Below are 115343 nucleotides of genomic sequence, written 5' to 3' on the forward strand. Positions count from 1 at the left end.
TATCTTGGAGTACGTTTTTTGAATGTGTATTTCACAAAAGCAAAGGAAAAACATATTATATAATGGCAAATGAAGTTTATGTAAATGTGGAATAAAAGAGAGCTGTTTTCTTATTAGAAGGCAGCTTTCTTTTATTAGAAAAAGAAGTAAAATGGAAAATTAAGTTACTTGTCCAAACAATTTTTTTGAAAATACATAAAATGCTAGTAGTTAGCCAATATTTTAATATTGCTAATTTTTTAGACAAAAAGGGGTGATTTTATGTGTGAGTGTGAAGTTTGTAGAAGAAAGAAAAACCGGGATCCATTAAACCGGGAGTTTGAGCCGAAAGAACGAGTTTCTGAGCCAATAAATCAGGATTCTGAACCAAAAAAGAGGAATTCTGAGCCAATAAATCAGGATTCTGAACCAAAAAAGAGGAATTCTGAGCTAATAAATCAGGATTCTGAACCAAAAAAGAGGAATTCTGAGCTAATAAATCAAGATTCTGAACCAAAAAAGAGGAATTCTGAGCCAATAAATCAAGATTCTGAACCGATAAATCAGGATTCCGAATCATTACATTTTTATTCATTTAGTGAAAATTCGATTTTTTTAGAGAGAGCTATACAAACAGATGAAATCGATCAAGTTTCTGAGGAATATATTGAAATAGTTGATTCAGCAGATGTACAAGTTACTACTACTGATACAAAAGCTGCGCTATCTATCCAAGCGGCATTACAAGCAGCTATTGTGGTTGTAGTAAGTATTTCGATAGCAGATAGTGAAAAGGCAGATAAAATAACACAAGAATTATTTCAAAAATCATCTATTAAACAAATTAATAGACAAAAAACTTTCATCAAAAATTCCAGAAATGTAACCGTAACAACTACTGATACAGATATTGCAGTGAATATCCAAATTCTCCTTCAAATTTTATTAGCTTTATTAGTTAAACTAAACATTTTATAAAGTTTCTAACCTATTTATATTTAGCTACAAGAGTTCACTCTAAGTGAATATTTTTTTGTTGTAATATGTGGTACAAGCTTGAACTTCTTATTATGACTGAATTAATATTCAACATTAATGGGAAAGTAAGTGTAGATAACTACGGAGTAGCAAAGGTAAAATATAATATTTAACAGTAAATGAAGCCTACGTATATGTGAAGTAAAGGAAAGTTGCCTTCGTATTAGAAGGCAACTTTTTAATTTTGTTGATAAAAAATAAAAGAGTAAGTTACTGGTCCAAGCAATTCTTATTAAAACACATATAATGCTGGTAGTTATTTAAAATTATTATTGTAAATTTGATTGGAGTGAATATTGTAAATGGATGATTTAAACAAATTTTCTTCCTTTAAATTTGATAAGGATCAAAAGAATATAATTATAGACCTTTTACTCTCAGATATTCTTAATAGGCATGGGATAAATGAAGAAAAGATAAAAAATTTAGCGCCAGAAAAAAAGCAGCAAATTAAAAATATTGTTTCTGAAATACAATCGCAGGTCAATAATTATTTGGATTGAAAGGGGGTGATCTCATGGGCAAAGAAGGCCGTTCAGATGAAAATAAAAAGTGGAGTGCATTAGACTCTTCAAATCCTCATCCGTCTTTTAAAGATGCTAATGTTTCAGAAGGAGCTACACAAGAAAGTAAAACTTACCAAATCTCAGAAGAATCTATTAGAATTGTTGATTCAGCAGATGTACAGGTTACTACTACAGATACAAAAGCTGCATTATCTATCCAAGCAGCATTACAAGCGGCAATTGTAGTTATTTTAAGTATTTCTATAGCAGACAGTGAGAAAGCTGATCGCGTAGCACAAGATTTGTTTCAAAAATCATCTATTAAACAAATTAATAAACAAGAAACTGTTATTAGAAATTCTAGAAATGTTTCAGTTACGACTACTGATACAGATATAGCGGTAAATGTTCAAATTCTTCTTCAAATTTTATTAGCTTTATTAGTCAAATTAAACATTTTATAAATTGTTTATCATGTTCTTTAAATGTAGTGATTTTTTATTGATGAATATCCAATGTTTTAATTGTGGTACAAGCTTATGAAGTAAAAATAAGAGCCGTCCTATTGGGTGGCTTTTTTTAGGTTGTCTCAGAATCCATCATATTAATAAGAGCATCACCATCGATTAATTCAATGTTCTTATTAGCTGCATATTGCCTTGCGTTCTTATTGAAATGACTTAGTGTAACTGAAATACCCTCCAACTGCGTCAGTATCCACAATGGCGCTATGAAGCTTCTGAATATAAGGTCTGCCGATGGAGTTCTTTGTATAGCGTTTCCCCCAACGAATTTCATTTTTTCCCTTTATGAATGATGATGTCTTTTCCACCATCATTAGAATCAGAAGTTACTTGGACTTTATAACCAAGAGAACGAAAGACATCGGCTACAAAATATTCTAATTCCCTCGGATACATTACTTCTAAATTACTACGAGTTGCACTTCTTTTGATTCGCTCGGTTCTAATTCCTTCAGGTGTTATGTGTGGACTTTTTGTTATTGCACCAATTAGAAAAACAATTACAAGCAATGTTATTGCCCAAATCATGCAATTCACCTCAGTATGAGTATGTCCGAATAATGATTATTCTACTTCATCATCTTCAATACAAATTTCTTCTAATTTCATTTCCAGTGCACGAGCAATACGATAAGTGACAGGTAATGATGGGAATCCACCTTTTAATAAATTTGTCATTGCAGAACTACTTATATTAGCTTTCTTTGCAATATATCCATATTTGATGCCTTTTTTATCAAGGATTTGTTTTAATTGGCTTCGCATAATTTCCACATCCATTTTAAATTTTTGCTTGTCCATATAAATATTTTGAGAAATGAATTTAATAAAATGAAATGTACAGTAACATCTAAAAAAAGAAAAAGAATCTATTATCTCATTTACAAGTCATTTATCAAAATATGAAATTAGATAAGCTGTATCCTCTTCCAGTTGCTTTTAATAATAAATTATTGGAGCGATTAGAAAAAGAATCTCTACATACTATTGAGGATGGTGGAACATGTCTACATTTCATGTTAGATATGAATTATGAGAAAATAAAACAATATGGATCGAGTACAAGTAGATCATTTGTTCCATTATTGCAGTCTTCCATTTGTCTTGCTGATTGTGTTTGTTTAACAGGATTTGTATTAGGTTTACTAGGAGCAATTTTATTTGGATGATTAATGTTATCTATATGTTCAATTACATAATGGTTGATATTTGTAAGGAGGGCACCGACTTAAGGTGTTCTTTTTTAGTTTTATTGTAAAGTTATTGTAAATGATAAATACAATACATTATATATATTGTATAATTCTAATGTATAAAATTAATGATTTGAGAGGTGCTGTATATGATAACTACTTTTAATTTTTAAAAGAGTCGTTTTGGTAATGTTTTATTTGGATAAATAGTTTTTACTTTTCTTTTAAATACTTGGTTTAAATTGATTAGATTTAGTAATTATTTTTCTAGTTTTTGTTGATCAAGAAAAATGAAGAAAGGAAGTAATCATTTTATGGAAAAATTAAAGTTGTTAACATTTGAAAATATAGTAGAACCTCTTTTAAACGAAAGTGTATCATTTATATATTTTCCTATTGAATGGCTCGATATTGTAGAGATACATTATAAGACATTTTTATTAACGAGTAAGTTGAAACGATTGAATGAAAGATTATATGATATGTTTTCTGATATATTATTTATTCAGCATAATCCATATGTATTAAATGAAAATACACCATGGATTGTATGTAAAGAACCTATTAGAAAAGAACAACTTGATTATATTTTTCAAAGTTGGTATGAGATTATTCATGATTGGAAACCTAATAAATTAATAGAACCGCCAAAATATGAATGGCATTACGATTTAATTTCTAATTTAACAGTATTACAAGATAATGAAATATATTCTAAGTGGATACCCGCTTTAATTTCACATATTTTTTGTGAACGTCCTTTACAATTAGAAAACATACGCGAAGAAAAAATATATTTTTCTCCTCTTAGATCACAAAATATTTGTGAGGCTATGTCAGAGCCTATTAAAGACGAAAAAACACAAGATTATTTTGCCTATGTATATCGATTCGAATGTATAACGCGTGGAGGCGAGAATATTCCATTATTAAATGTTTCAATAGGAATTCGGAGATTTTATCAAGAATATAAGATGATAGGTTAAACAAACCTTGATATAACAACGTTTGTTTAACCTATTTTTATGAATTGCAAACATTTTGCAAACATAAGTTATCCAAAGATGCTTTTACCAAATTTTTTAACGGCTTCTTCTTGCATGTTCGGTAAAACATGAGAATAAACACTCAATGTCATTGAAATGTCTGTATGGCCTAATCTTTCACTGATAATTTTAGGATTAACTCCTTGCTTCAATAGTATAGTTGCGTGTGTATGTCTTAGATCATGGAATTTAATTTCTTTTACGCCTGCTTTGTGTATCGCCCTAATAAAATTTTTTCTGAAATTTGCTTTTTTTATAATCATTCCAAACTCACTGCAATTAATTAAATCAAAATCTTGATAAGCAGAACCAAGTCTTAATTTCTCTTGATTAATTAAAACCTTATGCTTTTTTAAGGATTCTATAGTTTCTTTGGGTACAGGAATGGTGCGTTTTGACGAATTTGTTTTTGCTGTTTTTTTGATTTTATTGTCATGGCCAGATGTTTGGTTTATTGTAACGGTATGTTTTTCAAAATCAACGTCCTGCCATCGTAAGCCTAGAACTTCACCCATTCGCATACCTGTAGTTATTGCAAGAAGATACCCAATGTGATATCGTGATTCTTGTGAATGCAAAAGAAACTTTTTTACTTCTTCCTCTGTCCAAGTTTGGATAGAGGTTCTTTCTTTTTTAGGTATCTCAGCAAAATCAGCTGGGTTTCGAGAAATAATATTTTGTTTTACAGCGAGATTTAAAGCGCTTTTTAAAATTCTATGCATAAGCAGAACAGAATTGTTTGCAATACCTCTATCTATCGCGGTTTTATAGCATTTTTGAATGTGCATAACATTTAATTTATGGAGTGCGACCATTCCAATACTAGGTATAACATGTTGGTTGATAAATGCCCTATATCCGACAAAGGTACTTCTTTCTATACTCATACTTTTAATTTCTAACCAGTGATTTAGGTAGTCTTCTAAGGTAACTTTAGACGGCTCTATAAAAGTCCCTTCATTCAACTCTGTAATCTTCTTCGCAACATCGGCCTGTGCTTCTTTTTTTGTCTTATATCCAGAAAACCATTTCTGTCTTCTTTTTCCTGTCTCTGGATCAGGTCCGATATCAATAACAATACAATACTTATTTCCTCTTTTTCGAATATGTCCTTTCACTTAAAACACTCCTTCATTTGTTTTGAATCATGTTGTATAAGTCTAGTTGTAATTTTGCTGCTATGAAAATTACATGTTTGGACATATCAGCGATGGATATATTTTACCATATAAAAATAAATTCAGTTATAGGTTAGAGTTTTCATTTGTTGTTAAAAAATATTGAAATACCTAACCCGGTTATCAAATGCAATATTGCATATTTTATTGGGGGTCAAAAAAACAAGACGTATATTGATATTTTCAACTTTCTCAAGTATTTTCAGAATATGAGAGAATAGATGTTTGGGTTATTTGTGATAGAATATTCTTAATAATATAATTTGACGGAACGAAAAAGACCCATAGCGTGTGTAATTGTGCTGGGAACACTTTTACACCGTTTGCCCTAATTGTAGTAGGGAAAACATTTGCCATGAGCCTTTCAGTTACGACTATGCGTAACATATACGGCTAGTATAACACAGCCTTTAGATTTAATTCATCATTAAGGTGCGTTTTCATGATAGGGAAGTGTGTCTTGTTCCAATAAGGGGGACAAAACATGTGGAAAGCTCTAAATCAAATTGAAAAAGAGTTATGTGCAGTTGGAATAAGGAAAAATAAACTAGCAAATTATTGGGGAGTTAAGCCAAGTACTGTTACAAAAATTTTTAAAGGTAATACAGACATGAGTTTTGGCTTCCTTTCCAAAACAGTCATCCTACTAAACAAAGGCATACAGGTTCAAGAAAATCTATTAATGGATTATATATATGTAACGAAACCAAAATCAGAAAACTTACGTGAGGCAATGGAAGATTTAGCTTTAAGAGGAAAGTTTAATATATTAATTAAAATTATAAATAGTGAATCACAATCAAAGGTAGCAGAAAATAGAGAATTTGCTAATGTGTATCGAATTATATATAAACGATATATAGGTGAAATTGATGCTGCACAGTACCATAAGGCATTAAGCTTGGAAAGTAAATCAATAAGAACAATAGAGATGGAAGTGTTAATTGAAATTTTATTATGTCAAGCGCAATATCAATCGGGTAACTTTACTTCTTTAATTGAGCGATTAAAATCTCTTGAAATAAAAATAAATAAAATAAGTAATAGGTACATTCGAGAATGTTATAAATTACGATATAAAGAAGCAATTGCCGTTACTTCGTTGCAGGGTGGTGAAGTTATTGAAGCAAGACATGTTAGTATGGAATTATTAGATGATCTTGAATGGGATAACTTTTTTTCTTTTCCAAAAGTAAATGCATATTTAAAGTTAGGTGAATCGTATATTTTTTCAGTCAATGAATATGAGAAATCAAGATATTATTTGGAAAAGACTCTAGAAGTGATAGGAGATAGTAAGATTAATGGAATTGAGAAAAAAAGAAAAATGGTACAACATACATTATCATTTCTAAAGATTCATCATGATAAAGAAATTAGTAGCTTAGATGTTGTTCATTTAGGTGAACTAGCATATTTAAAGATTAAACAAGGTAACAAAATGGAGGCGAGAAAACTATTGAATCAATTAAAAGAGAAGAATGGAAGTTTAACAGACATACAGACTGCATATTTAGCATTAACATATGAAGGTACTAAAAAAGAAGAGTTAATGAAACGTTCTCTTTTGATGTGTCAAAAGTCAGGGAATATATTTTATTCGAATTTACCAAAAATACACTTGGGTTTAATTTGAATAATTGGTATAATTGTCTTCGGAAAGAGGTGAAATAATGAAAAATATAATTAAAATTATTCCTGCACTATTAATAGCTGCTACATTATTCATTAACACTGATTCTATAAAAGAAAAACCTAGTACAAATGATTCAAAACCTACAGTTCAACAAATGATGGTTGACCCTGGTGGCGGTTGGTAAAATACATAATAAAAATTTATATATATTACAAATGACATCGTCTTAATTGACGATGTCATTTGTAGTTTTGGGAGAAATTTCTTTTTTCGCTGAAAAAAGAAAAAAGAAATTTTTGTAAAAAAAATACAAAAACACAAAGAGGGGGATAAAAGAAGATGAAGAGCCAAGAAGGGGAAGTTAATCTAATTAAACAAGCTTTATTACTTTTGCAAAAAGAGGATGATCCGAAAGAGGCATTATTTTCTATCTGTTTGAGTGAAATAAAAAAAGAAAAAGTTATGTAAAAAAGACTATCTAACTTTTTGATAGTCTTTTTACACTACATATTTCCTTTAGATTTCTCGTAGTTCACAAACATCTCTAATTGTTCTAATGCTTTTTTTCGTTGTTCTTCGGGTAAGTCATTAATGATTTGAAGAATTTCGTGTGCTTCTTTTGTTAGCTGTAAATCTTGGCCTGCTGTTAAATCTGGTGAATCAGATAAACCTAACAAATAATCTGTTGTTACTTTTAAATAATTTGCTATCTTCTGAAGTGTACGTGTACCGGGTGTTTTTTTCCCTTCGACATAATTATAAACAGAAACATGACTAACACCAATTACATCAGCTAACTGTTGTTGGGTGATGCTCTTCTTTTCAATTAATGATTTTAACCTCTCATGATTAAACATAATAAAAAACACCCCAAGTTTATTTTATATGAAATTATTTTTTTAAATCACTATTATGGTGTCACACTGTCATTATATATTAACTATCAGTTAAGTGGAAAGGTAATTTTTTTTTAAAAAAGTTTTTGGAAACACTTGAACTTAACCTAAGGTTAAGTTAATATGTAAATAACAACAAAAACGGAAGAGAGGAGTTGTTTATGAAAACTCTAAAACAGCTACGTGTAGAAAAGGGATATACGTGTAGGGAAGTAGCTGAAGCCGTTGGTATTACTGAAGTTTATTATTGGTATATTGAAAACGGGAAGCGTCGACCTTATTATGATTTAATTGTAAAAATTGCTGAGTTTTTTAAAGTGAAGCTAGATGCAATTAAAATTTTTTGTCCATAACTTAACCTTAAGTTAAGTTATGGTTGGTTAAGTAAATTAAAAAGGAGCAAAACAAAATGGGATTAGATCAAATCATTAAAGAGTCAATCCGCGAAGTTGTTCGAGAAGAAATTCAAGCAGCTTTAGCTTCATTCCAACAACAATCACAACCAAACAAGGTAATGCGAGTGAAGGAAGCAGCAGCTTTCTTAAACATAGCGGTTTGTAGGATGTATGAATTAGCAAGTCATCCTAAGTTTCCAGTGATAAGAGAAGGGCGTAAACTACTTTTTCTACAAAAAGATTTGGAAGCATGGTTAGAAGCACAAAAGGAGGTAATCTAGTGGAAGATACAACATCATTAGTAGTATTCGCAATGTTTATCGCGTGCAGTGCATCGCTACTTTACATTACTTACGAACCGATAAAACGATGGGCTTGGAGTGACGTAAAACAAAATAAAAAGACCCATTGCAGTGGGTCCTTTAAGAAAAACAAGTTGTTATAAGTATACCACGGAAAGTTGGGGAATAGTACATGGATTTAATTGAATATCAAGTGCTATTACCTAAGAAGTTCTGGGACTTAGCAGAGAGCAAGGATGAATTAAAAAAGATGATTAAACGGTATTTCAAAGTTGGTTATCCGCATTATGAAATTCAACGAATTATCCAAAGTGGACAAGCATATGTGGCGGTTTGTACAAGGAGGTAAATATTTATGTCAAACATAGTAAATGAAATTGGTGGGTTAAATTTCAAAGGTAATGTGGTAGATCATGAATGGTTTAATTACATCACTTTTAGTAATGGTAAACCTCATATTGTAGCGATTATAGTTTTGAGTGAAATTGTTTATTGGTATCGCCCTACAGTTATTCGAGATGAAATAGATGGGAAAGTTACTTACAAGAAAAAATTCAAAGCAGACAAGTTACAAAAAAATTATCAACAGTTAGCCGATACGTTTGGATTTACAAAATTACAAGTGAAAAGAGCATGTGATTTATTAACGGATATGCTACTAATAAAAATCGAGTTTAGGACCATCAACGCTGATGGGAAAATTTTGAATAACGTAATGTTTGTGGAGCCTGTACCAAGAGAAATAAAGAAAATTTCTAGTATGTATCAACAAATAGAGGAAGGCCCTGGTTACTTAGAAGTAAATAGGGTGGTTACTTCTAAGTCAAGACCCTCCTCACTTACAAATAAGGAGTCTCCCAATTTCAAAGTAAAGACAAATACAGAGATTACTACAAAGATTACTACAGAGAATGTAAGTAGTAGTATCTTCTCTTTCTATGAAAAAAATTTTGGTATTTTAAATTCATTCATAGCTGAAAGTATTTCGCAATGGGTAAACGATACAAGCGAAGAACTTGTACAAGCAGCTATGGAACGTGCTTTGAAACAGCAGAAGAAATGGAATTATGCTGAGGGCATTTTAAAACAGTGGGTTAACAATAACGTGAAGACCTTAAAAGATGTAGATGCTTTAGAAACGGAATACCAACGAAATAAAGGAGTGAAAAAACGTGTCGGAATCAATCGGAAGAGTGATGACTCGGATAGTGAATACATCGGCTTGTAGTGAAGAAACAGAAGGGTATACATGCGAACACTGTAACAAATATATCGCGGCAATTATTGTAGAAGTTCCGCAGTTACGTATTAAAAACAAAATACTTCCTACATGTGAGTGTGTTGTAGAACGTGAAGAAGCAAAAATACGTGAAGCTCAAAACTTTGCTAAGAAGAGAGAAATAGAAAAGTTGTTCAGTATCAGTAATTTAGGAGAAAGGTTCTCCAAAAGTACATTTGAATCGTTTCTAGATAGAAATGGATCAGAGACAGCTTATAAAGTTGCAGTGAACTACGTGAAGACTTTTAAAGAGTGGAACGGGGAATCGTTAATGTTTTGGGGAGAATCTGGTAATGGTAAAACACACTTAGCAGCCGCAATTGTAAATGAGCTTTCTAAAAAAGGATACATCGTAGTATTTCAAAGTGTTCCAGAATTATTGCAACGTATTCGCAGTACGTTTAACAGCGAAAACAAAGAAAATGAAACACAAATTATGAGAGCCCTTTTAGAATGCGACTTACTTATATTAGATGATATTGGAGCAGAAAAAACTACGGAATGGGTAGAAGAAAAATTATTCAATATCATTGATGGTCGGTATAGAAAAGAACTTCCTACTTTATATACGAGTAATTTGGAACCAAAAGAGCTGAAAAACCAAGTCGGAAAACGTTCATATGACCGAATGGTTGAAACAAGTCTAACTGTAAAAAATGAAGCGGCTAGTTATAGAAGAGAGATAGCAAAGCAACGTTTACAAAGGTTTATCGAAGCATAAAAGGAGGAAATAAAAATGTGCGTATTATGTCATGATACAGGGATTATTCGTAAAGAAGCTTATCCGGGTGTAATTGAAACGAACGGTTGTAATTGTGAAGTGGCAAAGCGACAGCAAGCGGAAAACGATAAGCGTTGGCAAGCATGGCTAATAAAATTTGAATCAATGAAACAAGAATTAGAAAGAAAAAAACAACAAAAAGCTAGTTAGCAAGAAAAAGGGGGATTTCATTCGTATGAAGCCTACGAAAGTTGAAATCGATGTTACGGATAATAAAATTTATGTAGTAAAAAACGGTGAGGTTACTCCGCTGAATCCTCCAGTAACAGGATTTGGTGAACAAGTAATTACTTGGCAAGGCGGGAAAGTTGATCGTGTATCAACTACAATCACTGAAAAAATTAAATAACTGGGGATGCGATTATGAAGCAATTAACTATTGATGATGTTGTAGGTAGTTTCGACTACAATGCGATAAGTACCAGTGAAAAATTTTTGAATCCAAGCTATGAAGTACATTTCTATGATAAAGAGGAACGGCAAAAGATGGATTGTTTTGATGCTAAAAATGAAAAAGAAGCTTGGGACGCAACAATAGAAGAGTATGGCAAAGGTATTCAGAAGATTAGGATAACTTATTCGAATCGTACCAGAGCTGAATTTCTAGCACTAGATTAGGAGGTAAAGTGATGGCTTTCAATCGTTGGTTAACTGATGAGGAATATCAGCAAGCTGAATCAAACGGTATTAGTAGGAGAGTTCTTTACATGAGGATGTACAGATACGGTTGGGAATTGCAAGAAGCATTAACTACACAACCAAGAACATATTGGCATATGGGCGAAGGGAAAGAAAATAAGTGGTTGAAAATAGCAACGGAAAACGGAATCAATTCAAGTACTTTTTACAGCAGAGTAAATAATGGTTGGGATCCTAAAGACGCGGCAAATATTCCGACGCGTAAACAACTGGACAGAAAGGAACTTGTTAAGATTGCTAAATCCATTGGTATAAGTGTAAGTACTTTCAGATCTAGATTGAGTTATGGATGGGACCCGATGAAGGCAGCTACAACACCAGCTAAGACAAAAAATAAAAATATTAGTTAATAGGGGTAGATGAAAATGAAAGTAATGGAAAACGGTGTATTAGAAGCAACAAAATTAATTAGTGAAGCGAGAAAAGAAGATCAAGTTATAAAAGAAGCTACGGTTTTACAGATTGCAAGCATCTTGTCAATTGGTGAATTAAACGATTATCAGGAAGCAACTTTACGCACTTGGAATAACAAAACTGATTTTGGAGGACGTGTTTCAAATGCAGCTTTAGGGCTTACAGGAGAAGCTGGAGAAGTTGCTGATATTGTTAAAAAAGCAATTTATCACGGACATGGTTTCCAACCATCGCATTGTCCAGGAGAAGAGGACGGAAACACTTATAAATTAGCCTTGGAGCTTGGGGACATTATGTATTATGTATCAATTATGGCGCACGAACTAGGATATACGTTACAAGATATTGCTGAAATGAATATCGCAAAATTAGCTAAAAGATATCCAGACGGATTTAGCCGGGAAGCAAGTCAAGCACGTGTCGATGTGAAGTAAATAAAAAGTCCTAGCTTAAAATGCTAGGACTTAAGGAAGTAAAGTTGTTGCAATTGTCGATTCCATATTAATGACTGTTAGGAACTTTAATAGTATAACCAATTGCTGATTATAAGTATATATAAATTTAAAAATTAACAAAATAGTTTTTTAGTAGATTGTTATACAATTTGAATTTTGTAGAAAAGGGGAATTGAGAATGAAAGAAGATAAATGTGTATCATGCGGTGAAATTGCTGATGATGGTCTTGCTATGGGGAGATTGTGTTACTTCTGTATTGAAAAAGCAGTTGTTTATATAAATAGTCAACAAATTGAACAAGAGCGCTTGGAAATTGAAGCAGAGCAAGAAATAATTGCTAAAGCTGAAGAAGAGAACTGGAGAGAAGCGAACAATATGTACTAAAGTTCGTAATATTGATTAGGATCTCAGCTGATAAATAAAGTGAATGTTCGTGTTTTATAGTAATTTGTCAGCTGGATCTCAAAGTGAATGTTCGTTTTTAACAAAAGCGTTATTTGGTAGAAAATCTCCCCTTAAGAGCACCTTCAAATAGTGCTCTTAAGGGGAAGTAAGTGTATGTCCACAAAAGTGTTTACTAGCTGTAGCAATAAACTTTTTATATTCTTTCATATGAGTTCAAAAAGTTTAAATGCAGTTTGGCATTATTGCTATACCGAAGGGCTGAGTACCAACTGGTATAGGTACCCCAATAATTGTGTTAGTAATAGCATCGAAAACATATACGTCATTGCTAAATAGATTAGTAAAATAGCCGCGGGTACCGTTTGGTGTTATGGCTATGCCTGTTGGACCGAGATTAGCAAAAAGTACTCCGATGGTTGTGTTTGTATGAGTATTGATGATAGATATATTATTACTAAGGAAATTAGCAACATAAGCACTATTACCATCTGGTGTTATAGCTATATCTCTAGGCTCATCACCAACAGGTATAGGTGCTCCAATAACGGTGTTAGTGATAGTATCGATAACATATACATTAAAGCTAGATGTATTAGTAACATAGGCGCGAGTACCGTCTGGCGTTATAGCTATATCATTAGGACCAGTACCAACAGGTATAGGTGCTCCAATAACGGTATTAGTGATAGTATCGATAACATATACGTCGTTGCTAGAGAAATTAGCAACGTAGGCGCGAGTACCATCTGGCGTTATAGCTATACTCCTAGGGCTATTCCCAACAGGTATAGGTACTCCAATAACGGTGTTAGTGATAGTATTGATAACATATACGTCATTGCTAGATGCATTAGTAACATAGGCGCGAGTACCATTTGGTGTTATAGCTACATCAATGGGATTAGAACCAACAGGTATGGGTGCTCCAATGACTGTGTTAGTAATAGTACTAATAACAGATACATCATTACTTGATTCATTAGTAACATAGGCGTGAGTACCGTCTGGCGATATCGCAATATTGAGAGGGAGAGTACCAACAGGTATAGGTGGTGCAATGACTGTATTGGTTAAAGTACTAAAGATTGATACAGAGCCACTACCGCTGTTTACGACATAGCCAAGAGGAACCGAAGTAATTAAAACAATATCACAAATAGAAATGACACTTGTTCCTTCATTAGAAATAAAAACAATGCTTCCTCCACCGACACTAGAGATTTGACCTTGAATCGAATCACTACATCCCGAAAGACGAAGAGCAACGAAACGTCCTATACAATGTTGGAGTGTGGTTTCTATATCTTGGAAACAGGTTGTTTCAGGTGCTGGCAATCCAGTAGGCCCCACGGAAAGAAGGGCTACATCGTCAATAAATACATCTGCACTTCCTAATTCGGAAAACTTAGCGATAACTATTGATGCTGTATTAGCTGTAGCCGGCACTGGAGAAGTAGTCCCATAAACTTCTAACCAATCTTTTTCGTTGTTATCGGGGATACGATTAGAAAGTATAAAAGTAACTAAGCCATCACCCAAAAAAGTATTGTCATTATAATATTGAACATTGATAGCTATCAATGGACTAGGAAATGGTCCGACTTTAGAAAGGGATACAAAAAGTTCGAACGTTTCATTTGGGGATACTGGAACCGCTTGAGCAATAATAGCGGTAGCTAAACCTCCAGATAATTTAGCGCTGTAAACACCAGAATGACTGTTAGAGCTATTAATAGAAACAAAAGAGGGGTTGTTTACAATAAATGGCGAAAGAGTTCCCGTCTCGAATCCTCCATTTACAATGCGGTTTTTAATCAAAAAATCACCATCTTTTAAAGTTAAATTTTTTTAATGAAAGTAAAATCGTTTTATTTATAGTGGAGATGGAAATCTAGCAGCTTCAAAGTGTGAAGAGTCAGGGAATCCCTCAATAATACCAGCTGAGGAAATAGAAATATAACGTACGATAACGGCATCTCCTGCATTTAAATGTAGGACTCCAGAGACGCTTAAAGTAGGAGTTGATGGGAGGCCAACTGAATAAACGCCTTTACTGCTTAATGTAAGAATATTATTTACATAAATTTTTAATATAGCTATATGACTAAGATCGAGTCCAAAAAGCTGTGCCTCGACCATTGCAAAAACAAAATACACCCCATCCTGTTTAGGGATAAATGTAGATGTAAGTGGATTATACTCATCGTTTAAATCAAATATTTGATCTTCGTAACTAACTGGTATATCACTATTTTCTGTAACGTTTTGAGAAAATATTTTTTCAGCTCTAAATGCAGATTGCGGTGGTTCGACGGATAGAAGGGATATATCATCAATAAATACATCAGCACTTCCTAATTCGGGGAACTTAGCGATAACTATTGATGCTGTATTAGCTGTAGCTGGCACTGGAGAAGTAGTCCCATAAACTTCTAACCAATCTTTTTCGTTGTTATCGGGGATACGATTAGAAAGTATAAAAGTAACTAAGCCGTCACCCAAAAAAGTATTGCCATTATAATATTGGACATTGATAGCTATTAAAGGGCTAGGAAATGGTCCAATTTTAGAAAGGGATACAAAAAGTTCGAACGTTTCATTTGGGGATACTGGAACTGCTTGAGCAATAATAGCGTTAGTTAAACCCCCAGATAATTTAGCGCTGTAAACACCAGAATGACTATTAGAGTTATTAATAGAAACAAAAGAGGGGTTATTTACAATAAATGGAGAAAGAGTTCCCGTCTCGAATCCTCCATTTACAATGCGATTTTTAATCAAAAAATCACCACCTTTTTAAGTTAAGTTCTTCTTTAAGATGTCTCTATATATTATTGGACAAAAGGAAAGAGTGCTTGTACAAAATAATAAAATCCACTCTAGTAAATAAAAACACTATTTTATAAAAAAAGAGAAGCACTTGAACAGGGTGCTCCTCTTAATGCCAATACACAATACCTATCCAATTATAATGCATATGCATTAGATATTTAACAATTACTTTTATGGTAAAAACTTTATTTAGAAGAAAAGGAGAATGAATAATGAAAGAAAAAGGATATCTACCAGACGATGCTTATTGTGAAGAGGATATTGCAGCTGTTAAAGAATTAGTAGAGGTTTATGGAATACCAGAAGGTGCAGCAATCGATTGCTTGGTAAGTCGTACAGCTAAGGAGATGGAAACAGTATTAACTTTCCTTAGAAGATATGGACGTATAATCAAAGTTTTTTAATAAAAATTTCATTTTAGCGTAATGCAAAAAGAGTACACATTCGATATGTACTCTTGAAAAAAGGAATGTGATGAAACATAACACTATAACATATGCTTGCCTTATTTAAAAGTGCAAGGAATGTAACAAAATGGTTATTTTAAAGTTTGAATAACAAATAAAAAGAGCACTGCGAAAAGTGCCCTTGGAGAGATAGCTCAATGTCCTATGAGTTGTCATTCAATATTAATATATGAGCACCTAATTAAAAGTTTACAATATTACCCCAAAAAAGAATATAGTCCAGCTAGAAAACTAGAGGACACCAATTCATTAAAGCAGCAATTAAATCTGTTTTAGGAATAGGTGTCCTTTTTATTTTGAAAAGGGAGATGGAGAAATATGAAGGCACTAAAGGACCAATTACGCGAGTGGAAAAAACAGTCGAATCAAACGAAAAAGAAAACTAAGAAAAAGCGAAAAGAGAAGTTAAGCACTCGTGACATTGAAGGTTTAATGGGGATTCATGGACCACGTTATGAACGAAGACGTGGAGCATTAGGACAAAAGTAATCTAAAAATGAAAAGGAGTGGTCTTACATGACTAAACAATTATCTTTCTTGCCAAAAATTGATAGAGTAGCAACGCAGAAAAAATTAGAAGGTGTTCTTGAAAGCATACGTTTATATAGACAGTTTGGAATGATGCGTGAAGAAATGAAAGTCACTCCTTCTTATGAAATTAGATATCACGGACCTACAAATGATGTAGGAAAACCATTAGAAGATGTAGCGATGGCTAATATACAGCAAAGTAAACGAGAAGAGTGGATTAAGCAAACGTCATTTCGTATTGACCAGTTTCTTAGTCGTTTGGGTAATGGGCGTGCAGGAATGGATCAAAGAAATATCATCATTAAGCGTTATTTAGAAGATGAAGATGTATGTGACTATATGGTATATAACGAAATTGGCATGAGTGAGCGTACTTATCGACGCGTTAAGGCTAGAGTGTTTTATAAACTCGCTTTTGCTCTTAGATTAGAAGTGTATGAGACTGAAGAAACGGGAGGTATTAATAAATGAATTTCGTTCAACCAATACGTGATCCAGAGCAAATACAGCAGTTAAAAGAATATTTTAAGGAAAAGAGCTTACGTAATTACATTCTCTTTATTATGGGAATCAATACAGGCCTGAGAATCTCGGACATTTTGAAATTGAAGGTAGTAGATGTCAAAAGTAGTCATATATCTATGAGAGAAAAGAAAACAGGGAAACAGAAACGAATACAAATTACTGCAGCACTGAAAAGAGAACTTAAATGGTTTATTGAAGAAAGAGAAGATAATGAGTACCTATTACAAAGTAGACAAGGTAGGAATCGTCCGATTGGTCGTAGCATGGCATATAAGATATTAAGTGGAGCAGCGGCAGAATTCGGCTTAGATGAAATCGGAACGCATACACTAAGAAAGACGTACGGGTACCATATGTACATGCAAACGAAAAATATAGCATTACTCATGGAGATATTCAATCACTCGTCAGAGAAGGTCACGTTACGTTATATTGGTGTAAACCAAGATGCAATGGATAAAGCAATGACTAGGTTTAAAATCTAATCATTGCTTATTTCTTTTTTTATCTAGGGGTATCGCAACATTTTGGAAAAAAATACGCTAAGAGTATGAAAGATTTTATACAGTTCCAGTAACAAACAAGAACCCTAAAACTGCGCTAGGATAGGGATGTATAAAAATATGAATAGGGGTAAAGAAAAAAAGGTGAACTCCTTTTGAAAATAGGGATTCGCTTTTTTCTTGCTACCGCTAATAATGCGTGATGTTAACTGATCATGTATAGGATATACATACAAGCTAAGTTATTCGATTTGAATATAAATAATTATATTTAGTTTCAAAAAAAGGAAGTGAACTATTTTGAACTCATATTTTTCAAAACAAAAGAAATGCTGTCGTAGACTTTATCCTGCTTTTCCACCTGCTGTCCCTCCGATTCCAGAACCCAAAAAACCACCAACAGTCATGACGTGGAATCTTTATTTAGGTGCGGATTTTACACCATTTACAATCGCCACTACGCCAGCAGAATTACGCCAGGCGGTAACGGAAGTGTTTCGTCAATTTCTTGCGACCAATTTCCCTGTCCGTGTGAAAGCAATTGCCAGACAAATCGTTTTGAATAAACCTGATATCATTGGATTGCAAGAAGCAGAACTGTGGCAATTATTTGTTCCTGGTGTACAAACAGTCACATACGATTTTGTAGAATTGCTATTAAGTGAGTTAAGAAAAATTGGATTACATTATGAAGTAGCAGCTCAAAATGAAAATAATTCAGTGCAACTTCCAAGTAGCAATGGAAATATAGTAGGTTTTTTAGACAGAGACGTTATATTAATCAGAAAGGAATCCGGATTGGAGATTATTCAGCGGCAAGAAGCTAATTTTGCAGCAAAATTGACAATATTAGTTGGAGGACAACTATTCACGATTCCTCGGGGATGGTCATCTATCGACGTTAGCTCAAACGGACGTATCTTCCGGGTAATCAATACCCATTTAGAACCACTTTCTCCCCCAGTCCAAGTCGCCCAAGGAAATGAATTACTAGCTGGACCAGCCAATACAAATCTACCTCTGATTCTTCTAGGAGATCTGAATTCAAACGCTGACGGAACCGGCACACCAACATACGGGAATTTAATCAATGCTGGATTTCAAGATGTTTGGACTCAAGTTGGTAAAGGACAGGGATTTACATGTTGCCAAGAGCCAGATTTGTTGAATGCTGTATCCTCTCTAATCAGAAGAATAGATTTTATTTTGTTTAAAAACGGCTGGAACCCAATTGTAGCGGATGTGGTAGGAGAAGAACAACATGACAGAACATCAACCGCTCTTTGGCCGTCCGATCACGCCGGAGTTGTGGCTAGCTTGATTCTTCCCTCCTAAAGAAAAGATTATATTAAAAGACTCTGATAAATAAAGGATACAGTCAGAGAAATATGAATAACGATAAGGTGCTACCCCCATAAAACAGATGATTTATCTGATCGTGTTTTATATGGTCCCCTAACTATAGGCGGTGATATTGTGATGGGATCTATCATAATTTATTTAATTAACTACCGATAATGAGACGATATGTAAACTTTAACTGAATATGATATACATCATTCATGTTTATTGGCCAAGCATGGATAAACGTACAAGAAAAAAAGGCTCATTTTACATTTAATATATTAAATTTTAAAAAAAGGAGATTGATTATTTTTGTCTTCAAAAAATAGATGCTACGTTCCTTGGCTTCCTTGTGCATTTCCTCTGATTCCAGAACCATCTGTACTACGATCAGCGTTTAGAGCTTTTAATGCAACAACCCCACAAAATGTAGGGTCTGCTGATTTGACCCAAATTGTATATCCAAATAAAGTATTTGATTTAAACAATGAATATGATCCGATTACATCGACCTTTACTCCAAAACAGAATGGAATATATTTAATTATTGCAAGTTTGAGTTTTAACCCAAATGTTCCTTCAAATTATAGTTTAAGAATGTTTATTGATATAAACAGAGAAAGAGCTGCGGCAGCTGATAACGATTTTTTTGGTGAAGAAGTAACCGTTACAAGCAATCTGTTAAGCGTTTCTACCATTACACAATTATCTAAAAATGATAGTGTTCAAATTCTTGCACAAGCTACCGCAGATGGTATTACTGTACCTGGCCAAAGTTTTATACACTTTGAATCAGCTAGATTATTATCTTAACTTCCTCTAACGATAATTATGTAAATAAGCTGTCCACATGGGCGGCTTATGTTATTTTTTTACATAGCGTAGGCTATTTTGAAAAATGCTGGTGGTATCCCCTATACAGTTACTCATAAATTTCGTACTGTGTAACTCAAAAGAGAAAGGGAAATGAAATCAATGATATCAAGGGATTCAGCGGAGGGGTCAGTTACACAAAATATAAGATATGGATAACTGAACAATCGTTATGTTAAAATATAACAAAGTAATGTTAGGAGGGGAATTTATGACAGAACGCGATGATATTCTTAAAGAAATAGATGAAGAGATATTGAGAGAAGAGGCAGAAGAGGCAGAAGAGAAGGTAGAGTTAACTGAAGAGGAAAAGGCTGAAATAAGAAGAAAGAAGGCGGAGGCACTTTGGAGAGATGTACAAGCTGGTAATGATAAACATCTTATTACAAAGGTTGCTTCAGTAATGAATAGATATCCAGAAACAAGAAACTCAGATGTTGCCCTAATGATTAAATATTGGAAGATATACGAAGGACAGCGAGGGAATTTTGTAAGTTTAGAGAAGTTATTCGAAATGGAAAGACTTACATCTATCGCTCGGACAAGAGCGAAAATTCAAAATGAATATAATTTATTTCGCGCGGATAAAAAATTTCAAAGGTATAGACAAGACAGAGAAGAACAACAAAAAGAGTTTCAAATTATAGAGAAACCATCCGTACAAAAAATACACATTTATGCAGATGAAAGTGGCAAAAATGATGATTTTCTAATGGTTGGGAGCTTATGGGTTCTTGCAAAAGAGGGGGAATTAAATAGTCAAATTATAAATTGGATACAAGAAAGAAAAAAGACAGATAATACATGTCCAGATGAGTTTCATTTTAATAAGATAAGAAATAATGGAACGAATTTAAGAGTATACAAGGATTTTTTTGATTTTGTTATTGCTCGAGGAGCTATGATTTCTTTCAAAGGAATATCTGTTAATAAAACTAAGCTTACCCAACATACAGATGATTTAGTAACAGAACTTTACTATCAACTAGTTCGAGTAGGAATAGATCATGAAAGTAAAACAGGTAGAGTTGAATTGCCCAAACAAATCGAATATATAAAGGATCATGAAGAAGGTGAGAGCGCTTTAAGGGGACAACAAATTCATCAATCGTTAAGCGATAATTTCAAATTGTACTATGAAGAAGATTTGAAACTTGCTAACTTCTTTTCTATGGATTCAAAACTAAGTAGGTTTATTCAAATAGCAGATTTATTTACTGGTGCTTTAAATAGAAAGTATAATCATCGAAAAAAGAATCCAAATCAACCTCTTAATGCAAAGGATGAACTAGCTGAATATATATTAAGTATCATTAACTTGAAAGAAATAAATTATCCAGTGGAATTATATAACGAAGAAGTTTTAGGAGCATCAGATACAGACATGGCTACAATATATATATTTGACTAGACCTTTTATAAATAAGTGTCGAGGAAATGAGTGGCATAGTCGTGACCGCTTTTTGGCAGTAAGTTTGCCGGTTGTTTTGGAATCAATGTGATATATTTGTATTGTGAGAAGTGGCGGAAAACACAACTCATAAAATTCCTTTGTACAATATTTTTTCTAAACGACTTCATAATGACGGCACATAAAATCCGAAACCAGCAGATGGTACTGATTGGATGTTACCGTTAATAAGGAGAGCCTTTGCTCTTCTTTGAGTTAACAACCTTCTAGGTAGATGGAATGAGAGGAACTTGATAAGTCCGGCAAAAGTTTCCGTCTTAGTTGTTAGCTGAGAGAAGAATAAAACTTCACACACCGTAATTGAAGTACAAAACAATAATTAATGAAAAAAGTATCTATTGGGATGCTTTTTTATTTTAATAAAGGGATATTGTTTGATTTTATAGAAGTATAGGAAGTGGAAAGTAGATTAATAAAATAGAGGAAGAATAAAAAGTATGAGGTGCGTATGTGATGGAGATTAGAAAATATTTAGAAACTTTAGGTGTAGATGGAAAGAGCTTTGTCTTACTAACAATTACTCCAAAAGGGAAATATCCAACTCAATTCCAAGATGAAAATTACTGGATGTTTTTAAACAACATACTTCTTGATAAGGGAAGTTATTTAGGGATTTACGAACCAGAAAACAAAGAAATGATGGGATATGTGGCATTTACACTTTTTACTCAACCATTAATTTCTGACAAGTATGAGTTACCTTATCAGACAACGAAATGTAGACCAAGGGCAACTATAAAAGAAATTGAGGCATTTTTAGTATTGAAAGAATTTTATAAATATGTTCCAAGCGGAAAGATGAACGAGAAAGAAGCTATCGCTAAAGGAATAGAGATGGCAAAAGAATTTTTAGATAGGTTTGATAAAGAAAGCTTAGATTGTGTTATTACTGTGGCGGAAAGGCATCAAACAGGAGTGGATATTTTAAATGATTTAACATTTAATCAATCTAACGATAAATATTACTTTGACTATGTATATAGTTATTAATAAGTTCTTTTGTATTTGTATTAGTTCTAGATATATAGAAAATGCTAGTAAGATATAGAGAATTTATAAAAAGGCATTCCTTATGGAGTGCTTTTTATTTTATGGAATTATATAAGTCGTGTGAGAGTTTGAAAAATAGCATATTATCTTTTCCAATGTACATATTAAGTAAAGTGATTAATATGATACATAAAAGGTGGGATAATATGAGTGGAAATAAAAAAATGAAAAATTGAATAAGGTAAAGAAGTATTACTTTAATGAAGATAATCAGCCGGTAGCTGGTATAGAGCTAACTTTGCCACCTGATATAGGGAGTATGTTAGAGCAAAAATCAGATGATGATGTAAGTAGAGAAAGTAATAATGAATAAGTTTAATCTAAGCATCCATTTGGGTGCTTTTTATTTTTGGAGGAGGATGAAGGATGAATAAAAGCAAATTAACTAGTCCAGAACAAGCAATTATAATCAGCACATTCATTTCGATGCTGGGACCAGACCTTGTAAATGAACGTATCAATAAAAAGAAATTAGAAAGTGTTATTCCAATCTTTAATGAGATGGAAGATAACACAACACCAAAGCAAAGAAGAGAAGCAATGGTTAGTTTGTTAGATAAAACTATGGATAAGTTCTTAGTGATGAATGATGAAAGAATATAAAACTAAACAACAGAAGCGTAAGTTCTATGACAGTGGTGAGTGGAAGAGTATACGCGAACAGGTAAAGAAGCGTGATAAATATGAATGTCAGGAATGTAAACGTAATGGTAGTGTTCGTGTAGACACCAATGAATACAGTGAGAGTGCAAAGCGTAAGAAGATTCAACTCGTTGTCCATCATATAAAAGAACTAGAATATCATCCAGAACTCGCATTAGAAATGGACAATCTCGAAACAGTCTGTGTGGATTGCCATAATAAAGAACATGGAAGATTCTTTGAAAAGAAACCGAATAAATGGGAAAACGATGAAAAGTGGTAAAAATGATTTGGTAATAACCCCCCCTTAAAAATATTCATTAAAAAATGCTCTAAGGGGCACCGGAGGAGGGGGTTAACTGTCAGGTTTTTTTCGATTTTACGCACGTAAGGGGGGGTGGGGAGATGGCTGTTAGTATTGTGAGGTTAAAAGAACAGCTCATGAATAGTATTGATATCACAGATTTAGTCGAAGTTGAAAAAGTAGAAAGATACATTGATCTGGTCAAAGCATTTAGAAAAATAAATAAAACCATTAATAAAGAAGGCGAATCTGTAACAGTAAAAAATGGTTCTCAAGTTTTTGTTAAAGCCCACCCTCTTATAAGTGAGAGGAACAAAATTAACAGTTCTTTAATTGCTTTAGGAAGAGATATAAAATTCGTTCCTAAAGTGGGTGCTTCTAATACGGGATACAGTCCAAGTGATTTAATATGATCAGGCAAAAGTATGTAGATGAATATATTGAGCTTTATAGGAGTGGGAAAATAAAGTTCAATAAAGAAAGAGAACTGTTAATTGACTATCTAGAAAAATATGTTTTGAACAGAGACGATTTGTATTTTGATGATGAAATGATTGAGAAGTGTATCCGCTTTGGAGAGAAATGGTACTTCCCGTTGCAAGCATTTCAGAAATTCTTAATAGCATTCGTTTTTTTGTTTTATAAGAAAAACGGACGTGTATTTTATCGTAAATTCTTGTGGATGCTAGGACGTGGTGGCGGTAAAAACGGATTAATATCAGTCATCATTCATTTTTTAATTAGTGAAATGCATGGTATCACGGAGTATAACATTTCCGTTGTTGCAAATAGTGAAGAGCAGGCGAAAACCAGTCCAGATGAAGTTCATAAATGCGTCAAACGAAATGAAATATTGCAACGAGCATTTAAAACCACATTAACCCAAACTGTCTCTAAAGCAACAGGAAGTATATTGAAGTTTAGAACGTCTAATGGAGATACAAAAGATGGTTTGCGTGATGGCGCGGTTGTATTTGATGAAATACATCAATATGAAAGCAATAAAGATGTTCGAGTCCACATTAGTGGTTTAGGGAAAAAGAAAAACCCACGTGAATTTTACATTGGTACAGACGGGTATGTACGAGACGGATTTCTAGATAAACAAAAAGAAAAAGCAATGAAAGTTTTAAATGGTGAAGCCCGTCCAAATGCTATTTTTCCGTTCATTTGTAAATTAAATGACGAAAAAGAAGTCGATGATATCGATAATTGGGAAATGGCGAATCCAATGTTATCTCATCCTTTAAGTGAGTATGCTGAAGGCCTACTTGAAACAATAAAAGAAGAGTATGAGGATTTAGAGGACGATCCAAGTAACCGAGAAGAGTTCATGACAAAGCGAATGAACTTACCTGTTACAAATTTAGAACGGTCCGTTGCAAAATGGTCAGAAATTCTTGCTACAAATCGTCCTTTTCCTAATTTATATGCCCAAGAATGCATAGGAGCGTTAGACTTTGCGAGTATTCGGGACTTTGCGGCATGTGGTCTTTTATTTAGACAAAATGGTGAATATATCTTTAAAACTCATTCCTTCGTACGAAAAGAATTTGTTGATATCTATTACGGATATTCTAAAAAAGCAGGCGAGTTCAAGAAACAAAAATTCGCTCCAATTAAAGAGTGGGAAGAGCAAGGATTACTAACAGTTGTTGATGAGCCGACTATTAATCCTCAACACATTGTTGATTGGTTTGTAGAAATGCGAGAACAATATGGAATTAAAAAGATTATAGCTGATAACTTCAGGATGGAAGCTATAAGGCCGCTATTAGTAGCAGAAGGATTTGAAATAGAGGTTATACGAAACCCGAAAGCAATTCATAGTTTATTAGCTCCACGTATTGAAATGGCATTTGCAAATAAACAAATTATTTTTGAGGATAATCCGTTAATGCGTTGGTATACGCAAAATGTGTTGGTTGTTATCAAAAGTGATGGAAATAAAATATACGAAAAGAAAGAGCCTGTTCGTAGAAAAACAGATGGGTTCCAATGTTTTGTTCATGCTCTTTATCGGGCGGATGAAATACAAGAAGCGACTGATTTTGTTATAGGCAACATTAAATTCTAATAAAGGGGGTAATAATCATTGGATGGTTAGGTTCAGTGTTTGGAAGAAATAAAGAACTAAAATTTATGCTGGATCTGGATGCATTAACCGATACAGCAAACAGACTTCATATGAAACGTTTAGCGATTGATACATGTGTATCATTTTTAGGAAGGACGATTAGTCAATCTGAATTTAGAGTAAGAAATGGTAAAGCATTTAAGAAGGATGAGCTTTATTATCGATTAAATGTAAGACCAAACAAGAATATGACCGCAAGTACCTTTTGGGAAAGGTTTGTTCGCAAACTTATTTATGATAATGAGTGTTTAGTCATACAAGCAGATGATGGTGATTTACTTATTGCAGATGGATTTCAACATAATGAGTATGCTGTGTTTGAAGATACTTTTACTGATGTAAGGGTAAAAGATTATACGTTTAAGAGAAGTTTTAAGCAAAGCGAAGTTATTCATTTGAAGTATCGAAATGATAAATTATCTCCACTTATTGATGGATTATTTGCAGATTACGGTGATTTATTTGGTAGGATATTAAACTCACAGAAACGTAAAAATCAAGTTCGTGGCACGGTTGATATGGATATGATTGGTGCTAAAACTGAGGAACAAATAGCAAAGTTACAAGAGTTTATAGACAATATGTATAAGTCAATCGGTTCGAAAGATATAGCTATTGTTCCACAGCAAAAAGGTATTAATTATAACGAGATATACAATGGTGTTGCAAATGGTCCAAGTGTGGAAGAAATCAATAAAGTAACAAATGGTTTCTTGAATCAAGTAGCTATGGCAATTGGTATTCCTATAGCTCTGATATATGGAGAAATGGCTGATGTAGAAAAGCAAACGAAAAATTATATGCTTTTCACAGTACGACCATTATTAAAAAAGCTATCTGATGAAGCGAACGTTAAATTCTTTGAAATGAGTGAATATCTTTTAGGACGAAAAATTGAGGTTAAGGCTGTTTCCTATCAAAGTATATTTGATCTTGCGACAAGTATTGATAAACTCATTTCTTCAAGTGCATTTACAGGAAATGAAATTCGTTCAGAAGTAGATTATGAAGAGTCGGATGATCCAAATCTAAATATCCATCATATTACAAAGAACTATACAAAATTAAATGAATCTGAAGGGGGTGAGAAATGATGGAGCATGTGAATATGAATAAGCTTTTGAACTTAAAACGAGATATTCGTTTTGAAGCTAAAGGTGAAAATGAATACAAATTAACTGTTTATGGGTCAATTGGTGGATGGTTTAGTGAAAACAATGCTGAAGCAGTAAGAAGAAAAATTCAAGATGTTAAAGCAGAAAAAATTCACGTTCATATTAATTCTGGTGGAGGTTCCGCTTTTGATGGTGTAGCAATTTGTAATCAGTTAAAGCAGCATAGTGCAGAAATTATAGTTCATATTGATGGTTGGGCAGTTAGTGCCGCGTCTGTAATTGCAATGGCAGGTGATAAAATCATTATGCCTAGTAATACTATGATGATGATTCATCAAGCGAGTACCTTTGAATATGGAAATGCAGATTTATTTGAAAAAACAGCACGAGATCTACGGAAGATTGATTCAGCTTTAGCAGCATCTTATAAGAAACGTTTTGTTGGAACAGATGAAGAATTAAAACAACTTTTAAAAGATGAAACTTGGCTAACGGCAGAGGAAGCAGTTGCTCTTGGTTTAGCTGATGAAATTGCTGATGAAATCGAGATTGATGATACGCAAGAAGATGAAGAAGAGGAAGTTGTAGAAAATTTTAAAGAAGGGTTAGTAGCTAAGTATACCAAACAACCAAATAATCAAAATCCAGAAGAGCCTATTCAAGAGCCTGTTAATACAAAACAGAATCTGAGTACGCTCTTTTTAAATTTAGGAGGAAAATAAAATATGGTGATTAAATTTAATAACTTTGAAGAGAAGAAATTAGCATTTGCGAAAGCAACGCAGGAAGGTACAGCAGAAGAACAAACAGTAGCATTAAACTCCATGATTGAAGCGCTTGCTACAGATGTACGAGCTGATATTTTAAATCAAGTAAATGAATCAATGGTAGATCGTTCTATTATGCAGTCTCGTGGCGCTAATGTATTAACAAGTGAAGAAATGAAGTTCTTTAATGCAGTTGTGGAAGAAGGTGGTTTTAAATCTACTGAAACTTTACCTAAGACAACACAAGAGAGAATTTTTGATGATTTAGTTCAAGGTCATCCGTTGCTAGATCATATCGGTTTAGAGAATTTAGGAGCCGTGACAGAATTTATTTATGGAGATCCAGAGGGTGCAGCTGTATGGGGACCGCTATTTGGTGATATTAAAGGACAATTAAATGCTACATTCCGAAAAGAATCAATTACTCAACTGAAATTAACAGCATTTATTCCATTAGCAAATGATATGTTGAAGCTTGGTCCAGTATGGGTGGAACGATATGTTCGTACTATGATTACAGAAGCAATGTCGGTAGGTTTAGAGCGTGGTTTTGTAGCTGGTACGGGTAAAAATGAACCTATTGGATTATTAAAAGACCCTAGTGGAAGTGTCACGAATGGAGTATATCCAGATAAAAAAGTTGCTGGAACGTTAACTTTCGAGCCTGGTCGTAAAACAATTAATGAATTAAAAGGCGTGGTCAAATTATTGGCTAAAAAATTAAATCCTGATGGTAAAACAGATGCAGATAGACCTAAAAATGTAGCTGGTAAAGTAGTTATGGTAACAAATCCATTCGATACTTTTGACATTCAAGCAAATGCTACAATTCAAAATGCGGCAGGTGTATATGTAACGAGCTTACCTTTTAATCCAATCCCAACAGAATCTGTATTTGTACCTCAAGGACAAGTGGTGTTCTTTGTTAAAGGAGAGTATATTGCAGCGATGGGCGGAACGGAGCCAATCAAAAAGTTTGAAGAAACACTAGCTTTAGAAGATGCAACGCTTTATATCGCCAAACAATACGCTACAGGTAAACCAAAGGATAAATACACTTCACAAGTTTACACATTGAAACTTGAAGAAGTAACCCCACCAACACAAGGGTGATGTGAATGGATAAGGTAATTTCGAATGAAATATTACAGCAATTTAAAGACAGGATGCACTTAGGTGATGATGAAGATGATAACCTGAGACGCATCCTTTTTGCATCCAATGAAGCCTTAATAAAAGTGTGTGGATCGTATGACATAAATAAAGATGAGACGTTCAAAGAATTAGTTTTTGAACGTTCTCGTTATGTTTATAACGATGCGCTTGAGTATTTTACTAAGAATTTTTTAACCGAAATTAATAGTTTAGGTATTGATAAAGCATTAGAAGAAATTAAGTTGGACGGTGATTAATATGCGTCCTTTTCAGTACAAGAAACCACTGAATACAGGTGATTGTAGAAATCGAATTATCATTGAACAACCTGAAGTAATAAGAGATGAATTGAATCAAGAAGTTGAAACAGGCAATTGGCAAGAAGTTAAAAAGGTATGGGCAATGATAAAAACGGTAAAAGGTTCGGAGTACATTGAAGCTTCAGCTTCGCAGTCTACACGAATTTATCGGTTTGTAATGCCTTATACAACAGGTATTACAGAATTAATGCGAATTACTATGAAGGGTCGTATCTTTGACATTATCGAACCGCCAATGAATGATGATGAAATGTATCAAACATTGACTATTATCGCAAAGGAGCACGTTTAGTATGAACGATTTTGCGAGTGAAATTGCTAGAGAATTACAAAGGTATGCGAATGTTGTGGAAGAAGAATTGTTAACCACGCAAGAAGAAGTAGCTGATGTTGCTGTAAGTAAATTAAGGCAAAGTGGTCCTAAAAAAACAGGGGCTTATCGTAAAGGGTGGCGTAAGAAAAAAGAAGGTAATGGCGTTGTCGTCCACAATATAAAAGGGCAACTAACGCATCTTTTGGAAAACGGCCATGCAAAGGCTGGTGGTGGACGTGTTCCGGCTCAAGTTCATATTCGTCCTGTTGAAGAGTATGTAATTAATGAAGTACCAAGACGGATTGAAAGGGCGCTTGAATAATGACATTAGGTGAATTAATAAAAACCCTTGAAGCTACAGGTTATCCTGTGGCTTATTCGCATTTCACAGCAACCCCAGGTAAGCCAGTGCCAGCGCCACCTTATATTTGTATCCTTGTGGATGGGTCAGCAAATTTAATGGCTGATAACAAGGTATATCACAAGATAGACGATGCAAATATTGAGCTTTATACAACTAAAAAAGATTTAGTTGCAGAAGCCAAACTTGAAAAAGTCCTAGACAATCATGATATTCCTTATGAATCGTATGGGACTTTTATTGAATCTGAGAAATTATTTCAAAAAATATATGAAACGAGGTTGATGTAAATGACTAAAGAAAATAAAGTCGCATTTGGTTTGAAAAATGTTTATTACGCACTTTATGACGTTACGGATGGGGTTGTTACATTTAAAACACCAATACCGATTCCAGGTGCTGTTGAATTAACATTTGATCCACGCGGAGATTTAATTGAATTCTATGCGGATGACATGCTTTACTATGCAGCGAGTAATAACCAGGGGTATGATGGAACGTTATCTATTGCGACTGTTCCTGAACAATTTGCTATCGATGCATTAGGTGAACAGTTAGATGAAACAGACGGTGTATTAAATGAGTTAGCTGATGCCAAAGGGAAACCATTCGCTTTATTATTTGAGTTTGATGGTGATGTGAATGCAACTAGACACGTTATGTACAATAATTCAGCAAGCCGACCAACTATCGCATCTAAAACAAAAACAAATTCAGCTGAACCAAATACAAATGAACTTAAGTTTGTCTCTAGCCCTATTGAAATCAATGGAAAACGTATGGTTAAAACAAAAACAACTTCTAAAACAACTCAAGAAATTTATAACAACTGGTACAAAGAAGTGTATGTAAAAAAAGCAGCAGTACCAAAAGGAGCGTAATAGTAAATGGAAAAGACAATTACAATAGACGGGAAACAAGTCAGATTAAAAAGTACAGCGGCAACGGTTAAAAAGTATAAAGCGCAATTTAGACGTGATTTATTTGCGGATATGCTCAAATTAGGTGTTATTGCTCCTTCCAATCCTCAAGCTGGCGCTACTATTGATTTAGCGAATGCAGATTTAAGTAAAGTAGATTTTGAGGTTGTTTATGATCTAGTTTGGTTATACGCGAAAGCAGCAAACTCAGAAATTGCTGATCCAATTACGTGGTTAGATGGTTTTGACGAGTTCCCTGTTTCTGAGATTCTTCCGGAAATTATGGACATGATTCAAAGTACGATGGGTGCAAAAAAAAAATAAAGAAAAGTAATGGAGAGCAAGGAGCTTTCAGTGATGAAGAATTAACCACTGATACGTTTCTTGCGCTTTGTTATAAAGCGAAACTAACAAGTTGGGATTTAGAAGATATGACAATCGGTGATTGTTTTGATTACATTGCTGAATTTGCTGAAATGGAGAATCCAGACAAAGAAAAAGTTAGAAAAGCAAATCAAAAAGACTTCGATTCATTCTAAGAAAGGGGTGAGAAAATGGCAGGAAGAATTAAAGGAATTACGATTGAAATTGGTGGAGAAACCACGGGACTTCAGAATGCTTTAAAAGATGTCAATAAACGAAGTAATGATTTAACAAAAGAGTTGAAAGATGTTGAGCGGTTGCTAAAGTTTGACCCAGGTAATGTGGAAGCGTTAGCGCAAAAACAACAGTTACTTACACAACAAATTGAAAATACAACACAAAAGCTAGACAAGTTAAAAGCAGCTGAACAACAAGTACAAGCTCAATTTCAAAACGGTAAAATTTCTGAAGAACAATATCGTGCTTTCAGGCGTGAAATTGAATTTACAGAAGGATCGCTTAATGGTCTGAAAAATAAACTCGGAAACATGAAAGCAGAACAAGACAATGTTGCCAGTTCCACCCGGCAATTAGAAACATTGTTTAGTGCTACAGGAAAAAGCGTTGATGATTTTGCAGGTGCATTAGGAAATCGTCTTGTGAATGCAATTCGGAATGGGACGGCTACAAGTAAGCAGTTAGAGCAAGCAATTGGAATTATCGGTCGTGAAGCGTTAGGAGCAGGAACAGATATTGATAAATTACAACGTGCGCTTCGTTCTGTGGATGCCGGAAACTCAATACGACAAGTACAAAATGAATTAAGAGATTTACAACAAGAAGCTGGCAGAACTGAGAAAAAGTTCGAAGGTCTGAAAATAGGGTTAGAAAATGTTATCGGTGGTTTAGCGGCTGGCGGCGGAATTGCAACCGCAATTGAAAAAGCAATGGATATGTCAAGTTTACAAACAAAAATCGATATCACTTTTGAGGTTCCGGAGTCTTCGAAAAAATCAGTAGAAGAAGCTATTAGAGGTGTTACTACTTATGGTGTCGATGCTGAAGAAGCGCTAGAAGGAGTTCGTAGACAATGGGCATTGAATAAAGATGCATCTGACGAAACAAACGCCGCTGTAGTTAAAGGGGCAGCGACCATTGCGGCATCCTATGCTGGAATTGATTTTAATGAGCTGATACAGGAAACCAATGAGATTGGCGCAACGCTAGGTATTACTAACGAAGAAGCATTGGGGCTAGTTAATACATTATTAAAAACAGGATTTCCACCGGAGCAATTAGATATTATTGCTGAGTATGGGGATCAAATGGTTCAAGCTGGTTTTTCAGCTAAAGAAGTACAAGGCATTATGGCAGCAGGAGTCGATACGAAAAGTTGGAATATCGATAACCTTTTGGATGAAAAATTGTCCCTGTGAGTGGTGACATTCATAGCAAACTCCTTTAATTCAGTGAAACTCTCAAATGAGACAATACTGAGCGAAGCCTTTAACAAAGGAACGTGCAACGACTAGCTGAAAAGCGTAGGGTGTAAGCCAATGACATCCGAAATGGGGAGCATCTTATATAAAAGATGATGATATAGTCTGGTCTGTATAGTGATATATAGAAGTTCATAAGAGAACTGGCAGGATGTTGCGAGTCCTGTTGAACATATCGGGTGTTAAAGAAGGACGTATCAAAATGGCTGAGTTTGGGGCCGGTGTAGATAAGTCTATGCAAGAGGTTTTAGATAAAACAAAGATTTCGGCGGATCAGTTTGAAAAATGGGGTCAAGCTATCGCTCAAGGTGGCGAAGGTGGACAAAAAGCGATGCTTGAAGCAACCAAAGCTTTAGCGGGTGTTGAAAATGCAACAGACAGAAATGCACTTGGCACGAAGATGTTCGGTACTCTTTGGGAAGACCAAGGAAAGAAAATTATCGACACTATTTTGAAAGCAGAAGGCAAACAAGTTGATCTGAAAAAAGGAGTAGAGGATTTACATGGTGCTACTTCAAAAATAGATGCATCCCCAGCAGTTAAGTTTCAAAAAGCAATGCAAGATTTACAAGTAGCTCTCAAACCAGTTTTAAGTGTTATAGCTGATGTTGTTGCTAAAATTGCTGATTGGATTTCTAATAACCCAAAACTAGCAGCCACACTGGCAGCCGTTGCAATAGCCATTGGAGTAATTGCAGGAGCATTTATGGCTTTAGCGCCAATAGTTGTCGTCATATCGAGTATTGGGGCTGCAATGATGGGATGGGTCGCACTAATTGCCGTAGTTGTAGCCGCTGTAGTTGCCTTGGGCGTTCTAATTTATCAAAATTGGGATTCTATAAGGCAATGGACCATTGATTCCTGGAATGCAATTGGAGAGTTCTTAGTAGGAATATGGGATGGGATTGTACAATGGGCAAGTGATACCTGGAATAGTATTAGTGAAACTACATCGGAAGTCTGGAATTCAATTAAGGAGTTCTTAATAGGCTTATGGAATGGAATAGTTGAGTTTGTTGTAACCTGGGGAACCGCTATTTTAGAAGCATACATTGGTATTTGGACTTCTATTTTTAATTTCTGTATGGAAATTTGGAATGGAATTGTGGAATATCTTACTTCTGTCTTACAAGGAATAGCAACCTTCTTCACTGAGGTATGGACTTCAATTTCAACCTTCTTCCAAGAGACATGGAATGGATTAGTTGCCTTTCTAACACCAATTTTACAAGGGATTGCTGATTTCTTCACTATGATTTGGAATGGTATTTCCACAGTGATTCAAACCGTATGGAATTTCATTACTCAATACTTACAAGCGATTTGGACAGCTATTCTATACTTTGCTACGCCAATATTTGAAAGTATCAAGAATTTCATTTCTGAATGCTGGAATAAGATTAAATCTACTACAAGCCTTGTATGGGAAACGATTAAGAATTTCTTAGTTTCCTGTTGGAATGGACTTGTAGCATTTGTTATGCCGATTTTCGAAAAAATTAAGTCCTGGATCATAGCTGTGTGGGATGCAATCAGTTCGGCAACAATGGCTGTATGGAATGCGGTTAAGAATTTCTTGCAATCATGTTGGAATGGTCTAGTTGCTTTTGTAATGCCAATATTTAATTCAATAAAAGACTGGATTGTAAACACCTGGAACACGATTAGCTCCACTACAAGTGCGGTATGGAATACAATTAAAAGTTATCTTTCTAGTCTATGGAATTCAATTGTTTCTACAGCAAGTTCGGTATTCAATAACATCAAGCAAGCTATCTCTACTGTTTGGAATATGATCAGTAGTACAAGTAGTAGTATCTGGAATGGGATTAAGTCCACGCTATCAAGCATATGGAATGGCATTAAATCCACAGCATCGTCAGTGTGGAACGGATTAAAGGATGCTATTATGACTCCTGTCCGCTGGGTAACAAATGCTGTGAGCGGAGCGTTCGAGGGGATGAAATCAGCGGTATTAGGTGTATGGGATGGTATTAAAAGTGGCATTCGTACAGCTATCAATGGAATCATTCGTATCATTAATAAATTCATAGATGGATTTAATACACCAGCGGAATTATTAAATAATATACCAGGTGTTAGTGCTCCAACTATTCCACATGTACCAATGCTTGCTAAAGGTGGAAAACCTGTAGGTGATGGTTCATTTATTACAGGTGAAGCTGGACCGGAATTGTTTACGAAAAAAGGTAATTCCATCACAGTTACACCTTTATCATCAAAAGAAAAATCACTTGGTATTACTGGAACCATGAATCAATTAATGGGTGATATGAGCCGTATGATGGCTAGTTCTATGAATCAATTATCAGGCTTGAAAACTGTTATGAGTGGTGTTTATGGAAATATGTCTAATAGTAGACAAGCTATGACAAATACGGTTGCAAACCAAGTGTTTAATTATTCTCCTGGACAAACAGGTGGAAATGGAATGATTCCAACACAAGGTGGAGATTTGGTTATTGAAGTGCCAGTTATTTTAGAGGGACGAGATGTGGCGCGTGGTACTTATCGATATACAAAAGAGTATCAAGAAAGAGAAGAACAAAGAAACTCAGCCTTTTAGGTTTGGGTTTCTTTTATTTTATACAGAAATGAGGTGTCAAAATGAGCTCTTTTACATTTAACAATGCACGTAAAGAATTTGTCCAAATTGCAAAAGGTTGGAAAAGACCTACTTGGGCACCATTGAAACGTAATTTTCTAAGTGTTCCAGGATATCCAGGGGCAAGGTTATTAAATACACAAACGGAAATGCGTGTTTTATCTATTCCTGTTGGGATTATTGTTCCTGATGATGGAGACTTAGAACTATTAAAAGAAGAAATTGCAGATTGGCTAATAACAGATCAACCAGTAGAGCTTATTTTTGATGTAGAACCAAATAGAACGTATTTAGCAGTTGTGGATGATAGCTTTGATCCAGACGAATTTGTGACACTTGGAATAGGAACACTTACATTTATTTGTCCTATGCCTTATAAGTTAGGGCCCACACAGAAGAAAGTATTAGCAATAGATGAGGGCGGGAATTTAAAAGCTGAATTTCGTAATAGAGGATCTGTAGAATCTAATCCAATTATTGATATAACTGTGGGAGCGCAGAGCCCTTTCCTTGATGTCTGGAATGATAATGACTATTTTCGGATTGGTTATCCTGTTGGGTATAAATCCAAAATTGTAAAAGAAGATGAGAGACTTATCAATGATGATTGTTCTAGCCTTAAGGGGTGGGAACCTTTTGGAGGACAGATAGGAAAGTTTCTTGCAAGAGGCTCTATGGAAGTCGTAGGTGGAAAAGCTTTTAGAGCTTCGGATTACGGACAAAGTGAACTGAACAAATGGCATGGGCCTTTTGTGATGAAAGAAATCCCGACTATAGGTAAGAAAATTGGAGATTTCAAAATGGATATCCAGTTCGCCTTACAGTCTACGAAATATGACCAAATGGGTAAAACGATTGCGATGGTCTTGGATGCTAATTACAACGTTATCTGTCAAGTGGATATGAGCGATGAATATATGAGTCACGAAATCACTTTGGCTCATTCTTCCGTTGGGACTGGAGATAATGAACAACTTTTATCAAATGAAACTGGATATTATGTTGATACTTTCAATAAATTCAGTGGACATTTTGCTTTAGCACGTAGAGGAAACCACTGGAGAGTTTATTGTGCGAAACATATTGTGGGAACAGAACAAGATGGAGCTTCATTTGTAATGGAATGGTATGACGTAGGTAATCGAAATCCGAATACTACCAAGGAACCAAAGTATATTGCTGTGGGTTGTGTAGCTTTCGGGGATTACTATCCAGTTAATGTATGTCAAATTAAGGACGTTAAATTCTGGCGTATTAATACTTTAGAAATAGATGAGACTCCTTATATTTTTGATGTAGGAGACAAAATCCAAATAGATACAGAACGTTCACTTGTAACAATTAACGGTACGAATGCGATAGCACTGAAAGACATATTTAGTACATTTCCTATTGTAAAACGGGGACAAAATGAAATTATAGTGCGTCCAGCCAATGTAGGAATAGCGGAATTAACGTATAGGGAGCGATTTAGATGAGGACACCAAGTGGCACTTTACATGTTGTTGATTTTAAAAAGAGTCAAATCGTTTCAGCTATACAACCAAAAGATTATTGGGATGATAAGAGACATTGGGAAATTAAAAATAATATAGATACATTTGAGTTTAGAGTATTTGAGCATTCAGACCATGCAGCGACACTTATACAACAAAATTTAGTGTTGAAAGAGGTACGTGGGGGTAGAATAGTACCTTATGTTATTACTGAAGTGGAAAAAGATTCTGATGATAAATCATTAGTGGTTTATGCATCAGGGGAATGGATTCAACTTGCGAAAGAAGAAATTATTGAACCACAAAAAATTGAAAGTAAAACATTGAAACAATGCATGGAAATAGCTCTAAAAGGTACGAAGTGGGAAATAGGTAAAACAGAACATGACGGATCACATTCAATGACTATTGATGAATTCACTAATCCATTGGATTTACTAAAAAAGATTGCGGCTTCATTCGAATTAGAAATCCAATACCGTGCTGAAGTTGTCGGCTCTCAAATCGTTGTTCGTTATGTGGATATGGTTAAGAAGAGGGGACGAGATACAAGAAAAGAAGTAACTGTCGGTAAGGATTTGTTGGGGATTAAACGTATTGAAAACTCTCAAAACATTTGTACCGCTTTATTAGGTTACGTAAAAAAAGATAATGGAGAATTCATTACGATTTCAGAAATAAATAATGGCGTTCCGTATCTTGTGGATGATGAAGCATATCAACGATGGAATGAAAAAGGGAAACATAAATTTGCTTTTTATACTCCGCAAACAGAAAACGAGGATATGTCTCCACAGAGACTTATGACTCTCATGAAAACGGAAATGAATAAACTAGTAAACACTTCTGTTTCTTATGAAGTTCATGCTCAAAGTATCGGTCGATTATTTGGATTAGCTCACGAATTAATTAACGAAGGAGATACAATCCGAATTATAGATGAAGGGTTTACCCCTAAGTTATATCTTGAAGCTCGTGCTATTGCTGGTGATGAATCATTTAAAGATCCTAAACAAGATAAATATATGTTTGGTGATTATCGTGAAATTGTTGATCAAAACGATGAATTACGTAGGTTGTATCAAAAGATACTAAGCTCGTTATATGACAAGGTTCCACAAGAGTTATTTGACCAATTAAAGGATAAAGTCACTGAACAAAATCAAAACATCATTGACGCTAAAGATAAAGCTGATCAGGCTCAAAAAGAAAGTCAGGAAGCGAAAGATTTAGCAGAAGCGACTGTTGAATATGTGGAACAAAATCTTGTAGATATCATAGAGAGTGTTAATCCACCTACAGCTAATCTTAAACCGAATAAAACGTTATGGCGTGATATTAGTGGCGGTAAGCCTGGTATTTTGAAAATATGGACAGGTACGACTTGGGAACCGGTTGTTCCGGATACAGGACCATTACAGCAAAGTATTAAAGATGTTCAAAAAGATATTGAAACTACTAAAACGGAATTGAACCAAAAGGTTCAAGACACACAAAATCAGGCGACAGGACAATTCAACGAAGTAAAGGAAAGCTTACAAAGTGTTAGTCGCACAATTTCTGATGTACAAAATGAACAAGGTAATATTAATAAAAAAGTAACTCAAATAGAACAAACTTCAGATGGATTTAAAACTTCTATTGAAACTTTAACGAAAAAAGATACTGAAATTAGTAATAAATTAAATACAGTTGAATCAACTGTGGAAGGTACGAAGCAGACGATTACTGATATTCAGTCCGCAACAGATGGTCTTACAAAAACGACTAATGAAATTAAACAAACTGCTAATTCTAACACGCAATCAATTAGTCAAGTAACAAATCGTTTAGATAACTTAAAGGTAGGCGGAAGTAACTTATTTTTAAATTCTACGTTTGAAGATGGGATGGCTAACTGGACAGTAGTGACAGGCGTATCAGTTGATACAACTGTAAAATATAAAGGTTTCAATACATTAAAATCTGATCAACGAGACGAGACGACTAATCGTTACCGTGGAGCAGAGCAAAAGAATCTACCCTTTACAATCGGAGAACCTTATACAGCTTCATTCTATGTAATGACAGATGATATCAATACATTTGATGACATTCTTCGAATTGAGATTATTTGCGAAAGAGATGACAACACCCGTACAGCAACATTTAGTACTGATATTGATATTAAAGGATTAGGGAATAACCACTGGGGGAGATACAGCGCTACAGGTATCATTCCTAAAGAAACGACTAAAGTACGTGTTGGGTGCCGTGTATGGAAAAATGGGCGTGTATGGATTGCTTTGCCACAGTTCGAAGAAGGGAACATTATGACGGACTGGCATCGTGCTGATAAAGACCAAGTTTCTACTGTAGAATTCACTAAGAAAACAACCGAGATAGAAAAAAGTGTGGAGGGTGTAACAACTACAGTCTCAACCGTTCAAAAAGATCAAGGTACAATGCAATCCACCTTAAATCAAGTTAAACAAACAACAGATTCTAATTCTCAAACCATTACAACGTTATCTAAAACACAGGATAAACAAGGAGAAATTATTCAGCAAAACACAAGCGATATCACACAGTTGAATAATCAAATTAAATCTAAGGTTTCTGACACACAAATGGAGGAATATGTAGGTGGATTAGGAAGCACAAACTTACTATTTAATGCTGCATTTGAAGATCGAGTAATAAATGCTTCTACAGGAGTAATCACATCTAGAACTCCTAGCGTCGCTAAATGGGGTATATGGGCGAACGGAACAAATTTTAAAGCTACACCAGAGTCAGCTCGTAACCACGATGGCTATAACTCGGTAAAATTAGAAACTACGGGGCTAACGGCTACCACACCTGCTAGTTTTTATCAGTCTGCACCCAGTCAAGCTAATTCAGGAGACCATGTATTCTCGGCTTGGTTCTACACAGATAATAAAGCTTTATTAGACGATGGGGCTTATATGGAAGTGTCTTATTACAACGGTGGAACTTGGGTAGCTTCTAAAGCTGTACAACTATTACCCTTACTTGTTAATAACTCATGGGTATTTGTTTCTGCAACTCTGCCTGCCCCTGCTACAGGTCATACTGCTGTTCGAGGAAACGTAGCGATTAAACGTAACGGTAGACTATGGATGTCTCAACCACAACTCCAAAAAGGGGAAAATCCTAGCACTTTTATGGAGAACCCAAAAGACTACGCCAACTATGACCAACTTGTAGGTGAGATTGCTAAGAAAGTAGCTACATCTGATTTTAATAACAAAGTAACTCAAATGGAGACCACGATCAATCAGCAATCTAACCGGATTGACCTAAAAGCAGAAGCTAAAGAGGTTTACACGAAAACAGAAGCAAACGGTCAATTTGGAAGTAAGGCAATTGTAGAATCTCACTCAAGCTCAATATCATTAATGGCTGATGCGATTAACCAAAGAGTTGAAAAAGGTAACATAGCTTCTACAATTAACCAAACAGCCCAATCTGTATTGATTCAGGCAAACAAGATTTACCTTGATGGTTATATTGAAGCGAAGCACTTAAAAGCTCAAACCTTACAAGGGGTAACTATTCAAACTGCACCTCAGGGTTCAGGAGCAAACCAAATCCGTTTAAACGCTCAGAACATGACATTATACGGAAGTAATCAAGCTCGTGGGTACTTTGGATTTATTAACCGTTCAGATAGCAATATTCAATCCGCTTTAATCTTAGGAAATGACTATGCAAGTTCAGGAACTCTTAACGGTTCATTAGTGCTTGACCAAACTACAATTTCAGGAAACCAATGGACTAACTCAGTTGCCTCCATTGGTGTTGCTACTGGTAGAAGTGGAAATGACATTTTAAAGTCGAGTTATATTAACTTCTATCGTTATGATGGAGCAATGCAAATCAACTCTGTAGGCGATATGAGTTTAACTAATACAAACGGTAATATTTCTCTTACTGCTAGTTCCACGGGTGGTACTACAGGATTTATAACCTTGAGTGCTAATAAAGATATCTACTTTACCGCTAAGCGTGGCTACTTCAATTTTTATACAAGTGATAACAAGTCATTCCCTGCATTGATAATTAAAGACTTAGCTCCAAATAATCAAGGGGATGTAGATTTTCTGTTTGCTAATCAGCTTATGTTTAGAGTGGCTAGACATCCTGACTATGTTGGGGACGGACTACAGATTAAAAATGGAACAGGAACTTCTTGGGCAAACATGATGCTAGGTGTTTTAAAAACAATGGGGAACATTGGTTGTGATGCAAATGTGTATGCAAAGAATTTTATTAATACGTCTACACGAAAAGTTAAAACGAACATCGAAGACTTACCTTTCTCAGCACTGAAAAAAGTTAATAGTGTAAGAATTAAACAATATAATTTAATCTCTGATGTAGAAAAATACAATGCAGGTGAAATTGATGTTTTACCTATAAACTACGGTATGATTGCGGAAGATACTGATGGAGTGTTTACAACAAGAGAGAAAGATGCGGTCTCAATTTATGGTTCTGTTTCTATTACAATGCAAGCTGTACAAGAATTAGACTGGAAAACAGATAATCTGCAATGTGATATGGGGATGTTAAAGCAAGAGCTTGAAGCAGAAAAACTTGAGAAAGCTTACATTGAGAATCAACTTAGTGAATTAAAGGTTTTAGTAAATAGCCAAGAAGATAGAATTGCAAAGTTAGAAGAATTACTACTACAACAACTAATAAATAAGAAACCAGAGCAGCCATAAGCTGGTCTTTTTTTATTGTCTGAAAAGGGGTGGTTAAAGTGGAAGGATTACAAGAAGTAAGAAGTGATGTTCAAGAAATCAAGCAAGATATCAAGGACATTCGTTTAGAAATTAAAAGCTTAGAAATGCGAACAACCGGTAACGAGAAAGACATTATCAATATCAACAAGCAGCTAGATAAAATTAGTGCCAATACTACTTGGATCTTACGACTTATTGTCGGTGGGATTGTAGGCGGCATTCTCACTCTCTTAATGAAAGGAGGTGGTATGTAATGGTGAGTTTAGCCGTAATGATTGGAATTGTAGTTGGTCTTTCGCAGATTGCAAAAACAATTGGATTACAAACAAAATACGTTCCGTTATTAAATTTAACGCTTGGCATTGTGCTAGGCGTTTTATTTTTGGACGGAGATATCAAAACAAATGTATTTCAAGGAATCATCATTGGTCTATCAGCAAGTGGATTATTTGACCACACAAAAATCATGAAAAAGGATGCTGATGTGAAATGAAAAAAACATTAAAACATATTTCTTCTGTACTCTTTGCTGTTATTTTAGCTTTATCAGTTGCAACAAGTTCGTTTGCCGATAGAACGCTTATTATACCTGATCTACCTAAACAACCATATCGTAATGGTGTAGGTGCTTATGAGGGGGTTGTGGCGCATTCCACAGCAACTCCGGAAGCTCCAGCTATTAATATCCAAAAGTATGAAACTCGCACATGGCGAAATGCATTCGTACACTATGCAGTTGATTGGAATGAGACAATTCAAATTGCCGATACAAAGTACATTGCTTATGGTGGCGGTCCTGCTGCTAATAAACGATTTGTACATGTTGAATTATGTGAGACTGCAGATTATACAAAATTCAAACGCAGCTATGATAAATACGTTAAGTTACTAGCTAAAATTCTTCGTGACGGTGGATTATCTGTAGAAAAAGGATTATGGACTCACTATGATGTTACAAAGTATCTTGGCGGTACAGATCATGAAGATCCACTTGATTACTTACGTAGTCATGGAGTTTCAGAAGCGCAATTTAGAGCAGATGTACAACGAGCATACAATAATTCTAATGTTGATGTTTCTGTTCCTGAAAAGCCATCTAAACCAGCAGAAGTTCCAACATCTGTAACAGACGGAATTGCTTATATTGAAGGTTATAACGTTAATTTACGTAAAGGACCAGGTACAAGCTATTCTAAGGTTCGTCAGCTAAATAAACCAGAAACTTATGTTGTATGGGCTGAAAAGGATGGCTGGTTAAATCTTGGTGGTGAACAATGGGTTAAGAACGATTCATCTTATGTAAAGTTTAGTAAGAAAAGCACTGTGGATTCTTCAATTGTAGGTAAGCGCGTTGTTTCTAAAGTTAATAATCTACGATTCTATGATGCTCCATCTTGGCAGGATAAGGATGTTGCGGGTTCTGTAGATGCAGGATTAGGTTTCACAATTGATACAAAAATAAACGTCAATGGATCCCCGCAATTTAAAGTACACAATAGCATAGGAAAAACATATTATGTAACTGCAAATGAAGCCTATGTGTATGTAGTAAAGTAATCAAAAAGCTGACTATAATTAGTCAGCTTTTTATATACTATTATCTAGTATTTATCAGTCCCAAAGACATGTTCTTTGCTTTTTAGTTGGTACTGAAAATCTTACCGATGTTTCTTTTTACAATGACAACAAATAAAGAAACATTTACAACGACACTTATTTCGCTTGAACTTCCAATCGTCATCGCAATTGTGTTTATCTTTGGATTTCCACCAATCGTCATCACAATGGTGCTTATCTTTAGATTTCCACCAATCGTCATCACAATGGTTCTTATCTTTAGATTTCCACCAATCGTCATCACAATGGTGCTTATCTTTAGATTTCCACCAATCATCACAACATTGCTTTTTCTTAGAGCTCCAGCAATCATTATTCCAGGACATTTTTTATACCTCCCTTCGACTAGGGTTCATATTATTCTATGATTTAGTAAAAAGAATGCTTGTTTATTAACCTACTATTCTATTTTTATTTGATAGAGAGCTTTCTACTAGATATAGAATTCATAAAAACTATGCTAATTTTCAAGGGAGAGTGGATAGAACTACTGATTATGAAATTAATCAACACACACTTATCAAAGAAAACATTCTAATTTAAAACAATTTCTTATTTCGGAATATACTGTCTTGAATGTATATCTCTAAAAGTATTAGTTTTCTGAATTTTCAATAAAAATGAGTAGATTATACTAACTTAATGATAATGATTAAAAAGGCTACTATAGAACCCAAACATTAATAGAAGAAAGACATATACAAGTATTATGAGTTTGAAAATTTCATAAACTCTAAAATCTTATAAAAAGAGGAGCATGAAACATGAGCGAACAATGTCCAATTAATGTACCATGTCAGGTAGAAGGACAAACCCAAACACCATTAAGCGATGAGACTGCAACACCAATTCTTACTCCAGGAGCACCCATTGTAAAGATTCCGGTTGTATTAGCTGAAAGAACGCTTCAAATTGTTGTAGAGTCCGATATTGCATTAGATCCTCCAGCAGTCGAAATTAAACGCATCTTAAAAAACGTATTTTTAACACAATGTAAGTTAGTGCCTGTAGCATTCGTACCAGTACCAGGTACACCTTACCGACGAGTTACAAGAGCAAAATTATTTGTACAAGGCTACATTCGTAAAAATATTGAATATGCAAATGACGAGTGTAATGGAGTTCTATATGATCGTATTGCAAATGTTCCATTTTCTGGTTTTGCAGATCTGACAGAAGGTGATTTTTTATCATTAGCTTTAGTAGCTTCTTCTTCGGACACTACTTCTCATTTTATAAATCCTAAAAACGGTGATTTACCACGTCAAGACAAATATTTCTTTGAAAATTCAGTTTTTTATAACGAACAACCATATTGTGAATTAGTAAGCGCTCAATTTTTTGAATTAGACTTTTCACCTTGTCCTACAGACTTAAACGAACCATTTAGTACGCTTCGTGAAAAAATTGTACTAGATCTTACTTTAAAAGTTTTACAAGTACAACAAGTACAAGTAGCACTATAAAAATAAAAAAAGAAATTGTCTTTGTTAAAAAGACAATTTCTTTTTTATTTTTATACAACATATATAATGATGAAATGGTCACATACAAAAAACAAATTTTTGAATTTCATCGGACGGGGGGATGGTGATGAAAAATCCATGGATTGGTAAGGGAATATGGGATGAAATTTACAAGTATAAAAACCTGAATATACAAGATAATTTACACGAAAAAAGAGGGGAAAAAGTAGAAGTACCACCTGAATTAAAGGGAGAAGATGTAGCATCAAAATTAGAGAAAGAAGGTAAAGCGTCTGAATCACAAATTGGGCCTTTAATACGCTCACTGGTGATCAAAACTCCATTTTCTATTTTTTCAGAAGTAACTAGTTTTAAAATATTTCCAAAAATAAATGTAAAAAATCAAGAAGCATTTGTATTTAGGAATGAAAAAGGTGTAGAAGGGCGTGAATTAGATTGTAAGTTATTAACTACAGTGCAACAATATCATTCGGATATTTATTGTAAATTAGTTTCTTTAAATCTTCATGAGAAGAGAGTTCATTTTGAATTATATAACAAAAAAAATAAAGGGAATAAAGAAGAGAATAAGGTAGAGGCATCTTCATGGATTCCTATTCACAGTATAATATTAGAGAGTGAAAATGGGGAAGACGTAAATAATTTTATTACAGCGAAACTACCAATAGAAATAGGAAGATATAAAGGTGAAATTAGTTTACGAGAAAAGGTTGTTTTTAAAGAAAAAGTCATAGGAATAAAAGAGGTTGAACAGGAGATTATTTTGACAAAAACCGAATTTTTTATACCAAAAGTAAAAAAGAATGGGCAAAATGCACTTACAGTTGAAAAAGGAAGCTTATTGGTAGAAGGGTATATATATCAATGTATTGAATACATATCAGAACAAAGTACATTTCGTGATAATGAGCATCAGTTAATACAAAATATTGTATTGGAGTTAATCATTCAAGTAATACAAGAGCAAGAAGTACAAGTGCGAATTAAATAAAAATAATTATATTCCCTCGATTAGCTGATTATTTTTATTCGTAGTGTATCGATGGGTATTCTTTTGTAAATCATTCAGTGCTGCAAACTATTTGTTAAATGGTTTATCCTTGATAAATTCAATTTTACTTTGTTACTAAATTGTATGAATCTCCTCTGGTTTATGTTTTAAAAAAGTGCTAACAAGTTTGCAAACAATCTTGCTAACACTTATACAGAATAGACATAAATTATCGCTGATATGTCGTTTTTAAAAATAGTCTTAATCAGTTAAATCACACTTATACGAAATGCTCATAAAAACCGTCTTAATATCAAGAATATAACCATCCAGATATTCCTTTGCTTTTGAGGCGAAAACGAGGCATGATTTTAATTTCTACTCCAGAATTTTCATTGAATAATAAAAAATTTCGGTTTGTAAAACTAAAAGTGCAACAAGCTACAAACGGTATAAAGTGGATAAAGATATTTAGAAATTTAAAAGATGATTTTCATATAGGGGGAGAAGTTGAATTAGAGCATATTCTTCAATATCCGAAAGATTATATGCTGGGAGAAAACCTTAGGGTGTTGCTTCCATACAATGAAAGAATATATAAAGTTCAAGGTACTAAAATAAAATCTGGTATAAAAGTAGAGGAAAGAGAGTATTTATTTAAAGGGTTTCAGCAAAAATTCACTTATTTCACATTACTACCAGAATGTAAAAAACTAGCAACAAATAATGAAAATAAAGTATTCCCTTTAATTGCACCAAAAGGATTAGAGACTATAACGTTAGAAATATGGTCTGAAAAAATATCTATGGAAGTAGAACAATCGTTATTTGGAAGTGAAATTGTGTTAGCTCAAATCGGTGAGTCATCATACGTATTAAATGCAGATTCTCCAGTATTATTAAAGATAGTAAGATATAATATTGAAAAAGTATTGCAAAACCCATATAAAATGCAATATTGCCAGAAATACAAAGCGAATTTAGTAGAGGATGTTATGAAAGCGGTTTATGCTACTGCAGGTGAGCGCAATAATGCGACATTAGCGTTAATCGCAATAGAAAATTGTGATGGGCGTGAAAAAATTGATCCTAAGCAAATTGTTAGAGAAGGGTTTGCACGAGCAAACCGTATTTCAGCATTTATTAATTTATTTATAGGCCAAAGTGTATCTCGTACAACAATTATAAATTGCGTTCTTAGTTTACTAGAACAAAAAGGATTTTTGAAACGTAGTTGGAATAAGATAAATTTACCTTGTACATATGTTAATTTATCAATTGAACGAATCTCGAAATTTGATTTCTTACCTATAATTTCACAAATAAAAGGAAAAGAAATTTCATATAAATTATATGGGAATACAGATTGGCAAACGATTGATCGTTTAGTATTACATGTAAATAAACATAACACCTTTTTACCACAACCTTCAAAAAGAAATGATATGGGAATTCAATTTAAACAATTTGTTTTTGAAACATTAACAGGAATTTTACAACATGCAAAAGAAAAAAATGAACAAGTATATTTCATTATAGATGCGAATGTAAGAAAACATTGGATAAAAGAGTTACAAAATCATAAAATCGATATAGATACTTTCCCTGACTTTTTTCTAGATGTGTTAAAAGTCCCAAACTTAAATATTATTAGGATAAATACATCTTTTGATGTACCAAAATACGGCGCAATAGAATGTGAAGATATACTGGATGGTACAAGTTTATATGTAGATGAAAAAGGAATGTATTATAGCACTGGTGAATATTCGCTTAATGGTAGTGAAACATTGCAGCGATACATACTTGAAATTTTACCGCTAGGTGTAAAAGCAGTAGAAAGGAATGATATTGCCAAAATGATACATTACATGTGCTGTAATACAAGTATGCTTTTGGAAAAGGATGTACACATGCCGTATTCCATGCATATGGCGAAAGTAATAAAGAGCTATATGACGGATATAGATGCAAGAGAGTTTAAAGAGTTTGATGATGAATTGGATGTAGATATTATAAAAATAGAAAAGAAAGATTCAATTATTCTACTGTAAATAATAACAGACAAATCCTGCTCCTTATATCGATCAGGATTTGTCATTTTTTCATGTAAATAAGGATATCATTTGTCATGTATCTTCTCTTTTACGTATTTACTTTATTTGCATACAGGATTAAGATGTTTTTTAGAAATAAAAACATCTTATTTGGAAAAGTAATATGAATTGATTCAAAAGAAATTTGAAAGGAATGAGGAATTGTGAAGAAGTTAGATGTGCTATTAATGCTATTGAGCGGCCTCTTTCCAGTTGCAGGAATCATGAAGCAAATCCCACTAGAACAATCTTTATATATTGGAGGCCTTTTATTTTTTACTAGTTTCGGTAGCTATTTTGCGAAAAAAATATATTCACGTATATGTAGCTGGATAGCGTATGCTCCATTTATAACACTACTGTTAGTCATTGGGCATCAAGATATTTCAATAAGTTCAATTATAGCGAACGCGAAAATTGCCGCTTGTGTCGCTTTAATTCCTTGTCTATTCCGTTTTCGTACATATGGACTTACATTCGGTTTAGTCTCATTATGGGCCGCTTTACTATGGGATATTAAAGAAGTACAGTCGTTAGTCATACTTGAACGTATGTCGAGTTTAATGATAAGCAATTTCAAATACCTTATGCTGTTAGTTGGCGGACTTATATTAGGTGGGTTAATCGCCATGTTATTACACCGTAAAGAGGAAGATAATAAAGAAAATATAAATCTATTTCAACAAAAAAAGAAACGCAAAAAGCTATCATTTAAGATTCCACTTCCAAAATTACCGAAATTAAAGATGAAATTATTTAAGTTTGGTGGAAAAGTATCAAAACGAAAAACGCCAGAAAAAATACGTGAGCATAATTACGAAGAACCAGCTCCAGCTGCAACATATGAAATGAGAGAACAAATAGATCAATATCAAGAAGGTACTGCTCAAGGACAAACGAGGATGGAACGTCGTAGAAATAGGTATAATGCGTGATAAAGTGAAAAGTCCCTTAATGATTAATCAATTTTACGAAAAATCATTAAGGGGTTTTTATGTTATTAAATATAGATTGCTAAGGTGGAATTTATAGCATACTTTAAAGTTGAAGACTTAAATAAAATAATAGGAGGACAAAATGCTTATTATTACATATATTTCTGTCTGTATATTATTTTTAGTTAGCTTTTTACATGTTTACTGGGCTTTCGGTGGTAAGTGGGCGACAAATAGTGTCATTCCAACAAAAGCTGGAGAAAAGGCGTTTACACCAAGTGTAGGAATGACATTGTTTATTGCTTTATTATTAAGTACGGCCGCAATAATTTTATTACAACAAACAAATCTTGTTCATTTCGAAGTTCCTAATATTATTGTTCAATTGGGATCTTGGGTTTGTATGATTGTGTTTTTCATTAGAGTAATAGGTGAGTTTCATTATTTTGGCATCTTTAAGCGAAAAAAAGATACGCGTTTTGCTAAAATGGATACTGTTTTATATATACCGCTTTGTGCATTTTTGTCTCTATCATTCTTACTAGCAATTATTACGTGAACATTAAAATTCCACTTGTTTTCTTCACAATGAATATAAACGTAAATTGGCAAGTGTAAAAGTGAGGAATCTAGGAGTGAATAAAAAGGATGTGAGCGCCTTCATATCGAATTATAGATTATTATGAAAGGCGGGTGCACAATGAAGTATGTAAAAGTCAGTATGAATGGCGGAAGTGAACACAAATTTTCGATGACTTTAGAACGGTTTGAAGAAATTATTACAACAGAGAATGGACTATTAGAAAATAAATTAGTTAGTATTGAAAATGTAATGATTAATCCTACTAATATATCTTCTGTAGTTGAAAAAATTGGTGTACCGGCAAAGTTTATGGAAGCTTAAAAATCGGTACATAAAAAACATCCCCGGGGATGTTTTTTTATTTATAAATATGATAAATGTATAATGAATATATAAGGAGACTTTATAGCGATACTTCGCACATGCACAAAAAAATAAGTACAAGCATATATTATCTAGTAGGACAAGACCTTCGTGTCCTACTTAATACTCAGAAAAAACCTCTATCACATGAGAGCATCCGATTGCAGGGTGCTCTTTTTTTATCCGGCTCTTTAACTTTCAATTTTAAACATATCTTTGATGCTCATAAATGTTAAAAATAAAATAATAGCAAAAATTAAGTTAGATAAATAGAAATCTTGATGAAGTAGTAATTCAAAGATGACATCGAAAGCATATAAAAAGGCGATAGTAGGTAATGTACAAATAAATATAAATCTCCAATTTTTTAGATACTGTTTATAATTAGTAAATACTTTCTTCATAAACATAGCTCCTGTACTTTTTATTTTCTATATAATTATACATTTAAATAAAAGGATTTTCAAAAGGTTATTTAGCAATTAAGAATTGTAGGGAAGGCTTTTGTTGAAACTTTATATAGCTGTAGCAATCTTTCTAATACATGGTTTGACTAAAAAAACTTTTAAAGAGTAACACTTAAATGATACACTATAATCTACGTTATTTTTGAAATGAATAGAGGGATTTATATGATAGATAAAATCAAGAATGTTGTAGAAGATATGCACGAAGATGAAGCAAAACATTTACTTCAAAGTATTCTAATTCAGTTAAATTTATTAGAAGAAAACTATAGTGAAGATACAATTAAAAATTTAATGGATATTCCTAAGCAATTAACGAGTAATACATCTTATAAAAGAAATGTAATAGAAAGCTCACACGTACATATTACTTTTGATGATTCATCAGCTGGAAGTTTAAAGCATATGCTAGGTCAAGAAGAGCGATTGGAAGAGATGGTTGTTGCTTTTTCTGAATTCTTTTCAATTGGGCCGATAAACAAGTTACATATGAATGAAGGGCAACTAGCAAGAAAGAAATGGTTAGTAAACAACTTAACTGCTTATGAAAATTATTTTGAAGAAGAGTATTTACCAAGGTTTTTAAAAACTATAGAAGAACTACATACTATCCCTATTGAAACGCCTATTACAATTTGGAAAGCCGATAACGCACATGAACATGTGGGCCTATGTTTTGTAATGGCGCAATTAAAAGATAAGAAAAACATTCGCGTTATGAATACATCTGAAGCAAGTAAAGAAATATTAAAACGAGAGTATGCTATTCGTGGAACAGGAGAGTTATCACCTGAAAGTTTAGCTCTAATTCAAAACAGTTTTTTAGAACTGACATATTTAACTGAAGAGGACCGAATGCAGTATGAACATGAGTGGGAGAGTCTATCGAAAAGTACGGAATTTTTAAGAGTTTGGAGAGACAATGAAGTGCGTTCTGTACAAGAAGATTATTTTGATCAATTTATTATTGAATGTGCGAAAAGTATAGGTGCTGATCGAGAATTCCTAAAAGCCCCTAGGGTAATTGGTGAAGCACTTGGTCATGTAGAGCAGTTAGTTGGCGATACGTTTTTAGAATATCGCTTAAAGGAATTAATTAAACAAGAAGTATTTGAATTTGAAGGTTCGTTAGATGAAATGCGTTTCTATAGTGTGAAATTAAGAAAATAATTCATCTATTCCGATTATGAAGAAGCTCGTATTTTTAAAATCCGAGCTTTATTTTTTGTTGAATTTAGGCTATACATAAGCTTCCTATAGAGCACATATCACATATAAATGTTAAAGGTACTGAATGAAAAGTAGGTGATTTGTTAATATGTATAACCAACAAAATTATCCATATGATCAAGGGATGTATTATAATCCACAAAACTACGGGTATGAACCTGTAAATGAAGTGAGAGATTTGGAACAAGAAGATTATAGACCAGATGATGCGGAGGATGCTCCATCGTCACCACCACCGTCACAAGCGCCGTCGTTACCGTCTACATTTGCGTCTCCAGCACAACCAGGTAATATGAAATCATGGATGTGTAACTGTCTAGGAAGATGGGGCTTTTTACGTTTACATCGTCCTGGTCCTTTCGGAAGAGATTTATGGTTCTTCCCGACTGAGGTGAGAAGGAACGGAGTATCAGGTTACACTTGGCAAGGTGGTCGTCGTCGTAAAGTAAGTTACCGTTATCAGCAAATTAGTAATTTCATGTGTTTCGCATAAAGAAAAGTGAGAGAGTAGAAAGATTTTACTCCCTCACTTTTTTATTTTTCAATATATGAAGTAAGATTTTGATTAAAAATTTACAATTTTCACGTTTTTATTAGAGTATAATGCATATATTGGTTGGTTTTCAAAAACATATGGGAGTGAGGGAATACGATGTCAATGAAAAACAAAGTTGGACTAAGAATAGATGATGGCATTAATTTAGCTTCAGCTCAGTTTAAAGAAGATGCATATGAAATTTATAAAGAATCTCGAAAAATGCAACCTATCTTATTTGTGAATAAAACTGAATTAGGTGCAGAGTGGCTTATTACAAGATATGAAGATGCTTTGCCACTATTAAAAGATAATCGCTTAAAAAAAGATCCGGCCAATGTATTTTCTCAAGATACATTGAATGTGTTTCTTACTGTTGACAATAGTGATTATTTAACGACGCACATGTTAAATTCAGATCCACCTGATCATAATCGTTTACGATCACTCGTACAAAAAGCTTTTACGCCGAAGATGATCACACAATTGGAAGGAAGAATACAGGATATTGCAGATGATTTGTTAAGTGATGCTCAGCGAAAAGGTTCATTAAATCTTGTGGATGATTATTCGTTCCCTTTACCGATTATTGTAATAAGTGAAATGCTCGGCATTCCGAAAGAAGATCAGGCGAAATTTAGAATTTGGTCTCATGCTGTCATTGCTTATCCAGAAACGCCAGAAGAAATAAAAGAAACCGAAAAGCAACTATCAGAGTTTATTACATACCTCCAATATTTAGTTGATGTCAAAAGACAAGAACCAAAAGAGGACTTGGTGAGTGCTTTAATACTTGCAGAGAGTGAAGGGCATAAACTTAGCGCTCGGGAACTATATTCAATGATAATGTTATTAATTGTAGCGGGACACGAAACAACTGTAAATTTAATTACAAATACGGTATTAGCACTTCTTGAAAACCCGGACCAATTACAGTTATTAAAAGAAAATCCAAAATTAATTGATGCAGCTATTGAGGAAGGGTTACGATATTATTCTCCAGTTGAGGTTACAACTTCAAGATGGGCAGATGAACCTTTTCAAATCCATGACCAAACAATCGAAAAAGGGGATATGGTTGTCATTGCATTAGCTTCAGCGAACCGTGATGAAACAGTATTTGAGAACCCAGAAGTATTTGATATTACTCGGGAGAATAATCGTCATATTGCATTTGGCCATGGGAGCCATTTCTGCTTAGGCGCTCCACTTGCTAGGCTGGAAGCAAAAATTGCTATCACTACCTTGTTTAATCGAATGCCTGATTTGCAAATAAAAGGAAATCGCGAAGAAATTAAATGGCAAGGTAATTATTTAATGCGTTCTTTAGAGGAATTACCATTAACATTCTAGAATATTTATTGTAAGACATGCATACATCGAAAATGCTTTACATAGAGTATGTATGTGTTATTTAAATTCGAAACGGAAGGGTGAAAACATCCCAATGATCAACTAATTCTATTTGTAAGAGATCTTCGTTAAAAAACGAAATATTCTTCTGAATAGGATTAGTCTGTACATTTATAGAAAAGGGATGTATTTCGCTCTGCGAATATATAGTCTTTTTATATGATTTGTGCTGCCTCCTGTTCAGAACATGAAATAGGGGGCTTTTTTATGTCGACAAATGTAGAAACGAAACAAAATACTGGGGTATCACAAGTATTGAAAAATCGGTTTGTGCAAGGAATTCTAGCATCAGCATTATTTTTACAAGTAGGGATATGGGTTCGAAACTTTGCGGTATTATTATATGTAATGGAAATGACAAAAGGTGATGCTTTTGCTATTTCGATGATCTCAGTTGCGGAGTTTGCTCCAATTTTCATCTTTTCTTTTATTGGCGGAACGTTTGCTGATAGGTGGAAGCCGAAGAAGACAATGATATGGTGTGAAACGTTAAGTTCTATTTCAGTATTCGCTGTATTAATTACACTTATGTTTGGTACGTGGAAAATTGTGTTTTTTGTCACGCTTATTTCTGCAATCCTTTCACAGTTTTCTCAGCCATCTGGCATGAAATTGTTTAAACAGCATTTATCGGCGGAACAGATCCAATTAGCCATGTCTATATATCAAACAATATTTGCGATTTTTATGGTATTAGGGCCGATTCTTGGAACATTTATTTTTCATAGTTTTGGAATTTATATCTCAATTATCATAACAGGTATCGCTTTTTTACTGGCAGCTGCTGTGTTGTTATTTCTTCCGAAAGATCTTGAGAATGATAATGAGAAGAAAGAAATCACGCTATTACAGGAGATGCTTGACGGTATTAAATATGTGAAAAAGAAAAAAGCATTAACTTTGCTAGGGCTTTGTTTTATGGCAGCAGGACTAGGTATAGGATTGATTCAGCCATTAGGTATATTTATCGTAACTGAGCAGTTAGGGTTATCAAAAGAGAGTTTACAATGGTTACTAACAGTAAATGGCGCGGGTATGATTGTTGGCGGAGCTTTAGCGATGGTATTTGCGAAAAACGTAGCTCCACAAAAGATGTTAATTATCGGTATGCTTGGTCAGGCAATCGGTATTGGTATTATAGGTTATTCCACAAATTTATGGGTAACACTGACAGCACAACTTTTTAGTGGATTAGCTCTTCCTTGTATCCAAATAGGTATTAATACGCTCATTATTCAAAATAGTGATACTGATTTTATTGGTCGTGTAAATGGCATTTTAAGTCCACTATTCACCGGTTCAATGGTAGTAACGATGAGTATTGCTGGCTCATTAAAGGAGATGTTTTCATTAAGTATGATGTATGAAGGAACCGCTTTACTTTTTATAATTGGATTATTATTTATTTTACCTATATACAATTTAAAGCCAGTAATAGCGGTAGAGAGTGAAATAAATGGTAAAGGAAGTGCTGTACAACATGAATCCTAATCCAAATGTTAAATATCCTATTGAAGGAAATCAAAATGTCCATTTTATAAAAAATACAATAACGAAAGCTAATATACTCGTTGGAGACTATTCATATTATGATGCGAAAGATGGAGAAACTTTTGAAGATCGAGTATTACATCATTATGAATTTCTTGGAGATCATCTTATTATTGGAAATTTTTGTTGTATTGCAAGTGGAGTTACCTTTATTATGAACGGAGCGAATCATCGGATGGATGGATTTTCGGCATATCCATTTAATATATTTGGGAATGGGTGGGAGAAGTATACACCTAATTTGTCTGATTTACCTTACAAAGGGGATACAGTTATAGGAAATGACGTATGGATTGGTATGGATACAACGATTATGCCTGGAATAAAAATAGGGGATGGTGCAATCATTGCAGCTAAATCTGTTGTGACTAGAGACGTCGCACCATATACAATTGTTGGCGGAAACCCTGCAAATAAAATAAAGGAACGATTTACAAATACAATAATAGAAGAATTATTGCAAATTCAATGGTGGCATCTTGACATTAAAATAATAACTGAAAATATAGATGCAATTGTACAAGGAGACATTGAACTATTAAGAAAGTTAAAAAGGGAATAAAAAATGCATGGCAAAGAGTATCATACCTCCGAATTTTGTTAATGATAATAGAACAAGGAGGTGTGATACTATGGCACAAGACGTTTTATGTGAAGTAAACAACTGTAAATTTTGGGCTAACGGCAATAAATGTAGTGCAGATGCAATTTATGTAGTAAGTCATAAAGGGAAACAAGCATCTACTACAGAAGAAACAGATTGCAAAACTTTCGATCCAGAAGTATAAATTTTGAAGGGTAGCCAAATCGTGGTTGCCCTTTTATTAATTATAGTATTGATAATAAATCTCATTTTCATTCATTGTTTTTAACTTTTCTTTTTATTTTTTCATATTTTCTTCATAAGTGATGTAATCCAGAGCAATTCATGTTCAATACGTGATGTACTAAATTCAATGACTTCTGTAATAAAAAATGAGCTAATATGTAAAGATTGAATAGCAGTAAGCTGTTTATGTAGTGCGGCTTGGCGTATTGTTAAAATTTCTTTTCTAGCTTCGTAATCAAGTTTTTCAAATAGTGCGATACGCACAAGGAATTCAGCGTTATTTGTCGCAATCTTTTCGGGAAACTCTCTTAACATTTCATAAAAAATTTCTTCTCCTGTTTCAGTTATGTCGTACATATTTCGATTCGGCTTTCCGACTTGTTTATGTATTTGTTTAATTATAGCCCCCATATTTTCGAAGCGCCGAAGAGCGGGATACAGTGTATTATGGGGTTCAGCCGAGATACGTGTAAAAACGGGTTATAATATGTAATATATTTCCATTATTGGTTTTTTAGTTAAAAATATCTACCTCATGATTAACAAAAAGCTGATTACCTATGCGCTATAAATGAACTGCCCCCAATTGTTAAACAAAACCTAGCAATTGGGGGCAGTTCATAGTTATCATTTGACTCTTCTAGTGAATTTCTCAAGTAAAGCACCCTTTGGTTGAATAAGATTTATTTATTCATTCCCATCAATCGCTTAATTGTTCTTATTTTTCCACGATGATTAATTTCGTCTTCCATAACGTGAAACCACAAGTAGTAATTATTATAAGGCACACCATTATCCCACTTGTTTTCCTCGAATAACCAGCTATCTTGTTTTGATTTCAGATATGTTAGTGTATTTTCTCTAACTTGTGATAATTCATTCAAATAATAATCTAAAGATTGCTTTTTTATTCCTTCCCTTGCTTTGTCTCCAAGTGCTAAAGAAATTCGCCACTTTAGATATTCACTTTCAGTTAAATCTCTTTTTTCAAACGAGATAACTTGATGAACAAACTCCATCGCTGCAATATGTGATAAGAGAGAACCAATAGTGTTTGAACTACCGTTTGGAAGAAATCTAAATCACTTTGGTTTAAATTGGAGATTTCGCTCAATGTAACATCTCTTGTATGTTCAAGCATTGTTACAAGCTCTCCAATCTTATTTGAATAGTTTTCTCTTGAAATTATTCTATAATCTATCATATATATCCCTCCAATTCATGCTAAGCATAAGTTTTCCAATAAAATAAAAAAACAAAGTCTGAAAATTCATGTAAAATAATGATATAATTTAATTGAATATAAAGAAAAAGGAAACCTGTTTTTATCAGTGTTACCTTATCCAAGACTAAATTTTACCCATACATCATTTTTTTGATGTAGCTCTTGAAGATAAAAACTATTTAATTTTCAAGGAACAGTTATTAACTTAAAACTTATTATACGAGGAGGGTGTATCATGAAAAAAATATGCTTTGTATTAATTGTCGACGCTGGTATAAATTATGGTTCAATATTTTCTCTACCATTTTTAAGGAATCAGGATGATTTGAAGGGGTATTTTTCTAAGTATTATGATGTTTCAATTAATTATATTAGGGATAAAAACTCAGTTGACTATTTGGTAGTTCCCAAACCGTGTCCACCTTTTGATAATGAAAATAATCTTCCAATAATTGAAGTACCAGCAATCTTATTTATGGAAAAGGATTTTGAAAAAATAAAGACTTATATAGACAATTATTTTTCTAATAACTCATAAAGAAAATAAAAGTACAGTAAAAAGAAGTCCGATAAAAAACGAGTGGCGTAGAATATTTCTATTAATCATTCGTTTTTTATTATATTTACATATCAGTCTATCGCAAATGAACTTGTACAACATATCGGGAAATATAGTGAGGTTAATATCGTTGAAGAGTTTGCTGCACCTTTACCTGTTACCGTCATATCCGATTTATTAGGAGTGCCAACAACGGACCGTAAAAAAATTAAAGCATGGTCTAATATTTTATTTATGCCGTATAGTAAAGAAAAGTTTAATGATCTGGATGTGGAAAAGGGTATAGCACTAAATGAATTTAAAGCATATCTTCTACCGATTGTTCAAGGAAAGAGATACCATTTAACCGATGATATTATTTCGGATTTAATACGAGCTGAATATGAAGGCGAAAGATTAACAGATGAAGAATTTGTAACTTTTTCTTTAGGTTTATTAGCGGCAGGTAATGAAACAACTACTAATTTAATTATTAATAGCTTTTATTGCTTTTTAGTGGATTCACCTGGAACATATAAAGAATTAAGAGAAGAACCTAAATTAATTTCAAAGGCAATTGAGGAAGTATTGCGCTATCGCTTTCCTGTTACGTTAGCTAGGAGGATTACAGAGGATACAAATATATTTGGACCTTTTATGAAAAAGAATCAAATGATTGTTGCGTAGGTAAGTACAGCAAATTTAGATGAGAAAAAGTTTTCGCAAGCCTCTAAATTTAATATACACCGAATAGGAAATGAAAAGCATTTAACATTTGGTAAAGGTGCTCACTTTTGCTTAGGGGCACCACTTGCACGTTTAGAAGCTGAGATTGCATTAAGAACTTTCATAAATGCCTTTGAAAAAATAGAGTTATCTCCATCGTTCAATTTAGAAAAATGTCTATTGGAAAATGAACAAACGTTAAATTACTTACCTATTCTTTTGAAAACTAGGTAAATCGCTCAGCAAGGTACAAATTTACTGTACCTTGTTTTTTATTTCTCAATTGTAAATTTTTGGTTGGTTATTTAGTATGGAGGTGTGTGAAAAAGAATGGAGGAGGACGCTTATGTTAACGTGTAATGGAAGTAAAACGTTTCAAACGTTCATTAAAGGTGTAACGGATTTAATGGATAGTAATTTATTAGAAAATCAAATTGTTTGTGCGATTGAAAAATTACTAGAAGAACTTTTAGAAAAGAAAACATGGCTTCCGTTAGAAAAACAGAAGGCGAATTCGGCTCAATACGCACGACACTTGTTATATGAAGATCCCTTTAATCGTTTTGAAGTATTAGCTCTTGTATGGAAAGATGGACAATCTACACCTTTACATGATCATGATGGTACATGGGGAGTAGAAGGTGTTTTTAGAGGAAGGATAATGGTGCAAAACTTTATACAAACTAAACAGCTTGAAAATGCACTTGTTTATTTAACACATACAGGAAATCTTTATTTGGGAGAAGGAGAAACAGATAAAGTCATTCCACCAGCTGATTGTCATATTCTTGAAATAGCCGAAAATGAAAGCGTTGTCACTATTCATGTTTACGGAAAACGTTTAGAAAAGTTTAAAATATATGTCCCAACTGAAGAAAAGAATGTGTACATGTGTGAGACGAAATATATTAGTTATAGTTCATAGATTAAAATCAAAAGCTTTTCTTTAAAAAGAAAAGCTTTTGATTTTATTTTTAATTATTTCTTGACCTGAAACGCTTTTCATAAATTATAAATAAGGAGTACTTCACGAAATCAGTATGAAAACGATACCTTTCGTTTAATATAAATTCGTGTATATATAGAAAGTGGTGAAGAAATAATGAAATTAATTGCAATTGATTTAGATGGAACTCTTCTTTCGGGAAATAAAATGATTAGTAAAGAGAATGCAGAAGCGATTCGAAAATGTCAGGAAGCAGGCCACGTTGTAGCAATTTGTACAGGACGTTCTATCGTCGACATTGAACGATTATTGTTAGAAGTTAATTTAGAGTGTCCAATTATTGCAGAAAACGGTGCGCTTATATATAAAGATAAAAAAATGATGAAACGATATCCAATTCAAAATATGCAAGCACTTGAGATTGTGAACTATCTTGAAGAGAATGGTTTATATTATCAGCTTTATACTGATAAAGGTGTGTACGTACCGGATTATGGAGTGGAGAGTGTACGTAATGAAATCGAGTACGTGAAAAATTCAAATGAAAATATCGACTTGAAAGAATTAGAAACGATTGCTGCATTATATCTTGAACATACAGCATTTCTTAGTGCAGAAAGTTGTAAACCAATTGTAGAAACAGATATACATGTGCATAAGCTTTTGCCATTTTCTTATGACATAGAAAAACTAAAAAAGTTAAAAGAAACGTTTCTGCATAATACGGATTTAGCAATTACATCTTCATATTGGCATAATTTAGAGATTAATCACCGAGATGCTCAAAAAGGAAATGGATTATATACTTTAGCAGAACATCTAAATATTCCAGTTGAAAATACTGTAGCGATAGGTGATGGGCTAAACGATGTATCTATGATGGAAAAAGCAAACATATCAATTGCAATGGGGAACGCAGTCGAGGAAATAAAAGCAATGTGTAAATATGAAACTTTATCAAATGAAGAACACGGCGTTGCACATGCTTTATATAAATATGTAATGTAATATAAAAAGAAAAAAAGAATCTAAATAGATTCTTTTTTTCTTTTTATTAGGGGTAAGGTATTCTATGAGCTTCATAGAAGCCTTATTACTTTTTATTATATAGAATATATTGGAATAAATGTTTATATTTTTCATAATAATTGTGAATATTTTATGAACTTTATATTTTGTGTATTTTTACACTTCTCCAAATGATGTGTATAACGGTACTTTAATAATGAAATGTATACATGAGGGCACGTGTTAGGTTGCTTATCAAATTAGATGATGAACAAAACACATACTGATTAAAGATTCGTTTTATACGTATATATTTTTCTTTTTTAATTGAAAAATAAAATTTGTTCGAATAATTATTCTGCAGCTATATACCTAAAGGCACATTCTTCGTATAATGGAGAAGTATAAAATTTGAATTTGTATTAATTTTACATATTGAGGTGAAAAAAGAATGAATGCGCGGCTAATGGAACTTATTGATGTGAGTACAATAGAAACCATGGCAGAACAATTTTATCAATTAACCAACATATCACATCAACTTCTTGATGCTGAAAAAGAATGTATATTTTCTTTCGGAATAAATGAGACGAAAATATGTAAACTTCCCAAAATTGAAATCCCCATTTTTTTATACAATCAACATTTAGGATCATTTGTAGTATGGTCAAACAAAAGTGAAATTTTCAATTGTCAAAAATATTTCGAAATGCTTTCAAATCTAATTATAGATGGGGCAACAAAAGTATTTCAAAGTAAAAATACAACATTGCTCTCTCGAAAAGAAGAGGAATTACATACAATTTTACAAAATATGCCCGTTATGGTTGATGCGCTTGATTATAATGGAGATTTTGTTCTGTGGAATCGTGAGTGTGAAATTGTAACGGGTTATACCGCTGAAGAAATAATAGGGAATCCACATGCACTTCAATTATTGTACCCAGATCATAATTATCGTCACCAAATACAAACGAAATTTTTAACTTGCGGAAAAAATTTCAGAGATTGGGAAATGCACTTAACATGTAAAAACGGTGAAACCAAAACAATCATGTGGTCTAATATTTCAGAACAGTTTCCTGTAACAGGATATAGCTACTGGGCTGTTGGTGTAGATATTACACATTTAAAAGCGATAGAAGAGCAGTTAAAACAACAAACGTCTGAATTGGAATTAATTTTTAAGGCTTTACCGGATTTATGTTTCTTAACAGAAGATGATGGCACAATTATAGACTATAAAGCAGGCTCCCCTACAAAATTTTACGTACCGGCAGAAGCTTTTATGGGAAAAAAGTTTTTCGAAGTATTACCATCGCCAGTGGCGCAGCAGTTTCATGAAGCAATTCATCAAGTGAAGGAAAAAGCAACGAATGTAATTGTTGAATATCCACTTATAATTAATGGTAGTATTGGTTTCTTTGAAGCTAGGTGTTTACCTTTATTACATGATAAAATTATGATCATTGTACGTGATATTACAGAGCGAAAAAAAACAGAAGAATTGCTAAATAAATCAGATACACTTGCAGCAATCGGTCAATTAGCAGCTGGTGTTGCTCATGAAGTGAGGAACCCATTAACAGTTATTAAAGGATTTATACAGTTATTCCAAATTAATAAAGAAGATCAAGAAAAATATTTTGATTTAATGCTTTCTGAAATTGAAAGAATAGAAGCGATTCTTCAAGAGTTTTTATCAATTGCTAAAACAGATGAAATAAATACAGAACAAAAAAATATTTATCAAATTTATAAAAATGTCGTTTCGTTAATGAATACAAAAGCAATTATGACGAATATTCAAGTGGAATTATATGCAGACACAAAAGATATAAGTATTGAGTGCTCAGAAAATCAATTGAAACAAGTGTTTATTAATATTTTGCAAAATTCAATCGAGGCTATGCCGGATGGCGGGAAAATTACAATTCATATTAAAGAGATAAACGATGAAGGTGTCATTATTCATATAATTGATGAAGGAATAGGGATACCTGAAGAAAGAATTAAGAGATTAGGTGAGCCTTTTTATAGTACGAAAGAAAAAGGTACTGGTATCGGATTAATGTTAAGTTATAAAATCATTGAAAGTCATCAAGGGAATATAAGTATTATGAGTGAAGTTGGAGTCGGGACAACAGTAACGATTTACTTGCCGAAAGCTCAGAGTGAAAAATCTCTATCAAATTATGATGATAGATTTGAATCAATGCGGCCCATTATTAATTCCTAAATACCCAATAACCAAAAGCTTAGTTTTTGGTTATTGGGTATTTTTACATTTAATTTAGTAAACTTTACCTTTTCTTTAGATTTGTTTTAATTTCTATTAAGTTTTAAATATTATATTAATATTTGTGCAAGGTAATGTATGGAAGTTGTACGTTACTTTTAATATAGAAAACAAATATTATTTGAAATTTTGTAAGGAGGAGATTTAGACGAAGTGAAAAAACTAGAGAAAACAACAGGTAGAGCAATACCGACGCGGTTAAATATTTTATTCTTTTGTGTATTTTTATTATTTTCTGCCATGATCATACAATTAGGTAAAGTACAAATTATCGATGGAGAAACGTATAAAAATGAAGTAGAGAAGAAAGAAAATGCGACCGTAAGTCTTTCTGTCCCACGCGGAAAAATATTTGATAGAGAAGGCAATCCAGTAGTTGATAATAAATCTTTACGTACAATTACATATACAAAGATGAAAGGTGTAAAATCTGAAGAAATATTAAAAACTGCAAGACAACTTGCAGACATAATTGAAATGCCGCAAGAAGATATAGATAAGCTAACTGAGACGGATAAAAAAGATTTTTGGATGCAATTAAATCCGAAACTTACCGAAAAGTTAGTATCTAAAAAAGAAATAAATCAGTTCAGAGATAAAGATATTACCGGAAAAAATTTAGATAAAAAAATAGAAGAGTTAAAAAGGAAGCGTGTAACAGATAAAAATCTTCAGGAATTAACAGATAAAGATATAAAAGTGTTAGCTATTAAAAGTAAGATGACTTCTGGTTATCAAATGGCTCCTCAAATTATTAAAAAAGATGTTAGTGAAAAGGAATTTACTATAATTAGTGAAGGTTTAGCGAATCTCCCAGGTGTAGACGTATCGGTTGATTGGGAGAGAGTATATGTCAATGATGGATTATTCCGATCTGTTCTTGGAAATGTTTCTAATTCCGATGAAGGATTACCGAGTGAACGATTAGATTACTACTTGGTACGTGATTATAGCCGAAATGATAGGGTTGGAAAAAGTTATATCGAGCAGCAATATGAAGATGTACTTCATGGTACAAAAAAAGAAGTAAGAAGCGTTGCAGATAAACAAGGTAATACAATTAGAACGGAAACTGTTTCCGAGGGGAAAAGCGGTAAGAATTTGACTTTAACAATAGATATGGAATTACAGAAGAAAGTAGAAGAAAGTATTGAAAAAATATTAAAGGCATATAAAGGGTCAGAATCCATGTTGGACCGTGCTTTTGTTGTGATGATGAATCCGAAAAACGGACAAGTATTATCCATGGCTGGGAAAAGACTTGTAGAAAAAGACGGAAAAACAGAAGTTGAAGACTATGCATTAGGCACAATGACTAGTTCTTATGAGCTTGGATCAACAGTGAAAGGTGCGACAGTTTTAACCGGATTTGAAACGAAAGCTATAACACCAGGTACTTATTTTTATGATGCACCAATGAAATTTAAAGGAACTAAGGAAAAAAAGTCTTGGAAAGAGTTTGGAAATATTGATGATTTAAGAGCGTTACAAGTCTCTTCAAACGTTTATATGTTTCATACAGCATTAAAAATTGCAGGTGTGGATTATGTGAAAAATAGTTCATTAAACATTAAACAGGAGTACTTTGATAAAATGAGGTATTATTTCAGACAATTTGGATTAGGTGTTCCAACGGGTATCGATTTACCGAATGAAACAGCTGGACAAATTGGTAAAAAAGATAATCAACCTGGTTTCTTATTAGACTACTCAATTGGCCAGTATGATACGTATACACCACTTCAGCTTGTACAATATATTTCAACAATTGCAAACGGTGGATATCGAATGAAGCCACAAATCGTTCAAGAGGTAAGAGAGCAAACGTCGCAAAAAGATGAGATTGGTAAAGTGGTGCATGCAGTAGAACCAATCGTTTTAAATAAAATAGATATGAAAGAGGAATATATAAATCAAGTAAAAGAAGGATTTAGAAGGGTATTCCAGGAAGGGGATGGAACAGGAGTAAGGGCGTTCCAAAAAGCATCTTATAAACCAGCAGGTAAAACAGGGACAGCACAGACAGTTTACGGTGGAGAAAGTGATATTGGAAGAAATGAAAAGGGTGAGAGAAGAGAATGTTATAATTTAACTTTAGCAGGATATGCGCCATATGATAATCCTGAAGTAGCATTCTCTGTAGTTGTGCCGTGGGTTATTAATGATAAATCCGGTATTAACTCTGATATTGGAAAAGAAGTTTTAGATGCTTATTTTGATTTGAAAAATAAGAGATTGACTGGAGAAACTATAAAAGTAGATAGCTCTCAAGAAGGTTAAAACATATGAAATAGTATAGAAACTAGATTCGTTTAATTTAGGAATAGATTCAAAATGGGTGATAGAAAGGTAAAATCATTCTATCAATTATTCACGTTTTATAAAATAAATCATATATTGATAGCATAGGACAAGCTGAAAAGCTTATTCTAACCTCACAGAACACTCCTTATCACGGTTAGGCATCTACTTATGTAGATGCCTTTTTTAATTTAATCACTAAGCATTATTTATCAACCTAAAGTAGCAAACATATTAGGACTATTAGGTGAAGATTGACGGTAATAATTACAGTATGCTTAATAAGTGAATTGAAATGTAAGGAGTGAGAAATAAGTGCTAAATATTTTAGTGGTTAATTTTCCAGCAGAGGGACATGTAAATCCTACATTAAGTTTAGTCAAAGCTTATACTGAACGGGGTGATCACGTACATTATATTACGACAGAACAATTTAAAGGCAGAATTGAAGATTTGGGAGCTACTGTATATACACATCCAGATTTATTAAAGAAGATTTCTATTGATTCTGAAACTCCAGATGGGCTGAATTCTTTCTTTCGTGTACATGTTCAAACTTCTTTATATATATTAGAAATTACGAAACAATTATGTGAAAACATACATTTTGATTTCGTAATTTATGATATATTTGGCGCTGGAGAGTTAGTAAAGGAATATTTACAAATTCCAGGCATAGTTTCTTCTCCTATATTTTTAATTCCTCCAAAATTTTTGGAGACATTACCTTTTCATCCAAATGCAGAAATACCATTCCAACCCGATGAAATTTCCGAACAGTTACTATATCAAATGGAACATGAATTTGGAGTAAAGCCTAAAAATAATCTTCAATTTATGCATAACAAGGGAGATATTACTCTTGTGTACACAAGTCGTTATTTTCAACCTAATAGCGATTTGTTTGGAAGAAATAACATTTTTATTGGGCCGAGTATTTCAAAGCGTAAAACAAATGTAGAGTTTCCACTTGAATTGCTTAAAGGTAAGAAGGTTATATATATTTCAATGGGGACACTGCTTGAAGGACTTGAACCATTCTTTAATACGTGCATTGATGCTTTCTCAGGTTTTGATGGAATAGTTGTAATGGCAATTGGTGATAGAAATGATCGTTCTAAAATTCAGAAAGCGCCAGACAATTTTATAATCGCTTCATACGTACCCCAATCAGAAATATTAAGTGAAACAGATGTTTTTATTACACATGGTGGCATGAATAGTGTACACGATGCAATTCATTATAATGTCCCATTTGTCATAATACCTCATGATAAAGATCAGCCTATGATAGCACAACGATTAACTGAGCTGGAAGCAGCCCATCGGTTATTGAAAGAGAATGTAAATGTGCGAACGTTAAAAGAAGCAGTATCCGATGTTCTTTCAAATGAAAAGTATAAGCATGGAATACGAAAACTGAATGATAGTTTTTTAGAATGTGGTGGTTCAAAAGAAGCAATTGCAGTGATAAAATCTCTTTTAAATAAATAGTGTAGACCATATAAAAGCATAGAGGTTCTACCTTTATGCTTTTATAATATTATCCTGCAAACTGCACAGCAGTATTCGCATGTAAAAAAGCGGTATCAAAAACAGGTACAGTAAGATCGTTTTGGGAAATGAGCAATGGTATTTCAGTGCAGCCTAGCAGTATACCTTCTGCGCCATTTTGAATTAAAGATTTTGTAATTTGTAATAGCTTTTCTTTTGATGATTCTGAAGTAATTCCTTTACTTAATTCATTTAAAATAACATGATGGATAAAATTTCTTTCCTCTTCATTTGGAATGATTGTCTCAATGTTATAGTTCGCTAGACGTGATTTGTAGAAGTCTTGTTCCATCGTTTGCTTAGTACCTAATAGTCCGATACGCTTTATATTTTGTTCTACCATTTCTTTAGCACTTACATCACCAATGTGAAGAAGTGGAATGGATATTGCATTTTCTACTTCTTCAGCAAATAAATGGACTGTATTGGAGCACATTAATAAACATTCAGCCCCGGATTTTTCAACCTTTTTTGCAACTGTAACTAATTCATTTTTCACTTCTTCATATTGATGATTTTGTAATAAAGTAGTTACCTCACCAAAGTCCATACTATATAAAACAAGCTTTGCATTTTGATCATATTGAGAGAGTGTAAGTGTATTGATATGTTTATAATATAATGATGTAGATTCCCAACTTAGTCCACCAATTAAACCAATTACTTTCATCGTACATTCCTCCCGTAACTATGTTGAATTTATTATTTCATAATTCCGATAAGAATACAATGATTTAAATGCACTGTTAAATAAAAAATTAAAATAATTAGAAAAGTATTGAAATTTATTTATCTTAATGCCATAATACGAATTACAAATTAATACTTATCCAGAGAGGTGGAGGGAACGGCCCTATGAAACCTCAGCAACCCCTATGTAATTTTGTAGGAAGGTGCTAATTCCGCAGAGGACACGATGTGTTTTTTGGAAGATAAGAGGATTCTTGAACGTGAAAGAAAGTGACCTCTTATGTAAGAGGTCATTTTTTGTTGTATAGAAAGGGAGTGTCGATGCATAATTCATTTTCAAAATAAATATAGAGTAATAAAAGTTGACTAATATGAGAGGGGAATTGTAATGAACAAATTATCAACAAAGTTAGTAGTAGCAATCGGAATTGGAGCAGCATTATACGGCATATTAGGACTTTGGGGCTTTTCTATTGCACCAAATACATTTATTAAACCTGCATTAGCTATTTTAACCGTTTTTGGAGCGTTATTCGGTCCAGTGGCAGGACTGTTAATAGGACTTATCGGTCATACCGTAACAGATACAATCGCTGGATGGGGTATTTGGTGGGGATGGGTTATTAGTTCAGGCATTATCGGTTTTGCAATGGGGCTCATTCAAAAAAGAATTGGCTTTAGTGTGAAAAACGGGACGTATAATAAAGGCGATATTTCTTATTTAGCTATTACTGGGTTACTTGGTATCGTCATTGCTATTATATTTGCTGGGGCATTCGATATCATTGTCATGGGAGAACCGTTTGACAAAATTGTAATACAAGTATTAGGAGCAACAATTGCAGATGTCATTGTATTTTTAGTTCTTGGATTACCAATTACGATAGGTCTAGCTAAATCTAATAAAAAACATACACATTTAAAAATTGAAAAGTAGGGATGTTAACATGCAATCAATTATTTCTTTTGAACAATTTAGTTTTCAATATAAGCATGCGGCGCAGCCTACTGTAAAAGACATTACGTTTCATATATATCCTGGTGAAAAAGTATTAATTGCTGGACGAAGTGGTTCAGGAAAATCAACGTTAGCTCATTGTATCAATGGGCTAATCCCATTTTCTTATGAAGGAATGAGTGCTGGTAATATATTAATTGCGGGAAAAGATCCGAGGAAAGGGAGTATCTTTGAACAAAGTAAACAGGTAGGAACAATTTTACAAGATCAAGACGCTCAATTTATTGGTCTTACAGTAGAAGAAGATGTAGCTTTTTCTTTAGAAAATGAATGTGTAAATCAAAACGATATGAAACAGATTGTTTCGGAATCATTAAAAAAGGTAAAGATGCATTCTTTTCATAAACAAAGTCCGCATGAATTATCTGGAGGGCAAAAACAAACTGTTTCTTTAGCAGGTCTGTTAACGACAAATGCTGATATATTATTATTCGATGAACCGTTAGCAAATTTAGATCCAGCTAGTAGCTTACATACGATAGATCTTATTAAAGATATACATAAACAATATAACAAAACAATTGTTATTATTGAACATCGAATAGAAGAAATATTAAATCTAGATTTAGATAAAATTATTTTAATGGATGAAGGGGAAATTGTTGAGATAGGAACACCAGAAGAGATTTTGGCCTCAAATATATTACCATCTATTGGTTTAAGGGAACCTATGTATATGGAAGTATTAAAGAGATTACAGTTTGATAGTAATAATGAGGTAATATACCCACTTGAAAATCTTCAAAGAGAAAGTGTTCGTAGCGCAATAAATGAGTGGATGGAGAAGCAAGTCTTTTATAAAAACACTCCTAAAAACAAAGAAATATTGAGAGTAGAAAATTTGTCGTTCTCCTATTCTAATAAACAAAAAGTATTAGATAATGTAAATTTCTCCATAAAAGAAGGGGAAATTGTTGCACTTTTGGGTCATAATGGTGCCGGAAAATCAACATTAGCTCATAGTCTTATAGGTATTAACAAAACAAATAATGATAGGATTTTATTTAATGGAATAAATATTAATACTTGGTCTATTCGTAAACGTGGAGAGATTATATCATATGTCATGCAAAATCCAAATCATATGATTACACAACCTACTGTTATAGAAGAAGTTTCATTTTTATTAAAATTAAAAAAGTTTTCGAAGGAAGAAATTAAGCATAGAGCGGAGGAAACGTTAAAAATTTGTGGCTTGTATCCATTTCGAAATTGGCCAATCCAGGCATTAAGTTACGGACAAAAGAAGAGAGTAACGATTGCATCTGCACTAACGACAAATCCGAAACTTATCATATTAGATGAGCCGACGGCGGGACAAGATTATTATCATTATAAACAGTTTATGACGTTTATAAGAAAAATAGCTGCAAAGGGAATATCTTTTATTTTTATTACACACGATATGAATCTTGCATTAGAATATGCAGACAGAGTGATAGTTCTACATGAAGGGGAAATTATTGCGAATAATACCGCGTCTACTGTATTAGGACATACAAAAACGTTACAAAGAGCTAACTTAAGGGAGAGTTCTTTATTCAAACTCGTTAAATTAAGTGGTATTGCAAAACCTGAAAGATTTATAGAACTTTATTTTGATGTTATGAGGAGGGAGGAAGGTGTATAATACATATTTTCATCGTATGGATGGAGCAGTGAAATTGTTGTTATTTATTTTTTGCATGACGCTTACTTTTTTATTTTTTGATTTTCGCGTATTGCTCTTTGTATTTATAATTGGATGTATCGGACTTCTAATTGCTAAAATTCCATTTCGTAAAATCATTATTGTTTTTACTGTTATATTTACATTTAGTTTGTTAAATTCTGTCATGATCTTATTTATTACACCAACACATGGATCTGAATTAATCGAATCATATACTTCATTTTTACATATTGGATATGCAACAATAACTTATGAAACATTATTTTACGCAGCTACACTTTCATTAAAATATTTTACGTTATTACCATTTACACTTATTTTTATTTATACGACTGAACCAAGCGAATTTGTGAGTAGTTTAAGTAAATTTCGAATTCATTATAAGATTATATATGCGATAAATATTGCATTACGTTACATACCTGATATTCAGTCCGAATATCAAATTATAAAACATGCGCAAGAGGTAAGAGGAGTAGCGTTTGAAAAAGGAGAAGCAAGTTTATGGATTCGTATGAAAAACCGTGTCTTAATTTTCTGGCCTTTAATTATTCATTCTCTAGATAGAATCGATACAGTTTCAAATGCAATGGATTTAAGAGGATTTGGAAAGAAGGATACGCGTACGTGGTTTTATACAAATAAAGCGAAAAGCGGGGATTTCATTGCTTTATTTGTAGGTGTTTTTATTTTTATAGTTGCAGTGTATGCAAAATTACATGTATTTCAAAACTTCTGGTATCCATTTTAAAGCACTCTCAATGAGTGCTTTTACTTATTTTTATATAGACATGCTCAAAAAAGGGATATTCTCATAATGTATAATACGAACCAGTTAAAATGATCAACTACCTATTAGTTTTCAAACCAAAAGGAGGAGAAAATATGAGTTACGGTGGTTCTTGTGGTTTTGGTGGAGGTTTCGCTTTATTAGTTGTGTTATTCATTTTATTAATTATTGTTGGATGCAGCTGTTGGGGCGGAGGGTACTAATTTCTAATTAGTCTCCACAAATGTAAACTTACAAAACATAGAAGATACTTATGTATCGAAACAAATAAAAAAGGAGCAACTATGCTCCTTTTTTATTTGTTCTTAGATGAGTTCATATTACATTTCGGTAATGTAATTGTCAAAGTTGTACCTTTATTAATAACGCTTCGGATTTTTAAATTACCTTGCATCGTTTCAATAATTTTAACAGCAACCATTGTACCTAATCCTGTACCTTTTGTTTTTGTACTAAAATACGGTTCACCAAATCGATTTATTTGCTCTTGTGACATACCAATTCCGCTATCTTCAATTCGTATAATAACTTTATTATTACTAATAGATGAGGAGATATTTAAAGTACCGCCATTAGGCATTGCTTCAATACCATTTTTTATTAAGTTTAAAAAGCATTGTTGAAAGTGCTGTTTATTACCAACAATTGTTGCCGTTGAGAAATCTTTTGTAATATGTATTGTGTTCATGTTACATAAAGGTAAGATCATATTAATAACTCGATTTAACTCTTGTTCTACTGAAATATGATCTAACTTTTCTGAAGCAGGTTTGGCAAACGTTAAATAATCATCAATAATTCCTTGGGCACGATGTAACTCTTCAAGAATATGTTCAATATACTCGTCTCTTGATTGTGGAGTTAAATTTGGTGTTTTTAAAAGTTGAGTAAATCCTTTTACGACAGTTAAAGGATTTCTTACCTCATGCGATATACTAGCAGCGAGTTGGCTAACAATCTCCATTTTTTCCATTTTGATTAACTTCGATCGCATACATACTGCATCTTTTAAAACTTCATTAAAATAAATTACAAATAACATTAAAGTAGTTGGTAATATTATGAAATAAATAATGTATAAATTATTTACTTCAAAATCTGACAAGGTTAATACAATTACAGTTGTAAATATTGCTAGAAAAAATGTTAAAAACATTCCATAAGCTACTTTAACTTTTCTATTATACTTATTAAATTTTGCGGATGCGAACGCTGTAATGATAAACATTGTGCCATAAACTAATATTGTTAACATACTAAATCCATAAAACGAAAACCTTGTAATTAATAAGATGGCAAGCAATATTATACCAACAGGGAAGCCACCATAAAGCGTACCTATAATAACCGGTATTTGTCTTAAATCATGAATACAATTTTCATCCATATAGATCGGATAGCGCATACATAAAATAAGAGGGATACTCGTACAAAGTATAATAAGTAGTTTTTTATATTTTTTTAAATGGCGCCCGCTATCATATATAAAATAAAAAATAAATATACTACTTAAAATGTAAAGAAGATTATTTAATACGTTTTGATTAATATAAACAAAGTTCATAATATTTGCCTCGTTATTTTGAATTTCCATTTCAAATATATTATACATGATTATAGTAGAAACTTTTTGCTTTTAATAATATAAGTTTATATCTTTTCAGCATTAGCCACGTTTAGCCACTCTTCATAAAATGCTTCAACCGATACATATCGTTCAATTCGGTTTTCATTTACAGCACGATACGCTATTTCATATAAATCTTTACTTGCTTCCCATTTCGTAAAGGAGCGATCTTTTCCACCGCCCAAGAGAGCAAAAGCCATTGCCCCCATATTAAATACATTTGTTCTTGCATCAATCATTGCATGTAGCTCGAATTCTTCAGGAGACATAAAACGAGAGGAACCCCATAATCGTCCCATTTTATTCACATATGGTTTTTTAGAATATAAATCAATATCACAAATCTTCGTCTCATTTGTATGAAAATTATATAAAATACTACCGTCATAAAAATCTAATGCTACATAGTTTTTCTTTTCAACAAATGTATGGAAAGAAAAAATGGAATGTAATGATTGAATTCGTTCCATAACTGATAAATGCCTAAATTTATAAAATGGAGAGCTTGAGTTAGTATATTTTTCAGGAGGCGGGAAACTCCAATGTGAATGAAGACATTCACCATCAAACCAATCGAAAATTAGTACATATCCAGAGTGAATTGGATAGTGTTCAATTAGTTCTATAAGCGAGTCATGTTTTAATTCCTCGTATAGGGAAGCTGAATTTTTTAATCTTTCAATAGCGTCTTTTATTTTCCCTTTATATGCAATTGTTTGTGCCCCTGCATATTTAATGAATTTCTTACGCCCATCTTTTTCTACACCGAAAGATAGATTACCTGAATCTTGCTGGTCAAAAACCGCAAATACGTTTCCTAATTTCAATAGCCAATCAAAATTATGATGTTCTTTTAAATGGAATGTAACTTGATTTAACTGAATTTTAACTGGAATATCTTTCATAGTATACCTCGCATTTATTATAATTAAGTTGTATACCTCAGTATTCGACATATTTTGTGAAAATCCTATGTTAATCACATGAAATTTTATAAATATAATAATAAATAATTTTAAGAGGGTGGATAAAGTGGAACAACAAATCGTCATTAAACCATATAAAAAAGGCTGGCATGAAGAGTATGTAATAGAAAAAGAGAAATTTATTTCTTTATTCGGTGGAGACTGTGTTGCTATTGAACATATAGGAAGTACATCCGTAGAAGGATTAGGCGCGAAACCGCTAATAGATATGATGGTTGGTGTAACGGATTTGCAAATTACAGAAAAGTGGATTGAAGCGCTAATAAAAATTGGGTATGAGTATGTTCCGAAAGAAACCCCTAATTGGCGTTTTTTTAGAAAGGGAAAATGGAGAGCTGGTACTCACCATTTACATGTTTATATTTATAATAGTGAGGAGTGGAAGAATAACATTTTGTTTCGTGATTTTCTTATAAAACATAAATGGGCACAGAAAGAATATAGAGAATTAAAAGAGAGACTTGCAGCTACATATCCTTTTGATCGTGCTTCATATACAAGTGCCAAAGCACCGTTTATTCAAAAAATATTAGAATTGGCTAAAACTTAAAAACACCCTGCCTTTCCTACGTTATTTATAGGGAAGGATTTTTTCTTTTGTCACAACGATATACATTATTTCTAATTATTGGAGGCAGATTCTTTTATTTATTTTAATATATCTAGTACATTGAAAATATTAAGGAGGAATGAAGAAATGAAAGCTATTGTACATCAATATAAAAAAGGGGTAGAAGGATTATCATATAGATTGTCATCTGAAATAAATCCTAATGCTGGTGAAGTAAAAGTTCAGTTAAAAGCTGCCGGATTAAATCATAGGGATTTATTTATTATAAACAATAGAAAAGAAATGGATCTGCCTTTAGTAATAGGCTCAGATGGTTCAGGTATTGTTACAGAAATCGGAGAAGGCGTTTCAAATCATTTATTAAATAATGAGGTTATTATAAATCCTAGCATTGGATGGGATAATATTGCCGAAGTACCAGAGTTACCAGAGGTGTTAGGTGGACCGAAAGATGGAACGTTTGCTGAATATGTCATTGTGCCAGCTGAAAATGTAGTGGTAAAACCGTCATATCTTACTTGGGAAGAGTCTGGCGTATTATCTTTATCGGCATTAACTGCATATAGAGCGCTTTTTACAAAGGGTAGATTGAAATGTGGAGAACATGTTTTAATTCCAGGAATAGGTGGCGGTGTAGCGACATTTGCCATGTTATTTGCGAAAGCAATTGGCGCAAAAGTCAGTGTTACTTCAAGAGTTGAGAATAAAAGAAAGTTTGCCGAAACATATGGCGCAGACTTTTCTTTTAATAGTTCTGGAAATTGGGAAGAGAATTTATGCGGAGAGAAAGTAGATTTAATAATTGATAGTATAGGATCAGCAACATTCTTAAAATACTTTGATGTATTAAAACCAAATGGTAGAATTGTTAATTTTGGTGCAAGCTCAGGAGATAAAATTGAATTACCTTTACGAGCATTATTTTATAATCAAATCGATATTATGGGGACATCTATGGGTAGCAGTGAGGAATTTAATGAAATGATTAAGTTTATAGAGAAATATAAGATTAAACCAATTATGGATAAAGTTTATTCGTTAGAAGAGGCTATTCAAGCATTAAAACGTATGGAACAGGGAGAACAGTTCGGTAATATCGCTTTACGTATGGAATAAAAATATGATTTAATAACCTATCTTTTTATATAGATATGTTATGTAATATATACACTTATAGTTCGTGAATCATTGGATTTAAAAGATTTTTTAACATTATACAACTTTAATTCATGTAAATAGTTACATAATTGTCAAATGAAAAATAGTAAAATGAATAAAGTGAAAATCTAAATATGTGTAAATGTTGTATACTGTGTAAATCAAGTAAACTTGTATCTTTATTTCAAGTAATATAAGGAGAGAGTAACGTGAATTACACAGTATTTCAGTGGATAAACAATTTAGCGGGTACATCTGCGCTCTTAGATAAGGTAATGATTGCTATTACAAATAGCGCTGCATATGTGGCTATTCTATTCATGTTTATCTTATGGTTTCATAACGGAAAAAAAGAGAATGCGATAAGGAAACAATATACAGTGTTGTATACGACACTTTCAGTAATAATTGCATTACTAGTAAATGTTTTTATTCATGCAGTATATTATCATCCACGTCCTTTTGTATCATATAATGTGAATCAATTAGTACCTCATGCAGAAAACTCATCATTTGTTAGTGATCATTCTGTACTTGTATTATCGATTGCATTCATTTTTGTTCTTAGAGGAGAAAAGTTAAGATATATTGCACTTTTATGGGCGGGTTTAGTTTGTATATCACGTTTGTATGTAGGTGTTCATTTTCCTTTAGATGTAATAGGTGCGGCTGTAATAACAATTGTAACAAGCAGTTTATTGTTGCAGAAAAAACGTATATTTGAACCAATCGCAAAACTTGTTTTCAAAATGTATGCCCTCGTAGCGAAACGAATTCCCTTTTTAGAAAAATATAACCATGTAGCTTAAATTTCATAACTAGTCTCTTATAGATTAGGTGAAAAAATCCCCCTTTGGAAATCCAGAGGAGGATTTTTTATTGTATATAAGTGAATGGATTATTTGCAATAAGAACTTGAATGTTAGGGAGTAAAAATAAAAGTATGAACATTCTGAAATTTCACGTACTGTATTTAAAGTATATAAATAAACTAGCAATAACAATAATTAGTTTCACATTGTTTTAAAGGAATTAATAAGAAAAGTTCGAAACATATAGTATTGTAAGCAAAAAATTACATAATTTATAGCACACCATTGTAGCAATTAATTGTGAAAGAAAGGAGATAAATATGCATAAACTTGAAACGAATAAAGGTGCGCGGTATTTTATGGTTGCTTTTATTGTTTTGTTTCTTATTATGCTTTTGCGATTTTTCTATATTCAGGCAGTAGGTGTTGTACATAATGTAGATGTAAAGGATCTAGCAAATGAACAACATAATAAAAATGGTGTTTTGGAATCGAATCGCGGCACAATATATGATCAAGCTGGAAAAGTGCTAGTCCAAGATTCCACAACGTATCGTGTTGTTGTGAATTTGAAAGGTACAGATAAAGTGAACAATAAAGAGGAAACCGCAGAGCGATTAGCTGATGCGCTTGAAATTGATAAAGAGGACGTATTAAAAAATTTTCATGAGGGACGCACGCAAGTTGAAATTGGAAAAGTTGGCCGGAATTTATCTAGAGAAGTAAAGGAACAAATAAAGCAATTGAAAATCCCAGGTGTATCTTTTATGCCAGAAAAAGCAAGAGTGTATCCAAATGAAGATTTTGCATCCTATATACTTGGTTTTGCGAGACCAGACGATAAAGGAAATACAGAAGGGAAATTTGGACTTGAAAAGAGCCTGGATAAATATTTGCGCTCGACAAACGGGAATATAGAATATGTGGGAGCACCAAGAGGAATCCCGCTTACAAATGATATAGGAAAAATAGAACCAGCTAAAAATGGGAATAACGTATACCTTACGCTCGATAAACAAATTAATAGTTTTTTAGAAGAAGCGATGAATAAGGCGCAAGAACACTATGATCCTTCTATGTTAGTAGGAATCATAGCGGATCCAAAGACAGGGAAAGTTTTAGCAATGTCTAGTAAACCTAGTTTTAATCCTAATAAAGGTGATATCGAATATTTTTTAAATGATCCAATAGCAAATGCATATGAACCAGGTTCAACAATGAAAATATTTACGTTAGCTGCCGCAATTAATGAAGGTGTATATAACGGGAAAGAATATTTCCAATCCGGAAAATATTCAGTTGGTTCATCAGATATTAAAGATCATAACGGTGGATTTGGATGGGGATCTATTACGTTTGATGAAGGTTTTGAAAGATCATCAAATGTTGCTTTTTCTATTTTAGAAGATCAGTTATTGAAACCAAATAAGTTTAAGCAATATATGAATAAATTTGGATTCAATCAAAAGACCGGGATAGATTTACCTGGTGAAAGTAAAAATACTTTATTATTAAATACACAAATTCAACAAGTCACAACTTCTTTCGGACAAGGCTCTACAGTAACGCCTATTCAATTAATCCAAGCTGCTACCGCTATAGCAAATGACGGGAAAATGATGCAACCATATATCGTTGACAAAGTTGTAAATCCAATAAATAAACAAGTTATTATGGAAAATCAACCGAAAGAAATTGGGAATCCGATAAAAAAAGAGACAGCGGACAAGGTAAGAGACTTAATGGAGCGTGTTATTACGTCTTCAAAAGGTACTGGTACAATGTATAAAGTGGATGGTTATCCAATAGGAGGTAAAACAGGAACAGCACAAATTCCGAATCCTGAAAATGGACGATATATGGAAGGAAAAGAAAACTATATTTTTTCATTTTTAGGTATGGCTCCAATTGATGACCCTGAGTTAATTGTATACTTAGCTATTAAGCAGCCAAAGTTAAAGGGAGATGAGTATGGAGCTCAGCCGCTTGCAGAAATATTTAAACCAGTTATGAAAAATAGTCTTGAATATTTAAAGGTGAAGCCATATACAGAAAAACAAATGGCAGATGCAACGAAAAGATCCCAATTAAAAATACAAAATTATGTAAATCAATCAATGGATATAGTAGAGAATAGTGTAAAAAAAGAGAAACTCCAACCGATAATTTTAGGAGAAGGAAAAATAAAAAAACAATATCCGCAGTCTGGTGAAATAATGAGTGAAGGAGATCGTATATTTTTATTAGGTGTCAACGCAAAAATGCCTAATTTACAAGGTTGGTCCATGCGTGATGTTATGTATTTCTCTAAATTATTAAAATTAGAATTAAAGACTACAGGTACGGGCTATGTAACGAGTCAAAGCATTGAAAAGGGACAAAATATACAAGAAGGCGATGCATTAGAAATAAACTTAGAACCACCTTTACAACCGTTAGTAGAGGCGAATACAAATTAATTCGGATAAAGTGTAGGGTCTATATACTATAGGCTCTTTATTTTATAGATTTAAGTAATTTCACGCACCGTAATTTTTAGAAAAAATAATAAATAAAAGAATTAACAAAAACACGTTATTAAATATCTGATTATTTTTTATTTACAGTTAAATATTTCTGTGATAATATGGAAAAAATCAAATGCAGTGAAGAGAAGAGTAAATAAAATGAATTTTTCACAGAGAGCTCCATTTAGCTGAAAAGGAGTAAAAATTCTTTATTGAACCAAGCCTCTGAGCAGCACATCGGAACCTTTTATTAGGGGGTGGTGTGACGGGAGCTCCCGTTATAGAGCTATGGTATAAGCATGATTTACAATGCAGTACCTGATAAGGTTAATATGGCGACATATTAACAAACTAGGGTGGCACCGCGATGATAAATCTCGTCCCTAAGACAAAAAGTCTTGGGGGTGGGATTTTTTTATTGTTTAAATACAATTTAGAAAGCGGGGGCCTAAAATGAAAAACTTACTTAAAGATTGGAAATATCCTTTATTACTACTGTCTGGAGTTGGAATTGCGAATTTAGGAGCGTGGATTTACTTAATAGCACTGAATGTACTTGTCTATCATATGGGAGGATCAGCCTTAGCTGTTGCTACTTTATATGTAATTAAACCATTAGCCGCTTTATTTACAAACGCATGGTCAGGAAGTATGATTGATCGTTTAAATAAACGGAAGTTAATGATTCACCTAGATATATATCGTGCGGTATTTATCGCTATTTTACCTTTACTTCCATCACTTTGGATTGTTTATGTGTTCGTATTCTTTATTAGTATGGCTAGTGCAATTTATGAGCCAACTGCTATGACGTATATGACGAAATTAATACCAGTAGAGCAAAGACAACGTTTCAACGCATTACGTAGTTTAATAGGATCTGGTGCATCTTTAATTGGTCCAGCGATAGCGGGAGTATTGTTAATAGCAAGTACAGCGGAGTTTGCAATATATATGAATGCTATAGCATTTCTCTTATCAGGAGTAATAACATTACTGTTACCTAATCTTGATAAAAAATCCGATATTACTACGTCAAATGATAAGTTATCTTTAGCTGCATTAATAAAAGATTGGAAAATCGTTTTAAATTTCAGTAAAAAATCTTTGTATATCGTTTTTGTGTACTTCTTATTTCAAGGAATGATGGTATTAGCTACCGCAACTGATTCACTTGAATTGTCATTTGCGAAAGAAGTTTTATTGTTAACAGATAGTGAATATGGCTTTTTAGTTAGTATTGCTGGAGCCGGTTTTATTTTAGGAGCCATAACAAATACAATATTATCAAAAAGATTAACACCTTCATTTTTAATTGGAATAGGATCATTATTTATCGCAATCGGTTATTTAATTTATGCTTTTTCAAATGACTTTTTAATAGCTACTATCGGATTCTTTATTTTATCTTTCTCTATGGCATATGCAAATACAGGATTTAGCACCTTTTATCAAAATAATGTCCCTGTCCATATGATGGGACGGATTGGGAGTATATATGGGCTTGTGATTGCTAGCATCACCATTTTAATTACGATATTGTTCGGAGTTGCTACTCAATTTATTTCTATACAACTTGTCGTTATCGTAGGATCATTCGTAATGCTACTTATTACTATCATATTGTGTGTGTTTACTTTATTGCCATCACAATCTAAAGTGCATTCCTCGGAGTCAATTAATTCAAAATAGTTCTCTTGGTTTTGATTTACGGTATTCAATAGGAGGGTTCACCCTCCTATATATGGAAATATAAGAAGGGTGAACAATTATTGATAAAAGAGGATGATTTTTGTAATGAAAACAAAAGATCAAATAGAGAGCATTGTAAAAGAAATACATCGACGTATAGATTTCTCTGGGGTAATTTTAGTGAAAGAAGAAAAAGGCATAGCCTATGAAGAGGCCTTTGGTTACGCAAATCGAAATGAATGTATAAACAATACGCTACAAACAAAGTTCGGAATTGCCTCCGGTTGTAAAATATTCACTGCTATCGGTATATGTCAACTTGTTGAAAATGGAGTAATTACTTTTCAAACAAAGTTAAAAGAGTGTTTAAGTATAAACTTTCCAAACTTTAATGAAGATATTACAATACATCACCTTTTGACGCATAGTTCGGGTATTCCAGATTATTTTGATGAAAGTATTATGGATAACTTCGAAGATCTATGGAAACAAACACCTATGTATCTTTTAAAAAGTTTAAAAGACTTCTTACCATTATTCCAAAACAGAAATATGATGTTTGCACCTGGAAGTAAGTTTTACTACAATAATGCAGGTTTTATTATACTGGGATTAATAATCGAAGAGCAGACAGGACTTACATTTACGGAGTATATAGAAAAAAACATATTTAAACCAATTGGTATGAATGATTCTGGCTATTTTTCTTTAGATACATTACCAAGGCAAACAGCTCTTGGATATATAAAAGATGAAATTAACCAAAATTGGAGGACAAACATCTACTCTTTACCAATAATAGGAGGCTCTGATGGTGGTGCTTTTATTACTGCGCCAGACATGCTGAAGTTCTGGGAAGCGTTGTTTAACTATGAAATCGTAAGCCGAGAATATACAAAGATACTTTTAACCCCACATATTCAAGTGAATAATAATCAGTCTTACGGCTATGGAATATGGATTGAAACAAGAGAAAACAAGAGATTCAAATATCATGTAATGGGATATGATCCAGGAGTCAGTTTTCGCTCGGCTGTGTATCCATACTTAGGAATTACATTAGTTATCCCGTCAAATAAAGGGACAGGACCCGAAAAAATAATGAAAGAATTAGAAAACTCTTTTTCATAAGGTTAAAAGAATTTATGAATGCACTAATAAATGCAAAAAAGACGTACTATTTATTTGTGCGTCTTTTTTGTATAAATAACGCTTAAAACTGATGGGAATCACATTCTATATTTTATGATTTTTAGTAGCTAGTTTATTTAAAGTATGGAATAAAAAGAAGCGAATATAATTTTCAAATTTAAACAAGTAAACAGGAGGACTCTAAATGGAAATTCTATTTGTTATTCTACTTGTTGTTTTTATAATCATACTAATGCAAGGTAAAGAATATAAAGTGAATATTAATCGTATTTGGCTCATTCCGGCTTTGCTGTGCTTTGTGACAATCCAGTCTATTATTCATATGGGACAATTAACTATATCGAAAGTATTATTATTCATTGTAATGCTAGGGATTGGATTGGGTCTTGGAGTAATTAGGGGAAAAGTTTTAACATTTCGATTAGATAGTGAAACAGGTCATGTATTAAGAAAAGGAAATTGGTTAAGTACAATTATTCTACTTGCTATTCTAGGTACGAAGGTTTTGATTAAACAAAGTATGTTTTCTGGCAGTACTCACTATACATTAATGGTTGTAACAAATACCTTTTTATGTATCACATTAGGTACTGTAATTAGTAGAAGATATTATATTTGGAAAAAATATAATGAATTAATACAAAAAACATGAAAGTATTCATCCATTGTTTAACAGCGCCGTGAACGGTAATACTAAATAACATTGAACATTTACAACAAGGGATGATAATATGATATTCATTTACACAGATTTCGGTGGAACTCATTCAACTGCACTCGCTGCAGCTTATCATTTAAATAAATTACCAACTGATCGTAAGTTAACGAAAGAAGAAATTTTGAATGTAGAGTACTTTAATAAATTAAAAACAGAAGATATGGGGAAAATTATTTTTCATGGAATAGATGAAAATAGTAATCCAGTTTATACAATTGGATGCGGTGCATCAAAAGTCGTGGTACCTGCGATGAAGCATTTAGGAGAGATTCTGCAAAAACATTATCAAAATCAGGAAAAGATTGTTTTTTCTAATACATCACCAACAGTTCCTTTACCAATGACTTTCGGTGGACTGTTTTCAAGAAGGTTCCACCTTGACTTTATAGGTGTACCATTACTCATATGGGGAGCAAAACTTAGCTGTGATAACGTACAAAGACTTGTTAGTTATACGAAGGAAGCAGGTCGATTGACGAATGATTATGTTGTAATTTTAGATAATGAAACTTTTAAATAATGTATGATAAGAAGAAAATTGGACAAATACTATCGTTTTCTTCTTTTTTCGTGTAAATGACAAAAAATATTCACATTTAATATGCATCAACTATAGCCAAAACAATAAAGTCCTGTTACTATTACAGGGATATTCTCTTTTCGTAACATAAATATATAGAAAAGTCAGAAAAGAGGAATTGAATTAAGGGAGGAACAACATGAAGCGTGTTGCTTGGATTACTGATAGTACAACTGCGAGTTTTAAAACAGAAGGAGATAACTTTGTTATCCCAATTGAAGTTATTATTGATGGTGTGTCGTACAAAGATTGTGAAGAAGGTGTGCGTGAACGCGTTTATAATGCTTTGAACGAAGGTAAAACTGTCACTACATCACAACCTAACATAGGGGAAATGGTAGATTTATTTTCAAAATGCAAAGAAGAATATGAAGAGGGATTTGCAGTTGCTATTAGCGGAAAAGTAAGTGGAACCTATCAAAACATGAAGTTAGCGGCAGAAATGGCAGGTTTCCCATTAACGGTATTAGATAGCGAAACAACAAGTTATCCAATGGATGAACTAATTAGAAAAGCGAAATCGTTATACAATGATGGTATGACTTTACAAGATATACACAAAACATTAGTAGATGAAAAAAGAAGACCTTTCCACGTATTCCCGAAAAGTTTAAAAGGCCTTTACGCAAGTGGACGTGTAAAAGGCGTTCAATTTTTACTTGGAAGTTTATTAAGTGTTAACTTAATATTAGAAGTAAAAGGTGGAGAGCTTTTACTTGAAAAGAAAGTTCGTAAAATCCAAAAATGTCGAGAATATATTAAAAATGAACTTGAAAAAGAATTACCAAAAGTACTTCATATGTTCCATGCTAACGATAAAGATGGAGCTGAAGAATGGATTGCAGATATTAGACAAGCATTCCCTGAAATGGATTTCAAATTATACCCATTACCAATTTCATTTGCAGTTCATGCAGGTGAAGGTACAATAGCAATTAGTTATTAAGCAGAAAACCCGTGAATGATTCGCGGGTTTTTTTTATTTAATTAAATAATTAAAGTAAAATTGGAGGCATATTACGTCGCCATCAATCAAAAAAGCTCATTTTATCGTTTTGGGGAGTAACCAATCCCTCTACTTGATTTGAAATTAAAAATATAAACCTTTGCCTACTGGTTGAACAGTTTCTAGAACAGCATCGACCATTTTTTCATTGATTAAGGTTCTTATAATCCAAGCTGAAAGATCTTGAGCAGCAAAACAGCCTGCAGCAGTCGAGATATTTCCTTCGTTCACGAAACTTTGTTCAATAACGTCCACATCAAATTCTTTAAGCTGTTCTACTGCGGATGGATATGTAGTTGCTTTTTTACCTGTTAGCAATTTCTTAGCTCCTAGTAGTAATGAACCAGAACACATAGATCCTATTAATTGTCTTTGGGGATCTACATGAATGCTATTAATATATTCTTCGTTTTTATATAAATCTTGTACACCTTTACCGCTTGCAAATATTACTGCGTCAGCAGTAGGAATATGAGATATGCTTCCTGTCATAGGAATACGTAAGCCAGACATAGATATATGAGTTTTTTCCGTTCCTAATAGTTGAACGTTCCAATCAGAAATACCGCCAACTAAACGTACACGATTTAATAAATCCCATGGTAAAAAAACATCTATATCAGTAAAGTTATCGAAACAGACTATTGCAATTTTCATTTTCTAATCCCTCATTCCGTATGTATGTCCCCTTATTTAGAATATAAACGTCTCCTTTTTATTTTCTATATTAAGTTATAAATTCCTGTATATTCTATGCGATGGCAATTTAATTAAATAAAAGGATTATACACCTATAAAATAAGTGACATTCAAATATCCTATACATATCGTAAATAATGTTGTTTAGAAAGTTTAAAGGGTTTTTAAATATAAAAATAGAAATCTATATAAAAAAATATATAAATGGTAGTGATGCTATGAAAATAGGTAAATTTGGAGAATTAAATAACATAAGTATTGATACAATTAGACATTATATGGACCTGGGTCTCATTATTCCTGAAAAAAAGGGAGGGCATTATTTTTTTGATGAGTATTGTCAAACAGATTTAAAACTTATATTACATTACAAAGAGCTAGGGTTTAGCTTGAATGAAATTAAAGAACTATTTTTTTATAAAAATTTAGCGAAATCTATGAATTACGAAAAAGATACTTTTTACCAGTCTTTATTTAAACTGAAATATGACAAGTTGGAACAGGAAATAGAACTTTTGGAGAAGAAACGGGATAGATTAAAGGAAGTGTTACATGATTTATTATTAACAAGTGAAATCTCTAATTCAATTATAGGGATAGATTTAAGCGTACTTCATTTGCTTACATGTTCTAGATGTAGCAAAAAGCTAATTCTTCAAGATGGAATTATTAATAACAATCAAATTACTGAGGGGAAGTTAATTTGTAATTGTGGTGAAGAATATATTATTATCTCAGGAATTATAACTGCTGGTAAATCATTTAAAGCAAATGAGCGAACGTCACTTGAAGATACTATTTCGGATTATATTCATGAAACTGATAATGCATATTTGGAAAATATGCTTAAAGAAGGGGAATGGGCGAAAAAGAAACTAATACATTTAGATTTAAATAACAAATTAATACTGGATTTAGGATCGGGACTTGGGTTCTTTTTGAGAAACATTTATGAAGAACTGCCAGAAGATTGCCTATACATTGCAGTGGATCGAGATTTTAATAAACTTTTATTTTTAAAGGATGTATTAGCAAGTAGAAATCCGAAAAGAAATATTCTCTTTATCTGTGCTGATTTTTTGAACATCCCTATTCAGAATCAGTCTGTTGATATTGTAATTGATCATTCTGGTACGAGCAATTATAGTTTTGAGCATGAGAATTTTTTACTTCACGAATTAAATCCACTTTTTAAAACGGATTGTTATTTATTAAGCCTATTTATTTTATTTAAAAATTTCAGCCCAAATAGCCAAATTACAAACAACTTTCGAGCAAATTTTACACTTTCAAAAGTAACAAAAGAAATCCAAAATCTACAGTTTCAATCGATTGATGAAAGTACTTCACACTATTTGAAACGAGGAGGTAAGTACGAGGATTTCTTTGTTAAAGGAGAAGAAATTTATACATATTCATTTTTCGGAAAAAGATAAGGTTAACCTCAACATAAAAAGTCCGGTTATAAAACTGGACTTTTTATGTTGATTTATACTTTTTGCGATTAAAAGAAAAGGAGAATGCTAATCTACATATTTAGCACTCACTGGATAGTCTCTTGTCGGTGTATGTCTAGTAAGAGAAAAGATAGCCAAACCTAAAGATAATAAAACTAGAGATCCACCAACCCAGGCCATATTGGCGACATTATGTACTTGTTTTAAGGCTATACCTCCAACTGCAGAGCCGAGTGAAATTCCTATTTGTAGGGCTGAATTATTAAAACTTTGCTGTATATCTGACGTATCTGGGGCAGTTTGGATTAAATAACTTTGTTGAGGTGGTGCAAGCCCCCAACTCAATGCAGCCCAAACTATCATAACAGGAATAAATAGGATAATAGAAACTGCCGTAAACGGTAATATAAATAAGATTAGAGCAAATAAAGTAATAACTATCACAATACTTTTTGGAGCGCCTATTTTATCTGATAAAACACCGCCGAACGCTCCGCCACTTACTGCAGCTATACCAAACACTAAATAAAATATGCTAATCCAATAAGGGCTTAGGTGGAACTTATCTTCTAAAAAAGGAGTAAAATAAGCATATAGAGTATAGTGTCCAGCTAACATAAACATGGTAGCTAGATGAGCAGCGCCTAGTTTTGGACTACAAACGGCCTTTAATTGAATAGATAAAGGAATTCGATTTTCCTCTCCAGGTATTTTCTCTAAAAATACTGAAATTAAGATGATAGATCCCAATGATAAAATAGCAATACATAAAAAGATAACTCTCCAGCCAAATGTGTTCGAAATTAATATGCCTAGTGGTACTCCTAGAACAAGTGAAGAGCTAATACCCATATAAATTAATCCTAATGCTTTTGCTCGGTAAGAGGGATTAACAATCTTTGCTGCAATTGTAAGGGAAAGTACTACAACTAAAGCTGTACTCATAGCAGTTAAAACTCTTGCTATCATCATAAAAGTAAAGTTCGGACTGAAATACGTAAGTATATTACCAATTAGAAAAATGTAAAGTGAAATAATATACAATTTTTTTCTTTCCACTTTATTTGTGAAAATTAATAATACAGGACCTGCTATTGCATAAGTAAAGGCAAAAATTGTAATTAATTGACCGGCGGAACTTAATGAAACATTAAAATCTTTTGCGATGTCTGGCAATATTCCTCCAACAATAAGCTCTACAAGACCTACTGCTATTGTTGCTAAAGCTAATATAAATACTTTGAAATTCATTTTTTGTAATCCCTTCTCGTCATTATTTACCTTAGAACAAAAAAACTCCTGACTACAAACGCTATAATACGCATTTTGTAGTCAGGAGTTATTGGTTCCTGGTAGAGACCCCCAAGCCATATTCTTGGAGTTATACATGATTCTCATATGTAATTAATCAATGTAATAGAAGATACCATATTACTTTTTATATTTCAATAAAAAATTAGCATTCGTATATATAATCCTAAGTCTTTTATAGCAATCATTTTATTTCTATCATTGCAGAGAGACGTAAAAAACCACAGTTGATAAAAGATGGGGTTAGCCCCATCTTTTATTTATTTCTCCTTAAAACTTTTCAAATTGTACATATTGATATTGGGTTAACCCGAGACCTTACACTATATGTAATACAAAGAAAAGCGAGGGAAATGTTATGGGCGGTTTACGATTACATATAGAAAATAAAAAAAGCAAACAAGAACTTAGAAACATTTTTTTATATTCAATTGCAAAAACAGTATCAATATTCGGTAGCTCTATTTATAGTTTCGCATTAGGATTATATGTTTTACAAATAACTGGGTCCGCATTAAATTTCGCGATTACGCTCATATTAGGTACGATTCCAATGATTATTATGAATCCATTTGCTGGTGTCATTGCTGATAAGGTTGATAAAAAGAAACTAGTTGTTTGTATGGATTTACTAAGTGGATGTTTATTAATAGCTGTTTATATATTAAGCAGCTATTATGGATTAAACTTATCCTTTATTTATACTACAACCTTTCTTATGACAGTATTTACAACCTTTTTTGGAATAGGATTAGAAGCTGCAAAACCTAATATCGTCTCTAAAGAGAGGCTTATGAGTATTAACTCTATAAGTAAAATTATCGATTCCATATCTTTAATTCTAGGCCCTATGCTAGGGGGAATTGTTTTTGCAGTCTTTGATATTAATACATTTATCATTATAAACGGTATTTCATTTATTCTTTCGGGTATATCCATATTAGTTATTAACTTTAAATTGTTCGAGAAAAACATAAATGAGGAATATTCTATTAGAGAAATTCATTTTATTAAAGATATTAAAGAGGGATACTCTTACTTAATAGAGAGGGAAAGTTTAAAGAATACGTTTAATATATTAATTTCCCTTAATTTCTTCTTAGGTTTTTCTGTAACTGTTCCATTGCCATATATTATTAACACAGTTCTCAATCTTAGTTCTAAACAATTTGGTATGATTCAAGGGACTTTTCCGATAGGTATGATAGTTGGTGCAGTATTAGTAAAAAAGATAACTGATCGTTATTCTTACGCCTATTTATTGAAAAAAATAAGTTTTATGTTGGCGATTTTTATGATAGTTTCAGGTATTCCTATTTTATTCAAAAGTATTGAGGTAAATAATATTATATTTGTTACTATGTATTGCGCTATTATGTTCTTTGTAGGGCTAACGATAGCATTCATCGATATCCCTTTAATTTATTTTATGCAAAAAGAGATTCCGGATGAATATAGGGGTAGAGTGCTTAGTATTGGATTAAGTATAGGTAAAATGATGCAGCCGATAGCACTGGTATTATCAGGTCTATTATTAAATCATATTCCAGCCTACACGATTCCAATTGGAGGGGGCATCGTATTTCTTATTTTGAATAAAGTTTATTCAAATAAGTTGAATTTAGAAATTCATTCAAAAGGGTATAGTATTGAACGTAATTAAATAATATCGAAAAAGCGCAGGATTATCATCCTGCGCTTTTTTATCGTAATTCAGCTGTTTTTCTAATAACGATCTTATCAATATCATCTTCTTCATCGCCAATAAATAACCCGCGTTCTTTTAAATACGCTTCAAAATATAAATCTGCTTCTGCACGTTCATCATATGGTTTTACAGATAGAACGAAACCTAATTTATTTTGTTCCTCTAAATGAGAAGTGGAGATGTAGGCCGGTACATTGTGGCGTAAAAAGAGTTCTTTAACCGGAATAATCATATCTTTCATTAATTTCGTTAACATACCCATTTCAAACTCGAAATTAAAACGATCTATGCTACATAAATCAGCGAATACAACACCGATAAAACCTGTATTAAATACTTCTTGATATTCCACTTCTTCGTTACCGTAAAAATTCTTTTCGATTAAATAATTTACAAAATAAGCAACACCATCACTTTGTTCAAATGGTTTCGTTGAAAGAACAAAGCCTATTTTCTTTTGTTTATGTAAATACACACATGACATGTATGCTGAAATGTTATGTTCTTTAAATAGAGAACTTGTTGCCCCAGAGAGACCATCTAGTACGTGATGAACAATTTGAAGTTTTTTACGAGCGAAATAATAGGATTTCTTTTGTAACTCCAATGTATCAATAAAGACAGAGCCGATAAAGCCTGTATTTGAAATAATAGGTGTTTGCTTTTTTCTTCCTCTGCGCTTTGCTTGAGCCATTGTAAAAATCATCCCTTCATGTACAATTAAAATAAAAAGAACGTTTGTTCGTATATTTATATTTTACTATTAAAACGCTCTAAAGTAAAGGGTTTTTGACGAAAAAACAACAAAAAAGACACCTGTAAAAGGTGCCTTAAATGCAGTAGGGAAGAGGGTTCATCCCAACTATTTATATTATGATACAGAAACGATCTCTTCAGTATCTTCTACATCTAAATGACAGTCCATAGTACGAACATCTTGATCTTCATGACTTCCGAAATAAATAGTAATTTTCATATGTATCGCTCCTTTATTCTAGGAATACCTAAAATAATTACTAGTAATGTTAATATTTATTATATACCACTTTTTTCATTCCGACAACGTTATATCATTTTTAATTCTTTTAGAGCGTAAAGAGTGATTTATAGAGCTATTTTTATAGAAATAGGTACATTTCTTATATGTTATATTTAATACTGAACAATTTGAATGCAAATTTTTATGAAAGGAGAAAAATGAATGAATTATAAACAGTTATTAATAGATAATTTTACATATAAAACGTCATATATTGCGCGGCAGTTACATGGAATGAATGTAAAAGAAACGAAGGACTATATTGCTGTTGACTGTGGTTTACCTACAGATACATTTAATATCATTACTTTATTAAACAATGATTTATCGGAAGGTATTGAGAAATTATATAAAGTGGTAAACAACTATAATCAAAAGAAATTTCCAATGAGTGTTTGGTTTTGGGATGATAGGAAAGAGAAGATTATAAAAAGTGAATTAATAAAAATTGGCTTAAAAGAAGCAGAACAAAATATCGCGATGGTAGCAAACTTAAAAACAATACATCCAACAATAAATATGCCAAAAGATTTTAAGATTCAAAAAGCCTTTTCACCAGGACAAATTAAAAATTTTGGAGAAGCATTAGCTAGTCTATTTGGTACATCAGAGGAAGGTATACATGTTCAAGCATTCTACAATCAAACTGCTTCTGTCGACTTATGGAATAGTGGAAATATGAAACTATACTTAGGACTTTACAAAGACGAAGTCGTATCGGTCAGTTCATTAGTATGTACAAAAGATAGTGTTGGTATTTATGATATAGCAACGAAAGAAGAAATGAGAGGAAAAGGATTCGGCTCCACTATGTTTCATTACTTGCTGCAGGAAGCAAAGAAATTAAATGTTGCTCAATGCGTATTACAAGCTTCACCTGATGGGATTAATATTTATAAAAAGGCTGGTTTTCAATCTGTTGGACAAATGACTGTATTTGAAAATCGACATTTAATTGAATAAATTATTCGATCCAAATTGCTTTCATGTAGGAGTTAATATATCATTATGAAAAAGATATATATTATTACAATACTTTGCACCTTTATAGTAATAGGTACTTTCGTTTTAAATAAAGTAAATGAACTTACATACACGAAAGCTATTAATCAATCAAATCATATAAAAAACATTGCACATAGAGGAGCTTCTGCGTATGCGCCGGAACATACAATACAAGCTTATACATTAGGACAACAATTAAAAGGAGATTATATAGAAATTGATCTTCAAATGACAAAAGATGGACATTTAGTAGCTATGCATGATGAAACAGCAAACCGTACTACAAACGGTACAGGTCTAGTTAAGGAACATACATTAGAAGAAATAAAGCAATTAAATGCAGGTTTTTTTTTAATGAAAAGTATCCAACTTTAGCAAAGCAAGAATATGAAAATGCTAAAGTCCCAACACTAGAAGAAATTATTGAAACGTTTGGGCATAATGCTAACTATTATATTGAAACAAAATCGCCAGATGAATATGCTGGTATGGAAGAAAAGCTGCTAGAAATTATAAAGCAATACGAAATAAATGATAAAGTTATAATTCAATCATTTAGTGAAGAAAGCCTGCAAAAAATTCATAGTTTAGATGTTACTTTACCGCTAGTACAATTATTACCTTACAAAAAGGCAGTTCAATTAACTGAATTAGAGATAAAAAAGTATAAAACATACTGCATCGGTCTTGGAATGAACTATAAATATATTGATTCCACTTATGTAAAGAAAATAAAGAAATATGGATTAGAGGTTCATCCATTTACTGTAGATAATGAAAAAAATATAAAAAACTTACTTTTATGGGGCGTTGACGGGATGTTTACGAATTACCCGGATCGATTACAATCATTATTACAATCTTAAACTATATGGTGTAATTATCACTGAACCGATAATACAAGTACCCACAAGTATACCATGCTAATTCGTTATCCAGATGGTAACATCAACGAATACATAGAGCCGATATTGAAATGAAATCCGAAAAAGAATCCAATACTTTTATTGGATTCTTTTTATTTAGCTCTAAGGGACTAACTTAAAGCAATGCGATTTTGAATTTGTTAATAAAATATTACATCGAGTATGATTTTTCATAATAATCATCAGAAAGTAACGAAAATTTAATGGATTTTAACTACGCTTTTTATATTTTTTTGATACACTGACTACGAGAGGAATACCGATTAATGTAGGTAAAAACCAAAACCATATACGTGGGAGTAAATTAATTAAGGGAATATGAATACCGACATTTACTAAAAGTGCAGTAACAGCACCAATATAAGAGCCTAACATACCTCTAATATGATGGTGAAGCCAATTTTTCCAATGTTTTTTTCGTGCGAGGTATCCATATATCGCAAATGAATAAGAGAAAATTGCTACATAAAATAAATATGCGATTTTATCCCAGTTTATAATGGATAGTATAATGGCAGTAACGGTGATAACAACATAGGATGCGTGATATACTTCACCCCATTCCGTATGTTTACCTTTCTTCTTTTGAGCAACCATCGCTATTATCCCAGTGATTAAACATATCGTTCCAAATAATATGTGGATGGTTAAAAGAATGTTAAAAATGCTCATAATAATTCCTCCCTTTTTATTTTTATAGTATTGCAGCATAGGAGAAAAGTTGAAACATATTGTTTATTCACTTTAATATATTGAAATGAAGGTACTACAAGAACAAGTTGAAACGGACAAATTTTTCTTGAGTTTAGTGAGACACGTATTACGTGAAATGAAGGAGAGACTTCCATGTTTACATCTATTACATATTTACAATCAGGGAATGACAAGCAACAACAGGTATATGATGTTTTGAACAAACTAAATATTATGGAGGATTTAGCTTTGTATAGTCCCGTTCTTTGTGGGACAATCCCTATAAGAATTGATACTCTTCAATCTGACTTAGATATAGTAATGGAAGTACATAACTTTAATGTTTTTGAACAAGAAATGAGATCTTTATATGGTTCTTATGAAGGGTTCAAAATAAAAAAGAAAAAAATGAAAAATACTGAATCGATAAAGGTAAATTTTAAATTTGAAGGTTTTGAATTTGAATTATTTGCTCAGCCTAAGCCAGTGCGTAATCAAAATGCATATAGACATATGATAGTAGAGCATATGCTATTAATGCAGCATCCCCATATAAGGGAAGAAATTATTCGCTTGAAAGAAAATGGTTTGAAAACAGAACCTGCTTTTGCTCAAATATTAAATATTGACGGAGATCCTTATGAGGAACTTATTTTGTTAGGGCAGGAAATGAGATTGTGGTAAATAAGATACACAAAAACTCCTCTATAGATAAAAGAGGAGTTTTTGTTATGCCATTAGCTTACGAATTAATTCACTCAGTAATTTAATCCCGTTAGTCATTTGCTCTGGAGAAGCATATCCATATGATAAACGAATGTATTGATTTGATTCTTCTTCATAAATACGTCCTGGGTTTAAAAGAATTCCTTTTGATAGCGCCTCTGAAAATAATTTCTTCATCGGAATGTTAGGTACAACCTTTAGCCATATAAAAAATCCACCAGTAGGAATATCCCACGCCGCAACATCTACACAATACTTATTTAAAGCTTGTATCATGATTTGTCTTCGTTCTTTTAATTGAATTCTTACGTTTGCTACATGTTCTTCATAAAAACCTTTTTTTATCCATTCAGCAGCAACTCTTTGAGATAAAGAGCTCGATCCATAGTCTGTTTGCATTTTTATATCTGACAATCTATCAATAACTGGTTCAGGTCCAACAATCCATCCAATTCTAAGTCCTGGGCTAAGTGTTTTAGATAGGCTACCAATATATAATACATGTCCATGTTTATCTAGCGACTTTAAAGGAGCTGGAGGTGGTTCATCAATCCATAACTCGCGGTAAATATCATCTTCAATAATAGGTAACTGTTCCTTTTCGCATATTTTTATTATTTCTTTTCTTCGCCCTTTAGACATTAATACCCCTGTTGGGTTTTGAAAACTAGGGATAGAATATAAAATGTTTTTCTTTTGACTATATTTAATACGTTTTAATAATTCGTTAGGTAAAACACCGTGATGATCCATAGCTATACCAGATAAATTTATATTTGCTGATTGAAATACATGAAGTGAATATAAGTAAGAAGGTTGTTCAAGTAAAACAGTTGATTCTCGATGCAAAAGACCAATTGATATTAATTGCAATGCTTGTAATGCACCAGAAACGATTAATATAGAACTGGCTGATGCATGTATTCCGAATGATTTTACGTATTTACTAATTGCTTCACGTAACGGTAAAAAACCTTTTTGTTCTTCGTATCCAAAATAATCTAATTCGTCACATACACTTTTCATAATGGACTGCATAGTTTTTAGCGGAAAAAGTTCAGGAGCAAGTTCACCTTTACTAAGATGGATAAGTGTTTTATTTGCCTCTGCTTCATTTATTTCTCGTACCATTAACTTGCTAGGTTTATGAATACCAGCCTTTACATATTCACTCCAGTCAGGCGGGGGATTCGTCGCTAATAACGACCAAGTATTATTCATCACAATTGTTCCTGCTCCAATTTGTCCTTGAATTAAGCCATCTGCCATAAGTTCATCTAGCGCGGTTATTACAGTACTTCGATTTACATGAAATAGTTTTGCTAACTGCCGTTGACTAGGAATCTTACTTCCAATAGGCCATTCTCCGTTTTCGATTTTTTCTTTCATATATTCTACTACCTGCCTATATTTAGGCAGTTTTTTATTCGTTGTCATAAAAAAAACTCCCTCGTTCACTTTAAAAATGTCAAGTGGTTGGTTTTTACGATAAATAACTGGTTGAAGACATTGTAACAACTATTAAATATGATGAAAAGAAATAATTGGTAATTTAAAAATAGTTGGTTTATTAGAAAGGGAGAGAAAACATGCATAATAAAAAATGGGATTTACGCATTATATATGCACACACATTTACGATCCTTATATGGGGAACTGCTTTTCCGGCAATTCGTATGGGGCTTGAATCTTATACACCTGAACATCTTACTTTACTACGCTTATTAATCGCCTCATTTCTACTTCTGTTGTTTTCTTTTATCTACAAGTTACGACTACCAGATTTAAAGGATATCCCAGCAATTTTTATGTTCGGTGCTTTAGGATTCACTTTTTATCACATTGCATTAAACTACGGCGAAAAAACAGTAAATGCTGGTTCTGCAAGTTTAATTATTTCGGTCACACCTATAGTAACGGCAATTCTTGCTTCTATTTTTTTGAACGAAAAAATGAAATTAAATGGTTGGGTCGGTGGTGTAATTAGTTTTATAGGAATTGCTCTCATATCATTTAGTCAAGGAGATACTATGCAATTAAATAGTGGAGGATTATTTATATTATTAGCAGCGATTTCAGAAAGCCTATATTTTGTTTTCCAAACTTCTTATTTAAAAAAGTACGGCTTCTTACCATTTACCATATATACAATTTTATCTAGTACAGTATGTATGCTTATTTTCTTACCGGGATTGTATCAAGAAATACTAGCAGCTCCTCTTGAAGTGAATGTGAGTGTTTTATACTTAGGCTTATTCCCAACAGTACTTCCATATATCGCATTAGCTTATATCATATCTCGTGCTGGTGCTGCTGAGGCAACAAGTTCTCTATATTTAACGCCAGTAACTGCATGTTTTATTGCTTGGATATGGTTAGGTGAAGTACCAACTGTTGTTTCGATAATTGGCGGGGGAATTACTATACTTGGAGTTTTAATTGCACATGTATCACTAAAGAAAGATACTCGAAGTGAAAAGTACAATAATATAACTGGATAGATTTTATTTAGAAGTAATACTTCAACCATTTCCTTATATCAAGAAACAGGGATTTGTTTCAATACGTTGAATATAAAAATATATCCTCTTAATAAAGGAGCTTACCATATTGAATATCCAGTTAAAGATTGTTACGAGAGAAAATTGGGAAGATGCACTAAAATTACAAGTTAAAGAAGAACAAAGAAAATTTGTACCAACTGTAGCAGTTTCACTTGCTAAAGTATATATAAAACCAGATGGTGACAATGTAGAATACATACCATTTGCGATATACGACGGCGAGCTAATGGTTGGTTTTGTTATGCATGCTGTTATAAAAGAGACAACAGATATGTATTGGATAAATGGATTTATTATCGATCAAAAGCAGCAAGGGAATGGGTACGGAAAAGCGGCATTACAGGAAAGTGTCTATTTAATAAAAAATACATGTAAGGCTTGTAAAGAAATAAGGTTAACGGTACATAAAGATAATCTCTCTGCAAAGAAATTATATGAACGTTACGGTTTTCAACCATTGGGACATGATTATGATGGGGAGCAAGTGTATCGTTTATTTGTTTAAGTATTATAAAGTAAAGGTGTGAAAGGAAAGATGCAATTTTCGGAAGTGAAAATCGAAGTGTTTATTCCTGAAGAATACATTGAGATATTGCGGGATGAGCTAAATAGAATTGGTGCTTGTAACACAGGAAAATATGACCATTGTTTTTCCTATAGTTCCGTGAAAGGATACTGGAGACCGTTAGACGATGCAGCACCTTTTAACGGAGAAATTGGTCAAATATGCGAAGGGCAAGAATGTAAAATTGAAATAAAGTGTAAACAGGACTTTGTAAAGGATGCACTTGAAGTGATTAACGAAATTCATCCGTATGAAACCCCTATGATTTATATTATACCGATATTAAATGACTATTTTAATCAAATATAAAGTAAATGACTGGGAGGAATAACAATTGAAAAATAAATTTCATCATATTGTACGAGCTGTATTGATAAAGGATAAAAAATTGTTAGTGGCTGAATATATTGGCCATCATTATTTTTTACCAGGTGGTCACGTTGAAGTTGGCGAATCAGCTGAGAATGCATTAATAAGAGAATTGCGAGAAGAACTCGGAGTTAACTGTAGTATAAAACAATTTTTAGGTGTAATAGAAAACAAATGGGAAGACCGAGAAGTTCTTCATCATGAAATTAACCACATTTTTGAAATAGATTCACAAGAGTTACATAATGATTTCATACCAAAATCTAAAGAGTCTCATTTAGCGTTTCACTGGATAGATTTTACTCAAGAATCTTTAAATACTTATAAGATCATGCCAGCCCCTTCAGTTAAAGAGTTGCTAGAAAGAAAATTAAGCGATGAACTACTAAACTGTTGGATTAGTAATTTTTAAACAACTCTATTAATAATAAATTCGTCTACCGAAAAGGAATTAAGAAAATAGGCTAAAAAACAAGGTACATCACCTAGTGTAATTTCATATTTTGTTGATGTACGCATTTAGTCTATAGCCTTATTTCTACTTTGTTTGCAAAAATAGATGAACTTTAACATTCGGACGGAATTTATTTTTATAAATGGAGGGTTTCGTAATGAATCAGTTTCAACAAGAACTACAATCATTAAATCTTAATGATTATCAATCTGGTAATGTTGTGTATTGGGATCAACTACAACAAAATCAATATCCGTACTATTACATTCAAGACGATGCACGTCGTTGTGGCGGATGCGGAGGTTGTGGTGGTCGCTGTGGTGGATGTGGTGGCGGAAGATGCGGAGGTTGTGGCGGTCGTTGTGTAGGATGCGCTGGTTGTTTCGGTTGTTTTAACTGCTGGAACTGGTGGATCATTTAAGTATAGAACATCAATACTATTTCACATGAAAGAGAGGTATAGATATTATTTTATACTTTTCTTTCATGCTGTAATTTTTTATTCGTGTTAAGGGGGATATATTTGTATACATACGATAAGTTAATTTCTTGGGTAGAAAATATAAAAGAAGAAAATCATAGTTCTGCATGGGAAACAAATTGTTCCAAAAGAAGTGATAGAAATTGCGACAAGTTTACAGAGTCCAACATTTACAAACAATGAACTACCACAAAACGGGTTATTTTGGTTCGTTCAAAATGAACCTGCGCTTTTAAGCGAGCTTGGTGAACGCGTTCCAAAAGGATCGTATCAAATATTAGGAATTACCGGACCAACTATATTAGTAATACCTGAATATAATGTAGTTGTTGCGAAAATGTATAATAAAAGATATAACTACGGCGGTGATAATTATTTATATTATTTACGTGAATTCAGCAATTTAGTCGCGGATACATTTCGTAACGGTAATGGGGCATAATTACTCCTATAATGAAAAGGAGTGAGAGAAAGTGAAAGATAAAATGAATAAAAACAAAAAGCAAAACATTAAAGATGTAAATACAGAACAAAATGCAATTTATAGCGATCCGAAAGATGCGGCTAATATGCAAACGGTACCGCAGCCGAAAGATTTTGATGAAATTGAATATTAATTTTTTATTCATCCGACTATATGATGAATAAAAAATACATCTTAAGTCCCATCACATGATTGAAATCTTTTGTTACTCTATATACATTAGCATTTGAAAATGTCTTATCTTAACAAAGCTTTCTTTAAGTAAGTCTAATATAACCTGCAGAAAGACACTTCATTATGGAGTGTCTTTTTGCGTACATGAATTCAATTTCCATTTTTCATGCAGTATCTTGCTTCTTATGATGGATATACTAACTGTGAAAATTCATGTCATGATAAAAGAAGGGGACAGTTAGCATGAAACAAACCTCTATAAATCCGTTACTAATTGTTCTAGGCACAATCATTGTTCAAATTGGTCTTGGGACAATTTATACATGGAGTTTATTTAATCAACCCCTTGTTAGTAAGTTTGGATGGAATCTCAATGCAGTTGCAATAACTTTCTCCATAACAAGCTTTTCTTTATCATTTTCAACCTTATTTGCAGGAAAGTTACAGCAAAAATTAGGGCTTCGAAAACTCATCGCTACTGCAGGGATTGTGCTGGGACTTGGTTTAATACTTAGTTCACAAGTTTCTTCTTTACCATTACTATATTTATTAGCTGGTGTAGTAGTTGGTTATGCCGATGGAACTGCTTATATTACTTCATTATCTAATTTAATTAAATGGTTTCCAAATCGAAAAGGACTTATTTCTGGTATATCTGTTTCTGCATATGGAATGGGCAGCTTAATCTTTAGATATATAAACGGAAGTCTTATCGATAGTCTTGGTGTATCACAAGCATTTTTATATTGGGGGATTATCGTTTTACTTTTAGTATTAACTGGATCGTTCTTCTTACGTGAAGCAATAGTAAGTAACACTGTAACTGAAACTTTACACAATGATTATACACCTCGTGAAATGATGCAAACGAAACAAGTATATCTTTTGTTTTTTATGCTATTCACATCGTGTATGGGCGGTCTATATTTAATCGGCATGGTAAAAGATATAGGAGTGCAGCTCGTTGGACTTAGCGCAGCAACTGCAGCTAATGCCGTCGCAATGATTGCAATTTTTAATACAGTAGGTAGAATCGTTCTTGGAACGTTATCGGATAAAATTGGCCGAATGAAAATTGTTTCTGCAACGTTTATTATTATTGGATTGTCAGTCTTTACTTTAAGTTTCATTCCACTAAATTACGGGATTTATTTCGCTTGTGTAGCAAGCGTTGCCTTTTGCTTTGGTGGTAATATCACAATCTTCCCAGCAATTGTTGGAGATTTCTTCGGATTAAAAAACCATAGTACAAATTATGGGATTGTATATCAAGGTTTCGGGTTCGGTGCACTTGCAGGAGCGTTCATTGGAGCATTACTGGGTGGATTTCAACCGACCTTTATTATAATCGGTGTTTTAAGCGTTATTTCCTTCATTATTTCGATACTAATTCGTCCACCAAAAGCAGAAAACAAAAAAGAAACACGACATTTATATCGGAAAGTAGCCTAATTTTAAAAAGAGTCCTTGTATAGGGCTCTTTTTATATTACAAAATAAGTGAAAAGGATTTGAAAGGTAATAAAGTAATTTATTTCTTTAGCAATAAGTAGCAGATTAGTAAAATATTCATATTGTTTTATAAAGGCACTGAAATCATGTTATAAACCTATATTAACCACCTTTGTTATTAGATATGCAATTCATTTGTACACCCTTATTTTATTATAAAGGTAGTTGGCTTATATTGGCTACAACTATAATTTCTTCTTTTATCGCATTCACTTCAACAAATATTGATGACATTTTTATACTTCTTGTTTTATTTTCACAAGTAAGGACAGGAGTAATTAAGAAAGAAGGTAGAACTGTCCGAGGAAAAACTAAAATGAAACAACTTTATATTATTATTGGGCAATATTTTGGGTTTAGTTTCATTATTTTTCTAAGTATCATCGGTTCTTTAAGCACTTTTTTCATTCCTGTTTCGTGGATCGGATTATTAGGATTCGTGCCCATTTATATGGGAGTGAAAGGACTATTGTCACTTCGTTCTTATAAAAGTAACGAAGTCATTGATAACGCTTCTGGTTCAATATTTAAAGTAGCTTCAATTACATTAGCTAATGGAGCTGATAATATTTCGATTTATATACCAATGTTTGCTAGTCAAAATCTTAATGCCAATATTGTTACATTAGTAATCTTTTATTGCATGATAGCAATATGGTGTTTAATTAGCTACAAATTGATAAGAGCTCCTATTTTAGCTAAAGTACTTGAGAGAAATTGTCATATTATCGTTCCAATCGTTCTAATTGGTTTAGGAATGTTCATTCTTTTTCGGAGTAATACAATTGAATTATTGTACTAATTAAAAAGAATCAAACGCCGTAATAAGCCATACTACAGATAAAATGTAGTATGACTTTTCTTTATATTAGTGAAATGACGACTATTAAGTTAGACAGGATATTACGATTATTAAATTGAATAGATACTTTAAAAGGAGCGTGATAATTACAATGAAAATAGTAAAACAATGGATCCAGGAAGACAGTGATTACATAAGAGAAAAAGTAATTGAATATAACCAAAAACATATTTCGGATGAAGAGAGAAAGCCTTCAGAAAAAATTAGTTTTATAGTGAGAAGTGAAAAGGAAGAAATTGTAGGCGGAATAACTGCAATTACATTTTGGCATCACGTACATGTCGATTTCCTTTGGGTTTCTGAAGAATATAGACACGAAGGCTACGGAAGCAAGTTATTAAAACTTATTGAAGAATTTGCAATTGAAAAAGAGTGTAGGCTAATCAATTTAGATACTTTTAGCTTTCAGGCACCTGCGTTTTATAAAAAGCATGGATATAAAGTAATTGGAGTAAGTGAAGATCACCCTAAAGGGCACAATCGATACTATTTAGAAAAAAGGTTAGAAATTATATAGAATCCAAAAATGAATTTATCAAAGTATAAAGAGCGTACGTTGAATAATTACTTTCAAAATACGTTCTTTTTTATTTAGTAACGAAGAGATATCGATTATTACCTTTACTAAGCGCAGATAAATGAAATACTCAATTAACTTTTTTATATTTTAAAACGATTAAATGGTAGAATGTAACAAAGGCAGAAAATTCTTATTATTGAAGGTGGATTTAGATGAAAAAAGTAAATGTTACATATGCACTTTTATACGATAAAACAAATGAAAAGATCTTAATGGTAAAAAACAAAGGAAAGAATGGTTCTTATTACACATTACCAGGTGGCGCAGTTAAATTTGGGGAAACGTTAGAAGAGGCAGTTATTCGAGAAGTGAAAGAAGAAATTGGACTACATATAACTGTAAACGGTATTTGTTACATTAGCGAAGCTTTTTTTGAAGAGAGAGGACACCATGCAATTTTCTTTAATTTTTTAGGGGAAATAATTGGCGGGGAAACAAATATATCAAGACCAAAAGAAATAGAAGAGATTACTTGGATGGAATTACATAAAGCAGCACCACATTTACGTATACCAGAACAATTATTAAATACATTACAAAGGAAAGAAACAGTACCTTACTTTTTTAACGGAACAATCATTCATCAATCTTCATAAAATTATCATATTATGTAAGGCGGGGGAAAAATGGAGTTTATCGTTAATCATAAACAGTTCATTCAAGCACTTTCAGAAGTAAGTAAGGCTATATCTACGAAAGCTATAATCCCTATACTTTCCGGTATAAAGATAACTGCAGATCAATCCGGAATTACTTTAATCGCAAGTAATTCAAACATTTTCATTGAAAAATTCATCCCTAGTTCTACTGAAGACGACCGAATAACAACTATATTAAAAGCAGGAACTATAGTAGTACCTGCAAAATATTTTATTGAAATTATAAAGAAAATGCCAAGTGATGTAACAATAAAAAGTAAGGATGAGCAAATCATTACGATACAGTCAGAAGAAATTACATTAAACTTAAATGGACTTCCAACATACGAGTTTCCGAATGTACCACTTATAAACGATCATGCAAAAGTACAAATAGAAACAGAACAATTGATTGAAGTGTTTAAACAAACTGTCTTTGCGGTAGCTAAAAATGAATCTAGACCTGTTCTTACCGGTGTTCATTTAGAGTTAGATCATAATAAATTAATTTGCGTAGCAACTGATTCTCATAGACTTGCTATACGCGAAATGATAATTGCTACAGATACGAAAGCAAGTTGTATCGTACCAAGTGCAACTATTAGTGAACTGCTAAAATTAATGAGTAGTAATTCAGAATTCGTATACATCTATCTTTCAGAAAGTCACATTATTTTTACATTCGGCACAACTGCATTATATTCAAGACTAATTGAAGGGAAATATCCTAATATATCTAATTTAATTCCAAATGACTTTCAAACAGTCATTAACATAGATAGAAAAAGGATTTTACAAGGAGTAGATCGATCAAGCTTATTAGCAAGTGAATGGGCAAATAACAATGTTAACTTAGAAATTGTAAACGAATCTACAATTAAAGTTTCGTCTAACGCTTCTCAGATTGGAAAAATATATGAGACACAACAAGTAGATGCGATTCAAGGTGAAAAACAATTAAATATATCTTTCGATGGACGATTTATGTTAGATGCTTTAAAGGCAATAAAAGAAGAAACGGTTACTTTAAGTTTCAGCGGTTCTATGAGACCGATATTAATTGAAGCAGGGACACAATCTGCAGCTGCAGCAGTACATCTTATATCTCCAGTAAGAACTTATTCATAACAAAGGAAGGATTTACATTATGTACAAGCACACTCTATGTTTTATAAAGAGAAATGAAGAGATACTTATGTTAAATAGAGAATATGACCCTGTAAAAGGATTGTGGAATGGGGTAGGGGGAAAGATAGAAAAGGGAGAAACACCTTTAGAGAATGCAATTCGTGAAATAAAAGAAGAGACTAATATAGAAGTTACGCCAATTTAAAGGCATTATTAAATGGGAGGACTCTTCATATTCTGGCGGTATGTATGTTTATCTAATAGAGCTACTTAATGAATTTACATATCAAACTCCAAAAAAAGTATCAGAAGGAATTTTAGATTGGAAAGAGATTTCTTGGATGTTAAGCGACTATAATTACGGCGTAGGAGAGATGATACCAAAATTTTTATATGAAGTACTCCATAATGAATTAATATTAGAGCACAATTTTGTTTTATCTAATCATAAATTAATAGATTATAGGAATGAAGAATTGGCTAAGCAGGACAGTTCTATAGATAATATAATTCAATTATAAAAAGCAGGAATTGTAATCTATCATACACAGCAAAATAATTATCATTTAAATTATTCGAAGAGTAGCTAAGAAGAAAATTTATATGAGGATGAGGGTAATGAAGAAAATAATTATTTTACTCATAGCTGTAGTTTTAATTACTTTTGCTTTTTATCAATACACAAAAAAAGATAGTGTAGCTAAAAATGATAAAGTGTATGTAGAAGACTTTAAAGGTAAAAATGATTCAAATAAAATACAATCTGCTATCAATAAAGCAGAATCTAGTAAAACGAAAACGGTATTGCTGGATGATAAGAAGTACAAAATCACCTCACCAATTGTAGTGAAACAAGGTGTAAAGTTATTATTTGGTTATGGAACACAATTTGTTATCGAAGGTAATTTTAGAGTAATAGAATTAGAAAAAAACTCATCAATTGAAGGGGCCTATATAGCTATAGACGATCCTACATTTAATTCTGAAGTTATATATTTAGATGGCAAAAATAAGTATTATAACACTTGGCACAAGACACAAATAAAAGATATAAATATTATTAATTGGACAGAAACAAATAAAGGTACCGGAATTTCTTTATACTCGGTTGGAAAAGAAAATGAAATTTCGTTTGTTAATTTTGAAAACGTTAAAGTTGTAGGAATGGAAACGGGGCTAAAATTAGTAGCTAAGAAACCGCAATCTGGTTATGCTTGGATAAATGCCAATCGTTTTATGAACTTTTCACTTGAAGATTGTGTAAATATGATTTATATGGATAGTAATGTAACTACGCCAAATGAAATTAGTGGTAATCAATTTACAAATCTACAAATACAGCCATCCAGTAAAACGAAAAATATATTAAGTGTAAGTGGACAGCATAACGTGTTCAGTGGAATGGTGTGGGATTTACAGAAAATCAATCACGAAAACGAACTCATTGAACTAACTGATAAGAGTATGAATACAGTGATTGAAATGTCCAGTGTACCAACAAATAGAATTTTAGATAGCGGGAAAGCAAATATAGTGAAATAAGTTTAAATACAGAAGAAGAGCGAATTCCTTATAAGGGAGTTCGCTCATTTTTATTTATAATTAAATTTCTCTCCACCAAGCTGATGATGGATAGTCTGTAGATTTTAACGTAATAGATTCGCCAATTTGAGGCGTTGTAATTTTAACTTCTAAACGCTTAGCTTCTTTCGTAACACGTTCTATCGGGTCACTCCATTCGTGTAATGCTAATGTAAAAGCCCCCCAATGAATTGGAAGAAGGAGTTCTCCTTTAACAGCAATATGAGCTTGTACCGTTTCTTCAGGCAACATATGAATAGCAGACCACCTCGGATCATATTGCCCGCATTCCATTAACGTAAGATCGAATGGACCGTACTTATCACCAATCTCCTTAAAGTGAGGAGCATAACCGCTATCACCACTAAAGAAAACTTTTGTCTCTTTCCCTAAAATAAGCCATGAACACCATAACGAACAATCTCTATCTGTTATACTCCGTCCAGAGAAATGCCTTGCAGGTGCACAAACTAATTTTATAGTATCAAACGTAATTTCGTCCCACCAATTATGCTCACTAATTTTACTAGGTGAAACGCCCCATTTAATTAAATATTGTGCAACTCCAGTTGGGACATAAAAGTGTTTTGCACGATCTTTTAACTGCATAATACTCTTGTAATTTAAATGGTCATAGTGATTATGAGAAATGATAATCGCATCAATTTCTTGAAGGTCTTCACGTTCTAAAGAAAAAGCATCACTATAACGTTTACTATTAAACAGGGGAAATGGGGAAGAGGCATCTCCAAACATCGGGTCTAATAACAATGTTTTACCTTCTATTTTTAATAGCGAAGCAGAGTGCCCAAACCATGTCACACACTCTAAAGACTCATTATTTTTATCCGATAAAACAACAGGTAAATTCTTTATAGGACGCAGCTTAGTTTTCATTTTAAAGTAATCAGTCATTAAACCTATAATATCTTTCGGTTTAAAACTTACATCAGTATGAATTTGATTTATATATTTCTTTTTCATTCGTTCTCCTTTTTACGTTTAACAATATACGTATGTTGTTATTGTAGCTAATTGTAGTTTAAACGAAATCATTTTACCTTTCATCTTAAATGCAGTACATTTCATAAATTTGTCAAATTCATTATTCTCATATATAAAACGCAAATTAAACAGCAGCAGATCAAACTAATATGAAGTAAATGTAAAATGTTTTAATTTAGTAAATTCCCTCTTATACGCAACAAAGAACATACGTTTCATTGTATGTTATAGAAGTAAATACATCTCTTAATAATAAAAGAAAGGAGAGTAACTAAATGAAAGCAGAGAGAAAAAAGAAATCAAAATGTAAACTATCAAAATCTGAAATAACAAAGCTATATGCAGAAGGGAAGAGTACCTCAGAAATAGCTACGCTTGCCAATGTGTCTGCTAGGTATATTCGTATGGTTTTAACTGACAATAACGTTCCAAGGCGCGCTATAGGGAGTTGGAAGAGGAAGTATGACATATCAGAAGATTATTTTAAAACATGGTCAAATAACATGGCTTATATTTTAGGATTTATAGCAGCAGATGGTGTCATACAAAAAGAAAATCAATGTGTCAGTATATCTCAAAAAGAAAGTTACATTTTAGAAGATATAAAACAAGAACTAAACACAAAACAGCCACTGTATCAAAATAAAAAAACAGGCGTATATATGCTAAACATTAATAGCAAAACAATAAAAGACGACCTTATGAATATACATCGAATCATGCCATGTAAATCATTAAATATCAAATTCCCATTCGTGCCTGAAGAATATTTACATCATTTTGTTCGTGGATATTTTGATGGGGATGGTTATGTCAAGTATGAAACGTATACAGTCAGTTTTGTAGGAGGATCATATACTTTTATGAATTCTTTACATCAAATACTACAAAATCAAAATTTATCAGCCGATTTACTAAATCAAAATAAACATCATCGCGTCATTTTAACCGGGAGAAAATCAATACAACTATTTTCAAATTGGATTTATAAAGACAAAGATATTTATTTGCATAGAAAATATGAAGTGTTTCAGAAAGAAAGTCTGAGTTTAGACCAATTACAAGATCGAAAATTAAAACAAACTCAAACTGCCGTTAAACAAAGGAAACAAATTTTCCTTAAAGAATATATGAAAAATAAATGTAATTCTACAACTTGTTCAAATTTAGAAATAAGCGAATCGGCTTTCAAACGTTGGTTAAAAAATGATAATCAATTTAAAAGAGATTATGAAAAGATTAATTTAACAATGTCCACTAGCGATAACTAAATATAAAACTCTAAAAAACCTTAGAATAGGTATGAAGGTAGCTATTCTAAGGTTTTTATTTTCAAATCATAAAGTATTCTTAATTTTATTTATTGAATATAACAAATACATAGATTTTACAATTAATTTGATAAAAAAGGAGAGAAGAATCTTGCAAAAGAAATTTATCAATCCAGAAACAATGCCACCAACTTTTGGATACTCGCATGTAGTCGAAGTTAGTAACGCTAAACGAACAATTTACATATCTGGACAAGTAGCGATTAATACTGAGGGTCAAATAGTTTGTGTTGGCGATTTAGCTATACAAACGCGACAAGTATTCGAAAACATCAAAAGTGCATTAAAAACTTCGGAATTAAAATTTAACGATGTAGTAAAATTAACATTTTTCTTAACAGATATTTCTCAAATGGCCATTGTTAGAGATATACGAGATCAATACATTGATACTAAAAATCCACCAGCAAGTTCAGCTGTAGAAGTTAAAAAGTTAATTAACGATAACTTATTAATTGAAATTGAAGCAATTGCTGTAGCAAACTAATTTTAAAAACTTATTCGTAATCATATCAATGCAATTCGTTTAATGCGTTCATTTAAAACGAATTGCATTTTTTATTGTCTAAATATAATTTATATCTGGAGACATTTTCATCAACAACTTATAAAACAACAAACAACAAACAACTAAACAACCCATCCACAGAATGATTAAAAAGAACGAGGGGAGGCTAATTACCAAAACTAACTTATAATAAGTTTATTATTTTAAGTTAGTTAACATAATATATATTATAGGTAGTTACAGAAAAAAGCGATATCAGGTATCAAAACCCAAGTAAACTATACTTAATGAGACGGAACAGAGATTTTTAGTGAGATTCAGACAAAATCTTATCTAAACGAATTTCTACAGTTTTTATCATTTTTTTTGTTATAAATCCATCACAGTGAATTTTAAACGATTATTAATTAAGCTTTAAAGAATCAAAAACATTTTTGATCGACAAGAAATTTTTTATACAGAAAAATTATTTCTATACAAAATATAAATTATTAAATTCATTTTATGTTTTACTTAATAAATTTATATTGCTATTTACACACGTTTTATAACTTTAGATTATTTATTGTTATTTCTGTCATTTATGCTTGACTTTTATTGTACTTACCGTTCTTTATTCTAGTTAACATAACGTTTATTTTTAACATAAAAAAATCTTCCTCACCTTCAGGAAGATTTTTTAGCTTGCTAGTATTTCATTTATATATTTTTAATAACAATCCCAATTATAAATAACATTGGAAAAATCTAGATTTAATAAATCGTCTTTCTTTATAAAGAAATTAGCAACACCGGAATCTCCCCACATAATATTTAATGAATCATCTGTATCAATTTGCAGCAATAATACATCATATTGCTGGTATTTTTCTTCCCATTCTCTTGGATCTGTCTGTGTGAAAAATGGATAACCACCAATTTTATGCCCTTGATCTTTACATAAATCATCATACAGTTCGCCTAATTCTGTATTATTTTCTTCATCAACAATTTCTTCCCAATCAATTTCCTCACTAAACATCTTTTCAAATCGATAATCCCTTGATGTTACTGGTTGATAACCTAATTCAAACTTTAATTTCGCTGCTTCAGGTATGATAAAGTCCTCTAATTCTAAAGTGTTTAAATAACTAAACTCAGTAATTACCTTATTTAAATCTTTTATAATTGTAGAATGATAAATAATTCGAAAGTCTTTTTGTATTGTTGGATGGTCAAAATCGGCTCCATAAAGCTCATCATCAGCACTTACAAAAAACTGTAACATTCCCTCCTGAGGCATATATTCAACATGCGGTATTTCTTCAAAGTTTAGCTGCGCAAGTAACATCATAGGTTGTCCATTTGAATCTTTAGGATGCTCTTGATCTATAGGTAAATACGGATAACCACCAAACTTACTCTCAAAAAGCGTTGTCTCTGCTAATGTTCCAGACACGTTTATATACGGTTTCACACTTTCTTCTAAAATACTACGATACTGCTCTAGCTTTTTTCGGAATTTGAAGTTGATACGTATTCTTCATTGCATTTGCCTCCCTTTAATAATGAATTGAAAATGCCTTACTTAATTATATAGCAAAAGATAGCTGCATTAAAAATCGTTAAAAATCCGTTTTTACCCTCGTTTTTTGCGCACTTGGTGGACAAAGTAAATTATGTTCTAAAACCTTTTTATTAATAGTTCGAATTAAATTCGCTGATTCTGCAGTATTTGTATTTTCTTTTAGCTTTTCTTTTAAATCATCAATTTCCTTTGAAAGCTCAATCCACCTAGGTAATACATGATTATTTTTCAAAGTTCTATACAGTTGCTTTTCAGGATTGTACGAAAGATCTTTATCTAGATTTAGAGGTTTCCCTTTACCAGGTAAATTATCAAAAGACCCTTTCTTTTCTGCTTCTTTCACGATAGAACTAATATGGTCCTCATACGTAAAGGTCCAAACTTTCTCATCTTTTACTAAAATCTCTTGCTTTTTTAGTTTTTTATCTAGTTCTTCTTGATTCATAGATTCTCTCTCCTTTTTGTTTTATAGTGTGTTTTTGTAAGTTTTAAAGCTTTCAACCTATCAAATAACTTTTCTCGCCACCAAACACCGTTATGGCCGCCTTGAAACTCTTCATAAGTAATTTGGTATTCCTTTTCTTTTAAAGCTTTATACAGACGTCTATTAGCCGTTAAAAGAGGTTTGTTTTCAAGTTCTCCTGCTGCTATATAAAAATGAGGTTACGTCGCATTTGAATCTATAGATGAAATTTGATTTTCAATCCAAGGAATTTTATTTTCATACCCATCTTTTTTCCAATGAACGGATCCAGACATTGACAGCACGTTCCCGAAAATGTGTGGATTTTGAAGCGTTGCATAACAAGCTACTAAGCCACCAAGACTGAAACCAGCAATTGTTGTATGTTTTGCTTCTTGATGCACATGATACTTCGCCTGAATCCACGGAAGTAATTCCTCCGTTAAAAATGTATTCATTTTATCGTTATAAGTTAGCTCTTCTAGCCGATTAACTGGATCTATAGCAACAGCAATACAAAATACAAGATGGGATTTCTTTTTCGTAAATTAAATAATTGAGTGTTTTTGCGATTGAAAGGTTATTAATGAATGAATTTCCATCAAATACAATGAGAAGTTCTTGAAGATGTGAAGTGTGAGAATAATCATGAGGCGTATAAATATGAATTTTACGTGTGTTATTTAAAATTGTGCTATGAAAAGAATATGTTTCAATTTTTCCGGATGGATAATGCTTTGAAGGAAAACGACTGCTATACTGCACCTCCATTCCTATGTTTAACAAAGACGCTTTATTGGTACCTTCTCCAAATGTATTTCCATTAAATTGGTCTAATTGATACTGTTCACTACGCTTTATCCAATCATTTTCGAAAACATCGTTTACTGAAAAATAGTACGTTGAAATAAAACTCTTATCCGTCCGAAACGTTACATACCAAATATCTGTCTGTAACAACCGTTGTAGTTGATTTACAGACAGATCCCAACCAGGTACACTACCGAATACATAAACGTTTTTAGTTTTTCGATCCCCTAACCAAATATACGTTATAAGCTTATACTGACTTTCTACAGGACATTGTTCTATTAGTGGCGTATAATTCAACTTTATTTCATGAAAAAAAGTATACAAAGCTTTCTCATTTCCATTCTTTAATTGATTATTAAGCTCCTCTAACTTAGGACTAATTATTGAAGTCGCCTATCTTCCTCCTTTGCATTTCTTTTCATTAGATTGCTTTTATAGAATTTAGGATTAGGATGTTATGTATGTAGATGAGTTATTTATTAGAAAGTTTATCAATTGCCTGAATAGAAAGTTCCAACGCTTTAATCCGTCTTGTTAAAAGTGTTCTTTGAGGACTTTCAGCTTTAGACTTATCATAGGCCCTCTCAATTGATGGGAGCAAACAAGCAAGGATATTACGAGCCTCTGCTAGCTCTTCATGATTATACTGGTGACTTTCTTGATTCCAAATATTTTCTAGTACTGCTAACCCTACGCAAACTGCTTTAAGTCGTTTTTTTACTAATGTAGTATTTGCACCTTTTTGAGTCATTTGTGATAGTGCATTTTCAAGTTTACGAATTGTTGATTGTAAAGATTTTATTGATTCCAATTTATCTATATTTGATACATTTTCCATGTTAATGTTGTCCCTCCTGTCTTAATTTCACTCGAAATATTTTAACATAAATTACTAACGATATTCGAGTAGGACAATGCATTAAAGGAAAACAATCGCTAAACGCCTCTCCTCCCTTACTTTATTCTATAAATACTTCTTTTTGCACATTAAAATCCCTATATAAACAAGGTATAAATATTGACTTTTTTATGAACAAAAAACGCACAAGCAGTATAACTTGTACGTTTTTATTTTTATTCAGTAAGATAATATAGTAATGGTTTCCTAGACTTCTCATAATTCATGAAATCTCTATACAAAATGAGATACTTCACAATTTCCGTTTCAATAAAACGATATTGCGGAAACCATTCAAAAAACGATTTCCTTAGCCACTTTATTTGCTGAAGCACGATACGGAAACGGTTTTTGTAGCGGACTATACATTTTCTGCAATTCATTAAAAATAACCTTCTTATCTAATAGCAACTTTCCACCCCTTTATTTCTCTATCCACCTTAATAATTTTTCATAATGATATTGAGCATCTGTATAGCCGAGATTGTATAGATTGACGAGCTTTTCTTTATTTCTTTCTATTCCACTTATAGGAAGCTGCACGCTAGGTTGAATAACATAGAAATTATCTTTTTGTCCTATTTGCCCCATATAAGATATCGTCTCATTATAAAAACGATAATGTTCTACTAAAGATTGTGCGATATTCGGATATTTTCTATATAAAATTTTAGCTAGCCTAGAAAACTTATTTCGCCGCTTCTCATATCCTTCTGGCTTTGTCATAATAACGACGTTCTTTTCATAACCATCAGTTTGCGCTTTTAAAACTGGTATAGGATCAATAATCCCTCCATCTAGCAATTTTCGATTATCATATTCTACAGCAGGCGCTATAAAAGGGACCGAACTTGATGCACGAATGATCTTTAAAATGTCATTACCGTGTTCTATTTTATTGTAATAAACTGCTTTTCCTGAATCGCAATCAGTCGTTCCTATAACAAACTGTTCATTAGAGTGTAAGAATGTTTGAAAATCAAATGGCACAATTTTATTAGGTACTTCATCAAATAAAAAATCCATTCCGAATAATTCACGTTTTCGTATCAAATTTCGATAAGATATATAACGGTGATCAGATACTAACTCTGTATTTACTTTTTTATTTCTTCCTTTTTGACGTGATAAATAAGTTGCTCCCATACATGCTCCGGCCGATACACCGACTACATAAGGAAAATATAAGCTCTTTTCCATAAAATATTCGAGTACTCCCGCAGTATATAATCCTTTCATTCCTCCGCCCTCTAAAACTAAACCGATATTTTTCATACCATATCCCTCTGCTTCTTTTTTCTTACTTACATGTTAGCATAAGATTTTAAGATGAGGTTATAAAAAAGAATTGCAACAATAACCAGAAACTACTAAAGTAATGTCATAATTTCTTAGTAAATTGCATGGTACAATATAAGTAACACAATCCACAAATAATGGAGGAGGAATTTCCTATGGGTTTATTTAGCGGTATTTTAGGAAATGCATCAAATGCTAGTACAGAAAGTGTAGAACGTGATTTAGAGAAGATTATGCTAGACGATGAGAAAGTTGAGCATGCTTATAAATTAATTCGTGATTTAATCGTATTTACAAATCGTCGTCTTATTTTAGTAGATAAACAAGGAATATCAGGTAAAAAAACAGAGTATCATTCTATTCCTTATAAAAGCATTACACAATTTAGCATTGAAACAGCTGGGCATTTTGATTTAGATGCTGAGCTTAAAATTTGGGTATCTAGTTTGAGTACACCAATTACGAAAGAATTTAAAGGTGACGATAGTGTTTTAAGTATTCAAAAAGCGTTAGTAACATATACGACAAAATAATGTCTTTTCGCATGTTTATTCATTTGTAAAATTACTAACCCGAGTATTTTGGAAGAATATGCATCATTTTTGTATATTTAATCTCAAATGACAGAAAAAGGTAAAGTGTATTTCGAATGCTTTACCTTTCTTTTTTGTAATAGACAAGTGTAGTTTTATCATTTAATTTCTTTGTTACTTCTGTTCTTTTATATCCCATCTTTTCGTATAGAAAACAATTTCTTTCTTCTTCTAAAATCGTAGCAAGTTCGAAGCTTCGTGCTTTTGGAAACATCTCTTCAATTAAAAAAAGTACCTGCTGAGCGATTCCTTTCCCTTGATTGTTTGGATGAATAAACATTGGGCTGATCCAAAATTTATAAGGTAGTTCCTTTTTAAATATGCATATCGCTTCTACAAGGTTCGAATCAAATATAATCTTATAAAAGTTATTACTAGGATTATTTATCCTTAAAATCATTTTTTCAATAGATTCATTTGCTGGACTTGTTTCATAGTCTTTATATTTATTTAATAAAGGGGTAAACGAGTCTATTTGCATTTGAAATAAAGCTACTGCATCATTTTCTGTCGCATTCTCTAAAGTAATCTTCATGTTACCAATTTAGTCGTTTTCTTAATGAAGTGATATGAGCTGTATGATGACGTCCGTGCCATGCATATAGTCCAATTGCAGCAGCAAGTTTTGTTTCACCAGTTTCTGGATGGTTAAATGTCTTTTCTAAATCTTCCAGTTCTAGAGAATATAAAAGGTTAACCCATCTTTTATGTAATGAATCTAACATTACTAGTGAAACATCTACTGGTAATTTAGAATCAGGTAGTTCTGCCCACTTCTCTTCTTTATACGGTTTAATCGTAGGGTTCTTTTCTGTTAGTGCTAATTTAAAACGTATGTAGCTGTTCATATGGCTATCAACAACGTGATGGACTACTTGACGAACCGTCCATCCACCAACTCGATATGGCGTATCTAACTGCTTCTGATCTAAATCTTTGATAGCCTTTGTTAGTTCATTTGGTAAATCTTCAATTTCTTGAATCCATGTATCTATCATTTCTTCAGTTATAGGGCGTTTGTATGTAAATTGGCCAATTGGATAACGTAAATCATTCATGAATAAGTCCCCCTTATTATAAGCGCGAAGTATTTCTCCATATATAATGTACAAATTTCACATGTTCTCCATTTAATTCTACAGATGTTGTATCTGCTTCGTTTTGATAGGAAGAAAACCCGCTTTTTTCTAATACACTTTGTGATGCGAGATTATTAGTAGTTGTTTTAGCATGAATCTCATTAATTTTATTATTTTTCGCTACTTCTATAACTAATTTTACAGCTGCTGTTGCAACGCCTTTTTTAGTAAACTTTTCTCCTACCCGATAACCTAGCGAACTGCTTCGAGTTTCTGTATCAATATCCACTAAATTTATTCGTCCTACAATTTCTTTTTCTTCATTACGAATTAAATAAAAGTAAGAATCTCCATCAGCCTGTTCTATTAATAAACCATCTAGTAGTTTTTGGAAATATTTAAAATCAAAATATTGCGAGCCACGATTTGGTACCATTGTTTCAAAAAAAGATTTATTCGTAAGTTCAAACGTAAATAAATCCTTAGCATCGTTTTTCTTTAATTGTTCTATGTATATTTTCATCTTGACTACTCCTTCTATATCTACTAACTGTTATATATTCTTTTTCAATCAATTAATTTCCTTCTATTTCTTTTTCTTCAGTAATACAGCAAATAGCACTTTCGGATGAAATAGGTGAAATGGACTACGAATTAAATTCATCACCCTTACTAATCGAATATAAACGTCAGAGTCACTTGCGGATAGTTGATAAATTTGTTTCGTATACCAAAGCTGAAACTTTTGCTTTATCGTTAATTCTCTTTTTAACTGAGGATGACGTGATATCTCCGTTGTAGTCATCTCCCATGGAGTTTGTATGATATGAGCAGTCTCTTTATAAAACTGGTTTGTAAATGCACTATCAAGCTTTTGTTTCTTTTGTAAAAGTACCTGTAATTGGTAAGTTTCCATAGCAGCAACTGAAACACCTTGACCGAAAACAGGATCGAAACGACAATGCGCATCCCCAACTACTAACAATCTTTCGGGTAGATTATCCACTAAATCAAATCGCCTACGTACTTGATATGGGATTTTGTACGTTTGGATATTTGAAATTGCTTCTGCTTTATTTAGAAAATCTGTCACATTAGAAATTGATAGAGTTTCAGCAAAATTATAAAATTCCTCATCTGTTTGTGGCGCTTTTTCATTTGCATATCCACTGAAAGTAACAAAATAACGATGATCCTCAATCGTTTGAATAAGGACGCCATACGGATTGTCAGGGAAACTTGGAGACATTAGCGTATTACAGTAATCTAATTTCTCATTTTCTTTAAGTTTAAACATTCTAGTTGTGTAAAATAAATCAATACGCGCTTTCTCTTCTTGCACTTCGATATTATATTCACGTAACCATGCTATACTTTTTGAACCGAATCCACTTGCATCAACAACTATATCTGCTTGAATTTCTTCTTGTGTACCAGTCTCTAAACATTTTGCTTTTACTCCACATACTTTGTTACGTTTTCCATCTATTAATATCCCTTCAATCAATGTCTCATATTTAATAGTAATATTAGAAACCTGATCTATTCGTTTTTGAATATGCCATTCAAGCAAAAATCTACTTTGTTGAATCATATGTACTTCTCCTGTGAATGGTTGTTTCCATAAACCAAATTGATGCCATTTTAAATCACGAGTAAAGTTATGTACGACACTACCTGCTTCTATTAATTCATTCGTAATATTAGGAAACAATTCCTCAATGGCTTTTTCTCCACCTTTTAATAACACATGAGGATGATTACTTTGTGGGACTCTTTTTCTCGAGGACTTTCCATCCCATCTTTCACCGGCTTCTATAATGATTACTTCTTTAAAAGCAGTTGATAATGCTTTTGCCGCGAGCTTTCCTGCGATACTTCCGCCAATAACGATAGCTTTATTAAACATATTTTCCCCCTTAATAAAAGAGATCCTGTTTTTTATGAATGAAACAGGATCTTAAACTAATTAACTTCTTTACCATTATAATTAAAACACATGGGTATATTGCAACGTTATAATTATAATGCCTAATCCCCAGACGTAATACGCGAATACTTTTA

At 32.7% G+C, this 115343-nt stretch carries 120 protein-coding genes, 13 pseudogenes, 2 riboswitches and 1 other annotated feature (1 of these 136 only partly in view); of the genes and pseudogenes, 103 read left to right on the top strand and 30 right to left on the bottom strand.

The features are described from left to right. Window positions 1-261: 261 nt before the first annotated feature. From AC3WVA_RS12705 to AC3WVA_RS12715, 3 genes are all read left to right on the top strand, one after another. Window positions 262-957, top strand: coding sequence for a spore coat protein (locus AC3WVA_RS12705; protein ID WP_098880911.1), 696 nt, complete (start codon window positions 262-264; stop codon window positions 955-957). 362 nt (window positions 958-1319) lie between these two features. After that, entirely contained in the window at window positions 1320-1520 is a 201-nt protein-coding gene (locus tag AC3WVA_RS12710; RefSeq protein ID WP_048560569.1) for a hypothetical protein, read from the top strand. A 14-nt stretch (window positions 1521-1534) separates the two neighbouring features. Further along, window positions 1535-1987, top strand: coding sequence for a spore coat protein (locus tag AC3WVA_RS12715; protein ID WP_098880910.1), 453 nt, complete (start codon window positions 1535-1537; stop codon window positions 1985-1987). Between the two features lie 115 nt (window positions 1988-2102). On the opposite strand, the pseudogene AC3WVA_RS12720 reads toward AC3WVA_RS12715, so the two are convergent. Next, window positions 2103-2575, bottom strand: a pseudogene (locus AC3WVA_RS12720) (restriction endonuclease). A 36-nt stretch (window positions 2576-2611) separates the two neighbouring features. Continuing rightward, entirely contained in the window at window positions 2612-2812 is a 201-nt protein-coding gene (locus AC3WVA_RS12725) for a helix-turn-helix transcriptional regulator (RefSeq protein ID WP_098880909.1), read from the bottom strand. A gap of 36 nt (window positions 2813-2848) precedes the next feature. On the opposite strand from AC3WVA_RS12725, the pseudogene AC3WVA_RS12730 reads away from it, so the two are divergent. Further along, window positions 2849-3216: pseudogene (locus tag AC3WVA_RS12730) on the top strand (homoserine dehydrogenase); the annotation flags it as partial. A 338-nt stretch (window positions 3217-3554) separates the two neighbouring features. Then, a pseudogene (locus AC3WVA_RS12735) lies at window positions 3555-4211 on the top strand (pPIWI_RE module domain-containing protein); the annotation flags it as partial. Window positions 4212-4294: 83 nt separating this feature from the next. On the opposite strand, the gene AC3WVA_RS12740 reads toward AC3WVA_RS12735, so the two are convergent. Beyond that, a complete protein-coding gene (locus tag AC3WVA_RS12740; protein WP_492321948.1) occupies window positions 4295-5404 on the bottom strand; it encodes a site-specific integrase in 1110 nt (369 codons plus the stop codon). Window positions 5405-5948: 544 nt separating this feature from the next. On the opposite strand from AC3WVA_RS12740, the gene AC3WVA_RS12745 reads away from it, so the two are divergent. The 3 genes from AC3WVA_RS12745 (at window position 5949) to AC3WVA_RS12755 (ending at window position 7568) form a co-directional block, all read left to right on the top strand. After that, a complete protein-coding gene (locus AC3WVA_RS12745) occupies window positions 5949-7100 on the top strand; it encodes an AimR family lysis-lysogeny pheromone receptor (protein ID WP_492321949.1) in 1152 nt (383 codons plus the stop codon). A gap of 37 nt (window positions 7101-7137) precedes the next feature. Next, window positions 7138-7284, top strand: a complete 147-nt coding sequence (locus AC3WVA_RS12750; RefSeq protein ID WP_492321950.1) for a complement C1q protein — start codon at window positions 7138-7140, stop codon at window positions 7282-7284. 155 nt (window positions 7285-7439) lie between these two features. Then, on the top strand, window positions 7440-7568 hold the full coding sequence (locus AC3WVA_RS12755; RefSeq protein ID WP_492321951.1) for a hypothetical protein: 129 nt from the start codon (window positions 7440-7442) through the stop codon (window positions 7566-7568). 35 nt (window positions 7569-7603) lie between these two features. On the opposite strand, the gene AC3WVA_RS12760 is transcribed toward AC3WVA_RS12755, so the two are convergent. Continuing rightward, window positions 7604-7957 carry a helix-turn-helix domain-containing protein gene (locus AC3WVA_RS12760; protein ID WP_088122882.1) on the bottom strand — a complete coding sequence of 118 codons (354 nt, stop codon included), beginning with the start codon at window positions 7955-7957 and terminating at the stop codon, window positions 7604-7606. A gap of 200 nt (window positions 7958-8157) precedes the next feature. Between AC3WVA_RS12760 and AC3WVA_RS12765 the strand changes: the two genes are divergently transcribed. From AC3WVA_RS12765 to AC3WVA_RS12820, 12 genes are all read left to right on the top strand, one after another. Continuing rightward, entirely contained in the window at window positions 8158-8349 is a 192-nt protein-coding gene (locus AC3WVA_RS12765; protein ID WP_492321952.1) for a helix-turn-helix domain-containing protein, read from the top strand. A 56-nt stretch (window positions 8350-8405) separates the two neighbouring features. Further along, window positions 8406-8672: a helix-turn-helix domain-containing protein gene (locus tag AC3WVA_RS12770; RefSeq protein WP_088122881.1), complete on the top strand. Its 267-nt coding sequence runs from the start codon at window positions 8406-8408 to the stop codon at window positions 8670-8672. Beyond that, window positions 8672-8836, top strand: a complete 165-nt coding sequence (locus AC3WVA_RS12775; protein ID WP_492321953.1) for a hypothetical protein — start codon at window positions 8672-8674, stop codon at window positions 8834-8836. Before AC3WVA_RS12770 ends, AC3WVA_RS12775 begins: the two co-directional genes overlap by 1 nt. Before the next feature lie 29 nt (window positions 8837-8865). Further along, entirely contained in the window at window positions 8866-9042 is a 177-nt protein-coding gene (locus AC3WVA_RS12780; RefSeq protein WP_199795098.1) for a hypothetical protein, read from the top strand. Window positions 9043-9048: 6 nt separating this feature from the next. Next, a complete protein-coding gene (locus AC3WVA_RS12785; protein ID WP_492321954.1) occupies window positions 9049-9921 on the top strand; it encodes a DnaD domain-containing protein in 873 nt (290 codons plus the stop codon). Continuing rightward, window positions 9890-10693 carry an ATP-binding protein gene (locus AC3WVA_RS12790; protein WP_492322000.1) on the top strand — a complete coding sequence of 268 codons (804 nt, stop codon included), beginning with the start codon at window positions 9890-9892 and terminating at the stop codon, window positions 10691-10693. The genes AC3WVA_RS12785 and AC3WVA_RS12790 overlap by 32 nt, the downstream gene beginning before the upstream one ends. A 15-nt stretch (window positions 10694-10708) precedes the next feature. After that, complete coding sequence (locus tag AC3WVA_RS12795; RefSeq protein ID WP_131102247.1) at window positions 10709-10903, top strand: hypothetical protein; 195 nt, start codon at window positions 10709-10711, stop codon at window positions 10901-10903. 25 nt (window positions 10904-10928) lie between these two features. Then, window positions 10929-11102: a DUF3954 domain-containing protein gene (locus AC3WVA_RS12800; protein ID WP_000805174.1), complete on the top strand. Its 174-nt coding sequence runs from the start codon at window positions 10929-10931 to the stop codon at window positions 11100-11102. Window positions 11103-11116: 14 nt separating this feature from the next. After that, window positions 11117-11371, top strand: a complete 255-nt coding sequence (locus tag AC3WVA_RS12805; RefSeq protein WP_131102249.1) for a hypothetical protein — start codon at window positions 11117-11119, stop codon at window positions 11369-11371. A gap of 11 nt (window positions 11372-11382) precedes the next feature. Continuing rightward, complete coding sequence (locus tag AC3WVA_RS12810; protein WP_492321955.1) at window positions 11383-11802, top strand: hypothetical protein; 420 nt, start codon at window positions 11383-11385, stop codon at window positions 11800-11802. A gap of 15 nt (window positions 11803-11817) precedes the next feature. After that, entirely contained in the window at window positions 11818-12300 is a 483-nt protein-coding gene (locus tag AC3WVA_RS12815) for a nucleoside triphosphate pyrophosphohydrolase family protein (RefSeq protein ID WP_492321956.1), read from the top strand. Window positions 12301-12499: 199 nt separating this feature from the next. Next, entirely contained in the window at window positions 12500-12706 is a 207-nt protein-coding gene (locus AC3WVA_RS12820) for a hypothetical protein (protein ID WP_492321957.1), read from the top strand. A gap of 243 nt (window positions 12707-12949) precedes the next feature. On the opposite strand, the gene AC3WVA_RS12825 is transcribed toward AC3WVA_RS12820, so the two are convergent. Together AC3WVA_RS12825 and AC3WVA_RS12830 are read right to left on the bottom strand one after the other, a co-directional pair. Next, entirely contained in the window at window positions 12950-14545 is a 1596-nt protein-coding gene (locus tag AC3WVA_RS12825; RefSeq protein WP_492321958.1) for an NTTRR-F1 domain, read from the bottom strand. 54 nt (window positions 14546-14599) lie between these two features. Then, window positions 14600-15508 (bottom strand): NTTRR-F1 domain, encoded by a 909-nt coding sequence (locus AC3WVA_RS12830; RefSeq protein WP_492321959.1) that lies wholly within the window; start codon window positions 15506-15508, stop codon window positions 14600-14602. 263 nt (window positions 15509-15771) lie between these two features. On the opposite strand from AC3WVA_RS12830, the gene AC3WVA_RS12835 reads away from it, so the two are divergent. The 29 genes from AC3WVA_RS12835 to AC3WVA_RS12975 all read left to right on the top strand — a co-directional run bounded on the left by AC3WVA_RS12835 (window position 15772) and on the right by AC3WVA_RS12975 (window position 42652). Continuing rightward, window positions 15772-15963, top strand: a complete 192-nt coding sequence (locus AC3WVA_RS12835) for a hypothetical protein (RefSeq protein ID WP_492321960.1) — start codon at window positions 15772-15774, stop codon at window positions 15961-15963. Between the two features lie 381 nt (window positions 15964-16344). After that, window positions 16345-16515: a hypothetical protein gene (locus AC3WVA_RS12840; RefSeq protein WP_492321961.1), complete on the top strand. Its 171-nt coding sequence runs from the start codon at window positions 16345-16347 to the stop codon at window positions 16513-16515. Between the two features lie 27 nt (window positions 16516-16542). Beyond that, entirely contained in the window at window positions 16543-17028 is a 486-nt protein-coding gene (locus AC3WVA_RS12845; protein ID WP_492321962.1) for an ArpU family phage packaging/lysis transcriptional regulator, read from the top strand. Further along, window positions 17025-17567: a site-specific integrase gene (locus AC3WVA_RS12850; RefSeq protein WP_492321963.1), complete on the top strand. Its 543-nt coding sequence runs from the start codon at window positions 17025-17027 to the stop codon at window positions 17565-17567. Before AC3WVA_RS12845 ends, AC3WVA_RS12850 begins: the two co-directional genes overlap by 4 nt. 318 nt (window positions 17568-17885) lie before the next feature. Continuing rightward, window positions 17886-18920 carry an endonuclease/exonuclease/phosphatase family protein gene (locus AC3WVA_RS12855; RefSeq protein ID WP_492321964.1) on the top strand — a complete coding sequence of 345 codons (1035 nt, stop codon included), beginning with the start codon at window positions 17886-17888 and terminating at the stop codon, window positions 18918-18920. A 321-nt stretch (window positions 18921-19241) separates the two neighbouring features. After that, entirely contained in the window at window positions 19242-19742 is a 501-nt protein-coding gene (locus AC3WVA_RS12860) for a hypothetical protein (RefSeq protein ID WP_492321965.1), read from the top strand. A 271-nt stretch (window positions 19743-20013) separates the two neighbouring features. Then, entirely contained in the window at window positions 20014-21213 is a 1200-nt protein-coding gene (locus AC3WVA_RS12865) for a DUF3800 domain-containing protein (RefSeq protein ID WP_492321966.1), read from the top strand. Between the two features lie 513 nt (window positions 21214-21726). Then, complete coding sequence (locus AC3WVA_RS12870) at window positions 21727-22263, top strand: hypothetical protein (protein WP_492321967.1); 537 nt, start codon at window positions 21727-21729, stop codon at window positions 22261-22263. A 232-nt stretch (window positions 22264-22495) separates the two neighbouring features. Further along, window positions 22496-22636, top strand: a complete 141-nt coding sequence (locus tag AC3WVA_RS12875; RefSeq protein WP_492321968.1) for a hypothetical protein — start codon at window positions 22496-22498, stop codon at window positions 22634-22636. A gap of 53 nt (window positions 22637-22689) precedes the next feature. Next, window positions 22690-22926 (top strand): hypothetical protein, encoded by a 237-nt coding sequence (locus AC3WVA_RS12880; protein ID WP_492321969.1) that lies wholly within the window; start codon window positions 22690-22692, stop codon window positions 22924-22926. Then, window positions 22913-23248, top strand: a complete 336-nt coding sequence (locus tag AC3WVA_RS12885) for an HNH endonuclease (protein WP_492321970.1) — start codon at window positions 22913-22915, stop codon at window positions 23246-23248. The genes AC3WVA_RS12880 and AC3WVA_RS12885 overlap by 14 nt, the downstream gene beginning before the upstream one ends. Before the next feature lie 122 nt (window positions 23249-23370). After that, complete coding sequence (locus AC3WVA_RS12890) at window positions 23371-23682, top strand: P27 family phage terminase small subunit (protein WP_000301149.1); 312 nt, start codon at window positions 23371-23373, stop codon at window positions 23680-23682. Next, window positions 23679-25346: a terminase TerL endonuclease subunit gene (locus tag AC3WVA_RS12895; RefSeq protein WP_492321971.1), complete on the top strand. Its 1668-nt coding sequence runs from the start codon at window positions 23679-23681 to the stop codon at window positions 25344-25346. Before AC3WVA_RS12890 ends, AC3WVA_RS12895 begins: the two co-directional genes overlap by 4 nt. A gap of 65 nt (window positions 25347-25411) precedes the next feature. Then, window positions 25412-26500 carry a phage portal protein gene (locus AC3WVA_RS12900; RefSeq protein WP_492322001.1) on the top strand — a complete coding sequence of 363 codons (1089 nt, stop codon included), beginning with the start codon at window positions 25412-25414 and terminating at the stop codon, window positions 26498-26500. Continuing rightward, entirely contained in the window at window positions 26500-27243 is a 744-nt protein-coding gene (locus AC3WVA_RS12905; RefSeq protein WP_492321972.1) for a head maturation protease, ClpP-related, read from the top strand. Before AC3WVA_RS12900 ends, AC3WVA_RS12905 begins: the two co-directional genes overlap by 1 nt. Before the next feature lie 3 nt (window positions 27244-27246). After that, window positions 27247-28401 (top strand): phage major capsid protein, encoded by a 1155-nt coding sequence (locus tag AC3WVA_RS12910; protein ID WP_098093434.1) that lies wholly within the window; start codon window positions 27247-27249, stop codon window positions 28399-28401. Window positions 28402-28406: 5 nt separating this feature from the next. Continuing rightward, on the top strand, window positions 28407-28700 hold the full coding sequence (locus AC3WVA_RS12915; RefSeq protein ID WP_098093432.1) for a hypothetical protein: 294 nt from the start codon (window positions 28407-28409) through the stop codon (window positions 28698-28700). A 1-nt stretch (window position 28701) separates the two neighbouring features. Further along, on the top strand, window positions 28702-29055 hold the full coding sequence (locus AC3WVA_RS12920; protein ID WP_098093430.1) for a phage head closure protein: 354 nt from the start codon (window positions 28702-28704) through the stop codon (window positions 29053-29055). 1 nt (window position 29056) lies between these two features. Continuing rightward, window positions 29057-29398, top strand: a complete 342-nt coding sequence (locus AC3WVA_RS12925; RefSeq protein ID WP_492321973.1) for an HK97 gp10 family phage protein — start codon at window positions 29057-29059, stop codon at window positions 29396-29398. Next, window positions 29398-29727 (top strand): hypothetical protein, encoded by a 330-nt coding sequence (locus tag AC3WVA_RS12930; protein ID WP_492321974.1) that lies wholly within the window; start codon window positions 29398-29400, stop codon window positions 29725-29727. The genes AC3WVA_RS12925 and AC3WVA_RS12930 overlap by 1 nt, the downstream gene beginning before the upstream one ends. After that, complete coding sequence (locus tag AC3WVA_RS12935; protein ID WP_492321975.1) at window positions 29728-30318, top strand: major tail protein; 591 nt, start codon at window positions 29728-29730, stop codon at window positions 30316-30318. A 6-nt stretch (window positions 30319-30324) separates the two neighbouring features. Continuing rightward, on the top strand, window positions 30325-30681 hold the full coding sequence (locus tag AC3WVA_RS12940) for a hypothetical protein (protein ID WP_492321976.1): 357 nt from the start codon (window positions 30325-30327) through the stop codon (window positions 30679-30681). A 230-nt stretch (window positions 30682-30911) separates the two neighbouring features. Beyond that, complete coding sequence (locus AC3WVA_RS12945; protein WP_492321977.1) at window positions 30912-32156, top strand: hypothetical protein; 1245 nt, start codon at window positions 30912-30914, stop codon at window positions 32154-32156. Window positions 32157-32421: 265 nt separating this feature from the next. Next, window positions 32422-34806, top strand: a complete 2385-nt coding sequence (locus AC3WVA_RS12950) for a phage tail protein (protein ID WP_492321978.1) — start codon at window positions 32422-32424, stop codon at window positions 34804-34806. Window positions 34807-34847: 41 nt separating this feature from the next. Then, complete coding sequence (locus AC3WVA_RS12955; protein ID WP_492321979.1) at window positions 34848-36323, top strand: distal tail protein Dit; 1476 nt, start codon at window positions 34848-34850, stop codon at window positions 36321-36323. Then, window positions 36320-41074, top strand: coding sequence for a phage tail spike protein (locus AC3WVA_RS12960; protein ID WP_492321980.1), 4755 nt, complete (start codon window positions 36320-36322; stop codon window positions 41072-41074). Before AC3WVA_RS12955 ends, AC3WVA_RS12960 begins: the two co-directional genes overlap by 4 nt. A gap of 38 nt (window positions 41075-41112) precedes the next feature. Then, a complete protein-coding gene (locus tag AC3WVA_RS12965; protein WP_000398739.1) occupies window positions 41113-41349 on the top strand; it encodes a hemolysin XhlA family protein in 237 nt (78 codons plus the stop codon). Further along, the gene (locus AC3WVA_RS12970) at window positions 41349-41588 is read left to right on the top strand and encodes a holin (protein WP_492321981.1); all 240 of its coding nucleotides are present in this window, start codon (window positions 41349-41351) and stop codon (window positions 41586-41588) included. Before AC3WVA_RS12965 ends, AC3WVA_RS12970 begins: the two co-directional genes overlap by 1 nt. Continuing rightward, window positions 41585-42652, top strand: a complete 1068-nt coding sequence (locus AC3WVA_RS12975; RefSeq protein WP_492321982.1) for an N-acetylmuramoyl-L-alanine amidase — start codon at window positions 41585-41587, stop codon at window positions 42650-42652. Before AC3WVA_RS12970 ends, AC3WVA_RS12975 begins: the two co-directional genes overlap by 4 nt. 82 nt (window positions 42653-42734) lie before the next feature. Here the strand turns inward: AC3WVA_RS12975 and AC3WVA_RS12980 are convergent, their stop codons facing one another. Continuing rightward, the gene (locus AC3WVA_RS12980; protein WP_492321983.1) at window positions 42735-42917 is read right to left on the bottom strand and encodes a hypothetical protein; all 183 of its coding nucleotides are present in this window, start codon (window positions 42915-42917) and stop codon (window positions 42735-42737) included. Between the two features lie 559 nt (window positions 42918-43476). Between AC3WVA_RS12980 and AC3WVA_RS12985 the strand changes: the two genes are divergently transcribed. From AC3WVA_RS12985 to AC3WVA_RS13010, 6 genes and pseudogenes are all read left to right on the top strand, one after another. Continuing rightward, on the top strand, window positions 43477-44178 hold the full coding sequence (locus tag AC3WVA_RS12985; RefSeq protein ID WP_492321984.1) for a CsxC family protein: 702 nt from the start codon (window positions 43477-43479) through the stop codon (window positions 44176-44178). A gap of 127 nt (window positions 44179-44305) precedes the next feature. Then, window positions 44306-45190 carry a BC_2427 family protein gene (locus tag AC3WVA_RS12990; RefSeq protein WP_492321985.1) on the top strand — a complete coding sequence of 295 codons (885 nt, stop codon included), beginning with the start codon at window positions 44306-44308 and terminating at the stop codon, window positions 45188-45190. Window positions 45191-45501: 311 nt separating this feature from the next. After that, a pseudogene (locus AC3WVA_RS12995) lies at window positions 45502-47244 on the top strand (RNaseH domain-containing protein); the annotation flags it as partial. 206 nt (window positions 47245-47450) lie between these two features. Next, on the top strand, window positions 47451-48221 hold the full coding sequence (locus AC3WVA_RS13000) for a DUF3959 family protein (protein ID WP_098344460.1): 771 nt from the start codon (window positions 47451-47453) through the stop codon (window positions 48219-48221). Between the two features lie 142 nt (window positions 48222-48363). Continuing rightward, window positions 48364-48780, top strand: a complete 417-nt coding sequence (locus AC3WVA_RS13005) for a DUF3995 domain-containing protein (protein ID WP_048529817.1) — start codon at window positions 48364-48366, stop codon at window positions 48778-48780. Between the two features lie 141 nt (window positions 48781-48921). Further along, window positions 48922-49125 carry a hypothetical protein gene (locus AC3WVA_RS13010; protein WP_098344459.1) on the top strand — a complete coding sequence of 68 codons (204 nt, stop codon included), beginning with the start codon at window positions 48922-48924 and terminating at the stop codon, window positions 49123-49125. A gap of 233 nt (window positions 49126-49358) precedes the next feature. Here the strand turns inward: AC3WVA_RS13010 and AC3WVA_RS13015 are convergent, their stop codons facing one another. Then, entirely contained in the window at window positions 49359-49571 is a 213-nt protein-coding gene (locus AC3WVA_RS13015) for a hypothetical protein (protein ID WP_048529815.1), read from the bottom strand. Between the two features lie 228 nt (window positions 49572-49799). Between AC3WVA_RS13015 and AC3WVA_RS13020 the strand changes: the two genes are divergently transcribed. The 6 genes from AC3WVA_RS13020 (at window position 49800) to AC3WVA_RS13045 (ending at window position 55151) form a co-directional block, all read left to right on the top strand. Beyond that, the gene (locus AC3WVA_RS13020; RefSeq protein ID WP_098344458.1) at window positions 49800-50804 is read left to right on the top strand and encodes a DUF1835 domain-containing protein; all 1005 of its coding nucleotides are present in this window, start codon (window positions 49800-49802) and stop codon (window positions 50802-50804) included. A gap of 148 nt (window positions 50805-50952) precedes the next feature. Beyond that, a complete protein-coding gene (locus tag AC3WVA_RS13025) occupies window positions 50953-51357 on the top strand; it encodes a hypothetical protein (protein WP_098344457.1) in 405 nt (134 codons plus the stop codon). A gap of 159 nt (window positions 51358-51516) precedes the next feature. After that, complete coding sequence (cypA, locus tag AC3WVA_RS13030) at window positions 51517-52752, top strand: cytochrome P450 (protein ID WP_098344456.1); 1236 nt, start codon at window positions 51517-51519, stop codon at window positions 52750-52752. A 267-nt stretch (window positions 52753-53019) separates the two neighbouring features. Beyond that, window positions 53020-54303: an MFS transporter gene (locus AC3WVA_RS13035; RefSeq protein ID WP_098880907.1), complete on the top strand. Its 1284-nt coding sequence runs from the start codon at window positions 53020-53022 to the stop codon at window positions 54301-54303. Next, window positions 54293-54925: a Vat family streptogramin A O-acetyltransferase gene (locus AC3WVA_RS13040; protein ID WP_098520642.1), complete on the top strand. Its 633-nt coding sequence runs from the start codon at window positions 54293-54295 to the stop codon at window positions 54923-54925. The genes AC3WVA_RS13035 and AC3WVA_RS13040 overlap by 11 nt, the downstream gene beginning before the upstream one ends. A gap of 70 nt (window positions 54926-54995) precedes the next feature. Continuing rightward, window positions 54996-55151, top strand: a complete 156-nt coding sequence (locus AC3WVA_RS13045; protein WP_000046091.1) for a DUF1540 domain-containing protein — start codon at window positions 54996-54998, stop codon at window positions 55149-55151. 101 nt (window positions 55152-55252) lie between these two features. Here the strand turns inward: AC3WVA_RS13045 and AC3WVA_RS13050 are convergent, their stop codons facing one another. Together AC3WVA_RS13050 and AC3WVA_RS13055 are read right to left on the bottom strand one after the other, a co-directional pair. Next, on the bottom strand, window positions 55253-55657 hold the full coding sequence (locus tag AC3WVA_RS13050) for a PadR family transcriptional regulator (protein ID WP_098880906.1): 405 nt from the start codon (window positions 55655-55657) through the stop codon (window positions 55253-55255). Between the two features lie 218 nt (window positions 55658-55875). Continuing rightward, a pseudogene (locus AC3WVA_RS13055) lies at window positions 55876-56396 on the bottom strand (DinB family protein). Between the two features lie 256 nt (window positions 56397-56652). Between AC3WVA_RS13055 and AC3WVA_RS13060 the strand changes: the two are divergent. The 7 genes and pseudogenes from AC3WVA_RS13060 to AC3WVA_RS13090 all read left to right on the top strand — a co-directional run bounded on the left by AC3WVA_RS13060 (window position 56653) and on the right by AC3WVA_RS13090 (window position 65729). Beyond that, window positions 56653-56955: a hypothetical protein gene (locus AC3WVA_RS13060; RefSeq protein ID WP_000717620.1), complete on the top strand. Its 303-nt coding sequence runs from the start codon at window positions 56653-56655 to the stop codon at window positions 56953-56955. Between the two features lie 93 nt (window positions 56956-57048). After that, window positions 57049-57915 (top strand): annotated as a pseudogene (locus tag AC3WVA_RS13065) (cytochrome P450); the annotation flags it as partial. A gap of 112 nt (window positions 57916-58027) precedes the next feature. Then, the gene (locus AC3WVA_RS13070) at window positions 58028-58606 is read left to right on the top strand and encodes a cysteine dioxygenase family protein (RefSeq protein WP_098880905.1); all 579 of its coding nucleotides are present in this window, start codon (window positions 58028-58030) and stop codon (window positions 58604-58606) included. A gap of 177 nt (window positions 58607-58783) precedes the next feature. Then, window positions 58784-59635, top strand: coding sequence for a Cof-type HAD-IIB family hydrolase (locus AC3WVA_RS13075; protein WP_048529785.1), 852 nt, complete (start codon window positions 58784-58786; stop codon window positions 59633-59635). Between the two features lie 451 nt (window positions 59636-60086). Beyond that, window positions 60087-61874, top strand: a complete 1788-nt coding sequence (locus tag AC3WVA_RS13080; protein WP_429604027.1) for an ATP-binding protein — start codon at window positions 60087-60089, stop codon at window positions 61872-61874. A 213-nt stretch (window positions 61875-62087) separates the two neighbouring features. Continuing rightward, on the top strand, window positions 62088-64214 hold the full coding sequence (locus tag AC3WVA_RS13085) for a peptidoglycan D,D-transpeptidase FtsI family protein (RefSeq protein ID WP_098880904.1): 2127 nt from the start codon (window positions 62088-62090) through the stop codon (window positions 64212-64214). A 336-nt stretch (window positions 64215-64550) separates the two neighbouring features. Beyond that, window positions 64551-65729: a macrolide family glycosyltransferase gene (locus tag AC3WVA_RS13090; protein WP_098880903.1), complete on the top strand. Its 1179-nt coding sequence runs from the start codon at window positions 64551-64553 to the stop codon at window positions 65727-65729. A gap of 49 nt (window positions 65730-65778) precedes the next feature. On the opposite strand, the gene AC3WVA_RS13095 is transcribed toward AC3WVA_RS13090, so the two are convergent. Continuing rightward, window positions 65779-66459, bottom strand: a complete 681-nt coding sequence (locus tag AC3WVA_RS13095) for an aspartate/glutamate racemase family protein (RefSeq protein WP_098344448.1) — start codon at window positions 66457-66459, stop codon at window positions 65779-65781. Between the two features lie 153 nt (window positions 66460-66612). Then, window positions 66613-66728: riboswitch (SAM riboswitch) on the top strand. Between the two features lie 139 nt (window positions 66729-66867). Between AC3WVA_RS13095 and AC3WVA_RS13100 the strand changes: the two genes are divergently transcribed. The 4 genes from AC3WVA_RS13100 to AC3WVA_RS13115 all read left to right on the top strand — a co-directional run bounded on the left by AC3WVA_RS13100 (window position 66868) and on the right by AC3WVA_RS13115 (window position 70162). Beyond that, a complete protein-coding gene (locus AC3WVA_RS13100; protein WP_048529774.1) occupies window positions 66868-67416 on the top strand; it encodes an ECF-type riboflavin transporter substrate-binding protein in 549 nt (182 codons plus the stop codon). Window positions 67417-67426: 10 nt separating this feature from the next. Beyond that, complete coding sequence (locus tag AC3WVA_RS13105; RefSeq protein ID WP_098880902.1) at window positions 67427-69127, top strand: ABC transporter ATP-binding protein; 1701 nt, start codon at window positions 67427-67429, stop codon at window positions 69125-69127. After that, on the top strand, window positions 69120-69920 hold the full coding sequence (locus AC3WVA_RS13110) for an energy-coupling factor transporter transmembrane component T family protein (RefSeq protein ID WP_492321986.1): 801 nt from the start codon (window positions 69120-69122) through the stop codon (window positions 69918-69920). Before AC3WVA_RS13105 ends, AC3WVA_RS13110 begins: the two co-directional genes overlap by 8 nt. Window positions 69921-70054: 134 nt before the next feature. Then, a complete protein-coding gene (locus AC3WVA_RS13115; RefSeq protein ID WP_000120182.1) occupies window positions 70055-70162 on the top strand; it encodes a YjcZ family sporulation protein in 108 nt (35 codons plus the stop codon). Between the two features lie 92 nt (window positions 70163-70254). On the opposite strand, the gene AC3WVA_RS13120 is transcribed toward AC3WVA_RS13115, so the two are convergent. After that, on the bottom strand, window positions 70255-71523 hold the full coding sequence (locus AC3WVA_RS13120; protein ID WP_098520649.1) for a LytS/YhcK type 5TM receptor domain-containing protein: 1269 nt from the start codon (window positions 71521-71523) through the stop codon (window positions 70255-70257). An 86-nt stretch (window positions 71524-71609) separates the two neighbouring features. Beyond that, window positions 71610-72491, bottom strand: a complete 882-nt coding sequence (locus AC3WVA_RS13125; RefSeq protein ID WP_098520650.1) for a protein kinase family protein — start codon at window positions 72489-72491, stop codon at window positions 71610-71612. Between the two features lie 127 nt (window positions 72492-72618). Between AC3WVA_RS13125 and AC3WVA_RS13130 the strand changes: the two genes are divergently transcribed. The 9 genes from AC3WVA_RS13130 to AC3WVA_RS13170 all read left to right on the top strand — a co-directional run bounded on the left by AC3WVA_RS13130 (window position 72619) and on the right by AC3WVA_RS13170 (window position 82708). Beyond that, window positions 72619-73122 (top strand): GrpB family protein, encoded by a 504-nt coding sequence (locus AC3WVA_RS13130; protein ID WP_098520651.1) that lies wholly within the window; start codon window positions 72619-72621, stop codon window positions 73120-73122. A gap of 147 nt (window positions 73123-73269) precedes the next feature. Further along, window positions 73270-74259 (top strand): zinc-binding dehydrogenase, encoded by a 990-nt coding sequence (locus AC3WVA_RS13135; protein WP_098880900.1) that lies wholly within the window; start codon window positions 73270-73272, stop codon window positions 74257-74259. A gap of 251 nt (window positions 74260-74510) precedes the next feature. Further along, a complete protein-coding gene (locus AC3WVA_RS13140) occupies window positions 74511-75110 on the top strand; it encodes an undecaprenyl-diphosphatase (RefSeq protein WP_048529761.1) in 600 nt (199 codons plus the stop codon). A 323-nt stretch (window positions 75111-75433) separates the two neighbouring features. Beyond that, window positions 75434-77572 (top strand): penicillin-binding protein, encoded by a 2139-nt coding sequence (locus AC3WVA_RS13145; RefSeq protein ID WP_492321987.1) that lies wholly within the window; start codon window positions 75434-75436, stop codon window positions 77570-77572. A 177-nt stretch (window positions 77573-77749) separates the two neighbouring features. Beyond that, window positions 77750-78008, top strand: a binding site (T-box leader). 65 nt (window positions 78009-78073) lie between these two features. Further along, window positions 78074-79312 carry an MFS transporter gene (locus tag AC3WVA_RS13150; RefSeq protein ID WP_429604025.1) on the top strand — a complete coding sequence of 413 codons (1239 nt, stop codon included), beginning with the start codon at window positions 78074-78076 and terminating at the stop codon, window positions 79310-79312. Between the two features lie 105 nt (window positions 79313-79417). Next, window positions 79418-80443, top strand: coding sequence for a serine hydrolase domain-containing protein (locus AC3WVA_RS13155; protein ID WP_429604024.1), 1026 nt, complete (start codon window positions 79418-79420; stop codon window positions 80441-80443). Between the two features lie 205 nt (window positions 80444-80648). After that, window positions 80649-81116: a DUF1453 domain-containing protein gene (locus AC3WVA_RS13160; RefSeq protein ID WP_429604022.1), complete on the top strand. Its 468-nt coding sequence runs from the start codon at window positions 80649-80651 to the stop codon at window positions 81114-81116. Between the two features lie 79 nt (window positions 81117-81195). Next, window positions 81196-81702: a DUF3189 family protein gene (locus AC3WVA_RS13165; protein ID WP_098344438.1), complete on the top strand. Its 507-nt coding sequence runs from the start codon at window positions 81196-81198 to the stop codon at window positions 81700-81702. 199 nt (window positions 81703-81901) lie between these two features. Next, a complete protein-coding gene (locus AC3WVA_RS13170; RefSeq protein ID WP_078186995.1) occupies window positions 81902-82708 on the top strand; it encodes a DegV family protein in 807 nt (268 codons plus the stop codon). 144 nt (window positions 82709-82852) lie between these two features. On the opposite strand, the gene AC3WVA_RS13175 is transcribed toward AC3WVA_RS13170, so the two are convergent. Further along, complete coding sequence (locus tag AC3WVA_RS13175) at window positions 82853-83425, bottom strand: DJ-1/PfpI family protein (protein ID WP_098344437.1); 573 nt, start codon at window positions 83423-83425, stop codon at window positions 82853-82855. Window positions 83426-83685: 260 nt separating this feature from the next. Between AC3WVA_RS13175 and AC3WVA_RS13180 the strand changes: the two genes are divergently transcribed. Then, window positions 83686-84903: a MerR family transcriptional regulator gene (locus tag AC3WVA_RS13180; RefSeq protein WP_098520695.1), complete on the top strand. Its 1218-nt coding sequence runs from the start codon at window positions 83686-83688 to the stop codon at window positions 84901-84903. An 87-nt stretch (window positions 84904-84990) separates the two neighbouring features. Here AC3WVA_RS13180 and AC3WVA_RS13185 read toward each other — a convergent pair whose 3' ends face one another. Next, window positions 84991-86175, bottom strand: a complete 1185-nt coding sequence (locus tag AC3WVA_RS13185) for an MFS transporter (RefSeq protein ID WP_492321988.1) — start codon at window positions 86173-86175, stop codon at window positions 84991-84993. 58 nt (window positions 86176-86233) lie between these two features. Further along, window positions 86234-86333, bottom strand: a riboswitch (purine riboswitch). Between the two features lie 260 nt (window positions 86334-86593). On the opposite strand from AC3WVA_RS13185, the gene AC3WVA_RS13190 reads away from it, so the two are divergent. After that, window positions 86594-87898, top strand: coding sequence for an MFS transporter (locus tag AC3WVA_RS13190; protein WP_492321989.1), 1305 nt, complete (start codon window positions 86594-86596; stop codon window positions 87896-87898). A 40-nt stretch (window positions 87899-87938) separates the two neighbouring features. On the opposite strand, the gene AC3WVA_RS13195 is transcribed toward AC3WVA_RS13190, so the two are convergent. Next, on the bottom strand, window positions 87939-88637 hold the full coding sequence (locus tag AC3WVA_RS13195) for a hypothetical protein (RefSeq protein WP_097853067.1): 699 nt from the start codon (window positions 88635-88637) through the stop codon (window positions 87939-87941). Window positions 88638-89144: 507 nt separating this feature from the next. On the opposite strand from AC3WVA_RS13195, the gene AC3WVA_RS13200 reads away from it, so the two are divergent. Together AC3WVA_RS13200 and AC3WVA_RS13205 are read left to right on the top strand one after the other, a co-directional pair. Further along, complete coding sequence (locus AC3WVA_RS13200) at window positions 89145-89945, top strand: GNAT family N-acetyltransferase (RefSeq protein WP_098344435.1); 801 nt, start codon at window positions 89145-89147, stop codon at window positions 89943-89945. Window positions 89946-89990: 45 nt separating this feature from the next. Beyond that, window positions 89991-90853, top strand: a pseudogene (locus tag AC3WVA_RS13205) (glycerophosphodiester phosphodiesterase). Window positions 90854-91123: 270 nt separating this feature from the next. On the opposite strand, the gene AC3WVA_RS13210 reads toward AC3WVA_RS13205, so the two are convergent. Beyond that, entirely contained in the window at window positions 91124-91585 is a 462-nt protein-coding gene (locus tag AC3WVA_RS13210; protein WP_098344434.1) for a DUF2306 domain-containing protein, read from the bottom strand. Between the two features lie 174 nt (window positions 91586-91759). Between AC3WVA_RS13210 and AC3WVA_RS13215 the strand changes: the two genes are divergently transcribed. Further along, on the top strand, window positions 91760-92290 hold the full coding sequence (locus AC3WVA_RS13215) for a DUF4269 domain-containing protein (RefSeq protein ID WP_098880893.1): 531 nt from the start codon (window positions 91760-91762) through the stop codon (window positions 92288-92290). A 45-nt stretch (window positions 92291-92335) separates the two neighbouring features. Here AC3WVA_RS13215 and pdxR read toward each other — a convergent pair whose 3' ends face one another. Further along, window positions 92336-93769: a MocR-like pyridoxine biosynthesis transcription factor PdxR gene (pdxR, locus tag AC3WVA_RS13220; protein ID WP_195756387.1), complete on the bottom strand. Its 1434-nt coding sequence runs from the start codon at window positions 93767-93769 to the stop codon at window positions 92336-92338. 152 nt (window positions 93770-93921) lie between these two features. On the opposite strand from pdxR, the gene AC3WVA_RS13225 reads away from it, so the two are divergent. From AC3WVA_RS13225 to AC3WVA_RS13290, 14 genes and pseudogenes are all read left to right on the top strand, one after another. Continuing rightward, window positions 93922-94833, top strand: coding sequence for a DMT family transporter (locus AC3WVA_RS13225; RefSeq protein WP_098520657.1), 912 nt, complete (start codon window positions 93922-93924; stop codon window positions 94831-94833). A gap of 109 nt (window positions 94834-94942) precedes the next feature. Beyond that, the gene (locus AC3WVA_RS13230; protein ID WP_098344430.1) at window positions 94943-95401 is read left to right on the top strand and encodes a GNAT family N-acetyltransferase; all 459 of its coding nucleotides are present in this window, start codon (window positions 94943-94945) and stop codon (window positions 95399-95401) included. A gap of 30 nt (window positions 95402-95431) precedes the next feature. Beyond that, window positions 95432-95770 (top strand): divalent cation tolerance protein CutA, encoded by a 339-nt coding sequence (cutA, locus tag AC3WVA_RS13235; protein ID WP_098344429.1) that lies wholly within the window; start codon window positions 95432-95434, stop codon window positions 95768-95770. 25 nt (window positions 95771-95795) lie between these two features. Next, complete coding sequence (locus AC3WVA_RS13240) at window positions 95796-96242, top strand: NUDIX domain-containing protein (RefSeq protein ID WP_098344428.1); 447 nt, start codon at window positions 95796-95798, stop codon at window positions 96240-96242. A gap of 199 nt (window positions 96243-96441) precedes the next feature. Then, window positions 96442-96705, top strand: a complete 264-nt coding sequence (locus AC3WVA_RS13245) for a heterocycloanthracin/sonorensin family bacteriocin (protein ID WP_060486806.1) — start codon at window positions 96442-96444, stop codon at window positions 96703-96705. A 160-nt stretch (window positions 96706-96865) separates the two neighbouring features. After that, window positions 96866-97207, top strand: a pseudogene (locus tag AC3WVA_RS13250) (penicillin-binding protein); the annotation flags it as partial. A 31-nt stretch (window positions 97208-97238) separates the two neighbouring features. Next, entirely contained in the window at window positions 97239-97382 is a 144-nt protein-coding gene (locus AC3WVA_RS13255; protein WP_000653369.1) for a hypothetical protein, read from the top strand. 284 nt (window positions 97383-97666) lie between these two features. After that, a complete protein-coding gene (locus AC3WVA_RS13260; protein WP_071759349.1) occupies window positions 97667-98875 on the top strand; it encodes an L-lactate MFS transporter in 1209 nt (402 codons plus the stop codon). Window positions 98876-99109: 234 nt separating this feature from the next. Then, the gene (locus tag AC3WVA_RS13265; protein WP_048525724.1) at window positions 99110-99736 is read left to right on the top strand and encodes a cadmium resistance transporter; all 627 of its coding nucleotides are present in this window, start codon (window positions 99110-99112) and stop codon (window positions 99734-99736) included. Window positions 99737-99887: 151 nt separating this feature from the next. Further along, complete coding sequence (locus tag AC3WVA_RS13270; protein ID WP_098344426.1) at window positions 99888-100313, top strand: GNAT family N-acetyltransferase; 426 nt, start codon at window positions 99888-99890, stop codon at window positions 100311-100313. A gap of 215 nt (window positions 100314-100528) precedes the next feature. Next, window positions 100529-100972 carry an NUDIX hydrolase gene (locus AC3WVA_RS13275; protein WP_492321990.1) on the top strand — a complete coding sequence of 148 codons (444 nt, stop codon included), beginning with the start codon at window positions 100529-100531 and terminating at the stop codon, window positions 100970-100972. 30 nt (window positions 100973-101002) lie between these two features. After that, entirely contained in the window at window positions 101003-102142 is a 1140-nt protein-coding gene (gene dnaN / locus AC3WVA_RS13280) for a DNA polymerase III subunit beta (protein WP_492321991.1), read from the top strand. A gap of 19 nt (window positions 102143-102161) precedes the next feature. Next, window positions 102162-102663: pseudogene (locus tag AC3WVA_RS13285) on the top strand (NUDIX hydrolase). A gap of 82 nt (window positions 102664-102745) precedes the next feature. Continuing rightward, window positions 102746-103684, top strand: a complete 939-nt coding sequence (locus AC3WVA_RS13290; protein ID WP_098344423.1) for a pectate lyase family protein — start codon at window positions 102746-102748, stop codon at window positions 103682-103684. A 60-nt stretch (window positions 103685-103744) separates the two neighbouring features. On the opposite strand, the gene AC3WVA_RS13295 is transcribed toward AC3WVA_RS13290, so the two are convergent. Then, window positions 103745-104707: an MBL fold metallo-hydrolase gene (locus AC3WVA_RS13295; protein ID WP_098344422.1), complete on the bottom strand. Its 963-nt coding sequence runs from the start codon at window positions 104705-104707 to the stop codon at window positions 103745-103747. Window positions 104708-105003: 296 nt separating this feature from the next. Between AC3WVA_RS13295 and AC3WVA_RS13300 the strand changes: the two genes are divergently transcribed. Beyond that, on the top strand, window positions 105004-105999 hold the full coding sequence (locus AC3WVA_RS13300) for an LAGLIDADG family homing endonuclease (protein WP_098520660.1): 996 nt from the start codon (window positions 105004-105006) through the stop codon (window positions 105997-105999). Between the two features lie 151 nt (window positions 106000-106150). Next, on the top strand, window positions 106151-106546 hold the full coding sequence (locus AC3WVA_RS13305) for a RidA family protein (RefSeq protein WP_492321992.1): 396 nt from the start codon (window positions 106151-106153) through the stop codon (window positions 106544-106546). Window positions 106547-107276: 730 nt separating this feature from the next. On the opposite strand, the pseudogene AC3WVA_RS13310 reads toward AC3WVA_RS13305, so the two are convergent. From AC3WVA_RS13310 to AC3WVA_RS13335, 6 genes and pseudogenes are all read right to left on the bottom strand, one after another. Continuing rightward, window positions 107277-108093 (bottom strand): annotated as a pseudogene (locus AC3WVA_RS13310) (YwqG family protein). A 78-nt stretch (window positions 108094-108171) separates the two neighbouring features. Next, a complete protein-coding gene (locus AC3WVA_RS13315; protein WP_048525741.1) occupies window positions 108172-108579 on the bottom strand; it encodes a DnaJ family domain-containing protein in 408 nt (135 codons plus the stop codon). After that, a pseudogene (locus AC3WVA_RS13320) lies at window positions 108576-109794 on the bottom strand (alpha/beta hydrolase-fold protein). Before AC3WVA_RS13320 ends, AC3WVA_RS13315 begins: the two are co-directional and overlap by 4 nt. An 88-nt stretch (window positions 109795-109882) precedes the next feature. Next, window positions 109883-110248 (bottom strand): hypothetical protein, encoded by a 366-nt coding sequence (locus AC3WVA_RS13325; protein ID WP_098344418.1) that lies wholly within the window; start codon window positions 110246-110248, stop codon window positions 109883-109885. A 236-nt stretch (window positions 110249-110484) separates the two neighbouring features. Continuing rightward, window positions 110485-110719: pseudogene (locus AC3WVA_RS13330) on the bottom strand (YxiJ family protein). A 12-nt stretch (window positions 110720-110731) separates the two neighbouring features. Then, a complete protein-coding gene (locus tag AC3WVA_RS13335) occupies window positions 110732-111583 on the bottom strand; it encodes a patatin-like phospholipase family protein (RefSeq protein WP_098520662.1) in 852 nt (283 codons plus the stop codon). 179 nt (window positions 111584-111762) lie between these two features. On the opposite strand from AC3WVA_RS13335, the gene AC3WVA_RS13340 reads away from it, so the two are divergent. Beyond that, a complete protein-coding gene (locus AC3WVA_RS13340) occupies window positions 111763-112140 on the top strand; it encodes a PH domain-containing protein (RefSeq protein WP_000522465.1) in 378 nt (125 codons plus the stop codon). A gap of 121 nt (window positions 112141-112261) precedes the next feature. Here AC3WVA_RS13340 and AC3WVA_RS13345 read toward each other — a convergent pair. From AC3WVA_RS13345 to AC3WVA_RS13365, 5 genes and pseudogenes are all read right to left on the bottom strand, one after another. Further along, window positions 112262-112735 (bottom strand): annotated as a pseudogene (locus AC3WVA_RS13345) (GNAT family N-acetyltransferase); the annotation flags it as partial. 1 nt (window position 112736) lies between these two features. Then, window positions 112737-113258 (bottom strand): YfiT family bacillithiol transferase, encoded by a 522-nt coding sequence (locus tag AC3WVA_RS13350; protein WP_017561595.1) that lies wholly within the window; start codon window positions 113256-113258, stop codon window positions 112737-112739. A 16-nt stretch (window positions 113259-113274) separates the two neighbouring features. Then, entirely contained in the window at window positions 113275-113802 is a 528-nt protein-coding gene (locus AC3WVA_RS13355) for a GNAT family N-acetyltransferase (RefSeq protein WP_098344414.1), read from the bottom strand. A 63-nt stretch (window positions 113803-113865) separates the two neighbouring features. Further along, window positions 113866-115188: an FAD-dependent oxidoreductase gene (locus tag AC3WVA_RS13360; protein ID WP_098520664.1), complete on the bottom strand. Its 1323-nt coding sequence runs from the start codon at window positions 115186-115188 to the stop codon at window positions 113866-113868. A gap of 81 nt (window positions 115189-115269) precedes the next feature. Next, window positions 115270-115343, bottom strand: partial view of an undecaprenyl-diphosphate phosphatase gene (locus AC3WVA_RS13365; RefSeq protein WP_098520665.1) — the end only. 706 nt of this gene lie beyond the right edge of the window; the window shows 74 of its 780 coding nt (coding positions 707-780); the start codon falls outside the window, past its right edge — the gene reads right to left on this strand; it ends in the stop codon at window positions 115270-115272.

Source organism: Bacillus sp. EB106-04-02-XG92, from assembly GCF_058791995.1.

Bases quoted from the DNA above. Each gene is read 5' to 3' on its own strand.
- AC3WVA_RS12705 (WP_098880911.1), top strand. From the start codon at position 262: ATGTGTGAGTGTGAAGTTTGTAGAAGAAAGAAAAACCGGGATCCATTA.
- AC3WVA_RS12710 (WP_048560569.1), top strand. From the start codon at position 1,320: ATGGATGATTTAAACAAATTTTCTTCCTTTAAATTTGATAAGGATCAA.
- AC3WVA_RS12715 (WP_098880910.1), top strand. From the start codon at position 1,535: ATGGGCAAAGAAGGCCGTTCAGATGAAAATAAAAAGTGGAGTGCATTA.
- AC3WVA_RS12725 (WP_098880909.1), bottom strand. From the start codon at position 2,812: ATGCGAAGCCAATTAAAACAAATCCTTGATAAAAAAGGCATCAAATAT.
- AC3WVA_RS12745 (WP_492321949.1), top strand. From the start codon at position 5,949: ATGTGGAAAGCTCTAAATCAAATTGAAAAAGAGTTATGTGCAGTTGGA.
- AC3WVA_RS12750 (WP_492321950.1), top strand. From the start codon at position 7,138: ATGAAAAATATAATTAAAATTATTCCTGCACTATTAATAGCTGCTACA.
- AC3WVA_RS12755 (WP_492321951.1), top strand. From the start codon at position 7,440: ATGAAGAGCCAAGAAGGGGAAGTTAATCTAATTAAACAAGCTTTATTA.
- AC3WVA_RS12760 (WP_088122882.1), bottom strand. From the start codon at position 7,957: ATGTTTAATCATGAGAGGTTAAAATCATTAATTGAAAAGAAGAGCATC.
- AC3WVA_RS12765 (WP_492321952.1), top strand. From the start codon at position 8,158: ATGAAAACTCTAAAACAGCTACGTGTAGAAAAGGGATATACGTGTAGG.
- AC3WVA_RS12770 (WP_088122881.1), top strand. From the start codon at position 8,406: ATGGGATTAGATCAAATCATTAAAGAGTCAATCCGCGAAGTTGTTCGA.
- AC3WVA_RS12780 (WP_199795098.1), top strand. From the start codon at position 8,866: ATGGATTTAATTGAATATCAAGTGCTATTACCTAAGAAGTTCTGGGAC.
- AC3WVA_RS12785 (WP_492321954.1), top strand. From the start codon at position 9,049: ATGTCAAACATAGTAAATGAAATTGGTGGGTTAAATTTCAAAGGTAAT.
- AC3WVA_RS12790 (WP_492322000.1), top strand. From the start codon at position 9,890: ATGACTCGGATAGTGAATACATCGGCTTGTAGTGAAGAAACAGAAGGG.
- AC3WVA_RS12795 (WP_131102247.1), top strand. From the start codon at position 10,709: ATGTGCGTATTATGTCATGATACAGGGATTATTCGTAAAGAAGCTTAT.
- AC3WVA_RS12800 (WP_000805174.1), top strand. From the start codon at position 10,929: ATGAAGCCTACGAAAGTTGAAATCGATGTTACGGATAATAAAATTTAT.
- AC3WVA_RS12805 (WP_131102249.1), top strand. From the start codon at position 11,117: ATGAAGCAATTAACTATTGATGATGTTGTAGGTAGTTTCGACTACAAT.
- AC3WVA_RS12810 (WP_492321955.1), top strand. From the start codon at position 11,383: ATGGCTTTCAATCGTTGGTTAACTGATGAGGAATATCAGCAAGCTGAA.
- AC3WVA_RS12815 (WP_492321956.1), top strand. From the start codon at position 11,818: ATGAAAGTAATGGAAAACGGTGTATTAGAAGCAACAAAATTAATTAGT.
- AC3WVA_RS12820 (WP_492321957.1), top strand. From the start codon at position 12,500: ATGAAAGAAGATAAATGTGTATCATGCGGTGAAATTGCTGATGATGGT.
- AC3WVA_RS12835 (WP_492321960.1), top strand. From the start codon at position 15,772: ATGAAAGAAAAAGGATATCTACCAGACGATGCTTATTGTGAAGAGGAT.
- AC3WVA_RS12840 (WP_492321961.1), top strand. From the start codon at position 16,345: ATGAAGGCACTAAAGGACCAATTACGCGAGTGGAAAAAACAGTCGAAT.
- AC3WVA_RS12845 (WP_492321962.1), top strand. From the start codon at position 16,543: ATGACTAAACAATTATCTTTCTTGCCAAAAATTGATAGAGTAGCAACG.
- AC3WVA_RS12850 (WP_492321963.1), top strand. From the start codon at position 17,025: ATGAATTTCGTTCAACCAATACGTGATCCAGAGCAAATACAGCAGTTA.
- AC3WVA_RS12865 (WP_492321966.1), top strand. From the start codon at position 20,014: ATGACAGAACGCGATGATATTCTTAAAGAAATAGATGAAGAGATATTG.
- AC3WVA_RS12870 (WP_492321967.1), top strand. From the start codon at position 21,727: ATGGAGATTAGAAAATATTTAGAAACTTTAGGTGTAGATGGAAAGAGC.
- AC3WVA_RS12880 (WP_492321969.1), top strand. From the start codon at position 22,690: ATGAATAAAAGCAAATTAACTAGTCCAGAACAAGCAATTATAATCAGC.
- AC3WVA_RS12885 (WP_492321970.1), top strand. From the start codon at position 22,913: ATGAAAGAATATAAAACTAAACAACAGAAGCGTAAGTTCTATGACAGT.
- AC3WVA_RS12890 (WP_000301149.1), top strand. From the start codon at position 23,371: ATGGCTGTTAGTATTGTGAGGTTAAAAGAACAGCTCATGAATAGTATT.
- AC3WVA_RS12895 (WP_492321971.1), top strand. From the start codon at position 23,679: ATGATCAGGCAAAAGTATGTAGATGAATATATTGAGCTTTATAGGAGT.
- AC3WVA_RS12900 (WP_492322001.1), top strand. From the start codon at position 25,412: ATGCTGGATCTGGATGCATTAACCGATACAGCAAACAGACTTCATATG.
- AC3WVA_RS12905 (WP_492321972.1), top strand. From the start codon at position 26,500: ATGGAGCATGTGAATATGAATAAGCTTTTGAACTTAAAACGAGATATT.
- AC3WVA_RS12910 (WP_098093434.1), top strand. From the start codon at position 27,247: ATGGTGATTAAATTTAATAACTTTGAAGAGAAGAAATTAGCATTTGCG.
- AC3WVA_RS12915 (WP_098093432.1), top strand. From the start codon at position 28,407: ATGGATAAGGTAATTTCGAATGAAATATTACAGCAATTTAAAGACAGG.
- AC3WVA_RS12920 (WP_098093430.1), top strand. From the start codon at position 28,702: ATGCGTCCTTTTCAGTACAAGAAACCACTGAATACAGGTGATTGTAGA.
- AC3WVA_RS12925 (WP_492321973.1), top strand. From the start codon at position 29,057: ATGAACGATTTTGCGAGTGAAATTGCTAGAGAATTACAAAGGTATGCG.
- AC3WVA_RS12930 (WP_492321974.1), top strand. From the start codon at position 29,398: ATGACATTAGGTGAATTAATAAAAACCCTTGAAGCTACAGGTTATCCT.
- AC3WVA_RS12935 (WP_492321975.1), top strand. From the start codon at position 29,728: ATGACTAAAGAAAATAAAGTCGCATTTGGTTTGAAAAATGTTTATTAC.
- AC3WVA_RS12940 (WP_492321976.1), top strand. From the start codon at position 30,325: ATGGAAAAGACAATTACAATAGACGGGAAACAAGTCAGATTAAAAAGT.
- AC3WVA_RS12945 (WP_492321977.1), top strand. From the start codon at position 30,912: ATGGCAGGAAGAATTAAAGGAATTACGATTGAAATTGGTGGAGAAACC.
- AC3WVA_RS12950 (WP_492321978.1), top strand. From the start codon at position 32,422: ATGGCTGAGTTTGGGGCCGGTGTAGATAAGTCTATGCAAGAGGTTTTA.
- AC3WVA_RS12955 (WP_492321979.1), top strand. From the start codon at position 34,848: ATGAGCTCTTTTACATTTAACAATGCACGTAAAGAATTTGTCCAAATT.
- AC3WVA_RS12960 (WP_492321980.1), top strand. From the start codon at position 36,320: ATGAGGACACCAAGTGGCACTTTACATGTTGTTGATTTTAAAAAGAGT.
- AC3WVA_RS12970 (WP_492321981.1), top strand. From the start codon at position 41,349: ATGGTGAGTTTAGCCGTAATGATTGGAATTGTAGTTGGTCTTTCGCAG.
- AC3WVA_RS12975 (WP_492321982.1), top strand. From the start codon at position 41,585: ATGAAAAAAACATTAAAACATATTTCTTCTGTACTCTTTGCTGTTATT.
- AC3WVA_RS12985 (WP_492321984.1), top strand. From the start codon at position 43,477: ATGAGCGAACAATGTCCAATTAATGTACCATGTCAGGTAGAAGGACAA.
- AC3WVA_RS12990 (WP_492321985.1), top strand. From the start codon at position 44,306: ATGAAAAATCCATGGATTGGTAAGGGAATATGGGATGAAATTTACAAG.
- AC3WVA_RS13005 (WP_048529817.1), top strand. From the start codon at position 48,364: ATGCTTATTATTACATATATTTCTGTCTGTATATTATTTTTAGTTAGC.
- AC3WVA_RS13010 (WP_098344459.1), top strand. From the start codon at position 48,922: ATGAAGTATGTAAAAGTCAGTATGAATGGCGGAAGTGAACACAAATTT.
- AC3WVA_RS13015 (WP_048529815.1), bottom strand. From the start codon at position 49,571: ATGAAGAAAGTATTTACTAATTATAAACAGTATCTAAAAAATTGGAGA.
- AC3WVA_RS13020 (WP_098344458.1), top strand. From the start codon at position 49,800: ATGATAGATAAAATCAAGAATGTTGTAGAAGATATGCACGAAGATGAA.
- AC3WVA_RS13025 (WP_098344457.1), top strand. From the start codon at position 50,953: ATGTATAACCAACAAAATTATCCATATGATCAAGGGATGTATTATAAT.
- cypA (WP_098344456.1), top strand. From the start codon at position 51,517: ATGTCAATGAAAAACAAAGTTGGACTAAGAATAGATGATGGCATTAAT.
- AC3WVA_RS13035 (WP_098880907.1), top strand. From the start codon at position 53,020: ATGTCGACAAATGTAGAAACGAAACAAAATACTGGGGTATCACAAGTA.
- AC3WVA_RS13040 (WP_098520642.1), top strand. From the start codon at position 54,293: ATGAATCCTAATCCAAATGTTAAATATCCTATTGAAGGAAATCAAAAT.
- AC3WVA_RS13045 (WP_000046091.1), top strand. From the start codon at position 54,996: ATGGCACAAGACGTTTTATGTGAAGTAAACAACTGTAAATTTTGGGCT.
- AC3WVA_RS13060 (WP_000717620.1), top strand. From the start codon at position 56,653: ATGAAAAAAATATGCTTTGTATTAATTGTCGACGCTGGTATAAATTAT.
- AC3WVA_RS13070 (WP_098880905.1), top strand. From the start codon at position 58,028: ATGTTAACGTGTAATGGAAGTAAAACGTTTCAAACGTTCATTAAAGGT.
- AC3WVA_RS13075 (WP_048529785.1), top strand. From the start codon at position 58,784: ATGAAATTAATTGCAATTGATTTAGATGGAACTCTTCTTTCGGGAAAT.
- AC3WVA_RS13080 (WP_429604027.1), top strand. From the start codon at position 60,087: ATGAATGCGCGGCTAATGGAACTTATTGATGTGAGTACAATAGAAACC.
- AC3WVA_RS13095 (WP_098344448.1), bottom strand. From the start codon at position 66,459: ATGAAAGTAATTGGTTTAATTGGTGGACTAAGTTGGGAATCTACATCA.
- AC3WVA_RS13100 (WP_048529774.1), top strand. From the start codon at position 66,868: ATGAACAAATTATCAACAAAGTTAGTAGTAGCAATCGGAATTGGAGCA.
- AC3WVA_RS13105 (WP_098880902.1), top strand. From the start codon at position 67,427: ATGCAATCAATTATTTCTTTTGAACAATTTAGTTTTCAATATAAGCAT.
- AC3WVA_RS13115 (WP_000120182.1), top strand. From the start codon at position 70,055: ATGAGTTACGGTGGTTCTTGTGGTTTTGGTGGAGGTTTCGCTTTATTA.
- AC3WVA_RS13120 (WP_098520649.1), bottom strand. From the start codon at position 71,523: ATGAACTTTGTTTATATTAATCAAAACGTATTAAATAATCTTCTTTAC.
- AC3WVA_RS13125 (WP_098520650.1), bottom strand. From the start codon at position 72,491: ATGAAAGATATTCCAGTTAAAATTCAGTTAAATCAAGTTACATTCCAT.
- AC3WVA_RS13135 (WP_098880900.1), top strand. From the start codon at position 73,270: ATGAAAGCTATTGTACATCAATATAAAAAAGGGGTAGAAGGATTATCA.
- AC3WVA_RS13145 (WP_492321987.1), top strand. From the start codon at position 75,434: ATGCATAAACTTGAAACGAATAAAGGTGCGCGGTATTTTATGGTTGCT.
- AC3WVA_RS13150 (WP_429604025.1), top strand. From the start codon at position 78,074: ATGAAAAACTTACTTAAAGATTGGAAATATCCTTTATTACTACTGTCT.
- AC3WVA_RS13155 (WP_429604024.1), top strand. From the start codon at position 79,418: ATGAAAACAAAAGATCAAATAGAGAGCATTGTAAAAGAAATACATCGA.
- AC3WVA_RS13160 (WP_429604022.1), top strand. From the start codon at position 80,649: ATGGAAATTCTATTTGTTATTCTACTTGTTGTTTTTATAATCATACTA.
- AC3WVA_RS13165 (WP_098344438.1), top strand. From the start codon at position 81,196: ATGATATTCATTTACACAGATTTCGGTGGAACTCATTCAACTGCACTC.
- AC3WVA_RS13170 (WP_078186995.1), top strand. From the start codon at position 81,902: ATGAAGCGTGTTGCTTGGATTACTGATAGTACAACTGCGAGTTTTAAA.
- AC3WVA_RS13175 (WP_098344437.1), bottom strand. From the start codon at position 83,425: ATGAAAATTGCAATAGTCTGTTTCGATAACTTTACTGATATAGATGTT.
- AC3WVA_RS13180 (WP_098520695.1), top strand. From the start codon at position 83,686: ATGAAAATAGGTAAATTTGGAGAATTAAATAACATAAGTATTGATACA.
- AC3WVA_RS13185 (WP_492321988.1), bottom strand. From the start codon at position 86,175: ATGAATTTCAAAGTATTTATATTAGCTTTAGCAACAATAGCAGTAGGT.
- AC3WVA_RS13190 (WP_492321989.1), top strand. From the start codon at position 86,594: ATGGGCGGTTTACGATTACATATAGAAAATAAAAAAAGCAAACAAGAA.
- AC3WVA_RS13195 (WP_097853067.1), bottom strand. From the start codon at position 88,637: ATGGCTCAAGCAAAGCGCAGAGGAAGAAAAAAGCAAACACCTATTATT.
- AC3WVA_RS13200 (WP_098344435.1), top strand. From the start codon at position 89,145: ATGAATTATAAACAGTTATTAATAGATAATTTTACATATAAAACGTCA.
- AC3WVA_RS13210 (WP_098344434.1), bottom strand. From the start codon at position 91,585: ATGAGCATTTTTAACATTCTTTTAACCATCCACATATTATTTGGAACG.
- AC3WVA_RS13215 (WP_098880893.1), top strand. From the start codon at position 91,760: ATGTTTACATCTATTACATATTTACAATCAGGGAATGACAAGCAACAA.
- pdxR (WP_195756387.1), bottom strand. From the start codon at position 93,769: ATGACAACGAATAAAAAACTGCCTAAATATAGGCAGGTAGTAGAATAT.
- AC3WVA_RS13225 (WP_098520657.1), top strand. From the start codon at position 93,922: ATGCATAATAAAAAATGGGATTTACGCATTATATATGCACACACATTT.
- cutA (WP_098344429.1), top strand. From the start codon at position 95,432: ATGCAATTTTCGGAAGTGAAAATCGAAGTGTTTATTCCTGAAGAATAC.
- AC3WVA_RS13245 (WP_060486806.1), top strand. From the start codon at position 96,442: ATGAATCAGTTTCAACAAGAACTACAATCATTAAATCTTAATGATTAT.
- AC3WVA_RS13260 (WP_071759349.1), top strand. From the start codon at position 97,667: ATGAAACAAACCTCTATAAATCCGTTACTAATTGTTCTAGGCACAATC.
- AC3WVA_RS13270 (WP_098344426.1), top strand. From the start codon at position 99,888: ATGAAAATAGTAAAACAATGGATCCAGGAAGACAGTGATTACATAAGA.
- AC3WVA_RS13275 (WP_492321990.1), top strand. From the start codon at position 100,529: ATGAAAAAAGTAAATGTTACATATGCACTTTTATACGATAAAACAAAT.
- dnaN (WP_492321991.1), top strand. From the start codon at position 101,003: ATGGAGTTTATCGTTAATCATAAACAGTTCATTCAAGCACTTTCAGAA.
- AC3WVA_RS13290 (WP_098344423.1), top strand. From the start codon at position 102,746: ATGAGGATGAGGGTAATGAAGAAAATAATTATTTTACTCATAGCTGTA.
- AC3WVA_RS13295 (WP_098344422.1), bottom strand. From the start codon at position 104,707: ATGAAAAAGAAATATATAAATCAAATTCATACTGATGTAAGTTTTAAA.
- AC3WVA_RS13300 (WP_098520660.1), top strand. From the start codon at position 105,004: ATGAAAGCAGAGAGAAAAAAGAAATCAAAATGTAAACTATCAAAATCT.
- AC3WVA_RS13315 (WP_048525741.1), bottom strand. From the start codon at position 108,579: ATGAATCAAGAAGAACTAGATAAAAAACTAAAAAAGCAAGAGATTTTA.
- AC3WVA_RS13325 (WP_098344418.1), bottom strand. From the start codon at position 110,248: ATGGAAAATGTATCAAATATAGATAAATTGGAATCAATAAAATCTTTA.
- AC3WVA_RS13335 (WP_098520662.1), bottom strand. From the start codon at position 111,583: ATGAAAAATATCGGTTTAGTTTTAGAGGGCGGAGGAATGAAAGGATTA.
- AC3WVA_RS13340 (WP_000522465.1), top strand. From the start codon at position 111,763: ATGGGTTTATTTAGCGGTATTTTAGGAAATGCATCAAATGCTAGTACA.
- AC3WVA_RS13350 (WP_017561595.1), bottom strand. From the start codon at position 113,258: ATGAATGATTTACGTTATCCAATTGGCCAATTTACATACAAACGCCCT.
- AC3WVA_RS13355 (WP_098344414.1), bottom strand. From the start codon at position 113,802: ATGAAAATATACATAGAACAATTAAAGAAAAACGATGCTAAGGATTTA.
- AC3WVA_RS13360 (WP_098520664.1), bottom strand. From the start codon at position 115,188: ATGTTTAATAAAGCTATCGTTATTGGCGGAAGTATCGCAGGAAAGCTC.